Source organism: Allobosea lupini (assembly GCF_900109525.1).
Classification (GTDB): Bacteria; Pseudomonadota; Alphaproteobacteria; order Rhizobiales; family Beijerinckiaceae; genus Allobosea; species Allobosea lupini.
Genome location: NZ_FOAN01000001.1, coordinates 669,845 through 779,552 on the forward strand (window position 1 = coordinate 669,845; position 109,708 = coordinate 779,552).

A 109,708-nucleotide genomic window follows, 5' to 3' on the forward strand; every position below is an offset into this window, starting at 1 on the left:
AGCTCTCGATCAGTCCATAGGCCTGCTCGTTGGAAGGGCCGACGAGGAAATCCTCGACGCCATGGCGAGCGTCGACCGGCAGGTCGAAGGCGAGCTGGCGCGGCTTCACCGGCGGCTCAAAGCTCGACATGGGTCTTGGTCGCGGGCGCGCTACGGCCGCGATAATATGGGCTGGCAAGGTATTGCCGTAGCAGGAAGCGGGCGAGCACGCCGATGACCGCCGCCAGCGGCACGGCGAGCAGCAGGCCGACGAAGCCGAAGAGCGAGCCGAAGGCCAACAGCGCGAACATCAGCCAGACCGGATGCACGCCGATCGAGTCACCGACGAGCTTGGGCTGCAGGATATTGCCCTCGATGAACTGGCCGGCGGCGAAGACGGCGAGCGTCAGCAAGGGCATGGTCCAGTCCGGCCAGAACTGCACGGTGGCGACGCCCACCGAGAGCACGAGCCCGGTCAGCGAGCCGACATAGGGGATGAAGGACAGAAAACCGCTGATGATGCCGATCAGTGCGCCGAAATTGACGCCGACCAGCGACAGCCCGATCGCATAGAACGTCCCGAGCAGCAGGCAGACCAGTGCCTGTCCGCGCAGGAAGCCGGCGATGGCGACGTCCATCTCGTGCAGCAGGCCGCGGATGGTGTCGCGGTGGTCGAGCGGCAGCCAGCCGTCGACGGTCGCGACCATGCGGTCCCAGTCGGCGAGCAGATAGAAGGCGATGACTGGCGTCAGCACCAGCAGAGAGAACACCCCGATGATCGCGGTGCCGCCCGACCAGAGCGATGCCAGCAAGCCGCCGGCCCATTTGGTCGCCTCGCCGACGAGATTGCCGAGCGAGCTTTGCGCATCCTCGGCGAGCTTGGCGCCGCCGAAGCGCTCGATCAGCGGCGCGCCGCGCTCCATGATCAGCGCCTGCAGCTTGGCGGCATCGCCTGGCAGACGTGCCACCAGCCCGGCGAGTTGCTGGCTGAGCAACGGTGCCAGCAGCACCGTTCCAACGATGAAGACGAGCAGGAAGAGGCAGAGAATCGCGATCGTCGCGGTCAGCCGGCTGAGGCCCCAGCGCTCCAGCCGATCGGCCAGCGGATCGAGCAGATAGGCCAGCGCCAGCGCTGCGATGAAGGGCAGCAGCACGTCCCGGAACAGCACCAGCGCGAGCACGAGAACGGCGAGGGCGAGCAACCAGAAGAGCAATTGACGCTGAAGACTCATGCACTCGCCTCTACACGACCCATGGCGCTTGATTATGGTGATCCACCGCAGATCATCCAAGGTTCTGGGTCAGCCCGCCATGTGCCGCAGCCAGAGCGCGAGGTAGGCGCCCATGGAGGCTAGCGTCAAGGCCGCAACGAGGATCTGCGCCGCCGGCATGATGGCGCCGACGTCGATCTCCAGGGATTTCGAGCCGAGCACCAGCGCCGCAAAGACCAGCTGGGCGGCGGTGTTGAGCTTGCTGACGACGATGGGCGCGATCGTCACCGGCTTCTCCAACAGCCAGGACAGGATGACCGCCGTGACGATCATCAGGTCGCGCGAGACGACGACGATCACCAGCCAGACCGGAATGATGCCGATGATCGCGAGGGTAATGTAGATCGAGACGATGAGCGCCTTGTCGGCGAGCGGATCGAGATAGGCGCCGAGCTCGCTCTTCATGTCGAAGCGCTTGGCGATGAAGCCGTCGATCGCGTCGGAGACGCCGGCCGTGACGAACAGGAAGAAGGCTTCGTCCCAGCGGCCGTTGACGATCATGACGATCACCAGCGGCACGAGGATCAGCCGGGCGATGGTGATCAGGTTCGGAAGCGTCATCGCGGGAAACCTGCCGACGGAATCGCGTCTCAGGGTAGAACATGGGCGGGAGAAGTGCGAAACGCTTTCGCGGAAGGGCTTGCCCCCCGCCCTGCCCTTGCCTATTCGCTCGCGAAGCAAGAGCCGGGTCCGATCAGGTCGAAACGACCTTATCGGTGAATCCGTCTCTCACTTATGGTTTAAGGACCGTTTGACCGATCAGCTTGCGCAGCAAGCCGATCGGAACGGGCTTTAGGAGCGAGTGCCGATGACCAAACCGGGCGCCAATGGGCTGACCTATGCGCAGGCGGGCGTCGACATCGATGCCGGCAATGCCATGGTCGACGCGATCAAGCCGCTGGTGCGCTCGACGCGCCGGCCCGGCGCCGACGCGGAGATCGGCGGCTTCGGCGGATTGTTCGATCTGAAGGCGGCCGGCTTCAGTGATCCGATCCTGGTCGCGGCCAATGACGGCGTCGGCACCAAGGTCAAGATCGCGATCGAGAGCGGCCGGCACTCGACCATCGGCATCGATCTCGTCGCCATGTGCGTCAACGACCTCGTCGTCCAAGGCGCGGAGCCGCTGCTCTTCCTCGACTACTACGCCACCGGCAAGCTCGACCCGAAGGCCGGCGTCGAGATCGTCCGCGGCATCGCCGAGGGCTGTCGCCAGGCAGGCTGCGCCCTGATCGGCGGCGAGACCGCCGAGATGCCGGGGATGTATGCCGGCAGCGACTACGACCTCGCCGGCTTTGCCGTCGGCGCCGCCGAGCGCGGCACGCTGCTGCCGCGCGCCGATGTCGTCGCGGGCGACGTCGTGCTCGGCCTGCCCTCCTCCGGCGTGCATTCCAACGGCTATTCGCTGGTCCGCCGCATCGTCGCCCTCTCGGGCCTCGGCTGGGAGGCGCCCGCCCCCTTCGCGCCGGAGCAGACGCTGGCCGAAGCGCTGCTGGAGCCGACCCGGATCTATGTGAAGAGCCTGCTGCAGGCGCTGAAGGCGGCGCCCGGCATCAAGGCGCTTGCCCACATCACCGGCGGCGGCTTCCCCGACAACATCCCGCGCGTGCTGCCCGACGATCTCGGCGTCGCGATCGACCTGCCGGCGATCGCCGTGCCGCCGGTGTTCGGCTGGCTCGCAAAGGTCGGCGGCGTCGCCGAGCGCGAGATGCTGCGCACCTTCAACTGCGGTATCGGCATGATCGTCGTCGCCGAGGCCGCTCAGGCCGATGCGGTCATGGCGGCGCTGGCCGAGGCCGGCGAGAAGCCCGTGCGGCTCGGCGAAGTCACGGCGCGCGGCGCGGACGAGGCCGTCACCTATCGCGGGAAGCTCGCCCTGTGAGCACGGCAAGGCGGGTGCCGACCGCGATCCTGATCTCCGGGCGCGGCTCGAACATGGTCGCGCTGATCGAGGCGGCCAGGGCTGCCGAGTTTCCGGCCGAGATCGTGCTGGTCGCCGCCAACCTGCCGGATGCCGGCGGGCTGCAGCGGGCGGCGGCCGCCGGCATCGCCACGGCCAGCGTCGACCACCGCCCCTTCGGCAAGGACCGCGAAGCCTTCGAGCGGGCCCTGGACGCCGAGCTGCAGGCCCACGGCATCGAGCTTGTCGCGCTCGCCGGCTTCATGCGGGTGCTGACACCCTGGTTCGTGACGCGCTGGCAGGGCCGGCTGATCAATATCCACCCCTCGCTGCTGCCGGACTTCCGCGGCACGCACACCCATGCCCGCGCGCTCGAAGCCGGCGTCGCCGAGCATGGCTGCACCGTGCATTTCGTCGTGCCCGAGCTCGATGCCGGCCCGACCATCCTGCAAGCCAAGGTGCCGGTCCTGCCCGGCGACGACGAGGCAAGCCTGTCGGCGCGCGTGCTGGAGCAGGAACACAGAATCTACCCGCAGGCGCTGGCGCTGGTGGCGTCCGGAGCCGCTAGGCTGGAAGACGGAGTGGCAATCGGCCGCTGAGCAAGCTGCCTACTGCACCGGCACCGCCTCACCCTGCACGCTGTGCTGCTCCATCGCCCGGCGTGTGGCAGCTTCCTGCTCCTCCTTCTGCCAGCGCCGGAAGAGGTCGGCGCGGCGGGCGGGATAGCGCTCCTCGCGGGCGGTAAGCTCGGCGATGCGGTCGGTGCGGAAATGGCGGAAGGCCTGCCTGAGCTCGCACCAGGCGATGACAACGCGGACCCGGTCGAAGAAGGTCATGCCGATCGGCCAGATCATCCGCCGCGATTCGGCCCCGGCCTCGTCGCGATAGGCGATGTCGAGCTTGCGGCCATTGCGGATCGCGGCGCGGATCGCAGCGGCGTCGACCTGGTCGACAACAGCCGAATCCTTGCAATAGGCCGGCGCGAACAGCGCCCCGTCGAGCAGGATGGGCCGCAGATGCGGCGGCAGAACCGCCGCGACCTTGGCGACGACGTCCTCGGCGGCGCGCGCCAGCGTCGGATCGGCGCGCTCCGAGAGCCAGCGCATGCCGACCAAAACCGCCTCGATCTCGTCGGGCGAGAACATCAGTGGCGGCAGGTCGAAGCCGGCGTCAAGGACGTAGCCGATGCCGGCCTCGCCGCGTACCGGCACGCCCTGACGGAGCAAAGCGGCGATGTCGCGATAGACGGTGCGGACGGAGACATCGAGCTCGGAGGCGAGCGTCTCGGCCGTGACGGGGCGACGCCGGCGGCGCAGCCCCTGAATCAGATCGAGCAAGCGTTCAGCGCGCTGCATGGCATAGTTCCGCTGATAGGAAGATGGCGTAAGCTCATCCTGCTCTACTCGCCCTGACATGAATTGTCAGGAGCGTGTCAGCAGCATGCTGCATACCGAATGCATCGGCTGGGGAGGAAACATGCTGGAGCTTCACGTCTTCGGGCCCGCCTTCGGCCAACCCGACCCGAGCCCGTTCTGCATGAAAGGCATCATTCTGATGGAGATGTCGGGCCTGCCCTATCGCCGCGTACGCGGCAATCTGCAGAAGGCGCCGAAGGGCAAGCTCCCGGTGCTGCGCGATGGCGACAAGACCATTCCCGACACCACCTTCATCCGGATGTATCTGGAGCGGAATTATGGGGTCGATTTCGACAAGGGCCTGTCAGCCGAGCAGCGCGGCACGGCCTGGGCGGTCGAGAAGATGCTCGAGGATCAGGTCTACTGGCTGGTGGTGCAGGAACGCTGGACCAATCCTGCCAATTTCGACCGGGGGCCGCGCCGCTTCTTCGACGCCGTGCCCGCGCCGCTGCGGCCGCTGGTCATCGCGATGATCAAGCGCCGGATCAGCCGCAACCTGCATGGCCACGGCATCGGCCGCCACAGCGACGCCGAGCGGCTGGAACTGGGGCGGCGGGCGCTCGGCGCGCTCGCCGGAATCCTGGGCGGCAAACCCTACCTGACCGGGCCCGATCCATCCGGGGCCGATGCGACGGTCGGCGCCTTCATGATCGCCGGACTGTGCGACGTTTTCGACTCGCCGATCCGCAGCGCGCTGCAGGAGCACGCCAACCTCGTCGCCTATGCCGGGCGCATGCGCTCGCGCTATTTCAAGGAGGAGGCGGCGTAGCCCGCCGACCCGTCAGGGCCGCTTCAGCTTGCAGCGGTCGATGAAGTCGTAGCCCTTCTCGCGGGCCGAGTCGTTGAAATAGCCGGTGTCGCGGAAGGCCTGGAGCTCGTCCTTGGTCATGGCGTTGACCGTGCCCTTGGCATAGCAGCTGCACGGGGTGTGCACCGCCTCGCGGGTCGTGTTCATCAGCCGCGACTGGGTGACCAGGCAGGCGTCAAAAGCGCGCAGCTGGATCATGTAGGGCGTCAGGTTCTTCGCCGTCGGGTCCGGCGCCGGTAGCGAGCTCGTGCTGCCGGCGGCCAGCGCCGCCCCCGCGGAAACCAACAAGGACAATCCCGCGGCCCAGAGGACCGCACCAACCCGCCGCTTCGTCATCGTTCGCACTGTCCGTTTCCGCGGCTCAAGCCCGGGAGACCCGAATCTCCCCGACAGGCCATGCCGTCGCCCGGCGCGGATCGTCCATAGCGCCGCCGAAAAAGCAATGACGCAAAGGTCACACCGCCTTGCGAATCCAGACCTTATTGTCGTGGAAAGCGGCGCCGCCATAAGGCGCGGGCGAATCTGCGCCGGTGATGGTGTTGATGCCACGGCCGCCGCGATGCGCGCCGTTCGGCCAGATCGATTCGGCGATGACGACGCCGCGCACCAGGCCGTCGAACAGCACCGCGTCGAGCTCGACCGTGCCGCGCCGGTTGCCGACCGTGACATGGTCGCCCGCGGCGACGCCGAGCGCCGCCGCGTCAAGAGGATGCAGCATCAAGGTCGGCGCGCCCTCCTTCTTCTGCGAGGTCGGCGTTTCGGTGAAGCTGGAGTTCAGGAAATTGCGGGCCGGGCTCGTGGCGAGCCGGAACGGATGCTCTTCATCCGCCTGCTCGATCACATCCCAATGATCGGGCAGCGAGGGCAGCGCCTCATGCGGACCGACAAGACCCTCGTTGCTGTTCGGCACCTTGGTCCAGTCCGGCTTGAAGCGAAACCTGCCGTCACGCCAGCCGAAGCCCTTGAGATAATGCGCCGTCTCGAAATCCGGCTGCACGTCGATGAAATCATTGGCGACCAGCTCCTCGAGCGTGCCGCGGCCGGTCTCCCGCAATGTCCAGTCGACAAGCTCACGCGGCGTCATGCCGAAGCCGCGATGCTCGGCGCCGAGGCGCTGCGCCAGGGCGCAGATCACCTCATGGTTCGAGCGGCATTCGCCCGGCGGGTTGACGAGCTTGCCGCCCCACATGATGTGCTGGTGGCCGCCGCCCTGGTAGAGGTCGTCATGCTCCATGAACTGCGTCGCCGGCAGCACGATGTCGGCCATCTGCGCGGTCTCGGTCATGAACTGCTCGTGCACGACGGTGAAGAGGTCGTCGCGCGCGAAGCCGCGTTTCACCAGCTCCTGCTCGGGCGCGACCGTGACCGGGTTGGTGTTCTGGATGAACAGCGCCTTGACCGGTCCGCCCTGGCGCAGCGCCTGCGCATCGCCGGTGAGGACGCGGCCGATCTGCGACTGGTCGAGCTGACGGACATTGCGGTCGACCTTGTCGAGGCCCTCGATCAGGCCCTTGCGCCATTTGTAGATGCCGCTGTTCGAGTGGAAGGCGCCGCCGCCCTCGTGCTGCCAGGCCCCCGTCACGGTCGGGATGCAGGAGGCAGCGTGGATGTTTACCGCGCCGTTGCGCTGGCGGGCGAAGCCGTAGCCGAGCCGGAAAAAGCTCTTCTTGCGCGTGCCGACGAGGGTGGCGAATTCCTCGATCTCGCCGACGCTGAGGCCGGTGATCGCCGTCGCCCATTCCGGCGTGCGGGTGGCAAGATGGGCTTCCAGCTCCTCCGGCGCATCGGCGAAGCGAGCAAGATAGTCGCGGTCGGCATGGCCGTCGCGGAAGAGCACATGCATGACGGCGCAGGCGAGCGCACCGTCTGTGCCGGGCTTGAGCACGAGCGGCAGATCAGCCTGGTCGAGCGTGGCGTTGCGATAGATGTCGATCGCGACGATCTTCGCTCCGCGCTCCTTCCGCGCCTTGACGGCGTGGTGCATGACGTTGACCTGCGTGTGCACCGGGTTGGTGCCCCAGATCACCACGCAATCCGACTTCGCCATCTCGCGCGGATCCGGGCCGGCGAGCCGGCCGGTGCCGGCGATGAAGCCGGTCCAGGCGGTGGTCGTGCAGATCGTCGAGAACTGGCCGGAATAGCGCTTGGCGTGGCGCAGGCGATTGATGCCGTCGCGCATCACGAGGCCCATGGTGCCGGCATAGTAATAGGGCCAGACCGCCTCGGCGCCGTGCTCGGCCTCGATCGCGAGGAAACGCCTGCCGATCTCGTCCAGCGCCTCGTCCCAGGAGATGCGCTCGAAGGCACCGGAGCCCTTCGGGCCGGTGCGGCGCAGCGGATGCAGCAGCCGGTCCGGGTGATGGATGCGCTCGGCGTAGCGGGCGACCTTGGCGCAGATCACACCGTCCGTGTAGCTCTGGCGCTTGTTGCCGCGGACACGGCCGATCGTCCGGCCGTCGATGACCTCGACCTCGAGCGAGCAGGCCGAGGGGCAATCATGCGGGCAGACCGAAGGCAGGCGCGCGATACGAGGAAGCTCTGTCATGCCTCCTTCCTAGAACAGGTCCAGGGTTGGCGGAAGCGGGGCGGTTGCATTGCCCTGCGGCGGCAGGGCAAGGTGCGGGTCACCGGCGGCTGGGGATTCGGCCGGGCCATCAGCCATACGAGCAGCGGTGCCGCTGGCGGTTGCTCGTCAACTCCGGGTTAAGACTAATGATTCAAGTTGACCGCATCCGAGTAGTCCAAGGCGCTCACGCGCCGGAGTTCTGACGATGCGTTGCGTTGCGTTCCTTGCCGGCCTTGCGGCCGCATGCCTTTCCCTGGCGCTGACCGCCCCGGCGAAGGCACAGTCCTCCCAGTATGCGCAATACACCTCGCCCGAGCAGGTGCAGAACTGGCACCTGACGCTGGGCGCCGGCCTGCGCTACCAGCCGGACTATTCCGGATCGAACGACTACGTCTTCCGGCCGCGGCCAATCATCTCGCTGGGGCGCGGCACCAAGAGCACCTGGTGGACCTCCGAGGACGACGCGATCAGCATCGGCTTCTTCTCCGGCCAGGCCTGGCGCGTCGGCTTTTCCGGCAACCTGCTCTGGCAGCGCAAGGCCGATACCAATGTCGCCCTGCGCATCATGGGCGTGCCCGACACCAAATTCGGTGCCGAGGCCGGCGCCTTCGTCGAGTTCTATCCGACCTCCTGGCTGCGCACCCGCATCGACCTGCGCCGCGGCATCGTTGCCCATGACGCGATGGTCGCCGAGGCCAAGGTCGACGTGTTCCAGCGCATCGGGTCGTGGTCGCTCGGCGTCGGCCCGCGCATGACCATTGTCGGCGCCGACTATGTCCGCACCTATTTTGGCGGCACGACCGCGGGCACCGGCGGCCTGCTGCAGCGCTACAATGCCGGCGTGCACTCGATCGGCGCGATCGCGCAGGCGACCTATCACTGGTCCGACAAGCTGCAGACCACCGCCTATGTCGAATACAAGCGCCTGATGGGCGACGCCGCCAAGGCGCCGATCGTCAAGGCCTTCGGCGACCGCGACTCCGTCACCTTCGGCATCTCGGCGAGCTACGCCTTCGATCTCGGGTTCTGACATCCCGGCCGAGCTGGTACGATTGCCGTCCGGGCATAGGCCCGGACGGCAATCCTGCTTTTCGTAGAGCGCAAGCGGCCACCTGAGCAGCCGGAGAAACCAACAGAAAAAAGATGAATCCATTGCCGGCAAACGCAGATTCTGGAATACGATATTCATTACGTTAGGTTATTCTAAAATTTTTATTTCCACAAACATGTCATATGACATGGATAAATCGGCACGATGCCGCATCACATTTATGTCAAGCTATCGTCCGACCTAGCCAGGTTAGATTTTTGTGCTTAGGCTGCCTTACGGCATAGATGATGTCGCACCTCGCTTGACAGGCCGCGATCTCTTTATCGCGAGGAGAGTGGCAAGATGTTCAAGGGCAAGGGTATCGTCCTGCTGCGGAACAGGCCGCTCATCCAGGTGCGGTACTGGTATGAACTCTCGCGGCTCGGCGACGTCTGGGAAGGTTACGTGACGGCCGATATGCGCGGTCTTGATCGCGATCTCTTTTACAGTCCGCTGTCGCTGAAATGCCTATCGGGCCAGTTTCTTGATCTGCGGATTACTGCCTATAGCGACGAGATGGCGAGCTTCAAGGGAACTTCGCTGGCATTGAAGCGCGCATCCGTGCCCGCCCCCTGCGACAGCGCGGCGGCCGACCGATACCCTGCTATGGCCTGAGTATCGCAACAAGGGATGCGATTGCGCCCCTTGTTGCCTTGTCATCGCGAGCGAGCCGCCTTGGGCGCGCTCCGGGATGGCTGATCAGCCGACGATCTCGTTGCCAGCGAAGAACTGGGCGATCTCGATCGCGGCGGTCTCCGGCGCGTCCGAGCCGTGCACGGTGTTCTCGCCGACCGACTGGGCGAAGAGCTTGCGGACGGTACCCTCGGCGGCATTGGCCGGGTTGGTCGCGCCCATCACCTCACGGTACTTGGCGATCGCGTCCTCGCCTTCGAGGACCTGCACGACGACCGGGCCCGAAGTCATGAACTCGACGAGCTCACCGAAGAAGGGGCGCTCCTTGTGGACGGCGTAGAAGGTCTGCGCCTGCGCCGTGGTCATCTGGATGCGCTTCTGCGCGACGATGCGCAGGCCGGCCTTCTCGATGACCGCGTTGACCGCGCCGGTGAGATTGCGCTTCGTCGCGTCGGGCTTGAGAATGGAGAAGGTACGCTGGACAGCCATCGTTGTGATCCTTGCGGGAAAATCGGGAATGCGGCGCGCTTATAGCGGCGCCCTCCCCGGGCCACAAGGCTGAGACGGCCGGTTTGCGCTTCAATGCCGGGTCAGGAACCTGCGCGCCTCGCGCAGCGCCTCGGCGACCTCGTCACGGCTCATCTCGAGCGCGAGCTCGGTACGGTGCGCCGCGGCCCGGGCGCAGCCCTTGGCGAAGGCGACGTTGAACCAGGTCTGCGCCGCGACCAGATCGACCGGGCCGGAGCGGCCCGATGCATGCATCAGGCCGAGCTCGTAATAGGCGTCGGCGGAAGCTTCCATCGGGATCGCCAGCGAGGCCGGGATCGCGCTCATTTCCATGCGTGCCATGACAAACTCTCCCTGTTTTCCTTCGATGCCGGCCCGTCTGGAGGCCGCAACTCGTGAGGAGAGGTTCGGGCCGGGCAGTAAAACAACCCGCTAAATTTTGAGATGAATCGAAGCTCAACGAGTCGCAAACGAGCGGTTAAAACAAGATTCGATTCAGATTCATCGGGTCAATTCATCAGCAATTTCAATAGGATCGGAATCCGGCAGCGACCGGCGCGTCAACCTGCGATTCACCTTGCCCCAAGGTCAGCGCGACGAGCGGCCCTTCATGACTTGCCATCTTGGAAGCCGGCGCTGGTTCGGATATGGTTTACATCTGAACCATCTGAGCGACGAAGATCGCCATCCTTAGGAGGAACGCCATGGCCATTCGCCCCATCATCACCGCTGCCGGGCTGCTGCTCGCACTCGCCGTTCCCGCGGCGGCGCAGGACGTCACCGGCACCTGGCTGCGCGACACCGGCGCCTCGAAGGTGCGCTTCACCAAATGCGGCGAGGCGATGTGCGGCACGATCTCCTGGCTCAAGGAGGCCAATGGCCCCGCGAAGGTCGGCCAGCGCATCTTCTACGACATGAAGCCGGCCAGTGCCGGCAAGTGGAACGGCAGCGCCTTCAACCCGGAGGACGGCAAGACCTATTCCGGCACGATGTCGCTTTCGGGCGACACGCTAACCACCTCCGGCTGCGTCATGGGCGGGCTGATCTGCCGCTCCGTGAAGTGGTCGCGCAGCAACTGAAACCAGGCTCGAGCGTCATGGTCGGGCTTGTGCCGACCATCCACGCCTTTGCTTCGCCGCTCGCATGCGACGTCAGAGACGTGGATGCTCGGCACACGGCCGAGCATGACGACAGTGCCAAGTCGGCGCCTCAGCGCGCCTTCTGGCCGAACAGCACCGCCTTTTCCTCCGGCGTCGAGATGCCGGCCGGGTTGCGCAATTCCTCGGCGACCTTGAGGCCGCGCTTCACGGCGGGACGGGCCAGCACCGTGTCGAGCCAGCGCCCGACATTGGGGAACTGCTTGATGTCCTGGCCCTGGCGCTCCCAGCCGCGGGCCCAGCCGACGCAGGCCATGTCGGCGATCGAATAGTCGTCGCAGATGTAGTCGCGGCCTTCGAGACGCTTGTTCAGCACACCATAGAGGCGGTTGGCCTCGTTGGTGTAGCGGTCGATCGCGTAGGGCACCTTCTCCGGCGCGTAGATGCGGAAATGGTGGGTCTGGCCGAGCATCGGGCCGAAGCCGCCCATCTGCCAGAACAGCCACTCGTCAACGGCGACGCGGCCGCGCTCGTCGGTCGGATAGAACTGTCCGGTCTTGCGGCCAAGATATTGCAGGATCGCGCCGGATTCGAATACCGAGATCGGCTTTCCGTCCGGCCCCTCGGGATCGACGATCGCCGGCATGCGGTTGTTCGGCGAGATCGCCAGGAACTCCGGCTTGAACTGGTCGCCCTTGCCGATGTTCACCGGGATGACGTTGTAGGGCAGCCCCGTTTCCTCGAGCATGATGGAAATCTTCCAGCCGTTCGGCGTCGGCCAGTAATGGAGATCGATCGGCTTGCCCTGCACTGCTGCCATGTCCCAGTCCTCGCGGGTTGTTGCGGGTCGACAGGACATCTAGGTCGCGGGTCCGGCCAGCGTAAGCGCCGGCGCCGTGCGCCCGGAGCGGGCGCGGCATGCGGGCAGCGCGTTTACAACGCCAGCTTGAAGCCTTCGTGGGTCTGGCTGAAGCCGATGCGAAGGTAGAAGCGATGCGCCGCCTCGCGCGCCTTGTCCGAGGTGAGCTCGACGAGGCCGGCGCCCTTCCGGCGGGCGACCGCGACGGCATGGGCGACCATGGCCTCGCCGACGCGCCGGCCGCGCAGGTCGGGGTGAACGTGGACGCTTTCGAGCTTGGCGCGCTTGCGACCGCGATAGGCCAGGCCCGGGATCAGCGTGAGCTGCAAGGTGCCGACGACCTTGCCGTCGAGCTCGGCGACGAAGAGCGTGTTGTAGGGGCTGGCGTCGACTTCCGCGAAGGCAGCGAGATAGGCCGGGTTCTGCGCCTCCTCCTCGATCTCGGCGAGCGTGCGCGTCTGCGTGGCGGCGCCCAGCATGATCAGGGTGGCGATGCATGGAACGTCCTCGCGCCGCGCCTCGCGCATGGTCACAGCGGCATGATCGGCTGCCTCGGCCATCGTCGTCTCCATCAGGAATCCGCCAGGAGCGCTCAGATCATAACGAGCCGCTTGGCCATGATCAGCGTATTGGGCGTGTCCTCGCGTCCGTCGAAGCGGGCCTGACGCTGGAGGAAGAAGCCCATGCGCTCGTAGAACGCGATGGCGAGCTCGTTCTGGCTCTCGACCTCCAGCCGGGCCACCGGCGCATCGGGAAAGCAGGCGAGCGCGACCTGCAGCAATGTGCGTCCTATGCCCTCGCCCTGCCGCGCCGGCGATACATAGAGCCTCGTCAGCATCGCCGCCCGGTCTGGCTCGCTCCGGGCGGAGGCGGTGCCGACAATCTCCTCGCCCAGAAGCGCAACCAGGAAGACGCCGCTGTCGCGGCCGAGCTGGGCTGCGAGCGCATCGAGCGAGTGCCAGGCATTGGTGATCTCGGCGACGCGGCGCCAGCCATAGATGCCGTCATAGGCGTCGTGCCAGGTCTCGACCAACAGCGAGCGGACCGCCGGCAGATCGGCGGTCTCAGCATCGCGGATGATCAAGTCCTTCTGCGTCACTCGATGCCCAGCTTCTTCTTCAGGATCTCGTTCAGCGCCTGCGGATTGGCCTTGCCGCCCGAGGCCTTCATCGCCTGGCCGACGAACCAGCCCAGCATGGTCGGCTTCGCCTTGACCTGCTCGACCTTGTCCGGGTTAGCGGCGATGATCTCGTCGACCGCCTTCTCGATCGCGCCGGTGTCGGTGACCTGCTTCATGCCGCGGGCCTCGACGATCTCGCGCGGATCGCCGCCCTCGGTCCAGACGATCTCGAACAGGTCCTTGGCGATCTTCCCGGAGATCACGCCCTCGCCGATCAGGTCGACGAGACCGCCGAGCTGCGCCGCCGAGACCGGCGAGGCCGAGACGTCCTTGCCTTCCTTGTTGAGGCGGCCGAACAGCTCGTTGATCACCCAGTTCGCGGCTGCCTTGCCGTCGCGGCCCTTGGCGACCGCCTCGAAATAGTCGGCCTGATCGCGCTCGGCGACGAGCACCGAGGCGTCGTAGGGTGAGAGCCCATATTCGGCGATGAAGCGGCCTTTCTTGGCGTCGGGCAGCTCCGGCAGCTGCGCCTTCAGCCCGGCGACGAAGGCGTCGTCGAATTCGAGCGGCAGCAGGTCCGGATCGGGGAAATATCGGTAGTCGTGCGCCTCTTCCTTGGAGCGCAACGAGCGGGTCTCGCCCTTGCCGGGATCGTAGAGGCGGGTCTCCTGATCTATCGTGCCGCCATCCTCGATGATGCCGATCTGACGGCGGGCCTCGACCTCGATCGCCTGGCCGATGAAGCGGATCGAGTTGACGTTCTTGATCTCGCAGCGCGTGCCGAAGGGCGCGCCGGGCTTGCGCACGGAGACGTTGACGTCGGCGCGCAGGTTGCCCTTCTCCATGTCGCCGTCGCAGGAGCCGATATAGCGCAGGATGGTGCGCAGCTTGGAGACATAGGCCTTGGCCTCGTCGGCCGAACGCAGATCCGGCTTGGAGACGATCTCCATCAGCGCCACGCCCGAGCGGTTGAGATCGACGAAGCTCATGGTCGGGTGCTGGTCGTGCATCGACTTGCCGGCGTCCTGCTCGAGGTGCAGGCGCTCGATGCCGACGCTGATCTGCTCGGTCGGCGACAGGTCGACCGCGATCTCGCCCTCGCCGACGACCGGATGCTTGTACTGGCTGATCTGGTAGCCCTGCGGCAGATCGGGGTAGAAATAGTTCTTGCGGTCGAAGACCGAGCGCTTGTTGATCTGTGCGTTGAGGCCGAGCCCGGTGCGGACCGCCTGGCGCACGCATTCCTCGTTGATCACCGGCAGCATGCCCGGCATCGCCGCGTCGATGAGGCTGACATGGGCGTTCGGCTCGCCGCCGAAAGCGGTCGAGGAGCCCGAGAACAGCTTGGCGTTGGAGGTAACCTGCGCGTGGATTTCGAGGCCGATCACGATTTCCCAGTCGCCGGTCGCACCCTTGATCAGCTTCTTCGGGTCGGCGGGACGGACATGCGCATTCATGAGGGGACTTCCACGAGATGTTGCTGCTGACGCTGTGGCGTGCGTCCCTCAGGTAGAGCTTCGGCCCGTCGCCAGCAAGCGCCTGTTGTACCGGTTTCAGCCCGCGATGGAGCGAACATGGCCTGTTACGGTGAAAATTGCAGCAAAATGTCGAGTGAAGAAACTTGACAATCGTCAGTATGATGGAGTTGTTGCGCATTGGCCGGAAACCGTGAAGGTTGCGCCGCGCCCGCATTTTCGGAGTTTCACATGATCCGCCGCTCCAGCCGGGCCATTGTTGCCCTGGCGGCCCTGCTCCCGGCCCTTTCAGCCGAGGCCCTCGCTCAAGGTGCACCGCCGGCTCCGCCGGTGACGGTCGCGACCCCGCTCGCCAAGCGCGTCACCAACTGGGACGAGTTCACCGGGCGCTTCGAAGCGAGCGAACAGGTCGAGGTCCGCGCCCGCGTCTCCGGCTTCCTCGATTCGGTGCACTTCCGCGACGGCGACCTGGTCAAGGCCGGCGACCTGCTCTTCACCATCGACCAGCGGCCCTACAAGCTTGCCGTCGATGCGGCCAGAGCCGAGGTGGCGCGCGCCAAGGCACAGGTCGACCTCAACCAGAACGAGGTCGAGCGCGCCGAGGCGCTGACGCAGAACCGCACCATCACCGCCCGCGACATCGACCAGCGCCGTGCCAACCTCAACGGCGCGATCGCCAGCCAGCAGGCGGCCGAGGCCAATCTGAAGACGGCCGAGCTCAACCTCGAGTGGACGCAGGTCCGCGCGCCGCTCGCCGGCCGCGTCTCGAACAAGCGCGTCGACCAGGGCAACCTGATCGCCGGCGGCCAGTCGGGCGCGACACTGCTGACCACGATCGTTGCCGTCGATCCGATCAAGTTCGTCTTCGACGCCTCGGAGGCCGACTATCTGCGCTATGCAAAGTCGCAGGATCTGCGCAAGCCCGGGACGCCGGTACGCGTGCGGCTTTCGAGCGAAACCAAATGGGACCGGGAAGGCAAGATCGACTTCGTCGACAACGCATTGAACGCCCGCTCGGCGACGATCCGGACCCGCGCCGTCTTCCCGAATCCCGACGGGCAGCTGACGCCTGGGACCTTCGGGCGGCTGCGCCTCTTCGCCGGCGAAGGCGACGCGTTGCTGGTGCCGGATGCGGTCATCGTCTCCGACCAGGCCAACAAGATCGTGTTCACGGTCGGCGCCGACAACAAGGTGGTGCCGAAGCCGGTTCAGCTCGGCGCGATCAGCGACGGGCTGCGCGTCATCACCAAGGGCCTCGCTGCGAGCGACAAGGTGATCGTGAACGGCATCGCCAATCCGATGGTGCGCCCGGGCGTCGCCGTGACGCCGCAGCCGACGGAGATCAAGGCCGCCGCTGCCAACTGACGGCCACAACAGGCCGCACCAAGAGTGGATGGCATTGTCCGTCCGCCCTGCCCAAGCCTTCGTATTCGCCGCAATTTTGAACGGAAAACTGGTCTCCACTTTTCCTGGAATTGCTTAAGGCCAGGACCATCGCATGTTCCGCTTCGCCCATTTCTTCATCGACAGGCCGATCTTCGCGACCGTGCTCTCGGTGCTGCTGACGATCGCCGGCGCCATCACGCTGCGCACCCTGCCGATCGCAGAGTATCCCGAGATCGCGCCGCCGACCGTCACGATCACCGCGAACTATCCGGGCGCCTCGGCCGAGGTCGTCGCCTCGACGGTGGCCGCGCCGATCGAGCAGGAAGTCAACGGCGTCGACGACATGCTCTACATCTCGTCGCAGTCGACCGGCGACGGGCGCGTGACGATCAACGTCGTCTTCAAGGCCGGCACCGACGTCGACCAGGCTCAGGTGCTGGTGCAGAACCGCGTTTCCGCGGCCGAGCCGCGCCTGCCGCAGGAAGTCCGCACGCTCGGCCTGCAGGTCCGCAAGGCCTCGCCGGACTTCCTGATGGTCATCCACATGCTGTCCCCGGACGGCTCGCGCGACCAGCAATACGTCTCGAACTACACCACGCTGAACGTCAAGGACGTGCTGACCCGCGTCGAGGGCGTCGGCGACGTCCAGGTCTTCGGTGCGCGCGACTATGCGATGCGCGTCTGGCTCGACCCCGCCAAGGTCGCGGCACGCAACCTGACCGCAGGCGATGTCGTCGCCGCGATCCGCGCCGCCAACATCCAGGTCGCGGCGGGTGCGATCAACCAGCCGCCGGCGAAGTCGGACGGGGCCTTCCAGCTCTCGGTCAACACGCTCGGGCGCCTGACCAGCATCGACGAGTTCTACAACATCGTCGTCCGCTCGGATGCCGACGGCGGCACGATCCGCGTGCGCGACATCGCCCGGGTCGAGCTCGGCGCGCAGGACTACCTGTCGAACTCCTATCTCGACAACAAGGAGGCCGTCGCGATCGGCGTCTTCCAGCGCCCCGGCACGAACGCGCTGGCTGCCTCGGAAGCGCTCATCAAGACGATGGAGACGCTGTCGAAGAGCTTCCCGGCCGGCGTGGAGCACACCATCGTCTACAACCCGACCGAGTTCATCAGGGAATCCGTCTCGGCCGTCGTCGCGACCCTGCTCGAAGCGATCGTGCTGGTCGTGATCGTGGTGATCCTGTTCCTGCAGACCTGGCGCGCCGCGATCATCCCGATCATCGCGATCCCGGTCTCGCTGGTCGGCACCTTCCTGATCATGAGTGCGGTCGGGATCTCCTTCAACACGATCTCGCTGCTGGCGCTCGTGCTGGCGATCGGCATCGTCGTCGACGACGCGATCGTCGTGGTCGAGAACGTCGAGCGCTATCTGGCGCAGGGAATGAGCGCGGTCGACGCAGCACACAAGACGATGGACGAGGTCGGCGGCGCGCTGCTGGCGATCGCCCTCGTGCTCTGCGCCGTGTTCATTCCGACCGCCTTCATCACCGGTCTGCAAGGCACGTTCTACCAGCAGTTCGCGGTCACGATCGCGGCCTCGACGGCGATCTCCTGCTTCGTCTCCCTGACCCTGTCGCCGGCCCTGGCCGCAATCCTCCTGAAGCCTCACAGCCATGAGGAGCCGAAGGGCTTCCTGGCGGTGCTGAGTGCGCCGCTGCGCTGGTTCTTCAAGTACTTCAACAAGGCCTTCGACTGGCTCTCGCACGCTTACGGCTCGGCGACCTCGCGCCTGATCCGCTTCGGCGTGATCATGCTGCTGGTCTATGCGGGCCTGATCGCGGTCGCCGGCCAACGGCTCGCGGCAATCCCGACCGGCCTCGTCCCACAGCTCGACCGCGGCTACTTCATAGCGGTCTTCCAGTTGCCGCCCGGCTCGTCTCTGCCCCGAACCGATGCCGTCATCCGCAAGGCGACCGATGTCCTGCTGTCACGGCCGGGCGTCGCCCATGCCGTCGCCTTCGCCGGCCTCGACGGCGCGACCTTCACGCTCGCCCCGAATGCCGGTGTCGCCTTCGTCACGCTGACCGACTTCAAGGAGCGGGCCAAGCAGGGGCTTACCACCCAGGGCATCCTCAACGACCTGCGCACCCAGCTGTTCTCGATCGGCGAGGCTTTCGCCCTGATCATCGAGCCCCCGGCGGTTCCCGGCATCGGCAATGGCGGCGGTCTCAAGGGTTATGTCCAGGATCGTGGCGGCAAGGGCCTGGCAGCGCTGGAAGGCGCGACCTGGGCCGTGGCCGGGACAGCCGGCCAGACGCCCGGCATCCAGCAGCCGTTCACGCTGTTCTCGACCAAGACGCCGCAGATCTATGCCGATATCGACCGCACCAAGGCGGAGATGCTCGGCGTCCCAGTGACACGCGTGTTCGAGACGCTGTCGATCTATATGGGCTCGGCCTATGTGAACGACTTCAACATCCTTGGCCGCACCTTCCGGGTCACGGCCCAGGCCGACAACCCCCAGCGTCTCGACATCCGCGACGTCGCCGATCTGAAGACGCGCAATGCCGATGGCGAGATGGTGCCGATCGGCTCGGTGGCGACCTTCTCGGACACGACCGGCGCCTATCGCGTGCCGCGCTACAACCTCTATCCGGCGGCTGAAGTGCAGATGTCGATGGCGCGCGGGTATTCGACCGGCCAGGGCATCGCGGCGGTGGAGAAGATCGCGAACCAGGTGCTGCCGGCCGGCTTCGGCTTCGAATGGACCGAGATCGCGCTGCAGGAGAAGCTCGCCGGCAATACCGCGATCATCGCCTTCGGCCTCGCCGTCGTCTTCGTCTTCCTCTTGCTGGCGGCGCTGTACGAGAGCTGGACCCTGCCGCTGGCGGTCATCCTGATCGTGCCGATGTGTATCCTCGCGGCGATGATCGGCGTCGGCTACAAGGACTTCGACCGCAACGTGCTCGTCGATATCGGCCTTGTCGTGCTCGTCGGCCTCGCGGCGAAGAATGCGATCCTGATCGTCGAGTTCGCCAAGCAGGCCGAGGACGAAGGCATGAGCCGGCGCGATGCCGCGATCGCGGCAGCCCGGACCCGGCTGCGGCCGATCCTGATGACCTCGCTGGCCTTCATCCTCGGCGTTCTGCCGCTCACGACGTCTGTCGGCGCCGGCGCGGAAATGCGGCAGGTGCTGGGTATCGCGGTGTTCTCCGGCATGATCGGCGTCACGCTGTTCGGCCTGCTGTTCACCCCGGTGTTCTACGTCGTGGTGCGCTGGCTCGCCTCGCTCGGCGGCAAGAAGAAGCCGGCCGAGCCGAAGCAGGCGACGCCACAGGCGCACTGACGAGCTAACACGATGAACGCCGCCACCATCATCATCGGCATGGTGGTGGCGGTCGTTCTCCTGCTCGTCGCGGGCAATGCGCTCGCTTCGTACAAGCGCCTGCGCCGGGCGGAGTTCATCCGGCGCTACCCCTGGCCACGGGGGCTCCTCGACAAGCTCGCCCAGCAGCACCCCGGCTTCACCCGCAAGGAGTCGGCGCTGGTCTCCGAGGGCCTGCGCCAATTCTTCCTGGCCTACCTCAATTCCGGGCGGCGCGAGGTCGCGATGCCCTCGCAGGTCGCGGACGATCTCTGGCACGAGTTCATCCTCTACACCCGCGACTACGGCCGATTCTGCAACCAGGCCTTCGGGCGCTTCCTGCATCACACGCCGGCCGTCATGCTGCGCGAGGGCGCGCGGCGCGACAATTCGGCCCTGCGCCGCGTCTGGTGGCAATGCTGCCGCGACGAGAACATCGACCCGGTCCGCCCGACGCGCCTGCCGCTGCTCTTCGCGCTCGACACCAAGCTCAGGATCGCAAACGGCTTCGTCTATGCGCCCGATTGCGAGGCGCTGCGGCGCAATGGCGACCGCGGCACGCAATGCGGCGGCGATTTCTCGAGCTCTTCCATCGACGGAGGCACGGACGGCTTCGGTGACAGCAGCAGTTCCTCCGGTGACGCCAGCTCCGACAGCGGCGGCGGCGATGGCGGGGGCTGCGGCGGCGGAGGCGGCGACTGAGTAGCGGCTCAGTTCTGCTTGATCTTCGAGCCCTTGATCACGACATCGGAACTCGCCGTCGCATTGATCTTGCCGCTCGCCTTGATCGTGACGTCCTTGCCCTTGAGGTCGACGGAGCCATCCTTCTTCAGGTTGAGTTCGGCCGAACCGGTGTCGAGCAGGATGCTGTCGGCAGCTTTCACCACGAGCGCCTTGCCGCTGGCGATCTCGAAGTCCTTGCTGCTGTCGAGATCGATGCTGACCGCAGCCGCAACCTCGAAGGCGCGCGTCGCCAGGCTGATCTCGCGATTGGCGTTCATGCTCAGCGCAGTGCCCGCGATGATGCCGATGCTCGTGCCCGCAGTCGTTCGGACGGCGTTGCCGACATTCACGACATAGGCCGAGCCCACGGACGTGCGGAAATTGCTCCCGACGGTCAGCGCGAGTTCGGCACCGACATTGACGGTGCAGGTGCCGCCGACGGAGATCGAGAGCCCGGCCGGGGCCGTGATCGCGACCGCGCCACCGCGCCCGACATTGAAGGCTTGCAGCAAAGCTGCGAGTTGCGCCTCGAGGACGGCGATCCGCCGGCTCAGCGCCTCGACTTCCGGCGTAGCCATGAATTCGTCCCCCCTTCTTTCGGGCGCAGCCAGCCCAATCTATCACAAACCGCTGCGGCTCGTGACGCACTATCCCTTTGCGCCACGAAACCAGTCCAACTCCGTCGGCGTATCAGAGCATCGCATAGAGAAGGCTGACCTAAGTGACTGCACGCCCTGCCCTGTTCTGGTTCCGCGACGATCTACGCCTGTCCGACAATCCAGCGCTGAGAGCGGCGAGCGAGCACGGCCCTCTCACCTGCGTCTACATACTCGACACGTCGACGGAGCGCCGGGCGCTCGGCGGCGCTGCGCGCTGGTGGCTGTCGCGTTCCTTGCAGGCACTGTCGGACGCCATCGCAGCGAAAGGCGGCGAACTGCTGATCCTGCGCGGCGATCCGGCAGAGCTCTTGCCCGATGTCGTCGAGCGCACCGGCAGCGGCTATGTCGCCTGGAACCGGCGCTATGACCGCGCCGCGATCGCGCTCGACAAGGCGCTCAAGGCCGAGTTGACCGAGGCCGGCGTCGCGGTCGAGAGCTTCAACGCCAACCTGCTCAACGAACCCTGGCAGGTTAAGACCAAGGCGGATGGACCATTCAAGGTGTTCACGCCCTATTGGCGCGCCGTGCGCGAAAGCGGCGAGCCGTCGGCGCCGCTCCCTGCCCCAGCCAGACTGAGCAGAGCCAGGCTGCCAGCGGCCCTGCGTGAACAGACTCTCACGGTCGCAGGTCTCGCTCTGGAGCCGACGACGCCCGACTGGGCCGGTGGGCTGCGTGAAGCCTGGACACCGGGCGAGGATGGGGCGCGAGATCGGCTCGACACGTTCCTCGACGAGACGATCGCCGGCTATCGCGAGGCCCGCGACCTGCCGGACCGGCTGTCGACCTCGCGGCTGTCGCCGCACCTACGCTTCGGCGAGATCAGCCCGCGCCAGATCTGGCATGCGACCCGTGCTGCAGAGGAGGCAGGCAGAACGCCGGGCTCGGCCAGCGATGTCGAAAAATTCTTCAGCGAGATCGGCTGGCGCGAATTCTCCTACCATCTGCTCTTCCACAATCCCGAGCTCGCCAGCGTCAACTATGATCGCCGTTTCGACGCGATGTCCTGGGAGACCGACGAAGCCGGCCTGGCGGCATGGCAGAAGGGCCTGACCGGCTATCCGATCGTCGATGCTGGCCTGCGCGAGCTTTGGCAGACTGGCTGGATGCACAACCGCGTCCGAATGATCACGGCCTCCTTCCTGATCAAGCATCTGCTGACCGACTGGCGTGCCGGCGAAACCTGGTTCTGGGACACACTGGTCGATGCGGACCCCGCCAACAATCCGGCGAGCTGGCAATGGGTCGCCGGCTCCGGCGCCGATGCGGCTCCTTATTTCCGCGTCTTCAACCCGGTGACACAGGGCGAGAAATTCGATCCGAAGGGCGCTTATGTCAGGCGCTTCGTTCCCGAGTTGGCAGAGCTGGACGACAAGTTCATCCACCGTCCATGGGATGCACCTGCGGGCGAACTGAAAAAGTCTGGGATCCTCCTCGGCAGCGACTATCCGAAACCAATCATCGCCCTCGACTTCGGCCGCCAGCGCGCCCTCGACGCCTTCGCTGCCCTTCGTTCGGAATAGCTGACCGCCATGACATCGCCTCCGGCCTCCTTCGTCACGCAAGCCTCGCTCGCTGCCGACCTGTCCCGGCTCGGCCTCGCGCCCGGCGACGCGGTCATGGTCCACGCCGCCGTGAGCAAGGTCGGCCGCCTGCTCGACGGCCCCGACACGATCATTGCCGCGCTGTGCGACGCAGTCGGCCCCCAGGGCACGGTCCTCGCCTATGCCGACTGGGAAGCGCGTTACGAGGACCTCTTGGACGACGAAGGCCGCGTTCCGCCGGAATGGCGCGAGCATATCCCGCCCTTCGACCCGCAGCGTTCGCGCGCGATCCGCGACAATGGCGTGCTGCCGGAGTTCCTGCGGACCACGCCGGGCGCGCTGCGCAGCGGCAATCCCGGCGCCTCGCTCGTGGCGCTCGGCGCGAAGGCGGAGTGGTTCACCGCCGACCACCCGCTCGACTACGGCTATGGCGCGGGCTCGCCATTGGCGAAGCTGATCGAAGCGGGCGGCAAGGCGCTGATGCTCGGGGCGCCGCTCGATACGCTGACCCTGCTGCACCATGCCGAACATCTGGCCGACATACCCGGCAAGCGCATCCGGCGGCTAGAGGTCCCGCTGGCTACGCCGACCGGTGCGCAGTGGCGCATGATCGAGGAGTTCGACACCAGCGACCCGATCGTGGCGGGGCTGGACGATGACTATTTTGCGGGGATCGTCACGGAATTCCTTGCCGCCGGCGAGGGCCGGCAAGGCCTGATCGGCGCCGCTCATTCCGTGCTGGTCGAGGCTGCGGCAATCACCGCCTTCGGCGTCGATTGGCTGGAATCACGGTTCGGCTCGTCCTAACTTCGATTATGAGCTTCCTGGCGCAAGCCATTGGGTCAGGAATCTTCCGCGGTCAGACCGCGCCGTCACGCCGGCCGCCGCGATGCTCTCCGGCCAGTCTGCGCACCATCCAGAAATAGACCGGATAGGGCAGCAGCCGCAGCGCCTTCATCAGCCAGGCAAGTCGGCGGGGAAAGGCGACTTCGAAGCCGCCGCGGGCGAAGCCGTCGACGACCCGCGCCGCCGCTTCGTCGAGCGTCAGCATGAACGGCATCGGAAAGCTGTTGCGCTTGGTCATCGCCGTGTCGACGAAGCCGGGGTTGACCAGCTGCAGGCGGATGCCTTGCCGCTCGCAATCGAACCTCAATGCTTCGCAAAGATGGATCGCGGCGGCCTTGGAAGCGCCGTAGGCCGCTGCGCCCGGCAGACCGCGATAGCCCGCCAGCGAGGCATTGACCGCGATCTGGCCCTTGCCGCGCGAGGCCATGCGTTCGGCGACTGCGGCGGCCCCACGCACGACACCGACGAGATTGACCGCGAAAACCTGCTCGAAAGCCGCGACGTCGATCAGGCCCGGCCCATTGCGCGGGGCGATGCCGGCATTGAGGAAGGCGAGCGCGATCGGCCCATGCACGCTCTCGATGCCTTCGACCACCGCCGCCATCGCGGCGGGATCGACGACATCACCAACATGGGCGACGATCCGTCCCGGCAACCCGTCTGCTCCGAGCGCCAGCGCCTCGAGCTTGTCGAGCCGGCGCGCAGTCGCCGCGACCGTCCAGCCGCGGCGCGCCAGCTCCAGCGCCACGGCCGCGCCGATCCCCGAACTCGCCCCGGTCACCCAGGCGATGCCGTCCTTGGGCTGCATGCGCGGCGGGGTCATGTTCCGTTCGGGCCTCCATGCCGCGGCAGTCCTGGCCGGACCCTAGTGATGCGGAGGCCGCAGCGGAAGCCCTGCCAGCGGCATCTCCGCCTGGCTACCCACCATCTTTTCCGCACCGGCCGCGCCTGCGATAACCTCGGGCGATGAAGGAGATCGCGATGCCGACCGAATTGCTGTTCCGAGACGACGCCTATCTCACCGAGACGCCCGCGACCGTCGTCGCGATCAACGAGCGCGGCGGCATCGAGCTCGACAGGACCGTATTCTACGCCACCGGTGGCGGCCAGCCGGGCGATGCCGGCATCCTCGTCCGCAGCGACGGCACCGAGATCACGATCGGCACGGCGATCTACAATCCCGAGGACAAGAGCCGCATCCTGCATGTCCCGCTTGAAGGCCAAGGCACGCCCGCTGTCGGCGAGACCGTGACGGCGAAGCTCGACTGGGAACGCCGGCTGAAACGCATGCGCATCCACACCGCGCTGCATCTGCTCAGCGTTGTCCTGCCCTATCCGGTCACCGGTGGCGCGATCGGCGATAGCGGCGACGGCCGGCTCGATTTCGACATTCCCGAGGGCGGTCTCGACAAGGCGGAGTTGACCGAGAAGCTCGGCGCATTGGTGGCCAAGAACGCCGCGATCAGCGAGCGCTGGATCACCGACGAGGAGCTCGATGCCAATCCCGGCCTGGTCAAGACCATGTCGGTCAAGCCGCCACGCGGCTCGGGGCGAGTCCGGCTGGTCTCGATCGAGGGCATCGACCTGCAGCCCTGCGGCGGCACGCATGTGCGCAACACCGCCGAGATCGGCGCGGTCGTGGTCACCGACGTCGAGAAGAAGGGCAAGCAGAACCGGCGCGTGCGCATCGCGCTAGTGTCGTGATTTCGAAGTTCGCTTTCGTTCGATATCAAGTGACGCGCGAACTTCGAAATCAAAAAACGACACTAGAAAACCTATGAGTTGCCCGTGTCCCCTATGATTCTGAAATTCGCTCCGCGCTTGATATCTGGCAGTGGCGAATTTCAGAATCGGGACACTGGCTTGAGCTTTCCGCCATAACATTATGAAAACAGACTCTTTCGAGGACCCGCGCATGGCCCGCAACGATATCTTCGTCTCCACGCAATGGCTGGCCGAGCGGCTCGACGCCCCCGACATCGTCGTGCTCGACGGCTCGTACTACCTGCCGGCTCAGAACCGCGATGCGGACGCTGAATATGCGCAGCAGCGCATTCCTGGCGCAGTGCGCTTCGACATCGACGCGGTCAAGGACAAGAGCTCGAGCCTGCCGCACATGCTGCCGCGGCCGGACGCCTTCGCCGCCGCGGTCGGCGCCATGGGCATCGGCGACGGCATGCGCATCGTCGTCTATGATGGGCTCGGCCTGTTCTCGGCGCCGCGCGTGCGCTGGACGTTCCGTACCTTCGGCGCCAAGGACGTCGTCATCCTCGATGGCGGCCTGCCGCAATGGCTGGCCGAGGGCCGGCCGGTCGAAGACGGCCCGCCACGGCCGCGGGCGCCGCGCAGCTTCACCGCCAGGCTCGACCATTCCGCCGTCGCCGACGCCCATGACATCGAGCGCGCCATCGCGAGCAATTCGGCCCAGGTCGTCGATGCGCGCGCTGCCGATCGCTTCCGAGGCGAAGCGCCGGAGCCGCGCCCCGGCCTGCGCTCCGGCCACATTCCCGGCTCTCTCAATCTGCCCTCCTCGGCGTTGGTGGCGGACGGCAAGCTCAAATCGCCCGAAGCCATCCTCGCCGCCTTCAAGGATGCCGGCGTCGATCTCGACCGGCCGGTGATGACGACCTGCGGCTCGGGCGTCTCCGCCGTGATCCTGTCGACGGCGCTGGAATCGATCGGCAAGCCGACCCGCGCCGTCTATGACGGCTCCTGGTCGGAATGGGGCGCGAGCGACCGTCCCATCGCGACCGGGCCGGCGAAGGGCTGAAGCTTCAGAAAACCGACCAGCCAGTGCGCTCGACCAGGCGTTCGAGCGCGAGCGCACCGACATGCGAGGTGCCGGCGGCGTTGAGGCCGGGCGACCAGACCGCGATCGCCGCCTGCTTCGGCACGATGGCGAGGATGCCGCCGCCGACGCCACTCTTGCCGGGCAGGCCGACCTTGAAGGCGAATTCGCCGGACGCGTCGTAATGGCCGCAGGTCATCATCAGCGCCTTGACGCGGCGCGCCCGCGCCGGGCGGCAAACCACGGCGCCGGTCAAGGGATCCACGCCGTCACCGGCGAGGAAGAGACCGGCGCGGGCGAGCTGGACGCAGCTCAGGCTCAGCGCGCATTGATGGAAATAGACATCGAGCACCTCGGCGACCGGATTCTTCAGATTGCCGAAGGCGCGGATGAAATTGGCGAGGCTGGCATTGCGGAAGCCGGTCTGTGCTTCCGAGCCCGCCACTTCCTGGTCGATCGCGACCGCACGATCGCCCGAGCATTTGCGCAGGAAGGCGAGGATCTCGGCCGCCGTCTTCCTCGGGGTCCGGCCGGTCAGCAGCGCATCGGTGACGACCAGCGCTCCGGCATTGATGAACGGGTTGCGCGGCACGCCGCGCTCCTGCTCGAGCTGGACGATGGAATTGAATGGCGATCCCGACGGCTCGCGCCCGACCCGGTGCCAGAGCCGGGCACCGACCCGCTCCAGTGCCAGCGTCAGGGTGAAGACCTTGGAGATGCTCTGGATCGAGAACGGGACATTGGCGTCGCCTGCCTGCGCACGCTCGCCGGAGCAGGTGACGACGGCGAGCCCGAAACGGCGCGGATCGACCCGCGACAAGGCCGGGATGTAGTCGGCGACCTTGCCGGCGCCGATATGCTCGGCCATGTCGGCATGAACGCTCGCGACGATGTCCGACAGGTTGCGCATGTCCGAACTCCGCCACGGCCTGGTCAAGGTGACCTTGGCATTCGTCCGACCCTGCCGCAATCGCGGCGGAGAGAGCTTGGCAAAGTCCCTGCCCCTGCGCATGCTGCCGCCCGTGCCGGGGAGCCACGCATGACCTATTGCCTCGGGATCCTGCTGCCGTCGGGCCTGATCCTCGCCTCCGATTCGCGCTCCAGCGCCGGCGTCGACCAGATCGCGGTGGTGAAGAAGCTCGCTCTGTTCGAGGTGCCGGGCGAGCGCGTGATCGCGATCCTCTCGGCCGGAAACCTGGCGACGACGCAGGCCGTGATCACGATGATCAGGCAATACACCCGCCATAAGCAGGATAGCGCCGCAGGCGGCGAGAACCGCGACATCCTGGCGGCGCGGACCATGTTCGACGTAGCGCAGATCGTCGGCGGCGTGCTGCGCGAGGTGCTGCGGCTCAATCGCAGCTTCGTCGAACCCTATGGCGATCCGAACGGTTCCTTCATCGTCGCCGGCCAGATCGCCGGCGAGCCGCATCGCCTCTTCCAGGTCTATTCGGCCGGCAATTTCGTCGAGGCCTCCGGGCGCACGCAGTTCCTGCAGCTCGGCGAGACAAAATACGGCAAACCGATCCTCGACCGGGCGCTGCAGGAGGCCAGCGGCCTCGACGAGGCGGCCAAGCTCGCTCTGCTGTCCTTCGATGCGACGGTGCGGTCGAACCTCTCGGTCGCACCGCCGATCGACCTCTTGCGCTACGAGGCCGACAGCTTCTCGACCAAGCATCTCGCCAAATACGACAGCCACCATCCCTACTGGGCCGATTTGCGCCAGCGCTACAGTGACGGGCTCAGCGCGCTGGTCGCGAGCCTGCCGGCGCCGGATTTCCCCGCCTGACTACTGCAGCAGCGCGACCATCGCCGCGTAGCCGCGGCGGCGGGCATGATCGAGCGGGGTTGCACCATCGCGATCGGCGAGGTCGCGCCGTGCACCTGCCGCGATCAGTGCCCTCACCGTCTCGACATGGCGCGGCCCGCCATTGCCGAGGATCACCGCCTCGATCAGGGCGGTCCAACCGAGATTGTTGACATGGTCGAGCGGCGCGCCGGCCGCGATCAGTTCGCGCACCACCCCGTCATGGCCGAGATGAGCGGCCGCGATCAGAGCCGTGCCGAGATAGGGGCTGGTGATGGCGCGCGGGTCGCCACCGATGGCGAGCGCAGTGCGCATGGTCTCGATATCGTCAGCGACCGCCGCGATGGTGATCGCGTCATAGGCGCGGTTGTCGAGCGCGCGCGGATCGGCTCCCGCCTTGGCGAGCTCCTGCATCGCCTCGCGCTGGCGGGCATGGGCGGCGGCCAGCAGTGCGGTGCGGCCCTCGCCGTCGCGGGTTTCGAGGCCGCGGCCGGCCGCGATGGCCTGCCGGAGGGCTGCAAGATCGCCACGATAAGCCGACAGGTGCAGCCCGTCATAGGCTGACACCTCTGCCAACGATGGCGGAACCTGAGCACCGGCAGTCCCGCCCGCGCTCACTGCCAAGGTGATGAACAGCGCCGAAAATCCATTTCGGCAAACGTTCGCCCCGCGTCGTTTCGTCCCAGGCATCTGTCCTTTATCCGCCACTTCGCCCGAACGGCGCGAAAAATCGCATCTTGCACAAATTAAGGTCAGCCCTGCTGTCCCTTCCCTCTTGCAGGCCGGCCCGAAGCGCCCTATCTCTTGTGCACCGCAGCAGCGATGTTGCGGCGCCCTCCTTGGGCGTTTCCTCCCTAGACTTGGGCCTGCGCTCCGGCGTGGGCCTTTTTCTTTTGCGGGAAGGCTAGCCCGGCCGGCATCGGCCACGCAACGATCAATCGATCGCGATCATCACGTCGGAAGTCTTCACCACGGCATAGGCCTGTCGCCCGACTGCGAGCTTGAGCTCGTCGACCGCGGCATTGGTGATCGCCGAGAGACGATGGCGCCGCCGAGATCGAGCTTCACATGGGCGGTGATCGAGCCCTTCACGATCTCGACGATGGTGCCCTTGAGCTGGTTGCGGGCGGAAATCTTCAGTCTGGTCTGCCCGATCTGACATCCTCGCCAAGTCCGCACCGGGCGGACTCGACCTTTGGTCGCGCGCCGTTATATTCGACTGCACATAGCGACAGCAACCGCAGCGAGCGCCGTCATGTCATCGAACCGTCGAAACGCGGGCTTCGGCTTCCTGGGGTTCACCGCCGCGCTGCTGATCGGCGTCTCTTCCTTCACCGGCCCGGCCCTCGCCCAGAGCAAGGAGCTGGTGGTCTTCGCCGCCGCGAGCCTGAAGACCGCGCTCGACGAGGCCGCGGCCAACTGGGTCAAGGAAAGCGGCAAGCCGGCGCCGAAGATTTCCTATGCGGCGAGCAACGCGCTGGCGAAGCAGCTCGAACAGGGCGCGCCAGCCGATCTCTTCCTCTCGGCCGATCTCGACTGGATGGACTACGCCCAGCAGAAGAACCTGATCGTCAAGGAGAGCCGGGTCAGCCTGCTCGCCAACCGGATCGCGCTGATTGCGCCGTCCGACGCCAAGACCACGGTAACCCTGGCGCCGGGCATCGACCTCTCCGCCGCACTGGGCGAGAGCCGGCTCGCCATGGGCAATGTCGATTCGGTGCCGGCCGGCAAATACGGCAAGGCGGCGCTGGAGAAGCTCGGCGGCTGGGACAAGGTCAAGGACAAGATCGCGCAGGCCGACAATGTCCGCGCCGCGCTTCTGCTGGTCTCGCGCGGCGAAGCGCCGCTCGGCATCGTCTACACCACCGACGCCGCCGCCGACCCGAAAGTCAAGGTGATCGCGACCTTCCCTGAGGATACGCACCCGCCGATCGTCTACCCGGTCGCGATCACCAAGGATTCGGCCAATCCCGACGCGCAGGGCTTCCTCATCTATCTGCGCGGCAACGGCGCCAAAGCCAGCTTCGAGAAGCAGGGCTTCACGGTCCTGAACAAGCCCGCTTCCTCATCGTGAGCGACTGGCTGTCCCCGGAGGAGTGGACGGCCGTCCGCCTCAGCCTGATCGTTGCCACCACCGCCATGCTGGCGAGCCTACCCTTGGGGCTCGCGATCGCTTGGCTGCTGGCGCGCGGGCGCTTCTGGGGCAAGTCGCTGCTCGACGCCGTCATCCACCTGCCGCTGATCCTGCCGCCGGTCGTCACCGGCTATCTCCTGCTGATCGGCTTTGGCCGTCGTGGGCCGATCGGCCAGTTCCTCCATGACTGGTTCGGCATCGTCCTGTCCTTCCGCTGGACGGGGGCGGCGCTGGCCTGCGCGGTGATGGGCTTTCCGCTGATGGTCCGGGCGATCCGGCTTTCGATCGAGGCGATCGACCGCAAGCTCGAGGATGCGGCCGGAACGCTCGGCGCCGGTCCGTTCTGGGTGTTCCTGACGGTGACGCTGCCGCTCGCGCTGCCCGGCATCCTCGCCGGGATGATCCTGTGCTTTGCCAAGGCGATGGGCGAGTTCGGCGCAACCATCACCTTTGTCTCCAACATCCCCGGCGAGACGCAGACCCTGCCCTCGGCAATCTACACGTTCACGCAGGTGCCCAATGGCGATGCCGGTGCGATGCGGCTGACCCTGATCTCGATCGCGATCTCGGTGGCGGCGCTGTTCGCTTCGGAGTTCCTGGCGCGATTGGTCGGCCGGCGGATCGCAGTCGAATGAGCGCCATTATCGAAGTTTCCGTGGCGCACCGGCTGGGCGCCTTCACGCTCGATGCAAGCTTCACCTCGGACGGGCGCCTGACGGCGCTGTTCGGCCGCTCCGGCTCGGGCAAGACTTCGCTGGTCAACGTGATCTCCGGCCTGATCCGGCCGCAAGCGGGCCGCGTCGTCATCGACGGGCGGGTGATGGTCGACAGCGCCGCCGGCATTTTTGTGCCGAAGCACAAGCGCCGCATCGGCTACGTATTCCAGGAAGCGCGGCTATTCCCGCATCTCTCCGTCAGGCAGAACCTGCTCTATGGCCGCTGGTTCGCGCCGAAGGCCGAGGATGGCGGCAGCACGCTCGACGACGTGCTCGACCTGCTCGGCATCGGCCATCTGCTTGAACGGCAGCCCGGCGGGCTCTCCGGCGGCGAGAAGCAGCGCGTCGCGATCGGCCGGGCGCTGCTGGCCAAGCCTCGGCTGCTGCTGATGGACGAGCCGCTCGCCTCGCTGGACGAGCAACGCAAGGCCGAGATCCTGCCTTACATCGAGCGCCTGCGCGACGGCTTCGGCATCCCGATCGTCTATGTCTCGCATTCCATCGCCGAGGTGGCCCGGCTCGCCACCCATCTCGTCATCCTCGAGCAGGGCAAGGTCTCGATGAGCGGGCCGACCGCCGAATTGATGTCGCGCCCCGACGTTCCGATCCTGTCGGCCGCACCCGAAGCCGGCGCAATCCTCGAGGCGCGCGTGCTGCGCCATGAGCCGGAGCACGGCCTGACGGTCCTGGAGACTGCGGCGGGGCCCTTGCAGATCGCCCGGCGCAATTTGCCGGAAAGGACGGCGCTGCGTGTGCACATCCTCGCTAGCGACGTGATGCTGAGCCTGAAGCCGCTCGACGGGATCAGCGCGCTCAACGTCCTGCCCGGACGGGTCTCGGCGATCGGGGCGCCTCACGGCGATGGTGGCGCGCTGGAAGTCAGGCTCGACTGCGATGGCGTCGGCCTTCTCGCCCGCCTCACCGTGAAGTCGGCCGAGCAATTGCGGCTGGTGCCCGGCAGCCCGGTCTATGCGGTGATCAAGAGCGTCTCGATCGACACGCCGTGAGGGTTCAGGCCTTCTCCCCGGGCTCGCGCACTGGAGCCTTCGGCGAGACTGCCGCACGCAGCGCAGCGATCTCCGCCGCCCCTGCCTCCAACGCCTTCGCCTCGATGGCGCGATAGTTCGCGACGATCTCGCGGCCGAGCGGCGTCAGATGCGCGCCGCCGCCCTTCGCTCCGCCAGGCTGGGCCTCGACCAGTGGTGAGCGGAAGATGCGGTTGAGATCGTCGACCAGCAGCCAGGCACGGCGATAGGACATCTTCATCGAGCGGCCGGCGGCGGAGATCGAGCCGGTCTCGCCGATCGCCTCCAGCAGCTGCACCTTGCCGGGGCCGAGGCGCCCGCCCGGCGTGAAGTCGAGCCGGAAGCTGAAGCGCATCTCGGGCAGGGACTGGTCAGCCTTCGACAAGGTCGGCCCTCCGCGGTTGCGCAGCGCTCAATAGAGCCGCGTGCGGTAGCCTTCTTCCATGGTGGCGTCGGCCTGGACGGCATCGATCGCCCTGGTCTGCTCGGCGACGATGCGGCCGAGCGTCGGGAAGCTCGCGCGCTCGACCTGCGATCCTTGCGCCCAGAGCTTCGAGCGGATCAGCGCCTTGCCGCAATGGAAGTAGGCTTCGTCGACCTCGACGATCAGGCCGAGCTTCGGCGCCTTGTCCTGCATCGCCAGGGGTTGGAGCAGAGCGGCGTCGGTGGTCATCCGCGCCCTGCCGTTGACGCGCAGGGTCTCATTGATGCCCGGCACGAAGAAGACCAGGCCGACACCAGGCGCACTCAGCACATTGCCGAGGGAATCGACCCGGTTGTTGCCGCGCCGGTCGGGGATCAGCAACGTCCGCTCGTCGAGCACCTGGACGAAGCCCGGTCCGTCACCGCGCGGACTGGCATCCGCCCTGCCCTCGCTGTCGGCGCTGGCCAGCACGAGGAAGGGCGATAGCGCGATGAAATCGCGGCAAAACCGGTCGAGCCGGTCGAGCACCTTCTTCTGGGCCAGCGGGTGCACTTCGCCGACGAGCGCGCGCAGTTGGGCAGCGTCATCGACAGACGTGTCCGGCTTCTCGCTGATCGCGCTCATTTTTTGTCTCCGCAGGCATGCCAGCCGAGCCGGCGAAGCAGCCATAACATGCCTTCGAATGCTGCCGAAGCCTCACCGCACAACCTCTAGGTGATGCGCCGGACGCTGTCCGCGATCTCCTGCGGCTCGAACAGGCGTTTCCAGTCCGGCCGGAGGATCGTTTCCTTGCCGAAGACGATCGCCTTGTTGCAGGCGTCCGAGAACACGCCCTGGACCTCGCCGAAAGTCACCGCCGCGAGGATGTTCATATGGCCGAGCAGGAAGTCGCGCGCCGCCTCGCGCGGCACGCCGCGGGCGATCGCCTCCTCCATCGCCTCGCGCATCGCATCGAGCAAGGTGGCGCAGACGGTTTCCGAGAGGCCGGGCTCCAGGATCGCCATCTGCTCGACGGTGACGCGGTGCGAGCGCATCACCGGTGCCCAGATCGCCCGCGCCACCTCCTCGCCGAGGGCGTAGTGCGCCTCCGGCCCCTGCATCAGCGCGTTGACGATGTGCTGCTTGGCCGCAACGCCGCCGAAATGGTCGGCCCGCGCCGCCTCCTCGGTCTCGTCATTGAAGATCGGCGGGTGGCAGGGATGGGTAACGAAATAGGTGATGTCGGCCCGCTCGGGGAGATGGCCGGCATGCGGTGCCGCGGCGTCGAGGATGACGACGATCGTCCCGGCCGCGAGCTTCGGCACGAGGCCGGCCGCCACCGCGCCGACAGCGGTATCGGGCACCGCGAGGATCACGACTTCGGCCCCCGCGATCGCGGCCTCCGGCTCGATGGAGGCCGCACCGAAGGCTTCACGGATGCGATCCTGGCCAGCCGGGCTGATCTCGACATGGCGGGTCTCGAAGCGCGAGCGCGCGAGATTGCAGCCGAGGCGCATGCCCATCTTGCCGCCGGCACCGAACAGTGCGACCACCGTCATCGTCATCCTCCCTAGTCCACGCGTCCGTTGCCGACGTTCTCCGACAAGCTCGCAGGCCGACGGCAAGTGCTCAAGCCCTCTCCCCGCTTGCGGTAGGGAGGGTCGGGTGGGGGCAATGCCGCTCGGCACTGGACTGGAAGACGTCCCGAACCTGCTTTCCGGCCCCCCATCCCTGCCCCTTCCCCGGCGCAAGCGGGGGGACGGGGATGCGTGTCGCGTTCAAGCGATCACTTTGACGCCGAACCGCCCCCCGGCGGATGCATGGCCTGCTTGCCAATCTTGCATGCAAGATGGCATCAAAGATTGACGCCTCGTGAGGTTGACGGGATAGTCGGCGCCCTTGTCACCCCTTCCGGATCATCATGCCCCGCCCGACGCCGTCCACCGCCCTCGAACGCCTGCGCGTGCTCGACCTGACGCGCGTGCGCGCCGGGCCGACCTGCTCCCGCATCTTTGCCGATTTCGGCGCGGACGTGATCAAGATCGAAAGCCCGCCGGGGCTCGATCCGAACGAGAACATGAGCGGGCCGCGGCATGGCTACGACATGCAGAACCTGCACCGCAACAAGCGCTCGCTGACGCTCAACCTGAAGAAGGAGCCGGCCAAGGCGATCCTGCGCAAGCTGATCGCCGATGCCGACCTCCTGGTCGAGAACTTCCGGCCCGACGTGAAGGAGCGACTCGGCCTCGATTTCGAGACGCTGCATGCGCTCAATCCGCGCCTGATCCTGGTCTCGATCTCGGGCTTCGGCCAGAGCGGGCCCTATCGCCTGCGCGCCGGCTTCGACCAGATCGCCCAGGGCATGGGCGGGATGATGTCGGTCACCGGTCTGCCCGGCCAGGGGCCGGTGCGCGCCGGCATCGCCGTTGCCGATTCGGCCGCCGGGCTCTATGGCGCGATCGGCGCGCTGGTCGCGCTGCAGGAGCGCGCCGTCTCGGGCAAGGGGCAGTGGGTGCAGACCTCGCTGCTCGAAGCGCAGATCGGCATGATGGACTTCCAGGTCGCGCGCTATCTGGTCGAGGGCAAGGTGCCGCCGCAGGCTGGCAACGACCACCCCTATGCGACGCCGATGGGCGTCTATGCGACGCGCGACGGCCATATCAATCTCGGCGTCGGCGCCGAGGGGCACTGGCGCTCCTTCTGCGGCGCGCTCGGCCGGCCCGAGCTCGCGACCGATCCGCGCTATGACAATATGGAGAAGCGCTTCGCGGCGCGGCCGGAACTGCGCGCGCTGCTCGAGGAGATCATGTCGACGCAGGACAGCGCCTATTGGCTCGACGCCTGCGAGAAGGCCTCCGTGCCGGCTGGGCCGATCTATGCGGTCGATGCCGTGTTCGATGATCCGCAGGTGCAGCACCTTGGCATCGCGCAGCCGGTCCGGCATCCCAAGCTCGGCGAGATCCGCGTCGTCGGCGAGCCGGTCAACCTGTCGCGTACGCCGTCCAGCATCGCGACGCCGACGCCGGACGCCGGCGACCACAATCTCGAAATCCTCACCGAGCTCGGCTTCGACGAGGCGGCCATTGCCAGCCTCAAGGCCGAAGGCGCGATCTGAAAGGCATCAGATGAACGACGAAATCCTCTACGACGTCGCCGATGGCGTCGGCACGGTCACGCTCAACCGGCCGCAGGCGCGCAATGCCCTGACCTTCGCCATGTATGAGGGGCTGGCCGAGATCCTCGGCAATCCCGAGAAGCACGGCGCGCCGAAGGTGTTCGTGGTGACGGGCGCCGGCGAGAAGGCCTTCGCCGCCGGAACAGACATCTCGCAGTTCCGCGAGTTCAAGACGGCCGAGGACGCCCTCGCCTATGAGAACCGGATCGAGCGGGTGATCACCACGATCGAGAGCTGCCCGGTGCCGACGATCGCAGCGATCGCCGGCGCGGTCACCGGTGGCGGCGCGGCGATCGCCTGCGCCTGCGACCTTCGGATCGCAACGCAATCGGCCCGCTTCGGCTTCCCGGTGGCGCGCACGCTCGGCAACTGCCTGTCGATGGCGAACTATGCTCGGCTCGCCAGCCTGCTCGGCCCGGCCCGCGTCAAGGACATCATCTTCACCGCGAGGCTGGTCGAGGCTGAGGAGGGCCATCGCATCGGCCTCTACAACGAGCTCGTCGCCGACCATGCCGCGCTGATGGCGCGGGTGAAGGAGCTGGCGGAGACGATCCGCGGCCACGCGCCGCTGACGATGCGTGCCACCAAGGAGGCACTGCGCCGGCTCACGGCGGCGACGAGCGCTCATGTCGAAGGCGATGACCTCGTCACCCTCTGCTATACCAGCGCCGATTTCCGCGAGGGCATGGAAGCCTTCCTCGGCAAGCGCACGCCGAACTGGCAAGGCAAATGAGCGAGACCATCGGCTTCATCGGCCTCGGGCTGATGGGCGCGGGCTTCTGCAAGCGCCTGATCGCGACCGGCCGCAGCGTCGTCGGCTACGATCTCGACCCGGCCCGGCGGGCTGAAGCCGAAGCGCTCGGCGTCGTCCTCGCCGCCTCGCCTGCCGAGGTGGCCGAGCGCGCCAATCCCGTCTGCATCGCGGTGACCACCACCAAGGCGGTGCAGGCCGTGGTCAGCGGCGACGGCGGCATCCTCTCGGCGAAGCTGCAGCTAGGCGCCATCGTCATCGATTTCTCGACCACAGAGATCGGCGTGACCAAGGCGCTCGCGGCAGCGCTGGCGGAAGCCGGCATCGGCTTCATCGACGCGCCTGTCTCGGGCGGCCCGCCGGCGGCTGAGGCCGGCAAGCTCGCAATCATGGCCGGCGGCGCGCCCGAGATGATCGCCGCGGTGCGGCCATTGGCGGAGAGCCTCGGTCTCTTCACCCATATGGGCGCGGTCGGCGCCGGCCAGGCGACCAAGCTGGTCAACCAGGCACTGTGCCTGACCAACTACGTAGTCGTGGCGGAATCGCTGCGGCTGGCCGAAGCCTATGGCGTCGACGCCGGCAAGATCCCGGCCGCGCTGGCACCCGGCCTCGGCAATTCGGCGGTGCTGCAGGCGATGATGCCGCGCATGGTCGCACGCGACTTCGCGCCGAAGGGCTATGCCCGGCAGGTGCTGAAGGACTTAGAAATGCTGATGGAGGCCGGGCGCGAGCAGCATCTGGCCATGCCGATGGTCGCGCAGGCGACGACGCTTTATCGGATGCTGGTCGCGCAGGGCGATAGCGAACTCGACGCGATCGCGGTGCTGAAGCTGCTGCCGGAGGTTGAGCAGCCCTCTCACTGACCTGCGATCAGGCGCTGCCCGGTTTGGCGGCCTCACCCCTCTCCTTCAAGGCCGCGACGAGCCCCGACAAGCCGTTGCGGACATGCTCGCGCAGGCGCTGGCTTGCCAGCGCGGCGTCGCCGGCGGTGAGCGCCGCCAGGATCTGCTCATGCTCCTGGATCGCCATCTTCCAGCGCTTCGGCCAGAGATTGGATGAATAGCGGGCGCGGTCGACCCGGAGCGCCAGCAACTCCCAGATCCAGAGCAGGACCGGATTGCCGGCGAGCTCGACAATGCGGCGGTGGAAGGCTTTGTTGGCCTCGAAATAGCCCGGCAGCTCGTCGCGGGTGTGATGCAGCATCATCCGGTAGTGCAGCATGCCGATCTCGGCGACGGCCTCATCGGTGGCGCGCGCTGCGGCGAGCTCGCCGGCCAAGCCCTCGATCGTCGAGACGACATCGATCAGCGCCTCGATCTCGCCGACATCGAGCTCGGCGACGACGGACGACTTGTTCGGCAGCGCGCGCAGCAGACCGTCCTGCGTCAATGTCTTGATCGCCTCGCGCACCGGCGTGCGCGAGACGCCGAGCTGGAGGCAGAGCTCGCGCTCGTTCAGCTTCGCTCCCGGCGCGAGCGCGCCCGTGACGATCAGATTACGCAATTGCGCAACCGTGCTGCCGTGCAGGGCGCCTTTGCGCCGGCCCGGCTCGGGCTGTGGAACCTTGGCGAGAAGCGCTGCGAGCGGGGTCGTGTCGGCCGGACTATCCATGACGCTCTGTATATCGCGTGGCCGCTCCGCTGTCGAAAAATTCTTGCATACAAGAATTTCGACCTCTAGAACGGAGCCGCCGGGTTGCCGGCGTCCCTTTCCGCAATCCGGACAGCGTCATGCACATCGTCGACCTTTCCATGCCGATCGCGCCGCATTTCCGCTGGCCGGTGGAGCTTTCGATCAAGGGCGACATCGCGGCGGGCGACCAGTTCCGGGTCTCGAAGATCAACGGTCCCTGCCATGGCTTCTCGCATGTCGACGCCGCCGCGCATTTCGTCGCCGGAGCGCCGACGATCGAGGCGACGCCGCTCAGCCAGGTGGTCGGCCCCTGCCGAGTGCTCGATCTGAGTGCGCGCCCGGCCAATCAGCCGATCGGCCCCGAGCATCTCGCCGCCGCCGATCCCGGCGGGGCCGATGGCGAGATCCTGCTGCTGGCGACGCAGTGGAACGACCGGCGCGATTACAACGATAAGAGCTTCTGGACTGAAGCACCCTGGCTGACGCTGGAGGCAGCGCAGTGGCTGGCGCAGCGCAAGCCGAGCGCCGTCGCTTTCGACTTCCCGCAGGACTACCCGATCCGGCTCCTGCTCGAAGGCAAGGAGGTGCCAAAGCCCGAGCATGTGACGCACCATGTCCTGCTCAGCCATGGCGTCACGCTGATCGAATACGTCGTCAACACCAGCAAGCTGACGGCGCCGCGCAACCTGTTCTCGGCGGCGCCGCTGCTGATCCCGAACGCCGACGGCGCCCCTGCCCGCATCTACGCCATCGAGGGCCTAGCCGTCTGACGGCCGCCGCCCTGCCCAGCTCGAACGAAAGCGACACCAGTGAACATCGAGAACCTGTTCGCGCTGAAGCCCAGCGCGCCCGATCGCGTCATCTCCGCTGCTTTGGTCGGCGCCGGCGAGTTCGGCGCGAGCTTTATCGGCCAGGCCCGCCGCGCGCCGCATATCGAGCCGCGCGTCGTCTGCGACCTCGACATCGGCCGCGCCCGCAAGGCCGCGCTCGCCGGCGGGCTCGACGAGAGCGAGATCGTCGACTGCCATAGCGGTACCGAGGCCAAGGCGGCACTCGATCGCGGGCTGGTCGCGCTGATCGGCGATGCCGCCCATCTCGAAGGCCTGCCCGTCGATGTCGTCGTCGAGGCGACCGGAGACCCGGAAGGCGCGGCGATGACCGCGCTCGCCGCGATCGAGGCCGGCCGCCATCTCGTCATGGTGACCAAGGAAGCCGAATGCATCATCGGCCCGATCCTGGCGCATCGCGCCCGGCTGAAGGGCGTCGTGCATACTCCGGTCGACGGCGACCAGCCGAGCCTGCTGATCGGCCTGATCGGCTGGGCCCGCATGCTCGGGCTGCCGATTGTCGCCGCCGGCAAGTCGTCTGAATCCGATTTCGTCTGGGATTCTGAGGCCGGCACGGTCACGGCCTGGGAAAAGGCCGTTCCGGCCGCCGATTTCGCGGCGGCGTTCGGCAAGCTCGGCAACGATCCGCTCAGCCTGCTCGACGCCCGCGCCAAGCTGCCCTTCCCGCGCGCCACGGTGCCGGATCTCTGCGAGATGGGCATCGTCGCCAACCATACCGGGCTGATGCCGGACGTGGCCGCGATGCATGCACCGATCGCTCGCACCACCGAGCTGCCGAGCCTGTTCCGCCCGGCGGCCGAGGGCGGCCTGCTCTCGGGAATCGGCCGGGTCGACATGTTCAACTGCTTGCGACGGCCGGACGAGCTCTCCTTCGCCGGCGGCGTCTTCGTCATCGCCGAGACGCCTGACCTCGCCACCGGCAAGCTCTTTGCCGGCAAGGGCATCCCCTGCTCGCCGGATGGCCGCTACGTCCTGCTGCACAATCCTGTGCACCTGCTCGGGGCGGAGGCGCCGATGTCGGCGCTCTCGGCCGCCCTGCTCGGCCAGTCGACAGGCGGTGCCGAGGTCCTTCCGCGCGTCGACCTGACGGCGCGGGCGAGCCGCGACCTCGAGCCCGGCGAGACGCTGACCATGGGCTATCGCCATGTCATCGAGGGGCTGGAGCCGCAACTGACGCCGGCCCGTCCGCTCGGGCCGAGCGAGCCCGTCCCCTATTACCTCACCGCTGGCCGACCGGTGGTGCGCAAGGTCGCCTGCGGCGCGGTCGTCACCTGCGCCGACATCGCGCTCGACGAAAGCACGACCCTGGTTCGCCTGCGCCGCGAGCAGGATGCGCTGTTCAACCCCGGCGCGCTTTGACTTTGCGGCAACATTCTGTATGCAGCATACAACACTCAGATAGAACTAATCGCGGCGGGCGACCGCTGAGGAAACGATCGGGAGGCAGGGGATGACGGGCGCGAGCACCGGACCGGCCGGGTACAGCCCGAACCACATCTGCCTTCCGCCGCAGCGGAGCTGAGCCATGGTGGCCAGCTCCGACCAGCGCGCCCGCTTCCTCGCCTCCGGCGCCGATGACGACCTGCCGATCATCGACGCCCACCACCATTTCTTCGACCTCGCCCGCAATTATCACCCTTGGCTGAGCGACCATCCTGTCGCCTTCCGCTATGGCGACTACAGTGCGATCAAGCGCGACTTCATGCCGGCCGATTATCGCCGCGCCACCACTGGTCATCTCGTCGTCGGCAGCGTGCTGATGGAAGGCGAATGGGACCCGCGCGATCCGATCGGCGAAATGCGCTGGGCTTCCGAGGTCGCGCGCGAGCACGACCTGCCGAGTGCTGCGATCGGCCAGATCTGGCTCGATCGCGACGATGTCGGCGAGGTCGTCGCGGCCTATAGCGAGATGCCGCTGGTCCGCAGCGTCCGGCACAAGCCCAAGGCCCTACCCCGCGCGGATTATCGGCCGGATTTCGCCGCGCCGGGCTCGATGCGTGATCAAAAGTGGCGCGACGGCTATGCCCTGCTGGCGGGCGCCGGGCTCAGCTTCGACCTGCAGACGCCCTGGTGGCATCTGGGTGAGGCCGCCGAGCTCGCTCGCGATTTCCCGGATACCACCATCATCCTCAACCATGCCGGCTTGCCAGCCGATCGCGGCCCCGAGGGCCTTTCAGCCTGGCAGGCTGCGCTGGAACGGCTGGCGCGCGAGCCCAATGTCGTCGCCAAGATCTCCGGCATCGGCGTGCCCGGGCAGGCCTGGACGCTTGAGCTGCAGGCACCGGTGATCGAGGGCGTAATCTCGGCCTTCAGCGCCGAACGCTGCGCTTTTGCGAGCAATTTCCCGGTCGACAGCCTCTGCGCCTCGTTCGGCACGATCTTCGACGTGTTCAAGGCGGCGGTCAGCGAGCGGCCGGCGATCGAACGCCTCGCACTGTTCCACGACAACGCCGCGCGCTGGTACGGGCTCGCTGGCAACGGAGCGACACCATGAGATTGCGCGCCCTGCTCCTGCGCCTGACCGAGGACGTGCTGATCGCCGGCTTTGTCGTGATGATCGCGATGGTCTTCGGCAATGTCGTGCTGCGCTATGCCTTCAGCTCCGGCATCATCTCCTCGGAGGAATTGTCGCGTCTGATCTTCGTCTGGCTGACCTTCGGCGGTGCCTTCCTGGTGGCGAAGGACGGCCAGCATCTCGGCATGACCACCGTCGTCACCATGCTCGGCCGCAATGGCCGCTGGTGGTGCCGGCTCGCAGTCGAGGCGCTGTCGCTGCTCTGCATGGGCATGCTCGTTGTCGGCTGCTGGCAGCAGGGCGTGATCAATATCGAGAACCACCAGCCGGTCACCGGCGTGCCCGTCGCGGTGACCTATCTCGCCGGGCTGGTCGGCGGCATCGGCATCGGCGCGCTCAACCTGATCGCGCTGGCGCGGCTGCTGACCGGCCGCATGCCGGATGACGAGCTCGTCGTCGGGGCGGAATCGGAAGAGCTCACCGCCTTCGAGAACCAGCAGGCGGCGGAGAAGCGCTCGTGACCGTCTTCATCTTCCTGGGCTCGCTGATCGGGGCGATGGCGCTCGGCATGCCGATCGCGATGGCGCTGCTGGTCTGCGGCGTCGCGCTGATGCTGCAGCTCGGCACCTTCGACTCCCAGATCCTGGCGCAGAACTTGATCGGCGGCGCCGATTCCTTCCCGCTGATGGCGGTGCCCTTCTTCATGCTCGCGGGCGAGCTGATGAATGCCGGCGGCCTGTCGCGCCGGATCATCGCGCTGGCGGTGACGCTGGTCGGCCATGTCCGCGGCGGGCTCGGCTATGTCGCGGTGCTGGCGGCGCTGGTGATGGCGAGCATTTCCGGCTCGGCCGTCGCCGACACCGCCGCGCTCGCGGCGATCCTGCTGCCGATGATGAAGCAGGCCGGCTACAACCTGCCGCGCGCCGCCGGGCTGATCTCGGCTGGCGGCATCATCGCCCCGGTGATCCCGCCCTCGATCGGCTTCGTCGTCTTCGGCGTCGCCGCCGGCGTCTCGATCACGCGGCTGTTCATCGCCGGCATCGTGCCAGGCATCCTGATGGGCCTCGCGCTGCTGATCACCTGGTACATCGTCGCCCGCGACGAGCCGGCCGCCCGCGTCCAGAGAGCCAGTATTCGCGAGATCGGGCATGCGGTGATCGACGGGCTCTGGGCGCTCGGCCTGCCCGTCCTGATCATCGGCGGCATGAAAGCCGGCATGTTCACTCCGACGGAAGCGGCAGTGGTCGCCGCGGTCTATGCCGCCTTCGTCGGCGGCTTCATCTATCGCGAACTGAAGCTGGAGGATCTGCGCCCGGCCTTGCTCGCGGCGCTGAAGACCTCGGCGGCCGTGATGTTCCTGGTCGCGGCGGCGATGGTTTCGGCCTGGCTGATCACCATCGCCGACATTCCGGCACAGGTCTCCAGCCTGCTCGGCCCGTTGATCGACAACAAGACGCTGCTGATGCTGGCGATGATGTTCCTCGTCGTCGTCGTCGGCACGGCGCTCGATTTCATCCCGACCGTGCTGATCCTGACGCCGGTGCTGATGCCGATCGTCAAGCAGGCCGGAATCGACCCGGTCTATTTCGGCGTGATGTTCATCATCAACAACGCCATCGGCCTGCTGACCCCGCCGGTCGGCACGGTGCTCAACGTCGTCTGCGCCGTCGGCCGCATCCCGATGGACAAGGTCATTCGCGGCGTCATGCCGTTCCTGCTGGCGCAGCTCGCCGTGCTGCTGCTGCTGATCTTCGTGCCGGAAATCGTCACGGTCCCGGCGCGCTGGCTCTACGGGCGCTGACCGCGCCCGCCCATACGACAACACAGGGAGGAGACGCTCATGACCATCACCCGCAGGACCGCCCTCACCGGCGCTGGCGCCGGCATCGCCCTCTTCGCCATCGGCCGCCCGGCCCTGGCGCAGGCGACGAAGCTGCGCTTCGCCCATCCGCATCCCGAAGCCGACAGCTGGCACAAGGCGGCGCTGCTCTTCGCCGAGCAGGTCAAGGCCAAGAGCCAGGGCCGCTACGAGGTCCAGGTCTTCCCGAACGGCGCGCTCGGCTCGGACGCGCAGACGATCAGCGCGGTGCGCGGCGGTTCGCTCGACATCTGCCTGACCGGCAACCCGTTCTTCACCGGCCTCGCGCCGAAGCTGAACGTGCTCGACCTGCCCTTCCTGATCCAGAGCCGCAAGCACGCGGCGGCCGTGATGGACGGCCCGATCGGCGATGGCCTGCGCAAGGAACTCGAAGGCTCGAACCTGAAGGCGCTCGCCACCTGGGAGATCGGCTGGCGCAACCTGACCAACAACCGCCGCCCGGTCGTGACCGCCAACGACCTCAAGGGCCTGAAGATCCGCACCACGCCGAACCCGGCCCATATCAAGGCCTTCCAGTTGCTCGGCGCCATCCCGACGCCAATGGCCTTCACCGAGCTCTTCACCGCGCTGGAGACCGGCACTGTCGACGGCCAGGAGAACCCGGTGACGCTGATCCTCAACGCCAAGTTCAACGAGGTGCAGAAGCATCTCTCGCTGACGCGCCACGCCTTCACCACCGGCCCGGTCGTGATGAACAAGGGCAAGTTCGACGCGATGCCGGCCGACATCCAGCAACTGCTCGCCTCGATCGCCCTCGAATGCGCCGGCATCCAGCGCAAGATGAACGAGGACACGGAAGGCTCGAGCCTCGACGCGCTGAAGAAGGCCGGCATGCAGGCGGTCGAGAATCCCGATCGCGATTCCTTCGCCAAGGTCGTCACCGCCGAGGTCGAGAAGGAGTTTGTCGGCAAGTACGGCAGCGACGTGCTGGACGCGATCAAGAAGACTGCGGTCTGAGGGCCCACGCCTCGACACCGTCATGCTCGCCCTTGTGGCGAGCATCCACGTGCTGAACACCGCATTGTGTCCAAACAGGCGTGGATGGTCGGGACAAGCCCGACCATGACGCGCTCGACAGGCAGGAGAGCAATCCTCCCTATCTCACAGCCCCGGGAGACGATTTTGGCGCAGCTGTCGACCTAGAGAGAACGTTGTCGGCTTTTTGCGCGGCGCCATGGCGCAGCGACGGACTCAGGCATAGCTCAGCCTCCACTGAGCAACCGCCTGCCGAGGCCAGCCATGACGACTGCGCGCCAGCTTCACTTGGGGGCCTTCATGCGCCCCGTCAGCATCCATACCGGCGCCTGGCGCTATCCCGGCGCCTATCCCGATGCGAACTTCAATTTCGGTCACCTCAAGCGCTTCGCGCAAAAGCTGGAGGCCGGCAAGTTCGACGCCTTCTTCATGGCCGACCATCTCGCCGTGCTGAACATGCCGGTCGAGGCCCTGAAGCGCAGCCATACCGTGACCTCGTTCGAGCCGTTCACCCTGCTCTCGGCGCTCGCCGGCGCGACCGAGCGGATCGGCCTCGTCGCCACCGCCTCGACAACCTTCGACGCGCCCTATCACATCGCCCGACGCTTCGCCTCGCTCGACCATATCAGCGGTGGCCGCGCCGGCTGGAACATCGTCACCACCTCGAACCCGGACGCCGCGCTGAATTTCGGCCTCGACGCCGAGGTCGACCACGGCGAACGCTATGACCGGGCACGCGAGTTCTACGATGTCGTCACCGGACTATGGGATTCCTTCGCCGACGACGCCTTCATCCGCGACCGCGAGAGCGGACTTTATTTCGACCCGGATAAAATGCGGCGGCTCGATCACAAGGGCGAGCATCTCTCGGTGCGCGGGCCGCTCAACATCGCAAGACCACCGCAGGGCTGGCCGGTGATCGTCCAGGCCGGCGCCTCGGAACCCGGCCGCCAGCTTGCCGCCGAGACGGCCGAGGTCGTGTTCGCCGCGCATGGCACGCTCGCGGCCGGCCAGGCCTTCTATGCCGATGTGAAAGGCCGGATGGAGCAGGCCGGCCGCAATCCCGACCACCTGAAGATTCTGCCCGGCGTGCTGACCGTGGTCGGCGACAGCGTCGAGGAAGCGCGCGAGAAGCGGGCGCTGCTCGATTCCTTCGTGCACTATGACAGCGCCATCGCCTCGCTTTCGATCGCGCTCGGCCATGACGCGACCGGCTTCGATCCGGACGGCCCGCTTCCCGAGATTCCCGAGACCAACCACAGCAAGAGCGGCCGCGAGCGGACGATCGCGCTCGCCCGCCGCGAGAACCTGACCGTCCGGCAACTCGCCCAGCGCCTTGGCGGCTATGGCGGGCTCGCCTTCGTCGGCACGCCGAAGACGATCGCCGACGAGATGGAGCAATGGCTCACCGAGCGCGGCAGCGACGGCTTCAACGTGATGTTCCCCTATCTGCCGGAGGGGCTCAACGACTTCGTCGACAAGGTCGTGCCCGAATTGCAGCGACGCGGCCTGTTCCGCCGGGAGTATCAGGGGCCGACGCTGCGCGACCATCTCGGCCTGCCGCGGCCGGCCAACCGGCATTTCGCCTGAATATTCCCTAGGGGACCGCCGCCGGGGACAATTGCGCCTGCTGTCATCAAATCTTTGAACAGCCGTTTCATTGACCCCGCAGCGGTGATTGCGAATGATCTGAACACCGAACCGCCGCGATGCGGGCCGGTCGCGGGATTTGCCGGAGCAGCTTGCACCGCGTCACCAAAGCTAAAAGCACCACGAGACTGTCGTGGGCTCCCAATCTGGAGACGCATGATGGTCTACGTGCTCTATTTCGCTACACGGCAGCTGCGGCGGCTCTCTGCCTTCCTGCTCTGGACGCGCAGCTGTCCCCCACCCTCCGACCGGTCATAACCCTCGCAAAATCCGCGCGGGCGGCGCATATCCAGCCTCGACGGTACGGAGGCGACGATGTTCCAGGCGGCGACGATCTCGGCCAGCGACAAGCCGGGTTTCTACAGGGAGCTCGTCCAGCAGCTCCAAGGCCTGCTGCATGGCGAGCGCGACGCGATCGCCAACGCCGCCAACCTTTCGGCGCTGCTCTTCGACGCGATGCCGCGGCTGAACTGGGCCGGGTTCTACCTGATGCGCGGCGGCGAACTCGTGCTCGGCCCGTTCCAGGGCAAGCCGGCCTGCGTGCGCATCCCCGTAGGGCGCGGCGTTTGCGGCACGGCCGTTGCCAAGCGTGAATCCATTCTGGTCGAGGACGTCCATGCCTTCCCCGGCCATATCGCCTGCGACGCCGCTTCGCGCTCCGAGCTCGTCGTGCCGCTGATCCGCGATGGCGATGTCATCGGCGTGATCGATCTCGACAGTCCGGAGCCCGGCCGCTTCGACGCCGACGACCAGGCCGGCATCGAAGCGATCGCCAATATCTATCTCGAAGCCAGCGACCGCTTCTGATCGGGCCGCTCAGCTGGCTACGATCAATTCGCAGCGTGCGTCACGGATCATCTGCGCCGTCGACGCTGCCGGCTGGCGGTCGGTCACCAGCGTCGAGATCTCGCTGAGATGCGCCAGGCGCGACATCGCCACCCGGCTGAACTTGGTGTGGTCGGCGAGCAGCACCGAGCGGCGGGCATTGCGCAGCATGGTGCGTCCGACCACCGCCTCGTCGTCGCGGTATTCGAGCAGGTTCCCGGCCGCATCGATGCCGCCGATGCTGGTCATGTGCAGGTCGCAGCGATAGTTCTCGATGAAGGCGGCGGCGTGCATGCCGCCACAGGCGCGGTTCGGCCCGAGCCAATGCCCGCCGGTGATCAGGATCGAGATCTCCGGACATTTGTCTAGGATCGCCGCCGCTGCCGTGCTGTTGGTGACGACGCGCAGGCCGCGCGGGCGGCGCTCGGCGATCGCCTTGGCGAGCGCGTCCATCGTCGTGCCGGGCGTCATGAACAGCGAGGTGCCTGGCGTCACCAGCTCGGCGGCGGCCTGCGCCATCGCGGCCTTCTCGCCGGCCGTCTCGACGACGCGCAAGCCGTAGTCGGTGTTCGCCGTGGAGAGATTGGCGCTCGCTCCGCCATGATGGCGGCGCAGCAGGCCGCGGTCGGCGAGGTCCTGCAGATCGCGCCGTACAGTCTGGGGTGTGACATTGAAGGCCGAGACGATCTCCTCGATCGCGACATAGCCGCGCTTGCCGAGGATATCGAGAATGTCGGCGTGACGTTTGCTCAGCGGTTCCATTGCAGGCCTGCCTCAGAGCCGAATCCGGGCCGGCTTCATAGCCCGATTGGCTGGAACTCTCTACGACCGCAGCGTCTCTACACGCAATGCGCGTTTGCGAAAATGGTGTTGCGAAAGTGAAAGCGTCGGGCATCATCACTTTCGCTGCGCAACCGGATCCTGCCAGCACGACAGAGAATGAGATCCGGCGGGACGAAACATGCTGACCACGCGGCCAGGAAGCCGGCGGATCCGCCGCCATGCCCACCTCTCCCAATTGCTCGCCTTTGCCGGCACGGGATGGCGGGCATGAGCGGCCGCCTGATCGTCTGCGTCGGCAACCTCGTCCAGGACGAGGTCTTCGAGGTCGAGGCCCTGCCCTCGGCCGGCATCAAGACCGGCGTGCTGGGCTATACCGAGCGCTTCGGCGGACCGGCCGCGACGGCCGCGGTGGCGATCTGCCATCTCGGCGGGCAAGCCTCCTATTGGGGCCGGGTCGGCGCCGATGCCGCCGGCGAGACGGGCCTGCGGCTGTTGCGCGGCCACGGCGTCGACTGTAGCGGCGTCGCCATCCTATCCGAAGGGCGCACGCTGCGGGCAATCGTCCTGGTCGACCGACGCGGCGAGCGCAGCATCGTCTCGAACCGGCGCAGCCTGTCGCAGGATGCGAGCGTGCTGCCGCAAGGAGGGCTCGATGGAGCAGGCGCCGTGCTGGCCGATACGCGCTGGCCGGGCGGCGCGGAAATCGTCCTCGATCGCGCCCATGCCGCCGGCATTCCCAGCGTCCTCGATGTCGATGGCGGCACGCCGGAGGATACTCGCCGCCTGATCGCCAAGGCCGACCACATCGTCTTCTCGGCCGAGGGCCTGCGCGATTACGCCGGCGACGGCTCGGCCGAAGAGCTGTTACGGCGCTGCGCCGATGGCTCGGACAAGGTCTTCGCCGTGACGCGCGGCAGCGCCGGCAGTCTCTGGCTGATCGGCGGCGAGTTCGTCGGTGTCCCCGCCTTCAAAGTCGCGGCGAAGGACACCACCGGCTGCGGCGACGTCTTCCACGGCGCCTATGCGCTTGGCCTCTGTGAGGGCCAGAGTCCTCTTGAGGCAGCGCGCCTCGCAGCCGCCGTCGCGGCGCTCAAGGCCGAGCGTGCCAATGGCTGGGACGGCATGCCCGATCGCGCTGCGGTTCGGGCCCTACTTGCGACCGGCGAGACCTATCCGAACTGAGGCCCGCTTCGATTGCGCATTGCAACATGGCTTATGCTGCAATGCGCGAAAACGATAATATGACTTGCGATAACGAAAGCGCCGTGCATTCATTGCGAACGTGACGAGGCAGCGGCCCGACCAGCCTCGCCGGACGCCCGGACATCCGCCGGCGCTGTCCGTTTCGAAGCCGTTCTCGAAGGTATGACCCATGGCATGCGCCTCGCTCGCTGATCTGACCGATGACCTCAAGACGATCGGCGTCGACCTCGCCGGCTCCTCGCCCGACTTCAGCAAAAGCAAGCGCCCGCCGGATGCGATGATCGACCGCTGGGCCGAGACTGCTGCGCTGGCCGAGCCGGAGACGCGCGCCGTGGCGATCTGGGCGATCCGCGAGGCCGCCCATGCCGCCGGCATCGTGCCGGCCTCTATCCAGGAACTCTATCTCGCCTGCGCCGCCGGCAAATGGTCGGGCAAGACCGTGCCGGCGATGAACCTGCGCGGCTGGAGCTATCACACCTGCCGCGCCGTCTTCCGCGCCGGCCAGGAGCTCGATTCGAAGCTCTTCATCTTCGAGCAGGCGGTGGGCGAAGCGCTGTACGCCCAACAGCCGCCGCTGGAATACGCCGCGGCGGTGCTGGCGGCGGCGCTGCGCGAGGGCTATGTCGGCCCGGTCTTCCTGCAGGCCGACCACGACCAGATCAACGCGAAGGCCTATCTCGCCGATCCGAAGGCGGAAGTTCGCAAGCTCGAGAACATCATGCGCGAGCAGATCGCGGCCGGCATGTACAGCATCGACATCGACGCCTCGACGGTGGTCGACCTGTCGCTGGCGACGGTCGAGGACCAGCAGCGCGTCAATGCCGAGCTGACCGCGCATTTCACCGAATTCGTGCGCGGCATCGAGCCGAAGGGCGTCTCGATCTCTCTCGGTGCCGAGATCGGCGAGGTCGGCCACGAGAATACGACGCCGGAAGAGCTGCGCGCCTTCATGAAGGTCTATCTGGAGGAGATGGCCAAGCGCGGCGCCAAGCTGCCGATCGTCAGCAAGATCTCGATCAATTCCGGCACCTATCACGGCGGCAAGGTGCTGCCGGACGGCACGCTTGCCGAGGTCAACGTCGACTACGATCTGCTGAAGACGATCTCGACGATCTGCCGCAAAGAGTACAACATGGCCGGCGCGGTCCAGCATGGCGCCTCGACCCTGCCAGGCACGCAGCTCGCCAAGCTCCCGAAGGCGGAGGCGGTCGAAGTCCATCTCGCGCTCGGCTTCAACAACCTGATCTTCGACCACCCGGCCCTGCCGCAGGCGATCAAGGACCAGATCCGCGAGTACACCTTCGCCAATCACCTCTCGGAGAAGGGGGCGGGCGAGACGGATGCGCAGTTCTTCTACAACACCCGCAAGAAGTCCTGGAAGGTGATGAAGAAGCCGTTCTGGGAGATGCCGAAGGAAGCCGAGACCGCGATCATGGCTTCGCTGCAGGGGATGTTCCGCAACATGTTCACCTGGATGAACGTGGGCGGAACCAGCAGGCTGGTCGACGAGAACACCACGCTGGTCAAGGTCGCCCCGCCGGTACCCGAGGCTCTGCGCAAGGCGCGCGCGGCCTGAACTACTTCGTGACTACGGCGCGCCCGCAACGACGGGCGCGCCGCTCAAGCCCAAAAACGATAATCAACCGGGAGGAAACGCATATGGATCAGCATCGCAGGTCTTCCTTGCTGACGCTCGCGGCGATGGCGTTCGCCTCGGCGATCAGCCTGCCGACGCTCGCTCTCGCCCAGCAGAAGGAGGTTCGCTGGGGTCAGTGGAAGGGCACCGAGGTCGGCGAGAAGTTCATGGGCGAGCTCAAGGCCGCCTTCGAGAAAGACCATCCCGACATCAAGCTGACGCCGGTCGACTCGCCGTTCACCGGCTTCCATGACCGTGCCATCGTGCTGCACCAGGCCAAGAAGCTGCCGGACGTGCTGCTGGTCCAGGTCGACTGGGTCGCCGAGTTCGCCGATCTCGGCATGATCGAGCCACTCGACGAGCGCATCGCCAAGGAGCCGAAGGAGTTCTTCTCCAACATCCCGGAGACCTTCCATGCGAAGTGGAAGGGCAAGCAGTACTATCTGCCGATCGAAAGCGGCGCGGTGGCGCTGTTCTGGAACACCGACCGCTTCAAGGAGGCCGGTCTCTCAGGCCCGCCGAAGACCTGGGACGAGTTCGCCGAGTACGCGCGCAAGCTGACCAACCCGGACAAGCGCCAGTTCGCGATCACCGGCACGCTCCAGGCCGAGCCGCCGACCAACATGACCTACGACATCTACCCGCTGCTGCTGCAGGGCGGCGCGACGCTGATGGACCCGGCGACCAACAAAGCCGTGTTCAACAGCCCCGAGGGCGTCGCCGCGATCGAGTGGTACATCGACCGGGTTAACAAGGACAAAGTCTCGGTGCCGGGCGTGCTGAGCAATGGCGAGAAGGAAAAGCGCGCCAACTTCGCCTCCGGCAATGTCGCGATGATGTTCGAGGGGCCGTGGGGCGTAGCCATCCAGAAGCAGCTCAACCCGAACCTGAACTACGACATCGCCCCGCTGCCGAAGGGCAAGAGCACCGGCACCATGGTGCGCGGCTCGCTCAACACCATCAGCAGCCAGGCGCAGGACAAGGACGCAGCCTGGACCTTCGTGAAGTGGCTCTCGGGGCCGAAGGGAATCGAGATGTGGGCGAAGGGTTCGGGCGGCTTCCCCGCGCGCACCGACGTCGCCAACCAGGACTGGTTTAAGGAGCGCAAGCTCTTCCAGGCCTTCGTGACGCAGATGGCGCAGCCGAACGCGCAGTCGCCGTTCCTGTCCATGCCCAACGCCGTGCAGATGAACAAGGTGATGAGCACCGAGATCCAAAACGCCGTGCAGGGTAAGAAAACCGCCAAGCAGGCGCTGGATGACGCCGCGGCCGAGTGGAACAAGGTGCTCTCCGCGGCCAAGTGATCCCTCGGGATTCACTCTGTCAGTCGTCCCGGGCGACCGAAGGGAGACCCGGGACCCATGCCTGAGCCTTCGTCTGTGAGGCTCCGGAATGGATCCCAGATCGGCGCGGCTTCGCCGCTTGTCCGGGATGACCCCGATTTTCTGACAGGCCGGCTCTGAGCCGCGCTTCCGCAACGATCGGCGAGTCATGCTGCTGACGCTCAAACGCAAATACCGCGAGGAAGTCCTGGCCGCGTCCTTCCTGTGGCCGTCCCTTCTCATCCTCGTCGCGCTCCTGATCTACCCGCTGATCGACGTGGTCCGCCTGAGCCTCCACGACAGCAACCTCCAGCGCGAGGTCTGGGTCGGCTTCGGCAACTACATCGCGCTCGCCAACGACCCGCTGTTCTGGCGCGCCTTCTGGCAGACCGTCATCTTCACCTTCTTCAGCGTCGTGCTGCATCTGGTGATCGGGCTCGGCCTGGCGCTCCTGCTCAACATGAACCTCGACCCGGCCTTTCGCACGCTCGCGCGCGGCCTGCTGATCGTGCCCTGGCTGCTGGCGCCGACCGTCGCCGGCATGATCTGGGTGCTGATGCTGCAGCCTTTCGGCGTATTCAACGGACTCCTCGCCTCGCTCGGCATCATCGACGCCAACTTCACCATCTCCTGGCTCGGCGATCCCTCGACGGCGCTGGGGTCGGTGACGGCGATGAACGTCTGGCGCGCGTTCCCCTTCTTCATGGTGATGCTGCTCGCCGGCCTGCAGGCGATCCCCAAGCAGCTCTACGAGGCCGCCGAGATCGACGGCGCCTCGCTGTTCCGGCAATTCTGGCACATCACTTTGCCGCAGCTGCGCGGCGTCATCACCACGATCGTGCTGCTCGACTCGATCTGGACGTTCCGCGCCTTCGACCCGGTCTATGTGATGACCGGCGGTGGCCCGGCGCACAGCTCGGAAGTGCTGGCGACGGCGATCTATTTCGACGGCTTCCAGAAGCTGAAGTTCGGCTACGCCTCGGCCGAGGCCGTGGTCATGTTCATCGTGCTCTTCATCGTGAGCGCCATCTATGTCCGCCGAACCATGAGCAATCAGCAATGACCGTCGCCCAGTATGGCGCTGTCGCGCATACACGTCCCTATCTCGGCAAGATCGGCATTCGCGGGCGCGAGCGCCTGATCAATGCCGCCTCCTATCTCCTCCTGCTGATCGCGATCGCGATCGTGTTCTTCCCGCTCGCCTGGATGCTGACGGTCTCGGTCAGGCCGAACATCGAGGTGATGCGGATGCCACCGACATGGCTGCCGCAGGTGTTCACGCTTGAGGGCTACCGCAAGATCTTCGCGAGCCCGCGCTATCTGCTCGTCTTCGCCAATACGATGATGGTCTCGCTGGTGGTGACCGCGCTCTCGCTCCTCCTCGGCGCGATGGCGGCCTATGCGCTGGCGCGCTTCAAGTTCGCCGGCCAGCGGGCGGTGCTGATGTTCCTGATCACCACGCAGATGTTCCCGCTGGTGCTGCTCTGCATCCCCTATTTCCGGATCTTCATCACGCTCGGGCTCTACGATACCCGGACCTCGCTGATCGTGGTCTACCTGACCTTCACCCTGCCCTTCTGCATCCTGATGCTGCGCAGCTACTTCATCAACATCCCGCGCGACATCGAGGAAGCGGCCATGGTCGACGGCTGCTCGCGGCTGGGCGCGATCTTCCGGACGCTGGTGCCGATGTCCTATCCCGCCTTCATCGGCGCCGGGCTCTACACCTTTCTGCTCGCCTGGAACGAGTTCCTGTTCGCGGTGGTGCTGATCGAATCCTGGGAAAACCGGGTGCTGACCATGGCGATCTACAGCCTGATGGCCGAGTTCGTCACCGACTGGAACACGATGATGGCCTTCTCGGTGCTGGCAAGCCTGCCCCTGGTGATGGCCTTCATCTTCCTGCAGAAGTTCATGGTCCAGGGCATGACGGCGGGCGCGCTGACGTCGTAGCGCGGGCTCACCGCCGTTCCATCTCGTTATGCTCGCCCTTGTGGCGAGCATCCACGTCTTGAACACCGCATTGCTTGAGCGAAGACGTGGATGGCCGGGACAATCCCGACCATACGGGAGAGGCAGCGACTTACCCCGCCGGCACAGTCAGCCCTGTCTTGACCCGGTCCATCGCGACGAAGGTGCGGAACTTGCGGATATTCGCGTCGGCGAAGAAGAGCCGGCGGGTCAGCGCCTCATAGGCCGCCATGCTCGGCACCAGCACGACCAGCATGAAATCGACCTCACCGGTAACGTAATAGCACTGCTGCACCTCCGGCGCGGCGAGGAAGGCGCGCTTGGCGGCGTCGATATCCTTCGCCGTCTCGCTGACCAGCTCGATCTCGACGAAGATGGTGATCGGATGGCCGAGCGCCGCCGGCTCGACCACCGCGACATTGGCGGTGATGACGCCGTCCTTCTCCATCCGGCGGATGCGGCGCTGCACGGCCGGCGCCGACAGATTGACCTTCTCGCCGATCACCCGCTGCGGCGTGGTGTTGTCCTCCTGCAGGATCGCGAGGATCGCCCGGTCGAAAGCGTCGAGGGTGGAGGCGGATGGTTCGCTCAAGCGAAGCTCCAGGGAGAATGATTATGAAACAAACTTGCAAGGCTGGCGGATGATTGCAGCGCCTTTTTCGCGACGCTTGCAATATCCCTTCGCTGGATATCGCAAAGAGGCAAAACCATGCTCCTGCTCAACCAACTCCCGGATTTCCGCCAACCGCTCCATCCGGTCGATGCGCAGACGCTCGGCTCAAGCGGAGCCGACGCGATCGAGCGGCATCTCGCCGGGCGGGCCGAGCATGTGCCGACACCGCTGCGCGCCCTACCAAGCTTGGCCGCGGAGCTCGGCATCGGGGCGCTGCATCTCAAGGACGAAGGCCAGAGGCTCGGTCTCGGCAGCTTCAAGGCGCTCGGCGGCGCCTATGCCGTCACGCGCCTGGTGCTGGAGGCGGCAGCTGAGCGGCTCGGACGAACGCTCGACGAAGCCGAGCTGACCTCGCCGGAGGTTCGCGCGATCGCATCCGAAATGACCTTCGCCTGCGCCACCGACGGCAATCACGGCCGCTCGGTCGCGCAGGGCGCGCAGCTCGTCGGCGCGCGCTCGGTGATCTTCATGCATGGCGGCGTCAGCGAGCCGCGAGCCGCGGCGATCGCCCGCTTTGGCGCGCAGATCGTGCGCGTCCCAGGCACCTATGACGATTCCATCGTCGAGGCGGCCCGCGTCGCCGATGAAAAGGGCTGGACGACCGTCTCCGACACCTCCTGGGACGGCTATGAGCGAATCCCCGGCCTAGTCATGCAGGGCTATACCGCCATCATCCGCGAGGCGCTGCGGCAGCTGCCGGAGCCGCCGACCCATGTCTTCGTCCAGGCCGGCGTCGGCGGCATCGCGGCGGCAATCGCGGCGCAGCTTGCGCTGGAGTTTGGCGAGAAGCGGCCGGTCTTCATTGTGGTCGACCCGGCTCGCGCCGCCTGCCTGTTCGAGAGCGCCCGCGCCGGGCGACCGACCAAGATCGCCCATGGCGAGCCGACAGTGATGGCGATGCTGGAATGCTACGATCCCTCGCCTTTGGCCTGGCGCGTGCTATCGCGCGTCGCCGATGCCTTCATGACGGTCGAGGACGAGGTCGCGGTCGAAGCGATGAACCGGCTGGCGCGCCCGGCTGGCAGCGACCCGGCCATCGTCGCCGGCGAGAGCGGCGCGGCCGGCTTCGCCGGGCTGCTGGCAGCGCTGCGCGATCCGCAGGCCCGCGCAGCGCTGAAACTCGACGCATCCTCGCGCGTCTTCGCCGTCGTCACCGAGGGCGCGACCGATCCAGAGCGCTACGCCGAATTGGTCGGGCTGACGCCGGCCGACGTCGCCGGGACGGCGTGATGTCGGAGAAGCTGACGCTGCTCTACCAGAGCCATTCGCCCTATGCCCGCAAGGTTCTGGTCTGCGCCCATGAGCTCGGGTTGGTCGACCGTCTCGATGTCGTCCACCATGAGACCAGTCCGACCAACCGCAACGACGCCGTGTTCGCGCAGAACCCGCTCGGCAAGGTGCCGGTGCTGCTGACGCCCGATGCCGGCGCTCTCTTCGATTCCGTGGTTATCTGCGACTATCTCGACCGGCTCGCCGGTAAGGGCTCGCTGATCCCGTATGACGCGCCGGCGCGCTATGAAGCGCTGCGGCTGCAAGCGCTGGCGCAGGGCCTGTGCGATGCCGGCATCGCGGTGCGCTGGGAGACCGAGCGCCGGCCGGAGGCGCTGCGCTATCCGCCGCTCGCCGAAGGGCAGACGACCAAGCTGCTCGAAGCCTATGACTATCTCGAATCGCAGGCCGATCTCGACGGGCCGGTCACGGTCGGTCAGATCGGGCTCGCGACCGCCCTCGGCTGGCTGAGTTTCCGGCGCCTGCCGGATTTCCGCGCGCGGGCGCCAAGGCTCGCCGGCTGGTATAACCGCTTCAACCAGCGCCCGTCGATGCGCGCCACGCCCTATGAGGGCGAGACGCAGGACTGAGCCTCAGCTCTCGATCGGCACCATCGCGGCAACAGCCAAGTCGCCAGGACGCTCGCTCTGGGCCAATCCCTCGGCGACGCCGACGCGATCTGCCAGCGGGCGGTTCTGGCTCATCTTGCGTTTGCCTTCGAGCCTCGTGATCGGGATGCGCAGACCGACGATGCCGCGCAGTTGCGCCTTCACGAACTCGGGCGGCGCGTCATCGACCGTCCAGGGCTCCGCCCGCGTGCCCTCATGCAGATTGGTGAGGCGCGTCACCGCATCGAGCAGACGCTCGGGATCGTCGAAGAACTCGGCCGGGCCATAGGCGTGGACCGCCTGGTAGTTCCAGGTCGGCACGACCTTGCCGGTCTCCCGCTTGGTCTCGTACCAGGACGGCGTGACATAGGCGTCGGGCCCGTTGAACAGCACCATAGCCTCGCCGATCGCCGCGGCCTTCCATTGCGGATTGGCGCGGGCGAGATGGCCGTGGAGCACGCCGAACTCGCCCTCCTCCTCCGCCAGGATCAGCGGCAGCGGCGTCGCGAGCAGCCCTTCGGCGGTGGCGGTGACGAGGGTGGCGAGCCGGCAGGCACGCATCATCGTGTGGATCTCGGCGCGGTCGTCGACGCGGAAGGCCGGCGGCGTGTACATGAAACAGGTCTCCTTGCGGTCGCCGCCGTCATGCCGCTAATCTGGCCCGCATGAAACGACCAGTTTCAAGCATTCCTACTGGACCAGCTGAAAACGAGATCGGTGCCCAACGCCGGGTCATCGCGGCGATCAAGCGCGAGATCGCGGCCGGTGTGCATGCGCCTGGCTCGCGCCTGCCGTCGACGCGGGCGCTCGCCGCCGAATGGGGCCTGTCGCGCACCACCGTCACAGCCGCCTTCGAGCAATTGGCCGCCGAGGGCTATCTCGAAACCCGGCCGGGCGCGCGGGCTCGGCTCGCGGCGGGGCTGGCACAAGTGGAGTCGGCAGCGGAAGACACTCCCGAATCTCGCACGACCAAACTTTCCGCCTATGGCCAGCGGCTGGCATCCGCCGCGCCGATCCCATGGAGCCCGCAGCCTTTCCCGATCGATTTCCGCTATGGCGAGCTCGCCGGCGGCGATTTCCCGACATTGGCCTGGCGACGGGCTCTGACGAAAGCCGTGACCAGGCGACCTGCCCGCCTGCGCTACGGCGATCCGCGCGGCCTGCCGGAATTGCGGGCCGCCTTGCAGGGCTATCTCTGGCGCGGCCGCGGCCTGCGCTGCGATATCGACGACATCCTCGTCGTCAACGGCTCGCAACAGGGCTTCGACCTCTGCACGCGGCTGCTGCTCGACCCCGGCGACCGAGTCGTGATCGAGGACCCTGGTTACAATCTGGCGCGCCAAGCCTTCCTGGCGGCGGGCGCCGAGCTTGCGCCCCAGCCGGTCGATCGCGAGGGCATGCAGACCGCAGCGCTGCCGCCGGCACGGCTAGCCTTCGTCACGCCCTCGCATCAATTGCCGCTCGGCAGCATCCTCTCGGCGCCGCGCCGGCAGGAACTGCTCGCCTGGGCGGCGCGCCATGGCGCCTTCGTCATCGAGGACGATTACGACGCCGAATACCGCCACGGCGTCGGCCCGGTGCCGCCTTTGCGCTCGCTCGACCAGGCCGGCAGCGTCATCTATCTCGGCACGGTGTCGAAGACGCTCTCGCCGACCCTGCGGCTCGGCTATCTCGTGCTGCCGCCGGCGCTGCGCGAGATCTTCGCCAGGGCCAAGCGCATGGTCGACCGGCATACGCCCGAACTCGAACAAGCCGCCCTGGCCGAGCTGATCGAAAGCGGTGCCTATGAGCGGCATGTCCGTCGCATCCGGCGCCGCAATGGCGAGCGACGAGCCGCCCTGCTGAAAGTGCTGCGTGAGCGGCTGGGCGAGCGCGTCAGTATCGTCGGCACCGATGCCGGCCTCCATATCCTCGCCTGGATCAACGGGCTGCCGCAAACGCGCGAGGCCGAGCTGACGGAGCGGGCAGCGGCAGCCTCGCTCGGCCTCTATGGCGTCAGCGGGCTCTATGACCGGCCGGACGATCCTGAGCGCCGCGCCGGCCTCGTCATCGGTTATGCGGCGCTCGACGAGGCGCAGATCGCCGCAGGCATCGCGCGATTGGACGGGCTGCTGCGCGAACTCGGTGCGTAGACCTCAATCCCGGTACACCGGCTCCTCGGCGTCGAGCTGGCGGCGGATCGAGGCCAAGTGCAGGCGCGCCGATTCAGGATCGCCTTCGCGCATCTGCTGGTAGGCCGCTTCGGCGATCTCGCGCTTCACCGGCAGCACCTGGCGCCCGGTCGAAAGCGCGAGCGCCTGCACCTCGCAAGCGCGCTCGAGATAATAGAGATCGTCCCAGGCCTCGGCGATGGTCGGGCCGAGCACCATGACGCCATGGTGCTTCATGAAGACGATGTCGGCGTCGCCGACCGCGCCGGCGATGCGGTCACCCTCGCGCTCGTCGAGGGCAAGGCCGTTATAGTCGCGATCGAACGCGGTGCGGCCGTAGAACTTCAGTGCCGTCTGGCCGGCGAAGATCAGCGGATCGCCCTCGGTCATCGAGAGCGCCGTCGCATAGGGCATGTGGGTGTGGAAGGCGACGCGGGCGCGCGGCAGGTTCTTGTGGATGCGGGCATGGATGTAGAAGGCGGTCGCCTCGGGCTGGCCCTCGCCGGCGACGACATTGCCGTGGAAATCGCAGATCAGCAGTTTTGATGCGGTGAGCTCGCGGAAGGCCCAGCCATAGGGATTGACGATGAAGAGGTCGTCATAGCCCGGCACCAGCGCCGAGAAATGGTTGCAGATGCCTTCCTCGAAGCCATAGCGCGCCGCCGTGCGGAAGCAGGCGGCAAGATCGCGCCTGGCCTCCCAGATTGCATCGGAGTCGAGGTTCGGCTGGTTCGGGCCGGCGGAAGCGGTCGCCGGCGTCGCGCCGGGCTTGAGTGAGTGTGCCATGACGCCAGTCTAGGGCTGCTCTGGAACGAGGCAAGCGAGCTGCCCTGCGCCTGGTGAAGACACCTGTGCTGATGCCCGCATGGCGGCGGCCTCCTCAGGCAGAGAGCCAGTGAAGCGACCCCGGGGCGAGCTTCAGCCTGGCCTCGCTCCCGACCTCGAACAGTTCGCGCCCGGACTGGAACGGCATGTCGACCGCTACCTCGGCAGAGCCGATCCGGGCGCCATAGCGGACGCTGGCGCCGAGGAATTCGCGGTTGGCGATGACACAGGGCAAGGACAGCGCGCCCTCCTGCGAGCCCGCCGGCTCGACGAGGCTGGCATGCTGCGGCCGAAAGACCAGCGCAGCGCCATCGGGAACGGCGGCCCCGTCGCCGATCGGGAACTTCACGCCGCCCTCGATCTCGAAGCTGCGCTCCGCGCCGCTGCCGACCACGCGCCCCTTCAGGATGTTGGCCGTGCCGAGAAAGCCGGCGACGAAGAGGTTGGCTGGGCGCTCATAGAGCTCCATCGGCGTGCCGACCTGCTGGACGATGCCGTCGTTCATCACCGCGATGCGGTCGCAGATCGAATTCGCCTCCTCCTGGTCATGGGTGACGAATATTGTGGTCAGGCCGAGCCGCTGCTGCAAATCGCGCAATTCGCGCCGGACCTGCACGCGCATCTTGGCGTCGAGATTGGAGAGCGGCTCGTCGAGCAACAGCACCTTGGGCTCGACCGCGACGGTGCGGGCGACCGCGACGCGCTGCTGCTGGCCGCCGGAGAGCTGCGAGGGCCGGCGCTCGGCGAGATGGCCAAGCCCGACGAGGCCAAGCGCCGCCTCCACCCGCCGCTCGATCTCGGCGCGCTTCACGCCGCGCTCCTCCAGGCCGAAGGCGACGTTGCGGCGAACGCTCATATGCGGCCAGAGTGCATAGGACTGGAAGACCATGCCGACATCGCGCTTCCACGGCGGCAAGCGGGAAATATCCTGTCCGCCGATCGTGACCCTTCCGGTATCGGCTTGGTTGAAGCCGGCGATCAGGCGGAGCAGCGTGGTCTTCCCGCAACCGGAAGGGCCGAGAAAGGCGAAGAACTCGCCGGGCTCGATCGAAAGGTTCACGTCCTTCAGCACATGGTTGTCGCCATAGGACAGGTTGACGCCCTCGATCGCGACCGAGACGGCCGGCGTGGTCAGGGAGACGTTTGCGTTCATGTCAGTGGCCCATTCCCTTGGCCTTCTGGCTGCGTTCGACGATGAGGTGCGACAGGAAGGTGCAGGCCGCGACGAGCACGACCGCGACGACGCCGAGCGCCGCGCCAGGGCCCCGCCCGGCGGCCGACTGCATGAAGACGTAGAGCCCATAGGCCAGCGGCGCATCGGAATTGGATTGCACCAGCATCAAGGTCGCGGAGAGCTCGACCGCCGCCGTCGCGAACGAGGTGACGAAGCCGGCGAGGATGCCGCCGGTCATCAGCGGCACGACGATGCGGCGCACCGTGCGGGCCTTGGTGGCGCCGAGGTTCTCGGCCGCCTCCTCCAGCGAGACCGAGATCTGCTGCAGCGCGGCATGGCAGGCCCGCAACGCGTAGGGCAGGCGCCGGATCGCCAGCGCCATGACGATGGTGATCCAGAGCGCCGCAAGCGGCGTGCCGTCCGGCAGGGTGATGCCGTAGAAGGTCCTGAGATAACCGATGCCGAGCACGACTCCGGGGATGGCGAGCGCCGCCGTGGCCATCCAGTCGAGCCATTCGCGGCCGACGAGCTTCGTGCGCAGCACGAGATAGGCGATGGCCACGCCAAGCACGACATCGATGCCGCCGGCGATGGCGGCATAGATCAGGGTGTTCTTGATATAGAGCGAGCTCTCGCCGAAGACGCGGCCGTAATGGGCGATCGTGTAGGCGTCCGGCAGCGGCGAGAACGACCAGATCGTCGCAAAGGAGAGCAGCAGCAGCGCCAGATGCGGCGCCAGCACCAGCGCCAGGATCAGGATGACGACGCCATAGCCGAGCACAGCCTCGTGCGGGCGCATCACCCGCCGGGCGAGCCCGCCGCCGCCGCGCTGGGTCGTGGCGTAATCACGGCCTTTCAGCGCCAGCGCCGAGAGCCACATCGCCAGCACCGAGGCGACGATCAGCACGACCGAGATGACGTATCCCATCGGGTCGGCGATGCCGATCGAGGTCACCCGCAGATAGGCCTGCGGCGCCAGCATGTCCTTGACGTTGAGCAGGAGCGGCGTCGCCAGATCGTCGAAGACCTTGACGAAGACCAGCGAGGCCCCGGCAAGATAGCCCGGCAGCGCCAGCGGGAAGACGATGCGCCGGAACAGGCGGAATCCGGAGGAGCCGAGGTTCTGCGCGGCCTCCTCCATGGCGCGGTCGATATTGCGCAGCGCCGCCGAGAGATTGATCAGGATGAACGGAAAATAATGGACGGATTGGACGAAGATGACGCCGTTCAGCCCTTCCATGAAATCGATCTTGAAGCCGAACCAGTCGTCGAGCAGCAGGTTGATCGAGCCATTGCGGCCGAAGAAAAGCTGCATCGCCACCGCCCCGACAAAGGGCGGCATGATCAGCGGCAGAAACCCGAGCGTCTGGACGATCGCAGCGCCGCGAAAGGCGAAGCGCGTGGTGAGATAGGCCAGCGGCAGCGCCAGCACCGAGGCCCAGACCACCGACATCGCAGAGACATAGAAGGAGTTCCACAAGGAGCGCATGAACAGCTCGGTGCGGACGAAGTCGTAGAAATTGACCAGCGTGAAGGTCGAAGTGCCCTTCTCGGTAAAGGCGACATAGATCACCGTCGCCACCGGCAGCACCAGGAAGACGAGCAGGAAGGCGGCGATGGCGAGCGCCAGCGCGATCTGGCCGGGCGTGGCGGCGAGCGCGCGGGACGGAGTAGCAGGGACGGCGGTCATGTCTGGCCTTGCGAGAGGGCGTCATGCCCGGGCTCGACCCGGGCATCTCCGGACGAGTGGCGCAGCTTCAGCGGAGCCATATCCGGAATGAGATTCCCGGGTCGGCGCATACGCGCCGCCAGAGAATGACGCACGCTCACTTCGCCGCCTTCAGCGCCTCCTCGGCCTTGGCCTTCGCCTTGGCGTAGTTGTCGCGGGCGAAGCTCGCCCATTGCGCCTCGACCTCAGCCTGGCGCGCGCCCTTCTCCTTGCCGCCAGTGAAGGCGGCGCGCAGCTCGGGACTTGCGGCTTGCGCCTCCGTCACCGGCAGGGCGGCGATCAGGTTGCGCGCCTCGTCGGCGAGCGCCTTGGCCTGGGCGCTCGGCTTCTTGGCCAACGCGGCGTCGACCTCGTGCAACGTCTTGGTGACGCCCTTCAGTGCATCGAGCTGGAAGGAGATCAACTGGTCGAACAGCGTGTCGACGACCGCGGTGCGGGCTTCCGACTTGTCGACGTCGAAGCCGATCATCTTCTGGAAGCGCGGGTCGGTGAAGGGGTTGGGATAGTCGGCGCCGGCCTTGGCATAGACCGCCGGATTGACCGGCAGGCGGCGGATGCCGGGCTCGAGCAGCACCTCCTGCCCGGTGGGCGAGAGCAGGAACTCGATGAAGGCCTCGGCCGCCGCCTTGTTCGGCGGATTGGCGATGATGCCGACATTGGCCGGCACGACGGTGGTCACGGTCGGGTAGACGAACTTGACCGGGAAGCCCGAGGCCTGCGCCGAGAAGGCGAAGAAGTCGATGACGATACCGACGCCGACCTGTCCGGAGTTGACCGCCTCCGGCACGCCGAAGGAGCGCTCGGTGATCGAATGGAAATTGCCGGACATTTCCTTGAGCGTCCGCCAGCCCTTCTCCCAGCCCTCGCCCTGCAGGATGGTCTCGACGGTCAGATGCGTCGTGCCCGAGCGTGCGGGCGAGGCGATCGAGACGTGGCCGTAGAAGGCCGGCCTGGCGAGGTCCTGCCAATCCTTGGGCTCGGGCAGCTTGTTGGCCTTGGCGTAGCGCTCGTTCCACATGATGCCGTAGCCCGACGCCGCGAAGCCGAAATAGAAGCCGGCGGGATCGTTGATCGGATAGGAGCCGATCTTCTCGGGGATGCCGGACGCCTTGGGCTTGTAGGCGGTCAGCAGCTGCTTGCCCTTCAGCACCTCGAACGCGTCGGGCGCCGAGGCCCAGAACAGGTCGACCTGGTTGTTGGCCTTGGTCTCCTCGACATATTTCACGCCGGCATTGGTGTTGCGGTTCTGGACTTCGAGCGTCACGCCCGGCACGGCCTTCTCGAAGGCCTTCTTGATCGGGTCCGTGACGTCCTTCGAGAACGAGGTCACCACCGTGACCTTGCCCGCCGGCGCCTGCGCGTGAACGGCCGAGGCTGCCAGGGCCAGTCCGAGCGCCGAGACGAGCGCGATCCTGCGAGTGAACATTCTGATCCTCCCTATCGTTTTCCGTGTCCGCCGGCGTCGAGGCCAACGGTGGCAAAGCGGGAATCCGGATTGCCGTTGTCGCAAAACTGTCACAAAAGGCGCAGGCATGTCATCCCGCTCTTTGCCGCGGGCAGACTAAGTTGGCGAGAGGCCGTTCCGATGCTGGGCTGGTTCCAGAAGCTGTTGCCGAAGGAAGACAAGTTCTTCGTGCTGTTCGAGCGTCATGCGCAGACGCTGCAGGCCGGCGCGGCAGCGCTGGACGGCGTCCTTAGCGGAACGACAGCGATCGCGGCCGGCTGCGCCGAGATCTTCGCCGAGGAGAACCGCGCCGATACGATCGCCGGCGAGGTCATGCTCGAGGTCGGCCGCACCTTCATCACCCCCTTCGACCGCGGCGACATCGAGGAGTTGATCGGCTCGATGGACGACGCCATCGACCAGATGCAGAAGACGGCCAAGGCGATCCAGCTCTTCGAGGTCGAGCGCTTCGAGCCGAGCATGCAGGAGCTCGGCAAGACCATCGTCACCGCCTCGCACAAGGTCGGCGAACTCCTGCCGATGCTGCGCGACATCAAGAAGCACGCCGTCGGCATCGGCGCGCTCGCCAAGGAGATCGGCGCCATCGAGGAGCATTCCGACCGGCTCTACGACCAGGGCCTGAAGGAGCTGTTCAAGGCCCATCGCGGCAGCGACGCCATGGGCTTCATCGTCGGCGCCGAGATCTACGACCACCTCGAAAAGGTGGTCGACCGTTTCGAGGACGTCGCCAAGCGCGTCAGCCGCATCGTGCTCGAACATCTCTGAAAGGCGCACCGCGCCGTGGACATCGCCAGCCTCGCCCCTGCCCTCATCTTCCTGATCGCCGTCGCGCTGCTGTTCGATTTCCTGAACGGCCTGCACGACGCCGCCAACTCGATCGCGACCATCGTCTCGACGCGGGTGCTGGCGCCGCAATGGGCGGTGTTCTGGGCCGCCTTCTTCAACTTCATCGCCTTCCTGTTCTTCGGCCTGCACGTCGCCCAGACGGTCGGCTCCGGCATCATCCAGGCGACGATCGTCGACGACCGGGTGATCTTCGGCGCGCTGACCGGCGCGATCGTTTGGAACGTGGTGACCTGGATCGCCGGCATCCCGTCGAGTTCCTCGCATGCGCTGATCGGCGGGCTTGTCGGCGCCGGCCTGTCGAAGGTCGGCTTGTCCTCGATCGTCTGGTGGGGGCTCGGCAAGACCTTCCTCGCGATCTTCATGTCGCCGGCGATCGGCTTCGCGCTTGCGCTGCTCCTGGTCCTGATCGTCTCCTGGACCTTCCTGCGGGTGGCGCCCATCAAGGTCGATTCGACCTTCCGCCTCCTGCAATTCGTCTCGGCCTCGCTCTATTCGCTCGGGCACGGCGCCAACGATGCGCAGAAGACGATGGGCATCATCGCTGTGCTGCTGTTCTCGCATGGCATGATGGGCGACACATTCTCGGTGCCGTTCTGGGTGGTGATCACCTGCCAGGCGGCGATGGCGCTCGGCACGCTCTGCGGCGGCTGGCGCATCGTCCACACCATGGGCTCCAAGATCACCCGGCTCTCGCCGCAGCAGGGCTTCTGCGCCGAGACCGGCGGCGCGATCACCCTGTTCATGGCGACCTATCTCGGCGTCCCCGTCTCGACCACGCACACCATCACCGGCGCGATTATCGGCGTCGGCGCCGCGCGGCGGGTCACGGCGGTGCGCTGGGGCGTCGCCCGCGGCATCGTCTTCGCCTGGATCGTCACCATGCCGGCGGCGGGCCTGATCTCGGCACTGGCCTATCTCCTGTCAGGCTTCTTCCTGACCGGGCGTTGAGCCAAAGCGTCAGCCAAGCAGCGGCAGCGCATAGGTCGGGCTTCGCCCCGCACGAGCGAAGAGCGCAAGACAGCTCGCCGGATCCATCGACGCGCCATCCCAAACGATCTCGCCGCGATGGATGCCGCCGCCGATGAAGACACTGTCGATGCCGGCGCCTTGCGCACCGGCGATGTCGTGCGCCAGCGAATCGCCGATCGCCACGACGCGGCTGCGGTCGAGCCCGAGCTTCGCCAGGCAGGTGCGATAGATGCGCGACTCAGGCTTGCCGTGATAGCGCACGATACCACCGAGCTGCTCGTAGGCGCGCGCGACGAGGCCCGGCGCCTCCTGCAGACCGCCATCGGGGCTAGCGCGATGCATGTCCGGATTGGCGCAGACCATGGGCAGGCGCCGCGCGCTGGCCGCTTCGAGCAAGCTCATCCAGCCGGCGACCGACTGCCGGGGCGGGTCCATCGTCATCAGCAGGATGAAGTCGGCCAGGGCGACGTCATCGACCAGGTCGAGGCCGAGCCCTTGCGCCAGATGCGCCTCGCCCTCGCGTGCCAGCAACAGGCAGCGCCGGCCGAGCGCGCGATGGAACGGTTCGTCGCGCGCCGCTAATGCATCGCGGGCGTCGTCCCCGGCCGAGACGACCTCGTCATAAAGATCGCGTGCAAAGCCGAATTTCGCCAGCTGCGCGGCATTCTCGGCGCCACGGCGCCCGGAATTCGAGAGGATGATCACGCGCTTGCTCGCCCGGCGCAGCATCTCCAGCGCGGCGACGGCACCCGGATACGGCCGGATACCGTCATGCAGCACGCCCCATTGGTCGAGCAGGAAGCCGTCATAGCGCGGCATCAACGCCGCGAGATCGTCCGGGAAGGTTGTAGGAGAAAGGCTCTGCATCGTCAGGGTTGGTGAGCGCCCGACCGTCGCGGTGGACAAGACCACTATAGTCGTAAGTCGAGACGTTTCGCCCGGCTGGAATATGACAGTTTTGTGTCACATACTATAGCCAGCTCATAATCAAGATCGACCGGGAGAGACGCCGACCATGACCAAGATGCTGACTTGCCTGACCGCCACGACCTCGCTGCTCGTCGGCCTCGGGCTCGCTGGGGCGGCGCAGGCACAGGACGCCTGCCCCAATCGCGGCCAGCTCGACACGATGTATTGCGACGCCAACAAGGACCTGGTCGCCGACGTGCCGACCGATCCGTCGAAGCTGAAGGACCCGTCGGCGCTGGTCTGGGCCTATACGCCGGTCGAGGACCCCGCCGTCTACGCCAACATCTTCAAGCCGCTGACCGACCATCTCGCGGCCTGCACCGGCAAGCGCATCGTCTACTACCCCGTCCAGTCGAACTCGGCCGAGATCGAGGCGATGCGCTCCGGCCGCCTGCATTTCGCCGGGTTCTCGACCGGGCCGACCGGCTTCGCCGTCAACCTCGCCGGCGCGATCCCGTTTGCCGCCAAGGGCTCGGCGGCCGGCGTGCGGGGCTACAATCTCGTCGCCGTGGTCAAGGCCTCCAGCCCCTACCAGAAGCTGTCGGACCTCAAGGACAAGAAGGTCGCCCACACTTCGCCCTCGTCCAACTCAGGCAACCTCGCCCCGCGCGTGCTCTTCCCCGAGCACGGGCTGGAGGCCGACAAGGACTACAAGCCGCTGATGTCGGGCGGCCACGACAAGTCGATCCTCGGCGTGGTCTCGGGCGACTACGACATGGGCGCCGTCGCCGGCGACGTCTATGAGCGCATGATCGTGCGCGGCACGATCAAGAAGGACGACACCCGCGAGATCTATCGCAGCGCGATCTTCCCGACCTCGTCCTTCGCCTATGCGCACGATCTCAAGCCCGAGCTCGCCAAGAAGCTGACCGACTGCTTCTTCTCCTTCCGCTTCACCCCGGAAATGACCAAGGAGTTCAACGGCGACGACCGCTTCCTGCCGATCACCTACCAGAAGGACTGGGCGATCGTGCGCGATGTCGCCGAGAAGTCGGGCACGCCCTACAACAAGTCGGCCTACGACGCCGAAGCCAGGCGCGAGGCCGAGGCCGCCGCCAAGAAGGCGCAGCAGCCCGCGCCGGCCAAGCCCTGACCGAAAGTCTTTCGCAGCTCATGAGCGCCCTTCCCGTCGCAGAGGCGCCCGGCCATGGCCGGGCGCTCGTTATCCGCAACCTCGTCAAGGAGTATCGCAAGGGCCAGCCGGTCCTGCGCGACATCTCGCTCAGCGTCTCCGAGCCCGGCATCGTCGCGATCATCGGCCCGTCCGGCACCGGCAAATCGACGCTGATCCGCTGCATCAACCGTCTGGTCGACCCGACCTCCGGCTCGATCATGCTCGGCGGGATCGATCTGGCGAAGCTGCAGGGCGAGCCTCTCAGGGCGGCGCGCCGGCGCCTCGGCATGGTCTTCCAGGAATACAACCTGGTCGAGCGGCTGACGGTGATCGAGAACGTGCTCTGCGGCCGCCTCGGCTATGTCCCGGTCTGGCGCGCCTGGACGCGGCGCTTCCCTGAAGCAGACATCGCCCGCGCCTTCGCACTGCTGGAATCGGTCGGCCTCGGCGACTTCGCCACCCGCCGCGCCGACCAGCTCTCCGGCGGCCAGCGCCAGCGCGTCGGCATCGCCCGCGCGGTGATGCAGGAGCCGGACCTGATCCTCGCCGACGAGCCGACCTCCTCGCTCGACCCCAAGACCTCGGTCGAGATCATGGAGCTGCTCGCGAAGGTGGGCCGGGAGCGCGATATCCCGGTGCTCGTCAACATCCACAACGTCGCGCTGGCGCGACGCTACGCGCTGCGGATGATCGGCATGTCCAAGGGCCTCGTGATCTATGACGGGCCGCCGGCCGGGCTGCAGGACAGCCATCTCGCCGAGATCTATGGCGGCGAAGGCTGGATGGAATGAGCGCCCCTCCTGTGAGCGCCGGCGGCAGCCTGCGCGCCCGCGCCTTTCCGCCGAACTGGCCGCTGCGCCTCGGCGCGGTGCTGTTCGTTGCCTATGTCATCTACGCCGCCGGCATCGTCGACATCCGCTGGGAGCGCTTCGTCCAGGGCCTCGGCAACGGGGCGCGCTTCCTTGGCCGCATGTTCCCGCCGAACCTGGCGCACGACAAGCTGCAGCTGCTCGCGCAGGGCATGCTGGAATCGCTGCAGATCGCCATCATCGCCACCGGCGCCGGCGTGCTGCTGGCCTTGCCCGTCGGCCTCTGCGCCGCGCGTAACCTGATGCCTCTGCCGGTGACGATCCTGGCGCGCGGTCTCATCGCGCTCTGCCGGACCTTCCACCCGGTCATCGTCGCCATCCTCTTCGTCAAGGCGGTCGGCTTCGGTGCGCTCGCCGGCATCCTGGCGCTGATCGTCGCCACCATCGGCTTCATCGCCAAGCTGATCGCCGAGGCGATCGAGGAGATGTCGATGAAGCCGATCGAGGCGCTGCGCGCCGCCGGCTCGCCATTCCTCTCGGTCGTGGTCATGGGCGTGGTGCCGCAGGTGCTGCCGCGCTTCATCGGCTTTGCCGCCTACCAGCTCGACTCGAACCTGCGCAATTCCGCCCTCGTCGGCCTGGTCGGCGGCGGCGGCATCGGCGCGACCCTGTTCACCGCCTTCCAGCGCTTCGACTACGACTTCGTGCTGACCATCATCATCGCGATCATCCTGGCTGTGATGGCCGGCGAAATTCTCTCCGCCTTCATGCGCCGCGTCTATCAGGACGAAGCGCCGAGCGGCGAGGTCAAGCAAGGCGCCTCCGGCCCGGTCTGGCATCGCTTCACCGCGGCCGAGCGCGGCATGCGCCTCGCCTTCTGGGGCGTAGCGGCCCTGGCGCTGGGCTGGTCGGTCCAGACCATCGAGGTGATCCCGGAATTCCTCTACGACGCGCCGGCGCAGACGGTCGACCTCTTCGCGAGGATGTGGCCGATCGACTGGGCCTACTTCCCCAAGACCGTGCAGCAGGCGCTGATCGAGACGCTGCATACCGCGACGCTTGGCACGGTGCTGGCGATCCTCATGGCGACCCCGGTCGCGCTGATGTGCGCCCGTAACATCTCGTCCTCGATCTGGGTCAACACGCTCGGCCGCTTCATCCTTGTCGCAACGCGTTCGGTGCATACGCTGGTCTGGGCGCTGCTCTTCGTCGCCATCTTCGGCCCCGGCGCCCTCGCCGGCGTCATGGCGGTGGCGGTGCACTCGATCGGCTTCACCGGCAAGTTCCTGGCCGAGGCGATCGAGGAGGCCAAGCCCGGCCCGATCGAGGCGCTGCGGGCCGCCGGCGCGCCTTGGCGCTCGGTGCTGCTCAAAGGCTTCTGGCCGCAGGTGAAGCCGGCTTTCCTCGCCGTCAGCCTGTTCCGCTGGGACATCAATGTGCGCGAGAGCGCCGTGCTCGGCCTGGTCGGCGCCGGCGGCCTCGGCGTCGCCCTGCAGGCGGCGATGGACAATCTCTACTGGGATCAGGTCGGGCTGGTGCTCGTCGTGATCTTCGCGGTCGTGGTCGTCACCGAGATCGTCACCGCGACGCTGCGCGCAAAGGTGATCTGAGACGGGAGGCGGAGGCCTCCCGCTTCAGCTCCGCAGCAAGGGCAGCAGCTGTTCGCCCTGCCTTCTGATCTCGGGCAGATAGGGCGTGTCCGACAGGACGAAATGACTGATGCCAAGGTCGCGATACTTGCGCAGCGAGCGCGCGACGTCCTCAGCCGAGCCGACCAGCCAGGTGGTGCCGGCCCCGCCGCCGCCGAACTTGCCCGGCGTGGTGTAGAGATTGTCGTCGAGCACCTCGCCGCGGCCCTGCAGGTCGAACAGGCGCTGCTGGCCGACGGCGACACCGCGCCGGTGGTCGTTCCAGCCCTGGCCCTTGCCCTGCGCCATCTCGGCGACCTTGGCCTGCGCTTCAGCCCAGGCCTGCTCCGTGGTGTCGCGGACGAAGGTGGTGACCCGCAGTCCGAATTCGAGCGGCGGCAGGTCGCGATCGAGATCGCGGCTCAAGGCCTTCAGCCGGTCGATGCGCTGACGGACATCGTCGAGCGGCTCGCCCCAGAAGAGCTGGACATCCGCTTCGGTCGCGGCCACCCGCTCGGCCGCATCGGAGGCGCCGCCGAAATAGAGCCTGGGATGGCGCCGCGCGCCGCGCTGTTCGATACGCGGCACCACGGTCGATCCGTCGACCCGGAAATGCTCGCCGGCGAAGTCGACATTCTCTTCAGTCCAAAGCCTGCGTACCAGGCGCATGAACTCCTTGGTACGACCATAGCGATGCGCCTGGTCGCCCTCGCTGTCGCCATAGGCGGCGAGATTGTCCTTGCCGGACACGATGTTGATGCGCACGCGCCCGCCGGTCAGGTGGTCGAGCGTCGCTGCGGCGGAGGCGAAGTTCGCCGGCCGCCAATAACCCGGGCGGATCGCGATCAGCGGCTCGAAGGTGGTGGTGCGGGCCGCGAGCGCGGTCGCGACCGTAAAGGTGTCCGGCCGGCCCCAGCCGGTGCCGAGCAGCGCGCCCTTCCAGCCATGATCCTCCAGCGCCCTGGCGTGGCTGGTCAGCGTCTCCAGGCTGTTATGGCCTTCGACCGTGGAATCGCCGCGATGACCGGGCTCGACGACATTGGGGATGTACCAGAGGTATTCGGATTCGAGGCTCATATCGTTGTGTCGCAGTCAGCTGGTCAGCAAGTTTGCGGCTCGCCCGAAGACAATATCGGGGGGCATTTATGCATGCTCCAGAGTGCGCGCCGGCCCAGCGCTGCGTCAATGAAAACGTTCGATCAAAAGAACGATACAGTTGGAATAACGATCTCCATTTCGCCCTGACGGGAGAATGTCTTACTCGATCACTTCATTCTTCAGCTCATCTCGGGAATGAACAGCCTCCGGACACGCCATCGGGAGCGCCGGGCTTGAGCGGCAATCGTCCAGCCTTCGCGCGGATCCAGCCGCAAGACAGCTCGAGTCAGATGGGCGCGAACAGGTCGCGGCTAAGGCGCCAGGCCGTAGAACCTTCAGCCAGGGTCATGCAGCCATGGCCGAGCTGAGCCCTGCGCTCATTGCCGAGCAGGGCTGCATACAGGTCGAACTTTGCCCACAGATCGGCATCTGTCAAAGGACGCCGCCGGTCACCGCGGGCAGACGAGACGTCCGACTCGGCGACATGGCCTGATTTCAGGACGATGCGCAGGCGCGCCAGCCTCTCCGCGGGAAAACGGCGGGAGAGCTCGGCCGCTTCGACCAGCCGTATCCGTTGCAGCATCTCCTTGGTCGCGGGATCGGCGAGGCCGGCGCCGCCGATCTCCTCAGCGCCGAGTCTCCCGCGAACGATGAAGGCCGCCAGCGGAAAGCCGATCGCGTACTGCGCCATCTCTGTCGATGCCGGCAGTTGCGCGCCGAGCCGCACGGCTTGGTGGAACGTTTCCACCTCGATCAGATCAATGTCCGAAGCCTCGAATAGATGCCGGCCAAGAAGGCTGCTGGCCGCCTCGATCGCAGGCTGCGCCCAGCGGCAGACCGGCCAGGGCTTGAAATACTGATCGAGGATCAGCCAGCGTTCGCCGAGATCGGCCCAGATCGCCGCCTGTTCGGGCGCCTCCAGCGTGACCGCCGGTGCGCCGGTGAAGCCGTCCTTCGCCAGATAGGCGGCGCTGACGCCAGCTAGTGCACCCCAGCCCGATCCGTCCTTGACCATGGTCGGGTGGTCGATGCAGCGCATCATCTGGCTGCGTGGTCCGTGATATTCGGCGATGCCGAGCGCGTGGCGCGTGCGCTCGCCGTCGAGGCCGAGCAGGCGGGCGGCGACGGCGGCGCAGCCGAGCGAATTCCAGGCGCCGGAGGTGTGATAGTCGCAGGCGCTGGCGTGCAGCGCGATGCCGGCCCGCGTCGCGATCTCGTAGCCGAGGACGAGGCCGGTCAGCAGCGCCTCGCCATCGAGAGCGCCGTCCTCGAGCAGGCCTTCGGCATCGGCGACAGCAAGCAGCGCCGGCATGATCGCGACGCCGGCATGGCCCTTGGTCAAAGCGTGACCGTCATGGGCGTCGAAGGAATCGATCGTCGTCGCCCCGGCGAAGGCCGCGCCGGCTGCGCTCACACGGCGCCCGTCGAAGAGCAGGCGCGCGCTCTTTCGCCCGGCGCCGAGATGATCGACCGCGAAATCATGCGCGATGCGCGAGAGCGCGGTCTGCCGACCACTGATGGCGACGCCGACGAGATCGAGCAGGCAGCGACGGGCCTGGTGGACGACCTCGGGCGGCAACTGCGCGAAACTCAAACCGTGGATGAAGTCGATCGGGCCGGTCATGGGCTAAAGCGCTCGCTGTTCGAGATCAGATTGCGCAGCAAGCCGCCGACCAGCGCCGGATCGCTGTCGCGGGCGGTCGGCAGGCGCCGCCTTGCCGCTTCGCCATCGGCTTGCGACAGCTCCGCCATGATGAGTTCCGGCGCTTCTCCCGCACGCGCCAGCTCGCGACCGGAGGCATCGAGGATGCGCGATCCGCCCCAGAACGCCGCGCCACCGCGCCTGCCGCAGTGATTGGCGAAGAGGGTCGGCAGGCCGTAGATCATCGCGGTGTGGGCGAGGTTGATCTCCCAGCCGCGCGGATTGTCGAAGCCGTTGCCGACAGCGCCGAGCGCCGACGCTGCCGGCAGGAGCAGCAGGCTGGCGCAGCCGAGCGCGGCGATCCAGGGCAGTGCCGGGTTCCAGGCATCGGCGCAGACCAGCGTGGCGGCGTGCCAACCCGCAGCGAGTTCGACCGAAGCAAGACCGCTGCCGCGGGCATAGACACGATCCTCGCGCAGGGCGCCGTAACCCGGCAGATTGAGCTTGCGATGGATCGCGAGCAGCCTGCCGTCGCGGAACAGGCCCTGGCTGTTGAAGAAGCGGCCCTCTTCGCCGCGCTCGATGAAGCCGGCCGAGACCGTGATGCCGTCAGCCGCCTCGGCGAGGCGCGCAAGCGGATCGGCGTCCGGCCTCAGTGCCAGCGCCCCGCAGTCCGGCGCGACGAGATAATCGGTCAGCGACAGCTCGGGAAAGAGCAGCAGCTCTGCGCCCTGCCCGCGCGCCCGGGCGATGGCGTCGAGGTGCATGGCAAGGTTTGCAGAAAGCTCGGCCGGCTCGCACCGGATCTGGGCGATCGCGACCTTCAGCGACGACATGGGGCTCTCGCAGGACAGCCGGAGACGCGGTGCGCCTCCGGCTCGGGCGGAACGATCAGACCAGCGACTGCGCCTTGAGGAAGCCGGCAGCGACCTCCTCGATGCTCTTCTTGTCGACATCGACGGACGCGTTGAGCCTGGCCATCGTCGCGTCGTCGAGCTTGGCGGAGAGCCCGTTCAGCAGCTCGGCCAGCTTCGGGTTCTTGTCGAGCGTCTCCTTGCGGACGACCGGGGTCATCGCATAGGTCGGGAAATAGCCCTTGGTGTCGGCCAGGATGACGAAATCGAAGGCGGGAACGCGCCCGTCCGTGGCGAAGACGAGGCCGACATCGACCTGGCTGTCGCGCAGCGCCTGGTAGACGAGGCCGGTATCCATCCGCACTACGTTCTCGCGGCCGAAATCGAAGCCATAGGCCTTCTGCAGCGGGGCGAGCCCGTCGGGGCGGGCGTAGAACTCGGCATTGCAGCCGAACTTCAAGGACTGGCCACCGGTCACCTTGGCGGCGAGATCGTCGAGCGTCTTCACGCCCTTGGCCTCGGCGTCCTTCTTGCGCATGGCGAGCGCATAGGTGTTGTTGGCCTTGGACGGGTTCAGCCAGACGAGCCCTTTGGCTGCGTCGAGCTCCTTGACCTTCGCATAGGTCGCGGCCGCATCCATCTTGTCGGCGACCTTGTTGAAGGTGATCAGCGAGGTGCCAGTGTACTCCCAGTAGAGGTCGATCTGCCCGGCTTCCTGAGCCTGGCGCAGCGGCGCGGTGCCGAGGCCCGCGCGCTTGTCGACGGTGAAGCCCTTGGCCTTGAGCAGCTGCGTCGTCATCTCCGACATGATCTGCTGCTCGGTGAAGTTCTTGCCGCCGACGACGATGGTCTGCGCCTGCGCGGCGAGCGGCAGGGCGGCGAAGGCCAAAGCGGCGGAAGCGAGCCCCAGGAAACTGCGCTTGTGCATGGTCGTACTCCCCTTTTCTGGTTGTGTGCCGCTGCTCAGCGCAACGGGTTGACGCCTTTCGGAACCAGCCAGAACTGGATCTGGCCGATCAGGAAATCGACGAGCACGGCGAGCAGCGCCGTCGGGATCGCGCCCGCCAGCAGCATGCTCGGCTCCATCAGGTCGATGCCGGTGAAGATGAGTTCGCCAAGGCCGCCGCCGCCGATCAGGAAGGCCAGCGGCACGGTGCCGATATTGATGGCGAAGGCGGTGCGCACGCCGGCGAGGATGACGAAGACGGCGTTGGGCAGCTCCACCCGCCGCAGGATCTGGCCGGGCGTCATGCCCATGCCGCGCGCCGCCTCGATCAGATGCTGCGGCACCGAGCGCAGGCCGGCGATGGTGTTGAGCACGATCGGCAGCAGCGTCAGCACGAACAGCGCGAAGACCGCGGGCGGCGAGCCGATGCCGAGGAAGGACATCGAGATCGCAAGCAAAGCGAGGGTTGGGATCGTCGTGCCGAGATTGACGATCTGCGTCACCGCATCGGCGAAGATCTCGAAGCGCGGGCGCGTCAGCAGGATGCCGAGCGGGATGCCGACGATTAGTGCGATGGCGCCCGACATCGCCGCGAGAGCGAGATGCTGGCGGATGAGATAGGTCACGTCGCCCGAGTGGCTCAGGATGGCGGGGATGGTGCCGCGCGCCTGCAGCCAGGCGCCGAGCGCGAAGGCACCGAAGACGACGAGCCAGCGAAGCGTTCCTGCCAGGCCCGCGCGCGCCATCTCAGCTTTCCCGGTAGGTCGCGCCGAGCACCTGGGTGATGCTCTTCTGGGTGATGTAGCCCTTGTAGAAGCCGTCATCGTCGACGCAGGCGAGCCAGGTCACGCCATGGGTGAACATCTGAGAGACGGCGGTGCGCAGGTCGTCTCGGAGATTGACGACGCCGGGCAGCGGCTCCTGATGCTCGCCGACCGTGCCCTTGCGCTCGCGCGCCTCTTCCAGCCGCACCACGCCGCGGGCCCGGCCGCGCGGCCCGACCATCACGATCGAGACATGGCCATGCTCTTCCATCAGCCTGGCGGCCGTATCGAGCGTGTCCTCGGCGTGGACGCGCGGTGGCTGCGCCATCATGGCGTCGGTGACCTTGATCAGCCGCAGCCGCTTCAGGGTCCGGTCGGAGCCGACGAATTCGGAGACGAAAGCATCGATCGGATGGGCGAGGATGTTGTCGGGCGTGTCGTACTGGATCAGCTTGCCGTCGCGGAAGATCGCGATGCGGCTCGCCATCTTCACGGCTTCGTCGATGTCGTGGCTGACGAAGACGATGGTCTTTTTCAGCTCCGCCTGGAGCTTCATGAACTCGTCCTGGATCACCTCGCGGTTGATCGGGTCGATCGCCCCGAAAGGCTCGTCCATCAGCAGTACCGGCGGGTCGGCGGCGAGCGCGCGCACCACGCCGACGCGCTGCTGCTGGCCGCCGGAGAGCTGCTTGGGGTAGCGCTTGAGGAAGACCGAGGGGTCGAGATTGACCATGTCAAGCAATTCGGCGGCGCGCTTGCGCGACTTCGACGCCGGCCATCCGAGGAGGTCCGGCACGACGCAGATGTTCTCCTCGATCGTCATGTTGGGGAACAGGCCGATCTGCTGGATGACGTAGCCGATCGAGCGCCGCAGCGTGACTTCGTCGACCCCGGCCGTATCCTTGCCGTCGACATAGATCCTGCCCGCGGTCGGCGGGATCAGCCGGTTGATCATCTTCATCGTCGTGGTCTTGCCGCATCCGGATGGGCCGAGCAGGACGCAGACGGCGCCGACCGGCACCTCCATGTCGATGCGATCGACGGCGATCATCGTGCCGAAATGCTTGGAGACCTGCTCGAGACGGATCATTTCAGCTTCAATCCCGGCGAGGTCAGCAGGCGCTGCGCGAAGAGCAGGCCGTAATCGGCGAGGATCGCGAGCAGGCTGACGGCGATGGCGCCGGTCAGGAGCTGGCGGATATCGGTCTGCGAGATGCCGCGCGAGATGAAGGTGCCGAGGCCGCCGGCGCCGATGTAAGTCGCGATCGCGGCGATCGCGATGTTCAGCACCACCGCGCTGCGCACCCCGTTCAGGATCACCGGCAGCGCCAAGGGCAGCTCGACCCGGCGCAGCCGCTCCAGCGTGGTCATGCCCATGCCCCGCGCCGCCTCGCGCAGCGCCGGATCGACGTTCATGATCGCCGTATAGGTGTTCCGGATGATCGGGAGCTGCGCGTAGAGGATCAGCGCGATCACCGCCGGCAGGTAGCCGATGCCGTGGCCGATAATCGAGAGCAGCGGGATCAGAAGGCCGAACAGCGCGATCGAGGGGATCGTGATGATGATCGAGGCGATGTAGAGGACGAGGTCTGCCGCACGCTTGCTCTGGGTGATCGCGATGCCGGTTGGCACGCCGGTCAGGATCGCGACGCCGACGGAAACGGCGACCAGCGAGACATGCTCGAGCATGCGCTGTCCGATCACCGGAAGGTTCGCCATGATGAAGGCGATCGTCTCCACTCTCGTCCCCTAGCAGCGGTTTTCCGCCTTTTCGAGGGAAAGTGTCGATCAGAACCGTTCCAGCCTCGGGCCGGGAATGCGACATCGCATGTCGCGCTTGCGACCTGCCGTGCTCAACTGGGAGAAGCCGGCGCCGTCTCCTCGCTCGCAGGCCGTCCGCGGAGCTGGCTCGGCCGCACGCCCTGCAGCTTCTTGAACCAATGGGCGAAATGCGATGTCGAGGTGAAGCCGGCCGCAATCGCGACCTCCAGGACCGGACGGTCGGAATAAAGCAGCAGCTCGCGCGCCCGGTCGATGCGCAAGGAGAGATAGTAGCGCGCCGGCGAGGTCTGTAGATAGCGCAGAAACAGCCGCTCGAGCTGGCGCGGGCTCATGCCGATTTTCTCGGCGATCTCGGCAATCGAGATCGTATCCTCGACATGGCGCTGCATCAGCTTGAGCGCGTTGCGCACCGCCGGCGGCAGGCTCGACATCCGCTCCAGCCGGCCGCCGCTCTGGTTGTCGCGCTCGTCGCGGATGCGGTCATGGTGGAACTGGTTGGCGACGCGGCGGGCGAGATCGGCGCCATGGCGCTCGGTGATCAGGTGCAGCATCAGGTCCATCGCCGCCGTGCCCCCCGAGCAGGTCATCCGGTCGCGATCGATCTCGTAGAGCTTGTCGGTACAGACGAGATCGGGGAACTCCTCCTGGAAGGCGGGGCGGTTCTCCCAGTGGATCGTCGAGCGATAGCCGTCGAGCAAGCCGGCGCGCGCCAAGAGATAGGTGCCGGTCGAGAGCGAGCCGACGCGCACGCCGCTGCGCGCTGCCTTGCGCAGGATGGACAGATAGCGCCGCTCATCGACCGACTGGATGCGCAGGCCGCCACAGACGAAGAAGTAATGCGAGCCGGGCAAGGCGGTCTCGGCCGCCTCGGTCGGGATCGGAATGCCGTTCGACGCCGCTAGGACGCCGCCGTCGAGGCTCGCCAGCCGCCAGCGCCAGGCCTCGCGATCGACCAGCCGGTTGAGGGAGCGCAGCGGCTCGATGGCCGAGGCGACGCTCATCATCGAGAAGCCCTCGACGAGCAGCAGCGTGACGATCTGGGTGCCGGCCGGCGCCTCGTTCATGCCTTGGCCTCCTGCCCTGATCATCCCGCCTGGAACCGATCCAAGCAAAGCGGATTTCCGACATTGTTGCAATGAAAGCGACATGGCCTCGTCGCAAAGCTTGCCTGCGAGGTCGGAATGCCTCGGCCTCCCTGCCCTGCGTCGGCGCAAGATCGAGTCTATCCTCCGCCGGGGTCTTCAGCCGATGATCGATCGCGACCGCATCCGCCAGCTCCTTGCCGAGCGCCGCGAGGGCCATAGCCTGCCGCAGGCCTTCTATGTCGATCCGGCGATGCACGAGACGGACATCAAGGCCGTGTTCGAGACCGACTGGCTGTTCGCCTGCAATGCCTGCGAGATCAAGAAACCGGGCGACTACCTGACCCTGACAGTTGGCGAGAATCCGGTGGTCGTGCTGCGCGACCGGGATGGACAGGTGCGCGCCTTCCACAACAGCTGCCGGCATCGCGGCTCGCGCATCTGCGGCCATGAGAAGGGCCGTGCCAACCGGCTCGTCTGCCCCTATCACCAATGGGTCTACGAGCTCGACGGCTCACTGCTCAACGCCCGCCAGATGCCCGCCGACTTCGACCGTTCGGCCCATGGGCTGAAGCCCGTCCATGTCGAGGTGATCTGCGGCATGGTCTATATCTGCCTCGCCGAGAGCGCCCCCGACCTCTCGCGCTATCGGGAGGCGGTGACGCCCTATATCGCGCCGCATATGCCGGAGCGCACCAAGGTCGCTTTCGAGATGACCCTGATCGAGGACGCCAACTGGAAGCTCGTCATCGAGAATAACCGCGAATGCTATCACTGCGCCGGCAACCATCCGGAGCTCCTGGTGACGCTGGTCGAGTTCGCGCTGCCGGATGATCCGCGCGGGCCGGCCGAGTTCAAGGAGCTGATGGAGCGCAAGACGGCGAAATGGGATGCGCTGGGCCTGCCGCATCAGCCGGCCGATGGCGGCGAGGAATTCCGCTGCATCCGCCTGCCCTTCCACGAAGGCGCCCTCTCCTTCACGATGGACGGCGGGCCGGCCTGCAACAAGCTGCTCGCCGATCTCACCGAGCCCGATCTCGGCTCGGTCCGGATGTTCCGGGTTCCCAATAACTGGAACCACTTCCTCGCCGACCACATCCTGCATTTCAGGGTGCTGCCGCTTTCCCAAGACAAGACCGCGGTGCGCACGACCTGGCTGGTGCATGAGGATGCGGTCGAGGGCGTCGATTACGACATCAAGCGGCTGACCGAGGTCTGGATCGCGACCAATGCGCAGGACGCCGAGCTCGCCGCCGTGAACCATGCCGGCATCCGCTCGATGGGCTACCAGCCCGGGCCCTACGCCCCGACCGAGTTCATGCTCACCAACTTCACCAACTGGTATGCCGGCAAGATGGCCGCCTATGCCGGCGAGCCCGCGCCGCTCAGGATTGCCGCAGAATGAGCCTGGGCAGCCTGGAAGCGCCGATCGCTGCTCCGGCAGCCGATCTGCTGCAGCTCGTCGTCGCCGAGATCCGCGACGAGACGCATGACGTGAAGACCTTCGTCTTCCGGCCGGAAGGCGGCGTCCCGCGCTATGCAGCCGGCCAGTCGATGACGCTGAAGCTTTCGATCGATGGCGAGACGCTGTTCCGCACCTTCTCGCTTGCCTCGGCACCGGACGCGTCCGGCACGATCGCGATGACGATCAAGGCGCATGCCAAGGGCCGCGCCACGCGCTGGCTGCACGATGCGCTCATGGTCGGCGCACGGCTCGACGGCCGCCTGCCGAAAGGCCGCTTCACCATCGACAGCCGCACGACCGACAGGGTCGCCCTGGTTTCGGCCGGCTCGGGGGCGAGCCCGTTGATGGCGATGTTGCGCCATCTCGCTGCGACCAAGCCCGATATCGACGTGTACTGGCTCCATGCCGCACGCACGCCACGTGACATCCTGTTCGCCCGCGAGTTCGCCGCGCTGCAGGCGCGGATGCCCAATCTCAAGGTCGCCATGCTCGCCAGCCGACCGGAGCCCGGCTGGTTCGGCTTCGCCGGCCGGCTTGGGCGGCGACTGGTCTCGGTCGCACTGCCGGATTACGGGCGCCGCGAGGTCTTCTGCTGTGGCCCGGCCGGCTTCATGGAGGAAGCGCGACTGATCCACGCCGCCGAGGGCGGCGCCCGCGAGCTCTTCCATGTCGAGCATTTCGGCGCCGTCGCGGCCGTCCCGCCACCGCCGGTTCCAGCCGATGCGCCGGTCGAAGGCTATGCGGTCAGGCTCGGCGGCAAGCATTTCACCGCCCGGCCGGGCGAGACGCTGCTGCAGGCCGCGACGCGCCAGACCATCGTCATCCCCTGCGGCTGCGCCTCGGGCATGTGCGGCACCTGCCGGGTCACTCTCGTCGAGGGCTCGGTCGAGATGCGGCACGAGGGCGGAATCTCGCCGGAAGAGGAGGCGCAGGGCTATATCCTCGCCTGCTCCTCGCGCCCGCGCTCGGATGTGACGATCGCATTGTAGGACGCGCTGCCAGCGTCACTGCGAAGCGGCCGGAGGCATGGATCGCCCCGTTCAACGCGATGACTGAAGCCGTGAACGCGCGCAGCCTCTCGCACGCAGGGTGGCCGGCACATACTGGCACCACCCGGGATTGCGCGGGACGCACCGGATGGGGCCTGCTGCTTCGCGTCGCGCTCGGCTAACATGGCCATTGGCAAAGTCCCTGGCCGGTGCCTTCGCAGCCTGCCGAACGACAGGTGGAGGCCGGCAGCACGGCATGAAGACGCTCATCGACTCCACCAATGCGCTGATCGACGGACTGGCGGCAATCCGCCTGCAATTCAGCGTTGCCGACCAGTTTCCGGCCGAAATCCTCGCCGCAGCGGAAGCTGCAGCCGGGCGCCTGCCGACCGAGCATGCCGACCGCACCGACCGGCGCTTCGTCACGCTGGATCCCGCGACCTCGACGGATCTCGACCAGGCCTTCGCGATCGAGCGCAGCGGCGGCGACCTGCTGCTGCATTACGCCATCGCCGATGTCGCCTGGTTCGTCGACGATGGCGACGCTGTCGACCAGGAAGCCTGGCGGCGCGGCACGACGATCTACCTGCCGGACGGCAAGGCCGGGCTGTATCCGCCGATCCTCACCGAGGGCGCCGCGAGCCTGCTGCCGGCGGTATCCCGGCCGGCCGTGATCTTTACGACCCGGGTCGACGCGGACGGCAATGTCCATCTCGACGGCGCCGAGCGGGCCGTCATCCGCAGCACTGCCAAGCTCGCCTATGACAGCGTCGACGCCGCCGACCTGCCGCCCGATTTCGACGAGTTGTCCCGCCGTATCGATGCCGCCGAAAGCCGGCGCGGCGCGGCGCGCGTCGACCCGCCCGAACAGGAGGTCAGCGCTCTCGGCGATGGCCGCTACCAGCTGACGTTCCGGCCACGCCTGCGAAGCGAGGAGCAGAATGCGGCCTTGTCGCTGGCCAGCAACCTCGCCATAGCCGACGCGCTCCTGGCGGCCCGTACCGGCCTGTTCCGGGTCATGCCCGAGCCGGATGAGAAGGCCGTCCAGCGCCTGCGCCACACTGCGCAGGCGCTGGGATTGACATGGCCGGAGATGGAGCCCCTCGCCCAGTTCGAGAAGACGCTGAACCTGTCCGACAGCCGACATGCGGCCTTCACGCTGGCGGTGAGAAGGGCCAGCGGCGGCGCGAGCTACGTCCCCTACCGCGAAGGCGTCGTGCCCTGGCATGCGCCGATGGCGGCGAGCTATGTGCATGCCACGGCGCCGCTGCGCCGGCTGGCCGACCGCTATGTGGTGCGCGCCGCCCTGGCGGTCGCAAACGGCCAGCCGGTGCCGCCGGCGGTATCGTCCGCGTTCGAACGATTGCCCCAGGTGATGGCGCGGGCCGACGCGCGCGATGGCCAGATCGACCGGGCCGTGATCGACCTGGCCGAGGCCCTGATGCTCAAGGGCAGTGAAGGCACCCTATTCAAGGCGGTGGTGACCGATGCGGACGAGCACGGCCTGCGCATCCAGCTCTGCGACTTGCCCGTTGTCGCTCGCGTCCGCGGGCAAGGTGGCACCCCGGGCGACAGGATCCAGGTCAAGCTGATCGCCGCCGATCCCCTGCGCCATACGATCACTTTCGAACGAGCAGGCTGAGCGCGCGCGGCCCGGCCAGGGCAAGTGACAACGCCCGATGGTTGCGGGCAGATGGCGGGATGACGACTCAAAGCCCTGTCCGCGCCTATTTCTATCTGCTGGTCGCAACGCTCTTCTTCGGAAGCAATGTGGTCGCCGGCAAATTGTCCGTCGGCGAGATGTCGCCGATGGCGATCGTCATGCTGCGCTGGGTCATCGCTGCGACGTGCCTCGCCTTCATCGCCAGACGGGCGCTGCTGGCCGAATGGCGCGTCTTGCGTAGTCGCTGGCCGTTCATGCTCGCCATGGGCGGCATCGGCTTCACGATCTTCAACATCCTGTTCTACGCCTCCGCGCATACGACCAGCGGAATCAACATGGCGATCATCCAGGGCGCGACGCCGATCGTCGTGCTGCTGGTCTCGGGCGCGCTGCTTGGGACCTGGCCCCCGGCCTTGCAATGGCTCGGCGCGACCATCACGGTCCTCGGCGTCGTCATCGCCGCCTCGCACGGCTCCCTCGCCGTTCTGGTCGAGCTGTCCTTCAATCGCGGCGACATCCTGATGATCGTGGCCAGCACCATCTATGCGGTCTACACTGTCGGCCTGCGCTGGCGGCCACAGGTGTCGCCGCTCGTCTTCATCGCCGGGCTCGCCCTGGCGGCCTTGCTCACCTCGATTCCGCTCGCGATCGGCGAGGCCGCCCTCGGTCAGTTCCAATGGCCGACGCCCAAGGGCTGGGCGATCCTGCTGTTCATCGGGCTTTTCCCGTCGCTGCTGTGCCAGTTGCTCTATCTGCGCAGCGTCGAGCTCATCGGCGCCGCGCGGGCCGGCGTCTTCTACAATCTCGTCCCGATTTTCGGCATCGTCCTGTCGGTCGCCGTCGCGCATGAGCCGTTGCGGCCTTATGCGGTCGTAGCCATCGCCCTCGTCATCGGCGGGATCGCCATTTCCGAGATCCGCAAAGGCGCCTGAGGCCGACGTCTCGATCCGCGCCCGCGCCGTCCTGGGGCGGATAGCCGTGTCGCACCAATTGGATACTCGCGCCATTGCGACATGGCAGAGAGCAACGGCCGGGCCGCAGCCGATCTGAGCATTCTCGTGCAAAGCAAACAGTAGTTCGGGTGCAGATAACGCGATAAAGCAAAGATACAGAGCGTCGGCGAGCGACAGGTCCAGCCCACGGACGAGCGTGGCGGCCTGCTACTGCACTCCAGGATACATCTTTAAAATCAGCCACTTAGGGAAGTGGCTGGGGGACTAGGATTCGAACCTAGACAACCAGAGTCAGAGTCTGGGGTCCTACCGTTAGACGATCCCCCAACGGGCGCGTTGTCTGCGACGCGTCGGATGGGGGCGATCTAAACAACCTCGCGCCCGGTTGCAAGCCTTCTGTGACGATTTCGACATACGAGCAGTTCACAGCATTCCAAGCGATCGCCAGAGCCCACGCGACTGGACATCGGCGCGCGTCAGCTCCCGCTCAGCGTGCGCCTGACGGCGTCGCGCCAGCCGGCAACGTGGTTACGGCGCGTCTCCTCGGCGAGGCCGGGCGAGAATCGCCGCTCCAGCCGCCAGCGGTCGGCGAACTGCGTCGGCTCGGGCAGAAGCCCGGCGTCGAGGCCGGCAAGATAGGCCGCGCCCAGCGCGGTGGTCTCCAGCACCTGCGGCCGATCGACCGGGGCGGCGAGGATGTCGGCGAGGCGCTGCATCGTCCAGTCGGAGGCGACCATGCCGCCATCGACACGCAGCACCGTCTCCGCCCCATCCGCCTCCGGCCAGTCGGAGCGCATCGCTTCCAGCAGGTCCAGTGTCTGGAAGCAGACCGAATCAAGCGCGGCACGGGCGAATTCGCGTGGACCCGTATTGCGCGTCAGCCCAAATAGGGCGCCGCGGGCGTTGGCGTCCCAATGCGGCGCGCCGAGGCCGGTGAAGGCCGGCACCAGATAGACCTGCTGCCCGGGATCGGCCTTGGCCGCGAGCGGGCCGCTGTCGGAGGCCTTCTCGATGATGCCGAGCCCGTCGCGCAGCCATTGCACGGCGGCGCCGGCGATGAAGATCGAGCCCTCCAGCGCGTAGTGGCGCACACCCTTGAGCTGATAGGCGATGGTCGAGAGCAGGCGATTCTGCGAGGTGACGGCCCTGGTGCCGGTGTTGAGCAGCGCGAAGCAGCCGGTGCCATAGGTCGACTTCAGCATGCCGGGCTCGAAGCAGGCCTGGCCCACGGTCGCCGCCTGCTGGTCGCCCGCGATGCCGCGAATCGCGATTGCGCCGCCGAGCAGGCCAGGTTCGCTGTCGCCGAAATGGGTGGCGCAGTCGCGGACGTCAGGCAGCATTGCGGCGGGAATGTCGAGCAGCGCCAGCAATTCCTCGTCCCAACGCCCCTTATGGATGTCGAACAGCATGGTGCGCGAGGCGTTGGTCGCGTCGGTGGCATGGACCCGCCCTCCGGTGAGGCGCCAGAGCAGGAAGCTGTCGACCGTGCCGAAGGCGAGCTCGCCGCGCTTGGCCCGCTCGCGGGCTCCGGGGACATGGTCGAGGATCCAGGCGATCTTGGTGCCGGAGAAATAGGGATCGATGCGCAGGCCGGTGCGCTCGGCGACCAGCTCGCCGTGGCCTTCCGCTTCCAGCGCGGCGCAGCGCTCGGCGGTGCGCCGGTCCTGCCAGACGATGGCGCGGTGGATCGCCTGTCCGGTGCTGCGGTCCCAGACCAGCGTGGTCTCGCGCTGGTTGGTGATGCCGATCGCCGCGACCTCCCCTGCCCGCGCCTCGGCGCGCGCCAGCGCCTGCCGACAGACCGAGAGCGTGCTCTCCCAGAGATCCTCCGCCTCGTGCTCGACCCAGCCCGAAGCCGGATAATGCTGCGGGAACTCCTGCTGGGCACTGGCGAGCGGCTGCAGATTCTCATCGAACAGGATGGCGCGGGAGGAGGTCGTGCCCTGGTCGATCGCCAGAATCATGCGCCGCGCCGCCATGCCGTTTCTCCCGATTGGTCGCCGCCGGCTTGGTCATGCCGGTCGAGGCGAGCTTTGCCGCGAAGACGGGACACAGGCAAGCGCCGCCGACCATGCCGCAGTTTCGCCACAGGTTCCGCTTGGCAGGGGCCGCGTGCTGTTGTTACGCTGCCCTTCGAATGGAAACGTTCCAGCTTCTTGCTGGACTCCGGCGGGCCACCATGACGGTCCTGACCGGCGAAGGGTTAGCCAGTGACGGTCGAAGACCGCCAGGATTCCGACCGCCCCCTCGTGGCGGTGGTCCCTCTACCGGGCGAGCGGCCCGCGCCGCCGGATGCGGTTCGTTTCGCTCCGGCCCCGTTCCAGCGCCCTCATCCGACCACTTACGCCGCGCTCGATCTCGGCACCAACAATTGCCGTCTGCTGATCGCCCGGCCGGCCCAGCACGGCTTCCGGGTCGTCGACGCGTTTTCGCGGATCGTGCGACTCGGCGAGGGACTCGGCGCCAGCGGGAAGCTTTGCGACGACGCGATGGATCGGGCGGTCGAAGCTCTCAAGGTCTGCAAGAGCAAGATGGACCATCGCGGCGTCACCCGGGCCCGCCTGATCACCACAGAAGCCTGCCGGGCTGCGACCAATGGTATCGAGTTCGTCCGCCGCGTGGGCGAGGAAGCAAGGCTCGAACTCGAGATCGTCGACCAGCGCACGGAAGCCTCGCTCGCCGTCACCGGCTGCGCTGCATTGGCGGCACCGGAAGCCGGCGCAGTCATCGTCTTCGACATCGGCGGCGGCTCCACCGAGATCGTCTGGCTCGGCGGACGCGAGGCCGGGCGCGACCCCGCCTCCCGCATCCGCGAATGGGCCTCGCTGCCGATCGGCGTGGTCTCGGTGGCGGAGCGCTATGGCGGCATCGAGGTCGGGCGCGAGAAGTTCGAGCGCATGGTCACCGATTGCAGCGAGGCGCTGGCGCCGTTTGCAGCAAAGGCGGCGGCGGCGCGGAATGCGCCGAATTTCCACCTGCTCGGCACCTCCGGTACCGTCACCACCGTCGCCGGCATCCATTTGCGCCTGCCGCGCTATGACCGGCGGCAGGTCGACGGGCTGTGGATGCAGGATCGGGACATCTGCAGCGTCATCGACGAACTCGTCGCGATGGACTATGCCCAGCGTCAGGCCAATGCCTGCATCGGCCGCGAGCGGGCCGATCTGGTGCTCGCCGGCTGCGCCATCTTCGAGGCGATCCGGCGGGCCTTCCCGAGCCCGAAGGTGCGCATCGCCGATCGCGGCCTGCGCGAAGGCATCCTGCTCAGGATGATGCACGAGGATCGCGCCTGGTGGCGCCGAAGGCAATGACGACAACAAAATCCGGCAGCGGCGGTGGCGCACGCGACCTGCGCATCAAGGTCAAGAAGCCCGCCAAGCGCAGCCATTCCTCGCAGCTCTGGCTCGAGCGCCAGCTGAACGACCCCTATGTGAAGCGGGCGCGCGAAATGGGCTATCGCTCGCGCGCGGCATTCAAGCTCGCCGAGATGGACGAGCGCTACAAGTTCCTCAAAACCGGCCAGAAGCTGGTCGATCTCGGCTGCGCGCCGGGCGGCTGGTGCCAGGTCGCAGGGGCCAAGATCGGGCTTGAGAACGGCAAGGGCCGGATCGTTGGCATCGATCTCCTGCCGGTCGACCTCATCCCGCATGTCGAGCTGATCGAGCTCGACTTCATGGCGGAGGAAGCTCCTGCCCTGTTGACGGAAAAGCTCGGCGGCAAGGCCGACGGCGTGATGTCCGACATGGCCGGAAACACCACCGGCCACAAGAAAACCGACCATCTGCGGATCATCGGCCTCGCCGAGGCGGCGCTCGAATTCGCCAACAGCGTGCTGGCACCGGGCGGCTTCTTCCTCGCCAAGCTCTTCCAGGGTGGCGACACGGCCGGGCTGCTGGCGGAGCTGAAGCGCGATTTCGCCCAGGTGCGCAACATCAAGCCAGCAGCGAGTCGGGCCGATTCCTCCGAACTCTACGTGCTGGCGACCGGCTTTCGGCGCAAGGCCGAGTCTGCGGACGACAGCGAGCTCGGTTGACGTCGAGCCCTATCGGCTCGCGAGATCGATCGCCGCCTTGACCGCCACCACATAGCCCTGCGGGCCGAGCCCGGCGATGACCGCCGTCGCCGCCAGCGAGACATAGGATTTGTGGTAGTGCGGCTCGCGCCGGTGGATGTTGGAGATGTGCAACTCGACGATCGGCCCGGGAAACATCTTCAGGGCGTCGAGGATCGCGATCGAGGTGAATGAATAGGCGGCGGGGTTGATCACGATCGCTTCGCCTTGATCGATCGCCTCGTGGATCCAGTCGATCAGCTCGTATTCGCGATTGCTCTGGCGGAAGACGATCTCGCGCCCGCCGGCCGTCGCTCGACACATCGTCTCGATCTCGGCGAGCGTGGTCGAGCCGTAGATCTGCGGCTCGCGCGTGCCGAGCCGGTTCAGATTGGGGCCGTTGAGGACGTAGATCGGTTTGCTCACGGTTGGGGGTCCTGTCCTGTCAGCCCTGGTAGCCCATCAGGCGCGGCAGCCAGAGCACGAGGCTGGGGAAGAAGGTGATCAGCGCCAGTGCGACCAGCATGGCGCCGAGGAAGGGCATGCACTCGCGCACGATCAGGCGCAGCGGCACCTCGGCGATGTTGGTCATGATGAAGAGCAGCAGGCCGTAGGGCGGCGTGATCAGACCCAGCATGATGTTGACGACGACGACCACGCCAAAATGCACCATGTCGATGCCGAGCGCCTTGGCGGTCGGGATCAGCACCGGAACCACGATGAGCAGGATCGCGGTGCCTTCGAGCAGGCAGCCGAGGATCAGCAGCAGCACGTTGACCAGGATCAGGAAGCCGAGCGGCGACAGGTTCCAGCCGGCCAGCAGCACGCGTAGGCTGTCGGGAATGTTCTCGATGGTGACGACGTAGTTGAAGACCAGCGCTCCGGCGATCAGCATGCCGATCGAGGCGGTGGTGCGGGCGCTGTAGGCGAGCGAACCGTAGAAGGCGCGAAAGCTGACGCTGCGATAGAGCAGCACCGAGACGGCGAGCGCATAGGCGGCGGCGACCGCGGCAGCCTCGGTCGGCGTCGTCGCGCCGCCATAGATCCCGCCCAGCAGCACGACCGGCATCATCAGCGCCGGAAAGGCGCGCCAGGTGATCCCGGGCAGTTGCCGCAAGGGGATAGGCGGCTCGACCGGGAAATCGCGCCGTTTTGCCGCCGAGGCGACGATCGTCATCTGCGCCAGCGCCATCAGCAGGCCGGGAATGACCCCGCCGAGGAAAAGGAAGCCGATCGAGGCGTCCGAGACCAGCGCATAGAGCACCATCGGGATCGAGGGCGGGATGATTGGTCCGATCACAGAGGAGGCAGCGGTCAGCGCCGCAGCAAAGGCGGGCGGGTATTTGCCGTCCTTGGTCATCATCGCCTGCATCATCCGGCCGGTGCCGGCGGCGTCGGCGATGGCCGAGCCCGACATGCCGGCGAAGATCACGCTCTGGACGATGTTGACATGGGCGAGCCCGCCCCTGAAGCGACCGACCAGCGCGTCGCAGAAGCGCAGCAGCCGTTCCGTCATCGAGCCGATGTTCATCAGTTCCGCCGCCAGGATGAAGAGCGGCACGGCGAGAATGACGTAGTTGGTGTACATGCCGTTGAGCAATTGCTCGGCGGCGATCGAGAGATCCTGTCCGGCGACGAGCAGGTAGAGGATCGAGCCTGCGATCATGGCATGGCCGATCGGCAGGCCGAGCAGCGACAGCGTGACGATGGCGAGGATGGCGAGGGAGAACGGCGTGCTCATACGCCCGAGCCCGCCTTGGTGGGATCGAAGGCCTCGGGCGCCTTGCCGCGCAAGGCGCTGAAGCCGAGCCAGAGATAGCGGATGATCGCGCCGACCGCGAAGGCGATGTAGATCGCATAGACCCAGTTGAACGGGATCTTCAGATAGGCGGTGCGCTCGACCTTCATGAAGGCGACGTAATCGGCCATCGCCGGCAGCGAGATCACGTAGAGCACGACAAGCGCGACCGACGTGATCAGCGCCATCAGCCGGCGCGGACCTGGCCCGACCGCGCCATAGATGATGTCGAAGCGGATCTCCTCGCTCTCGCGTAGCACGAAGCCTGCGCCGAACAGCACCAGCCAGAGCCAGAGGATCACGCTGATCTCATGGGTCCAGCCAATCGGGAAGTTGAGCAGATAGCGGAAGACGATCTGCACCAGGAAGACGAGGAACATCGCCCCCAGCATCAGCGCGAGCAGGTTCTCGGCCCGGCGCGCCATGAAGGCGCCGAGTGCTTTCAGCGAGTTCAGCATCGCCCCTCCGGTGAAATTCGGCCCGCCGGCCCCTCCGTCGGCGGGCCACGCCGCCCCCGAAGGACCGGCGCTAGACCTCGGTCGCTCAAGCTTAGCGAAACGCTAGAGCGCGTTGATCTTGTCGAGCATGCCGGGCACCCAGCCCTTGGCGAGCTCTGATTCCAGGTACTTCTTCTGGGCAAAGTCGCGGAAGGCCTTGAGATCGGGCGTATAGACCTCAAGCCCCTGCTTCTTGAAGAAGTCGACCAGCTCGGCCTCCTTGGCCAGGTGCTCCTTGGTGCTCCAGTCGATCGCGGCGTCAGCCGCGGCCTGGAAGGCGGCCTGCTTCTTCGCATCCATCCCGTCCCAGACGCGCTTGGTGACGCAGAGCAGGTCGAAGCCGACGAGATGCGAGGTCAGCACGATCTGCGAGGAGACCTCGTAGAATTTCATGTTCTGGACGTTTGGCAGCGGATTGTCCTGCCCGTCGATCGCGCCGCTCTGCAGGCCGGTATAGACCTCGGCATAGGCCATCGGCGTCGGGTTGGCGCCAAGCGACTGGCCGAGGAATTGCCAGGCGTCGCCGCCGGGCATGCGCAATTTGACGCCAGCGAGATCTGCCGGGGTGCTGATCTTCTTCTTCGGCTTGAGGCCGACCTGGCGGGCGCCGAAGTAGGTCGGGCCGAGAATTTTGATGTTGAGCTTGTCCTCGGCGATCTTCTTGAGATCGCGGCCGACATCGCTGGCGAAGACCTTTTTGAGGTGGTCGGCATCGCGGAAGAGATAGGCAGACGTCACGATCGACCAGGCCGGAATCTGGTTCGAGACGTCCTGCGGCGCGATGTTCCCCATTTCGAGGTTGTTGCGCTGCATGGCGACGAGCTCGGTGCCCTGCTTGAACAGGTTGCCGCCGTAATAGGGCTGCAGCGCGAAGTCGTCTTTGATGGCCTCGGCGAAGCGCTTCATCATCTCGGCGCGGATGTCCTGCTCCGAGAAAACCGCTGAAAATCGCAGATTCGGCTTGCCCTGTGCGAGCGCGGCACCACCCGTCAGCGCAAGAGCGCCGCCGGCCACCAGAAGCGCACGCCTGTCGATACCGTGTTTCATGCCGTTCCTCCCGTGCGGGTTGGCCCGCTTCGAAGCAGACCATGCCCAAGCGCATATCAGCAATCAACAGGTATTTTCGATTTCCTCCGATGATTTCAATTTTGCCATAATAATTGTGCCTCCTCCGCTCGGCAGCTAGGATGCTCCCTCTGCCGCACTTGCCACGGATCACGCATGCTGAATTACGCCCCGCCGACCGCCTCGATCGGAGAGCTGGCCTATCGCCGGATCCGCGCCGACATCGTCTTCGGGCGGCTGGTACCGGCGCAGCGGCTCAAGCTCGACGACCTGCGCGAGACCTACGGCACCAGCGTCAGCACGCTGCGCGAGATCCTGAACCGGCTCTCTTCGGAAGGGCTGGTCGAGGCCGAGGGCCAGAAGGGCTTCATGGTCGCGCCGGTCTCCGCCAGTAATCTGAGCGAGATCGCGGCGCTGCGGCTACTGCTGGAGGGACACGCGCTGGCGCAATCCTTCACGGCCGGTGACATGGAATGGGAGGGCCGCGTCGTCGCCGCCCATCACAAGCTCGCCCTGATGGAAAAGCGGATGCTCGACAATGATCGCGCCGATCCGGAACTCTGGAAGCGCTATGACTGGGAATTCCATCACGCGCTGATCTCGGCCTGCGGCTCGCAGGTGCTGATGGAGACGCACGCCTCGGTCTATGACCGCTATCTGCGCTATCAGATGGTCGCGGTGATCTTCCGCGGCGAGGCGGCGGCGCAGGAGCACCAGATCCTGCTCGACTGCGCGATGCGGCGCGACATCGCGCGTGCCACCGCTGTCCTGGCAACGCATATCAACGCCTGCGTCGAGCACACCCTCGCCGGCGGCACCCTGCAAGGCTGAAGCGGCGCAGGTCGGCTCAATAACAAAGCCCGCGCCGCGGCTTTTGCGGAACGGGCTTTGCAGTTGTAACAGCTCCAGAGCTCAGTCGAGCTGGAACTTCGACAGCTCGCGATGCTCGCCATAGATGCGGCGGACCGTGCCGGTGATCGAGCGATAGACGATCGTCTCGGTCTCTATCACCTCGGGCCCGAAGCGCACACCCGAGAGCATGCCGCCATCGGTGACGCCGGTGGCGCAGACGATGACGTCGCCCGAGGCCATCTCCGACATGTCGTACTTCTTGTTCGGGTCCTTGACGCCCATGGTCGCGGCGCGTGCCCGCTTCTCCTCGGTGTCGAGGATCAGGCGGCCCTGCATCTGGCCACCGACGCAGCGCAGCGCCGCCGCAGCGAGCACACCTTCCGGCGCGCCGCCGATGCCGAGATAAAGGTCGATGCCGGTCTTCTCCGGCTCGGTGCAGAAGATCACGCCGGCAACGTCGCCATCGGTGATCAGGCGGATCGAGGCGCCGGTCTTGCGAACTTCAGCAATGAGCTTCTCGTGGCGCGGCCGGTCCATGATCAGCGTGTTGATCTCGTGCGGCTTGACGCCCTTGGCGCGGGCGAGCGCGTTGATGTTGTCCGCGGCCGAGGCGTCGAGATCGACGATCCCCTGCGGATAGCCCGGGCCGATCGCGATCTTGTTCATGTAGACGTCGGGGGCGTAGAGCAACTGGCCGGCGCCGGCCATCGCCATCACCGCGATCGAGCCTGGCATGTCCTTGGCGCAGAGCGTGGTGCCCTCGAGCGGGTCGACGGCGATGTGGACCTTCGGGCCCTGCTTGTTGCCGACCTTCTCGCCGATGAAGAGCATCGGCGCCTCGTCGCGCTCGCCCTCGCCGATGACGATCTCGCCGTCGATCGGCAGGCGGTTGAGCTCGCGCCGCATCGCGTCGACCGCGGCCTGGTCGGCCGCCTTCTCGTCGCCATGACCACGCAGGCGGGCGGCGGCGACGGCGGCGCGCTCGGTGACGCGAACCAGCTCCATCGAGAGATAGCGCTCGATGATCTGGTCGGGCGAGATGCGGAGATCGACGGACATGGGGACTCCCTGAGCGCGTTAGCGGATGGCCGAGGTGAATAGCGAACGGATTGGCGATGATAAGGCTAAGCCGTGGGCGACCCAGCCTTTCACACTCATTCCCGCTCGATGCGGATGACTTGCGGCGCTTCTGCGATGTGACCGTCGGCGCTGACCTTCTCCAGGGCGCCGCGGATGGCCTGTTCGCTGGTGGCGTAGGTGATCAGCACGACCGGAACCGGTGCGCCGGAGCGCCCGCCGGGGTCGCGCTGGGCAGCAATCTCGGAGCGGCGCTGGACGATGCTTTCAAGCGAGATATCGGCCTGCGCCATCCGGGTCGCGATCGCGGCGGCCGCGCCGGGGCGGTCGGCGACGGCGAGACGGATATAGTAGCCGCCCTCGTGACGCTGCATCGGGGCGCGTGTCGGCTGTTCCAGGCGGGCGACAGGCATGCCGAAGGGCTGGCCGGCGGTGCCGCGCGCGACGTCGGCGATATCGGCGATCACCGCCGAGGCGGTCGGGCCGCCGCCGGCGCCAGGACCGACCAAAGTGATCTCGCGCACGGCATCGGCGTCGATGGTCACCGCGTTGGTGACGCCCATCACCTGCGCGATCGCCGACGACTTCGGCACCATGGTCGGGTGCACGCGCTGCTCGATGCCGGTCTTGGTCCGCTCGGCGACGCCGAGCAGCTTGATCCGGTAGCCGAGTTCGTCGGCCATCTTCAGGTCGAGCGGCGTGATCGAGGAAATGCCTTCGACATGAATCGCTTCGGCGTCGATCTTCGTACCGAAGGCGAGGCTGGTCAGGATGGCGAGCTTGTGGGCGGTGTCGAAGCCCTCGACGTCGAAGGTCGGGTCGGCTTCGGCATAGCCGAGGCGCTGCGCGTCCTTCAGGCAGGCCTCGAAGGTCAGGCCCTCAAGCTCCATGCGCGAGAGGATGTAATTGCAGGTGCCGTTGAGGATGCCGTAGAGCCGGCTGACATTGTTGCCCGAGAGTGCCTCGCGCAGCGTCTTCACCACCGGGATGCCGCCGGCCGAGGAGGCCTCGAAGGCGAGCGCCGCGCCATTGGCCTCCGCGAGTTCGGCGAGCGCGACGCCATGGGCGGCTAGCAGCGCCTTGTTGGCGGTGACGACATGCTTGCCGGCGGAAAGCGCGGTCTCGACCGCCGTCTTCGCTGGGCCGTCAGAGCCGCCGATCAGCTCGACCAGGCAATCGATCTCGGGGGACGCGGCGAGCGCGACCGGATCGTCGAACCAGGCAAAGCCGGAAAGATCGATGCCGCGGTCGCGATTGCGATTACGGGCCGAGACCGCCGTCACGCGGATCGGCCGGCCACAGCGCGCGGCGAGCGCATTCTCCTGGCGCTTCAGAATGCCGGCGACCGCCGCGCCGACTGTTCCCAGGCCGGCGATGCCGACGCGCAGGGGCCTGATCTCGGAAGAAGCAGCGTGCATGGTCATGGCGCGGGGGTCGCATGAGGCGCGCGGGGAGTCAACGGCGGCAAAGCACTGTGAGCGACAGTTCAACCTCCGGGCACGGATTTTGCTTCCATTGAGAAACGCGAGCCGCAGCGAGCGCTTTCCCGGGTGGAGGATTGCGATGCCGATGCCTGCCCTTCCGACAGACGCCATTGAAGTTGCCGATAGCGCGCCTGTAGCGCCCCTGCCCGACCCCGCGCTCATCGCAGCACAGATCGATCGCGAGGGCTTCGCGGTGATCGACGACTATGTTCCGCCTGGCGATTTGCAGGAAGCCCAGGATTTCGTCAGGCGCGCGGTCAGCGGCAATGGCGGAAACTACTTGGCGATCGCCGGGCCCGAACGTCTGGACGGAACCTTCCTGAAACGCTGGCCGGAAGATTCCGACTTCCTGACGCTGTGCCGCGGCATCTATCAGAGCAGCATGGGCAAGCCCGCGCCGCAGCCGTCCTTCTACCAGATCCTGCGTTGCCTCTCCGGCGAGAGAGCTGCGGCCAACTCGCTGAATTTCCACTATGATTCCTACCTGCTCACAGCATTGATCCCGATCCTGATGCCCGAGCGCGGCCAGAGCGGGGACCTGCTGATCATCCCCAACACCCGCAAGCTGCGTGCCAGCTACGCGACGAACTTCCTCGACAAGATCCTGCTGGACAATCCGCTCTCGCAAGCGGCGCTGCGGCATCTCTATCGCCGGGGCCATCGCAGCATCAGACATCTCAAGCTGAAGCCGGGCGGCCTCTACCTGTTCAATGGCTACCGCTCGATCCATACCAACGAAGCGTGCGACCCCGATACGATCCGCTCCACCGCGATCCTGCACTATCTCGATCCGCATGCCGACAGCCCACTGAAGCGGCTGTTGCGGCGGCATTGATGCTGCACCTCAAAGCGAGCCGGATGCGGCAGCGCGACGCGTTGGCGGCCTCAGAACGATAGGGGGCTCGCCGAACGTTCGCTGATAGGCGCGGGAGAAAGCGGCGGCGCTGCCATAGCCGATGCGCCGCGCGACCAGCTTGACGCGGCCGCCACGTTCGAGTTCGCGCCGTGCCAGCACCATCCGCCAATGCGCCAGATGCGCCATCGGCGTGGTGCCCAGCACACGCGGGAACAAGGCCATGAACCGCGTCCGCGACATGCCGGCGATCGCGGCGAGCTCGTCGACGCTCCAGCCATGGGCCGGCGCCTCCTGCATCGCTACCAGCGCTGGAAACAGCTGCGGGTGCGACAGCCCTGCCAGCAGCCCCGGCCGGGTCGAGCCCTCGTCGATCAGATGGCGCAGAAGCAGGAGCAGGAGCAGCCTGCAAATGTTGTCGAGGGCGATCTGCCGCCCACATCGCCGGGCTGCCGCCTCTGCCGCCAGCAGATCGGCGACCGTTCGCATCGCCGGCGCCGCGTCGAGTGCAAGCTCGACCCGTTCCGGCAGCGCTGCAATCAGCGGGTTGGCCGGCCCGCCAAAGTCGATCCTCACCGCGGCCAGCACCTCTTCGCCAAGCGTCGCCGTCACCTTTGCATGCGGCAGGAACACCAGCGAGCGCAGGTCCCCTTCTCGCCCAGTCAGTAGCAGATTGGCGGCTTCTGGCGCAGCCTGTTCCGCCATGACATCGAACGCAGCGAAGAAGCTCGACAGGCGATCGCGCCGAGCATCGGGACTTTCGATCATGCGATTGGAACTTTTCATGCCTGATAATATGCAATCTGGGAGAACTCGCAACCCTAGAGGCTCTCTCAATGCTTATTCCACGTCAGCTCGTACCAACCCTTTCCGTCGAGACCCTCGGGCAAGGTCGTTTCGACCTATGGGAGGCGGAGCCGGAACGCTTTACGCTCGTCTGCTTCTACCGGGGCTTGCACTGCCCGATCTGCGCCAACTACCTGAAGGAACTCGAGCGGCTGACGCCGGACTTCGCCAGCCGGGGTGTCGAGACGATCGCGGTCAGCAGCGACGGCGCGGAGCGCGCCGGCGAGATGGCACGGAAGATCGGCGCGGACCGGCTGCGGATCGGTTACGGGCTGGCGCTGGAGACGGCCCGCGAATGGGGGCTCTACATCTCCGCCTCGCGCGGCAAGACCTCGATCGGCATCGAGGAGCCGGCGCTGTTCTCCGAGCCCGGCATATTCCTCGTGCGCCCGGACCGGACGCTCTATTACCTCTCCGTCCAGTCGATGCCGTTCGTGCGACCGAACTTTGCCGAGATGGTCGCAGCACTCGATTTCGTCATCAAGAACGACTATCCGGCGCGTGGCGAGGTGGTTGCGACGGCCTAAAAGCCGCCTATTCGAAGCGGCAGACGACTTCGGCGGCGAGCTTGTGGACCTTGCCGTTCTCGAAGCCGAGATAGAGCCGCAGCAGCTGGTTGCCGAAAGCGGTGATCTTGATGGTGCGCAACGCCTCGACGCTGTCGCCGTCCGCCTGGGTCGAATTCTCGTCGATCGGCTTCCAGAACCAGGGCTTCGGTGCCCGGATCACGGTCTGCGCCAGCAATTGCTCGGCCTCGGCCCGGCCCATGCCCACCGGAAAATACTTGCCGGCGATCTCAGTCGCGTCGCGGCCGCATTCCTTGGCGCGCGAGGCGGTCAGGACGTCGGCGATGAGGGGTGAGTCGGTGTCGGTGGTGCGGCCACGCGAGAAATCATAGGTCGCGAACAGGCAGACCAGCGCGAACAGGCCGAACATGATCCCGATCAACCGGCCCTTCGAGACCATGATGCGCTCTTTATCCCTGCTATCCGCCCTCGGTGCTGGGTTCCCATGTTTCGGCGGCCCGGTCCAGTGCCGGCGCGCAACACCGCCCAAGCGTCATTGCGAGCAGCACAGCGACGAAGCAACCCAGGAGCCGCAGAGCGCGACCTTCTGGATTGCTTTGCTACGCTCGCAATGACGATGGCGGGACGCTTCCGCCCTACCCCGCCTTCGGCATCTGGATGACGTTGTGCAGGGTCTGGTCGGCGCTCTTCAGGAAACGGCCGATATTGCGCGCCGCCTGGCGGATGCGCTGCTCGTTCTCGACGATGGCGATGCGGACATAGTCGTCGCCATGCTCGCCGAAGCCGATGCCAGGCGCGACAGCGACTTCGGCCTTCTCGATCAGCAGCTTGGAGAACTCCAGCGAGCCGAGATGGCGGAACTTCTCGGGAATCGGCACCCAGGCGAACATCGAGGCCTGCGGCGCCGGGAACTCCCAGCCGGCCTTGCCGAAGCTCTCGACCAGCGCGTCGCGGCGCTTGCGATAGATCTCGCGCATCTCGCGGATGCAGTCGTCGGGACCGTTCAGCGCCGCCGCGGCCGCGACCTGGATCGGCGTATAGGCGCCGTAGTCGAGATAGGACTTCACCCGCGCCAGCGCCGCCAGCAGCTTCTCGTTGCCGACGGCAAAGCCCATGCGCCAGCCGGCCATGGAGAAGGTCTTCGACATCGAGGTGAACTCGACGGCGACGTCGATGGCGCCCGGCACCTGAAGCATCGAGGGCGGCGGATCATTCTCGTCGAAATAGACCTCGGCATAAGCGAGGTCGGAGAGCAGGATCAGCTCATGCCGCTTCGCGAAGGCGACGAGGTCGCGGTAGAAATCGAGCGAGGCGGTATAGGCGGTCGGGTTCGCCGGATAGCAGGTGACCAGCGCGATCGGCTTCGGCACCGAATGCGCCATCGCCCTCTCGAGCGCCGGGAAGAAGGCCGGCGTCGGCTCGGCCGGGACGGAGCGGATCACGCCGCCCGCCATCAGGAAGCCAAAGGCATGGATCGGGTAGCTCGGATTGGGCACGAGCACGACGTCGCCGGGACCGGTAATGGCCTGCGCCATATTGGCGAAGCCTTCCTTCGAGCCGAGCGTGGCGACGACCTGCGTGTCGGGATTGAGAGTCACGCCGAAGCGGCGCTGGTAGTAATGCGCCTGGGCGCGGCGCAGGCCGGAGATGCCCTTCGAGGCGGAATAGCGATCGGTGCGCGGCTTGCCGGCGGTCTCGACCAGCTTCTCGATGACATGCCTGGGCGCCGGCAGATCGGGATTGCCCATGCCGAGGTCGATGATGTCGACGCCCTTGGCGCGCTCGGCAGCCTTGATCTTGTTGACCTGTTCGAAAACATAGGGCGGCAGGCGCTTGATGCGGTGGAAATCGGTCATCTCGACAACAGGTCCTTGCGGATCGCCGCACCCTCGCGCGCGGCAAATCACATTCTTGCGTTGCGATGCCTTACCACCGCAGCTTCCGCCCCAACAGCAGAAAAAACGCAAGATTCAGCGAACAGCAGCGCATGCCGCATTGCTGCAACGCTTCAAGCCGGCGGAATGAAGGGCTGACTGATCGTCTTGAACACGTCGAGCGCTTCGCAGCGCGCGGAATGAGCCTCCAATGCCGGATGGTCACGGAGGACCACGAGATCGGGATGCGCCTCGCCGGCAAAGCGCAGCGCGCAGGCATCGGCATGGCCGATCCGATCGTCGAACCACCAGTCGCCGTTACGCTCGGCACGCTCGCGCTCGAGAGCGGCAAGGACACCCAGAATCTGGGAGCGGCAGCGCCCGGCCCAGACCTCGGAAACCTGGTCGTGCAATCGCAGCTCGTAGAACAGGCTCACCGCCTTCTCGGCGAGCCCGATCGCCAGTGCCGCGACGCGCAAGGCCCTGTGACGGCCCGGCTCCGTACGCGGGAACAGGGCAAGCTCGGGCGGAACGAAGCCGTCGAGATAATCGAGGATGGCATGGCTCTCGACCAGCACGAGCCCGTCATCGAGCTCGAATGTCGGCACGCGAACCAGCGGATTGAGCGGCGCGATCCTGTCGCCGTCGCCGAAAACCGACCAGGGCCGGTGCTCGAAGGGCAACTCATAGAGCGTCAGGGCGATGCCGACGCGGCGCACGAAAGGCGAATCATACTGGCCGATCAGGATCATCGCGGGCGCTCCACCGAGGAGCCGTCATTGGATTGATCCGGGTGACGCTAGGCAAGCGTTCCGTGCCCGCCGCCTTCACTCCTTAGGCTGCGGCGGTGGCGCCGGCGGCGGCAGGACCTTGCCGAGGCTCTGCGCCTGCGCGCCGGCAGCGTCGTTGGAGATTCGCTTGGCTTCCAACTCGGCCTCGAGCTTCTTGAACTCGTCGACGGTCTTGCGCTTGGCCGGCCGCGAGACGGTGGTGCCGATCGGGATATATTTCGGATCCTGCGGCCGGGTCTCGGTGACGAAAGGCTTGGGCTCGCCAGGTTTGGTGGCGAGATCGGCCATTTCAGCCACGCCGCGCGTGGCTTCGCAGCCTCCGAGGCCGGCTCCGACCATGAGAACCAGTCCAGCCGCCCTGAGCGAGATTTGAGTCCGCCTGTCAGCCATCGCCCTGCTTCCGCAAAATTTCTTTGTCACTCATACCGGTTAGGTCCTTAATGGGTCCAAAATGGGGAGTGCAACTCCTGCGTAAGGCTACCAAGGGGAGCGCCATCATGTGTCCGCCAGCTGACGAGAAGGGCAAAGCCGGGCCAAAGCCTGCTGAAGCGCCATTCGCCGAGCTCCCGGCCGTTCCCGATTTCGAAGCGATGGCGCAGAACATGGGCAAGCTGGTCGAGCAGGCCGGCAAGGTGACCGCCGCCTATCTGAAGCCGATCGAGCGCGGCGAGGCCAAGACCGGCCAGGCCGACGAAGCCAGCGAAATGGTCAAGGTGCTCGGCCGCGTCGCCGAGCGATGGGTCAGCGACCCGCAGAAGATCATCGAGGCGCAGGGCGCGATCACCAGCGACTTCCTCTCCCTGTGGAGCTCGACCCTGAAGCGCCTTGGCGGCGAGCAGGTCGAGCCGGTGATCGCCCCCGAGAAAAGAGATGCACGCTTCGCCGATCCGGAGTGGGACAGCCATCCCGTCTTCGACTTCGTCAAGCAGGCCTATCTGCTGACGACGCGCTGGGCCGAAGGCATGGTCGAGCAGGCGGACGAGCTCGACCCGCATACGCGTGACAAGGCCCGCTTCTACGTCAAGCAGATCGCCGGCGCCCTCTCGCCCTCCAACTTCGTCGCGACCAATCCCGAGCTGCTGCGCGAGACCATGGCGCAGAACGGCGAGAACCTGGTGCGCGGCATGAAGATGCTGGCCGAGGACGTCGAGGCCGGCGGCGGCGAACTAAAGATCCGGCAATCCGATGCCGGCGCCTTCCAGGTCGGCGTCAACATCGCGACGACGCCCGGCAAGGTCATCTACCGCAACGACATCATCGAGCTGATCCAGTACGCGCCGGCGACCGAGACCGTGCTGAAACGGCCGCTGCTGATCGTGCCGCCCTGGATCAACAAGTTCTACATCCTCGATCTCAATGCCGAGAAGAGCTTCATCCGCTGGTGCGTCTCGCAGGGGCTGACGGTCTTCTGCATCTCCTGGGTCAACCCGGACCACCGCCACGCGCTCAAGGATTTCGAGAGCTATATGCGCGAGGGCATCTTCGCTGCACTGGAGGCGATCGAACAGGTCACCGGCGAGAAACAGGTCTCGACGATCGGCTACTGCGTCGGCGGCACGCTGCTCGGCGTGACCCTGGCCTATATGGCGGCAACCCGGGACAAGCGCATCGCCAGCGCGACCTTCTTCACCACGCAGGTCGATTTCAGCCACGCCGGCGAGCTCTCGGTCTTCGTCGACGAGGAGCAGATCCGCGCCGTCGAGGAGCAGATGGCCGAGCGCGGCTATCTCGACGGCTCGCGCATGTCGGGCGCCTTCAACATGCTCCGGCCCAACGACCTGATCTGGTCCTATGCCGTCAACAACTACCTGAAAGGCAAGGCGCCGACCCCGTTCGACCTGCTCTACTGGAATTCGGATTCGACCCGGATGCCGGCGGCGAACCACTCCTTTTACCTGCGCAACTGCTATCTCGAGAACAAGCTGAGCAAGGGCGAGATGCGCCTCGGCGGCAAGCGGCTCGACCTCAAGAAGGTGAAGATACCCGTCTACAATCTGGCGACGCGCGAGGACCATATCGCTCCGGCGAAATCGGTCTTCCTGGGCTCGCAGACCTTTGGCGGCCCGGTCGACTATGTCATGGCCGGGTCCGGACACATCGCCGGCGTGGTCAATCCGCCGAACAAGGTGAAGTACCAGTACTGGACCGGCCCGAAACCGGAGGGCGCCTTCGAGGACTGGATGAAGAAAACCGAAGAGCACCCCGGCTCCTGGTGGCCGCATTGGCTCGGCTGGCTTGAGAAGCAGGCGCCCAAGCGCGTCAAGCCGCGTATCCCCGGCGAGGGGCCCCTGCCCGCGCTCGAGGACGCGCCGGGGAGCTATGTGAAGATCAAGGCTTAGAGCTTACGGATTCTACTCGGAACCGCTCCGTCATCCTAGACAAGCGGCGAAGCCGCGCAGATCCGGGATGACGAGGATGGCTCCGGATGAAGCCGGCATCCGGCCGCAGTTCCTGCCCTCTGCCGGCCCTCCCTTTCACCTCGACAAAAAAAGCCGGCCCGAAGGCCGGCTTTTCAGCGTCGTGGAAGCGCCGATCAGTTCTTGCGAACGACCGGGCGGACTGGGATCGTCTCGGCCGGGTTGTCCCAGCGATAGGTCAGAGCGGCGGAGACGATGTGGATGTAAGGCTCGGCCTGGCCGGTATAGGACACCGCCCGCAGCGACGGATTGAAGACTTGCTGCGGATTGTTCCCGGTGTAGTTCACCTTGGCCTTGTTGACGTGGATATAGGTGTAGCCGACGTCGAGCTTGAACTTCTCGGTGAGCTGGTAGCTCAGACCGGCGCTGAGCCAGAGCCGGTCGTTGTCCGAGATGAAGATCTGGCGGTTGTCGTCGTTCACGGCCGAGAGCTCGTAGGCCACACCGGCGCGGAGCGTCAGGTCGCGGCTGTACTTGTACTCGACACCGCCCGAGAAGAACCAGCTGTCGTCATACTGGAAGTTCAGGCTGGTGAGCGGGACGCCACCGGCGCGGGTCACGACCGGAATGTTGCGGAAGCGGCTCCAATTAGTCCACTCCACGCCGAGATGGGCCTGCCACTGGTCGTTGATGACCTGCGAAACACCCAGCACGACCGAGTCGGGCAGGTTCAGGTTGGCCTTGACCGGAATGTAGCCGGTCGCCGCGCTCCGCAGGCTGCCTTCCAGCGTCTGCTTGACCGAGGAGCGGTAGGCCAGGCCGATCGTCGTGCCGTCGAGCGGGGTCAGCGTGGCGCCGAAGCGATAGCCGAAATCGATCGTGTCGCCTTGGATGATGATCGGCGTCGCGGCCGCAGTGACGCCGTTGGCCTGCTTCAGGCTGGCCTTGAAATACTGGACCTGCAGCGCCGCGCCGATCGAGAGCCAGTCGTTGACCTTGTAGCCGATGGTCGGGGAGACGTTGATCGTCTGCACCTTGGCCGAGCGGCCGAAGACCTGCGCCGCGTTGACCTGGTTGTCGGGCTTCGAGCGCAGGCCGAACGGCGCGCCGGTGGTAAGACCGATCCAGAACCGGTCGGTCAGCTGCCAGGAGGAATAGGAGGCCGGGATGAAGGAGCCGTCGCCGCCGATATTGCCGGTGCCGAGGGTGCTGCCGCCGGCGGCCTGGATCGGAACCGTGGCGCCCGCAGGGGTGCGCACCGTGGTCGTCGAAGTCGGCTGATAGTCGCCGTTGGCATAGAGATAGGTGAAGTTCCATTGGCTGTTGCGGCCCGGGAACATGGTGATCGTCGCCGGGTTCCAGGCCATCGAGCCCATGCCGATGCCGCCCGCCGCCGCGCCGGCATAGGCCATGCCGAGACCTTCGGCGCTCTGGCCCGAGCGGATCGCGAAGGAGCTCGCCGAAGCCGCGCCGGCCGCCAGCAGCGCCGAAAGCGAGACAGTGGCGGCGGCGGTGAGTTTCAGAAGGCTCTTCATCGCGGCGTCTTCCCCAGGCTGAGGTTCTTGTTGTGGTGGTTGCGGCGAAGCAGGCCGCGGAATCTGTCATCACCATGCCGCCTGCCGGATTACGCCGCAATCCCGCCTTGACCGCCTTCAAATCGCCATGCTCGATCGGCTTTCCGCATCGGCAGGGCCAAAAACGTGCAAAATGACCGCGTTTCGCGCCTCCTGCGGCAAAGCCAGCGCCCGAAAAGATAGTTTAGATGCGAACTATCGCGGGTTTCGCCATTGTGCGCCGCAGCATAGCCTTACCCGCCAGCGCCGAGTTCGGGCGCGCTTTCGTGACGAGCGTTGCATAAGCGCCACAACTCCCGGTCCGCCCGCAAGTATGGCATGCGTCGCGCCGGGCTTGCATCGCAGGGGCAGTCCGCACAGGATCGGCGCGACCTTGGGTCTAACCTTACAAACCCTGTTTGAAACGATTGAAAAGGGGGAAACGACGTGAAACTGGTTCGTTACGGTGCATTTGGTCAGGAGAAGCCCGGCCTTGTCGACTCTGCCGGCAAGCTGCGCGATCTCTCGGCGCATGTCTCCGACCTCGCCGGCGCAGCGCTCAAATCCGCTTCGCTCGCCAAGCTGAAGGCCCTCTCCCCCGAATCATTGCCGCTGGTCGAGGGCTCGCCGCGGATCGGCGCCTGCGTCGGCGATGTCCGCAATTTCATCGCAGTCGGCCTCAACTTCGCCGACCACGCCGCCGAGACCGGCGCGCCGATCCCTGCCGAACCGATCCTGTTCAACAAGGCGCCGAACTGCATCGTCGGCCCCAATGACGACGTGATCATCCCGAAGAACTCGAAGAAGACCGACTGGGAGGTCGAGCTCGCCATCGTGATCGGCGATGGCGGCTCCTACATCGACGAGAAGGACGCGATGGCGGCGATCGCCGGATTCTGCGTCTGCAACGACGTCTCCGAGCGCGAATTCCAGACCGAGCGCGGCGGACAATGGGCCAAGGGCAAGGGCTGTCCGACCTTCGGCCCGCTCGGCCCCTGGCTGGTCACCCCGGACGAGATCGCCGACGTGCAGAATCTCGCCATGTGGCTCGAAGTCGACGGCGAGCGCGTCCAGAACGGCTCGACCAAGACGATGATCTTCGGCGCCGCCTATCTCGTCCACTACATCAGCCAGTTCATGCAGCTCGATCCAGGCGACGTCATCACCACCGGCACCCCGCCCGGCGTCGGCCTCGGCTTCAAGCCGCCGCGTTTCCTCAAGGGTGGCGAGACCGTCGCCCTCGGCATCGAGGGCCTAGGCACGCAGAAGCAGCTCTTCAAGCCCTACGCAGGCTGACGCTATCCTGCGCAGACGTGAAGGGCGCTGCCGGGCCTCCGGCAGCGCCCTTTTCAATCCCGGCAGGCCGCGCGCCTACTGCTTCTGCAGCCAGTCGATCACTTCGGCCACCGCGACGCGTGGTGTCGTCTGATGGTCGGCCTCGACGACGAGGCGCGTGCCGGAATAAGCGGCGCGATCGTTCATCGCTGGGCGATCGCCCGTGCCGATCACCCAGAGCGTCGGAGCGCGGACACCGCTCGCCTGGGCAGCCTGGGCTGCCGGCCCCGAGGGATCGAAGAAGTTGAGATAGGCCTCGGCCGTGGTGGTGATGGGGAAGGTCCGGCCCTGGTTGAAGTCGAGGAACTTCGCCTTCTGCGCCCCCTGCCCGGCCGCGACCATCGCCCTGGCCTGCGCAAGACTCTCGCCGGTCTGGCTGGCGATGAAGTCCGGGCGATGCCCCGGCGCCAGCGCCACCACCGCGTCGACGCCGCCGACGCGAGCGGCATAGCCCATGGAGATGTTGGCGCCGAGGCTATGCCCGGCGAGCACGATCCGGGACGCTCCACCGGCCTTCAGCCGCGAGACGGCAGCCTGCACCTCCCCGAGCGTCTGGTCATAGGTCCTGTAGCCGGACGTCCAGGGCATCCTCGGCAGCAGGACGGTCGCGCCGCGCGCCTTCAGCGCCTGGGCCAAGGGCTGGAGCGGACCTTGCCCACCTGCCTTGCCGTGGATGAGCACCACGCCCGCGCTGCGCAGGTCGAACGCCGAGGCGGGCGCCATCGCGCCGAGCGCGACCGCAGCCGAGAGCAATGGTACGAGCGCGCGGCGCCGCATTGCTCGCAATGTCTAAGAGAGCCCTTGCACGACAAGCCTTCTCCTCATTTTCCGACGATAGCTTTCCGACTATGGGGGCAAGACCGCCCGACGGAGGATCCTGGACCGGATCTGGCCTGGACAGGTCGCAAGAAAAAGCGCTGCCGGGGCTGTTCGACCTCACCCCGGCAGCGCTGGCAGCCGTACCCTGGCACGGCTGCTTCAGTCTCTGAGACGCCCATCCGGGCTTGGAAACTTGAGCACTTTCGCCGATGCCGTCATCGGCACGCCGGCCGGGGTGTCAGACGCACCGTCTCGCCGGACGGCGAGATCGAGCCCGTCCTGAGCCGGCCGCTCGATGTTCACCCCGGCGCGCTTGCGCTCAAACCTGCGCCGGCTGCGCGCGAGGCGCGCCCCCAACGTATCGAATCCCGGCATCGAATCGCCCCCGCTCTCCTGCCGCCTGACTCAGCTATGATCGCAAGCAGACATGGCCGCATCCCCCATTTGGGGGGTGCAGCCATTGTTTCGCCATGAGCGAGGGCAGGATTCGAGCGGACCTGGAGGCTGGCGTCAGCCCTCCGGCAGGCCGAGCATCAGGCGGATGTTCTGGACAGCGGCGCCGGACGCGCCCTTGCCGAGATTATCGAGGCGGGCGACGAGCACGGCCTGGCCGAGATCGGCATTGCCGTAAACGCGCAGCTCGAGCTTGTTGGTGTCGTTGAGGGCCTCCGGCTCGAGCTTGCCGCCAGCTTCCGCCGGCAGGACGCCGACATAGGTCGAGCCGGCATAGCGCTCGGCCAAGGCCGCTTCGAGATCGGCAGGCGTCGGCTTGGCGGGCAGCGTGTCGAGATGCAGCGGCACTGAAACCAGCATGCCCTGCCGGAAATTGCCGACCGAAGGCACGAAGATCGGCCGCCGCTCCAGCCGCGAATAGACCTGCAGCTCGGGCAGGTGCTTGTGCTTGAGACCGAGGCCGTAGAGCTCGAAATCGGGCGCCGTGCCGGCCTCATAGGCCTCGATCATGCTCTTGCCGCCGCCGGAATAGCCGGAGACCGCATTGACGGTAACGGGATAGTCGGCCGGCAGCAGCCCGGCATCGACGAGCGGGCGCAGCAGCGCGATGCCGCCGGTGGGGTAGCAGCCGGGATTGGCAACCCGGTTGGCGTTGGCGACCTTCTGGGCGAAACCCGGCTCGAGCTCGGCGAAGCCATAGGTCCAGCCGGCTGCGACCCGATGGGCGGTCGAGGCGTCGACGATCTTCGGCGCGCTGCTGCCGAGCTCGTCAGCGAGCGCGACGGATTCTTTGGCCGCATCGTCGGGCAGGCAGAGCACGACGAGATCGACATCGGCCATCATCGCCTTGCGGGCGGCAGGGTCCTTGCGCTTGTCGGGATCGATGCTCTTGACCACGACTTCCGCCACATCGGCGAGACGCTCGCGGATTCCGAGCCCGGTCGTGCCGGCTTCGCCGTCGATGAAGATGGATTTCAGGTTCTGGCTCATCGGACCCTCGCAAGGCGTCTGGTGGAAGCGGACGGAACTGGTTGGCTGGCTCTGGAACTTGGCCTTGTCGCAAGAGCGGACATCAGTTTTGCGACGGGCATAAAAAAACCGCGCTCGGGGCGCGGTCGCGGGCGTTCGGGCTGGAAGCCGAGCGTCATCGCGTGCGCGCCGGAGCGGCCTGTTCACTGCGACGTCGGGTCGGGTTCGTGGTCATGCCGGGGCTATATGTTCCCTGCCTGGCGGCCTGTCAATCGGCGCTGTACACCAAGGACGCCAGTCGGTCCTCGATCAGGCGCAGGGCGTCCTCGACCGAAAGGACAGCCGTGTCGACGATCAGCCGGTCGCCCGTCCAGGGCTGATAATCACGTGTCTCCACCGAAGCCCAGTCCGGGAGGACAAATCCCGGAATATCGGGCTGCCGCTGCTCGACCCTGCGGCGATGCTCCGCCTTGTCGGAACAGACGACCTCGATGTCGAGATGCGGCACGGCCGAGGCGCGACCAAGCTGGCGCCATGCCGCCCTGCTCTCGGCGACCGGGTTCACGCAATCGGCCACGACGGCGACGCCGAGCGAAAGGTTCTCGCCGGCGATAGCGAAGGCCATAGTGTAGCCCGCTGCGCCGATGTCGTTGCCCGGCAGTGCCTTGCGCATCACGTGCTCGATGCTGTCGATGCGCAGATAAGCCCCGACCGCCTCGTCGCGAGCTCGCGGGCAAGAGTCGTCTTGCCCGTGCCGGGAAGTCCACTGAAGACGATCAGCACGGATGTCCCCGCTCGTTCGAGGCTGATTTTTCCAGTCGTAGAAAGCGCTTGATGCTTATCCTTGTCGGGATGATTCAAGCGCCTCGCAACTCGATTCAACCCGCCTTCTTCAGCGCCAGCGCCTGGAGATAGTGCTGCGCCACCGCCGCGCCCGCGATCGCGGTCGCATCGGCATGGTCGTAGGGCGGCGAGACCTCGACGATGTCCATGCCGCGGAAGTCGAGATCGCGGATCGCCCAGACCAGGCGCAGCGCTTCCGCCGAAGAGAAGCCGCCGGCGACCGGCGTGCCGGTACCCGGCGCGAAGGCCGGATCGAGCGCGTCGATGTCGAAGGTGAGATAGGCCGGCCCCTGCCCCACGCGCTCCCTGATCCGCGCGGCGATGCCGTCGACGCCGAGCGCATGCGCCTGATAGGCATCGATCACCGTGATCCCGCAATCGCGCGGCGCGACTGTGCGGATGCCGACCTGGATCGAGCGCTCGGTGTCGATCAGCCCCTCGCGCACCGCCTCGAGCACGAAGGTACCGTGGCTGATCGCGCCGACGCCGTCGTCCCAGGTGTCCTGATGGGCATCGAACTGGACGATGGCGAGCTTGCCATGGCGGGCGACATGGGCGCGCAGCAGCGGCAAGGTGATGAAATGGTCGCCGCCGAGGGTGACGAGCTGGGCACCGCTGGCAATGATCGCCGCCGCTTCGTTTTCGATGGCGCGGGCGCACCCCTGCAGGTCGCTGCGCGGCAGCAGGCAGTCGCCATAGTCGACCACGGCGAGCGTCTCGAACGGGTCAATCCGCGAGGGGTATTGCGCATCGCCGTCGAAGATCGCGCTGACCCGGCGCATAGCCTGCGGTCCGAAGCGGGTGCCGGGCCGGTTCGAGACCGCAAGATCGAAGGGCACGCCCCAGACCACGGCATCGCAGCCGGCGACGTCCTTGCTGTAGCGGCGCCGCATGAAGGAGAGCGCGCCGGCATAGGTCGGGTCGTGGGCCGGCCCCTTGCGGTCGCCGGTGAAGGCGTGGTCGATCGTCGGGGTTTCGGCAGGTTCGGTCATCTCGAAAAATCCGTCGGGAAGTCAGCGCCGGCCGTTCAGCCAGACATAGAGGCACCAGGGCAGGATCAGGGCGAGCCCGGTCAGGACGAGCCGCAGCGTCGTCCAGGCGACCGGATATTGCAGCGCCCTGCCGTCGAGCTCCGGCACGCCATGGATCAGGCCGAGCGCGAAGGCCGGCGCCAGGAAGACGATCAGTGCATTGACGATGCGACGGCCGCGCGGCAGGTCGCTGCGCGCCAGCGCGAGCAACGCCGGCACCGCGACCATGCCGAAGGCGATCAGGACGAACAGGGCGCGCATTGGGGGCTTCCGTTGGCGGCTTCCGGTTGAACAGGACGGCAGCCGATTTAGCACGGCCAGCTTGCAGCTCCAGCCGTCTGCGGCTGCTGTCGCAGCCGATTCTGTCGTTGGGCCGCCCGACCTTGCCTCACCGCCTCGTGAGTGCCGCGGCACGGCTTCGTGATTAGGGCCTCACGACAAGGCCACAGCTTGGTCGATTTGGAGGCGGCAGAGTCGATTGCCGCCCACCAGGTGCGGCCTATGGCCTTGATCACTTGCTATCGCGACTTTGGAGGCTGTCATGACAAAGACCCTGATCGCAGCACTCGCTTTGGCCGGCTCCTTCGGGAGTTTCGCGCTCCAATCGCCGGCATCGGCTGCCGTCGGCGGCTCAGGCACTCACGGCCTGATCACCACCGCCGCGAGCAACCGGACGATGCAGAACCAGCACATGACCCAGCCCCCGGCGGACCCGCAGACGCAGGCCTACCCGGTCTACCACGACTCGCCGACGGCAACCTGGTACTCGCCGCCGATGAACCGGATGCCCTGCCATTTCACCGAGGCCTTCGTCGAAGGGCGGATGCGGCAGGTCGAAGTCTGCAACTGACTTAGCGACCGCCGCCGACCCGGATGATCGAGCCGACCATGTAGGACGCAGCCTCGGAGAGCGCGAACAGCACGGCTTCGGCGATCTCCTCCGGCTCGGCGACCCGCTTCAGCGGGATCGTCGGGGCGATGCGGTCGACGCGGCCGGCATCGCCGGTCGAAAGCGCGTGGATATCCGTCTGCGTCATGCCAGGTGCCACCGCGTTGACACGGATGCCGGCCGGAGCGAGCTCGATCGCGAGGCCGATGGTCATGGAGTCGACCGCCGCCTTCGAGGCGGCGTACCAGACGTATTCGTTGGGCGAGCCGAGCCCGGCGGCGATCGAGGAGATGTTGACGATGGCGCGGTTCTTCGCGCCATCGTTGGCGAGCAGGGCCTGTGCCGCCTCGCGCGCCACAAGGATCGCGCCGGTGACGTTGAGGTCGATGCAGGCGCGGATGACCTGCGGATCCGACTTGGCAAGCGGACTGCTCTTGCCGGTGATGGCAGCGTTGTTGACGACCGCAGTCAGCGGGCCGAGCGCCGCCTTGGCCTCCGCGAAGACGCGGGCAATGTCGGCGAGGTTTCCCATGTCGCCCTGGATCGCGACCGCCCTCGCCCCCGCCCGGCCGCAGGCTGCGACGACATCGGCCGCTGCCTGCGCATTGCCCTGATAGTTGACGGCAACGTCATAGCCGCGCCCGGCGGCAAAGCGGCAGACCGCGGCGCCGATGCCGCGGCTGCCGCCGGTGACGAGAAGGACGGGACGGTCGGACATGCTGACGGCGCTCCTGTGAAGTCAGTGCGAGATTTGGATGGAGGCCGAGCCTCAGGCGCTGCTGGCGATCGCCTCGATCTTCTCGATCCCGCCGAGCTTCGGCGCGAAGGAAGCCCAGACCTTGCGTGCGCCGGCCTCCCAGCCGGGGCGGTCCTCCGGCTGCACGACCCTGCCGCCCTCGGCCTTGGCCTTGGCCATCGAAGCGTCCTCGTCGGCGACGATGAGCTCGTCGAAATAGCCCGCCGCTTCCCCAGCCGCCGCAGCGAAGGCCGTCTTGTCCTCAGCCGAGAGGCCCTTCCAGAAGCTGGCCGAGACCGCCACCACGCCGGTCGCC

110 protein-coding genes, 1 tRNA gene and 1 pseudogene (2 of these 112 cut by a window edge) are annotated in these 109,708 nt (G+C 66.7%); 53 read left to right on the top strand and 59 right to left on the bottom strand.

Translation table 11 applies throughout. The features are described from left to right. The 3 genes from BMZ21_RS03210 to BMZ21_RS03220 all read right to left on the bottom strand — a co-directional run. Window positions 1-130: the 5' portion of a P-loop NTPase family protein gene (locus tag BMZ21_RS03210; RefSeq protein ID WP_091829664.1), read on the bottom strand. The gene continues 569 nt to the left of window position 1, outside the view; 130 of the gene's 699 nt are visible here — the first part of the coding sequence; its start codon is at window positions 128-130; its stop codon lies beyond the left edge, outside the window. Next, window positions 117-1,211, bottom strand: coding sequence for an AI-2E family transporter (locus BMZ21_RS03215; RefSeq protein WP_091829666.1), 1,095 nt, complete (start codon window positions 1,209-1,211; stop codon window positions 117-119). Before BMZ21_RS03215 ends, BMZ21_RS03210 begins: the two co-directional genes overlap by 14 nt. 69 nt (window positions 1,212-1,280) lie before the next feature. Further along, a complete protein-coding gene (locus tag BMZ21_RS03220) occupies window positions 1,281-1,811 on the bottom strand; it encodes a CDP-alcohol phosphatidyltransferase family protein (RefSeq protein WP_091829669.1) in 531 nt (176 codons plus the stop codon). 247 nt (window positions 1,812-2,058) lie between these two features. Between BMZ21_RS03220 and purM the strand changes: the two genes are divergently transcribed. Beyond that, complete coding sequence (gene purM, locus BMZ21_RS03225) at window positions 2,059-3,129, top strand: phosphoribosylformylglycinamidine cyclo-ligase (protein WP_091829671.1); 1,071 nt, start codon at window positions 2,059-2,061, stop codon at window positions 3,127-3,129. Beyond that, on the top strand, window positions 3,126-3,746 hold the full coding sequence (purN, locus tag BMZ21_RS03230) for a phosphoribosylglycinamide formyltransferase (RefSeq protein ID WP_208862207.1): 621 nt from the start codon (window positions 3,126-3,128) through the stop codon (window positions 3,744-3,746). Before purM ends, purN begins: the two co-directional genes overlap by 4 nt. A 9-nt stretch (window positions 3,747-3,755) precedes the next feature. On the opposite strand, the gene BMZ21_RS03235 is transcribed toward purN, so the two are convergent. After that, the gene (locus tag BMZ21_RS03235; protein ID WP_091829673.1) at window positions 3,756-4,502 is read right to left on the bottom strand and encodes a helix-turn-helix transcriptional regulator; all 747 of its coding nucleotides are present in this window, start codon (window positions 4,500-4,502) and stop codon (window positions 3,756-3,758) included. 121 nt (window positions 4,503-4,623) lie between these two features. Between BMZ21_RS03235 and BMZ21_RS03240 the strand changes: the two genes are divergently transcribed. After that, window positions 4,624-5,331: a glutathione S-transferase family protein gene (locus tag BMZ21_RS03240; protein WP_091830559.1), complete on the top strand. Its 708-nt coding sequence runs from the start codon at window positions 4,624-4,626 to the stop codon at window positions 5,329-5,331. 12 nt (window positions 5,332-5,343) lie between these two features. Here the strand turns inward: BMZ21_RS03240 and BMZ21_RS03245 are convergent, their stop codons facing one another. Next, window positions 5,344-5,658, bottom strand: coding sequence for a hypothetical protein (locus tag BMZ21_RS03245; RefSeq protein WP_143079640.1), 315 nt, complete (start codon window positions 5,656-5,658; stop codon window positions 5,344-5,346). Window positions 5,659-5,824: 166 nt separating this feature from the next. Next, window positions 5,825-7,915 (bottom strand): molybdopterin-containing oxidoreductase family protein, encoded by a 2,091-nt coding sequence (locus tag BMZ21_RS03250; protein ID WP_091829677.1) that lies wholly within the window; start codon window positions 7,913-7,915, stop codon window positions 5,825-5,827. Between the two features lie 226 nt (window positions 7,916-8,141). On the opposite strand from BMZ21_RS03250, the gene BMZ21_RS03255 reads away from it, so the two are divergent. Next, the gene (locus BMZ21_RS03255) at window positions 8,142-8,966 is read left to right on the top strand and encodes a MipA/OmpV family protein (protein ID WP_091829679.1); all 825 of its coding nucleotides are present in this window, start codon (window positions 8,142-8,144) and stop codon (window positions 8,964-8,966) included. A 363-nt stretch (window positions 8,967-9,329) separates the two neighbouring features. Beyond that, window positions 9,330-9,641: a hypothetical protein gene (locus BMZ21_RS03260; protein WP_091829681.1), complete on the top strand. Its 312-nt coding sequence runs from the start codon at window positions 9,330-9,332 to the stop codon at window positions 9,639-9,641. An 84-nt stretch (window positions 9,642-9,725) separates the two neighbouring features. Here BMZ21_RS03260 and ndk read toward each other — a convergent pair whose 3' ends face one another. Together ndk and BMZ21_RS03270 are read right to left on the bottom strand one after the other, a co-directional pair. After that, window positions 9,726-10,148 carry a nucleoside-diphosphate kinase gene (gene ndk / locus BMZ21_RS03265; protein ID WP_057192434.1) on the bottom strand — a complete coding sequence of 141 codons (423 nt, stop codon included), beginning with the start codon at window positions 10,146-10,148 and terminating at the stop codon, window positions 9,726-9,728. Between the two features lie 90 nt (window positions 10,149-10,238). Beyond that, the gene (locus BMZ21_RS03270; RefSeq protein WP_244543676.1) at window positions 10,239-10,508 is read right to left on the bottom strand and encodes a sel1 repeat family protein; all 270 of its coding nucleotides are present in this window, start codon (window positions 10,506-10,508) and stop codon (window positions 10,239-10,241) included. Window positions 10,509-10,870: 362 nt separating this feature from the next. On the opposite strand from BMZ21_RS03270, the gene BMZ21_RS03275 reads away from it, so the two are divergent. Further along, complete coding sequence (locus BMZ21_RS03275) at window positions 10,871-11,245, top strand: DUF2147 domain-containing protein (RefSeq protein ID WP_091829685.1); 375 nt, start codon at window positions 10,871-10,873, stop codon at window positions 11,243-11,245. A 130-nt stretch (window positions 11,246-11,375) separates the two neighbouring features. Here BMZ21_RS03275 and BMZ21_RS03280 read toward each other — a convergent pair whose 3' ends face one another. The 4 genes from BMZ21_RS03280 to gatB all read right to left on the bottom strand — a co-directional run bounded on the left by BMZ21_RS03280 (window position 11,376) and on the right by gatB (window position 14,699). Further along, window positions 11,376-12,083 (bottom strand): glutathione S-transferase N-terminal domain-containing protein, encoded by a 708-nt coding sequence (locus BMZ21_RS03280; RefSeq protein ID WP_091829687.1) that lies wholly within the window; start codon window positions 12,081-12,083, stop codon window positions 11,376-11,378. 113 nt (window positions 12,084-12,196) lie between these two features. Next, window positions 12,197-12,682, bottom strand: coding sequence for a GNAT family N-acetyltransferase (locus tag BMZ21_RS03285; protein ID WP_091830561.1), 486 nt, complete (start codon window positions 12,680-12,682; stop codon window positions 12,197-12,199). Between the two features lie 32 nt (window positions 12,683-12,714). Continuing rightward, window positions 12,715-13,221 (bottom strand): GNAT family N-acetyltransferase, encoded by a 507-nt coding sequence (locus BMZ21_RS03290; RefSeq protein ID WP_158673221.1) that lies wholly within the window; start codon window positions 13,219-13,221, stop codon window positions 12,715-12,717. Then, a complete protein-coding gene (gene gatB / locus BMZ21_RS03295; RefSeq protein WP_091829691.1) occupies window positions 13,218-14,699 on the bottom strand; it encodes an Asp-tRNA(Asn)/Glu-tRNA(Gln) amidotransferase subunit GatB in 1,482 nt (493 codons plus the stop codon). The genes BMZ21_RS03290 and gatB overlap by 4 nt, the downstream gene beginning before the upstream one ends. Window positions 14,700-14,948: 249 nt before the next feature. Between gatB and BMZ21_RS03300 the strand changes: the two genes are divergently transcribed. The 3 genes from BMZ21_RS03300 (at window position 14,949) to BMZ21_RS03310 (ending at window position 20,121) form a co-directional block, all read left to right on the top strand. After that, window positions 14,949-16,082: an efflux RND transporter periplasmic adaptor subunit gene (locus BMZ21_RS03300; protein ID WP_091829693.1), complete on the top strand. Its 1,134-nt coding sequence runs from the start codon at window positions 14,949-14,951 to the stop codon at window positions 16,080-16,082. 133 nt (window positions 16,083-16,215) lie between these two features. Continuing rightward, window positions 16,216-19,401, top strand: a complete 3,186-nt coding sequence (locus tag BMZ21_RS03305) for an efflux RND transporter permease subunit (RefSeq protein ID WP_091829695.1) — start codon at window positions 16,216-16,218, stop codon at window positions 19,399-19,401. A 12-nt stretch (window positions 19,402-19,413) separates the two neighbouring features. Then, window positions 19,414-20,121 (top strand): glycine-rich domain-containing protein, encoded by a 708-nt coding sequence (locus BMZ21_RS03310; RefSeq protein WP_091829697.1) that lies wholly within the window; start codon window positions 19,414-19,416, stop codon window positions 20,119-20,121. Window positions 20,122-20,129: 8 nt separating this feature from the next. Here BMZ21_RS03310 and BMZ21_RS03315 read toward each other — a convergent pair whose 3' ends face one another. Beyond that, window positions 20,130-20,720, bottom strand: a complete 591-nt coding sequence (locus tag BMZ21_RS03315) for a DUF2345 domain-containing protein (RefSeq protein WP_091829699.1) — start codon at window positions 20,718-20,720, stop codon at window positions 20,130-20,132. 143 nt (window positions 20,721-20,863) lie between these two features. Here BMZ21_RS03315 and BMZ21_RS03320 point away from each other — a divergent pair, with 143 nt between their 5' ends. Both BMZ21_RS03320 and aac(3) read left to right on the top strand, forming a co-directional pair. Further along, entirely contained in the window at window positions 20,864-22,321 is a 1,458-nt protein-coding gene (locus BMZ21_RS03320) for a cryptochrome/photolyase family protein (RefSeq protein WP_091829701.1), read from the top strand. Window positions 22,322-22,330: 9 nt separating this feature from the next. Beyond that, on the top strand, window positions 22,331-23,149 hold the full coding sequence (gene aac(3) / locus BMZ21_RS03325) for an aminoglycoside 3-N-acetyltransferase (RefSeq protein ID WP_091829703.1): 819 nt from the start codon (window positions 22,331-22,333) through the stop codon (window positions 23,147-23,149). Between the two features lie 52 nt (window positions 23,150-23,201). Here aac(3) and BMZ21_RS03330 read toward each other — a convergent pair whose 3' ends face one another. Further along, the gene (locus BMZ21_RS03330) at window positions 23,202-24,011 is read right to left on the bottom strand and encodes an SDR family NAD(P)-dependent oxidoreductase (protein ID WP_091829705.1); all 810 of its coding nucleotides are present in this window, start codon (window positions 24,009-24,011) and stop codon (window positions 23,202-23,204) included. A gap of 158 nt (window positions 24,012-24,169) precedes the next feature. On the opposite strand from BMZ21_RS03330, the gene BMZ21_RS03335 reads away from it, so the two are divergent. Together BMZ21_RS03335 and sseA are read left to right on the top strand one after the other, a co-directional pair. Next, window positions 24,170-24,892: an alanyl-tRNA editing protein gene (locus BMZ21_RS03335; RefSeq protein WP_091830563.1), complete on the top strand. Its 723-nt coding sequence runs from the start codon at window positions 24,170-24,172 to the stop codon at window positions 24,890-24,892. Between the two features lie 211 nt (window positions 24,893-25,103). Beyond that, complete coding sequence (gene sseA, locus BMZ21_RS03340) at window positions 25,104-25,958, top strand: 3-mercaptopyruvate sulfurtransferase (RefSeq protein WP_091829707.1); 855 nt, start codon at window positions 25,104-25,106, stop codon at window positions 25,956-25,958. A 4-nt stretch (window positions 25,959-25,962) separates the two neighbouring features. On the opposite strand, the gene BMZ21_RS03345 is transcribed toward sseA, so the two are convergent. After that, complete coding sequence (locus BMZ21_RS03345) at window positions 25,963-26,886, bottom strand: glutaminase (RefSeq protein ID WP_091829709.1); 924 nt, start codon at window positions 26,884-26,886, stop codon at window positions 25,963-25,965. 129 nt (window positions 26,887-27,015) lie between these two features. Here BMZ21_RS03345 and BMZ21_RS03350 point away from each other — a divergent pair, with 129 nt between their 5' ends. Continuing rightward, window positions 27,016-27,765: a proteasome-type protease gene (locus BMZ21_RS03350; RefSeq protein WP_091829711.1), complete on the top strand. Its 750-nt coding sequence runs from the start codon at window positions 27,016-27,018 to the stop codon at window positions 27,763-27,765. Here BMZ21_RS03350 and BMZ21_RS03355 read toward each other — a convergent pair whose 3' ends face one another. Continuing rightward, the gene (locus BMZ21_RS03355; RefSeq protein WP_244543708.1) at window positions 27,766-28,350 is read right to left on the bottom strand and encodes an ankyrin repeat domain-containing protein; all 585 of its coding nucleotides are present in this window, start codon (window positions 28,348-28,350) and stop codon (window positions 27,766-27,768) included. Between the two features lie 367 nt (window positions 28,351-28,717). Beyond that, window positions 28,718-28,878, bottom strand: a pseudogene (locus tag BMZ21_RS03360) (TOBE domain-containing protein). Between the two features lie 160 nt (window positions 28,879-29,038). Between BMZ21_RS03360 and modA the strand changes: the two are divergent. The 3 genes from modA to modC are packed head-to-tail and all read left to right on the top strand — an operon-like array spanning window position 29,039 to window position 31,640. Further along, a complete protein-coding gene (gene modA / locus BMZ21_RS03365) occupies window positions 29,039-29,857 on the top strand; it encodes a molybdate ABC transporter substrate-binding protein (RefSeq protein WP_091829715.1) in 819 nt (272 codons plus the stop codon). Further along, window positions 29,851-30,552, top strand: coding sequence for a molybdate ABC transporter permease subunit (modB, locus tag BMZ21_RS03370; RefSeq protein WP_091829718.1), 702 nt, complete (start codon window positions 29,851-29,853; stop codon window positions 30,550-30,552). Before modA ends, modB begins: the two co-directional genes overlap by 7 nt. Continuing rightward, window positions 30,549-31,640 carry a molybdenum ABC transporter ATP-binding protein gene (gene modC, locus BMZ21_RS03375; RefSeq protein ID WP_091829720.1) on the top strand — a complete coding sequence of 364 codons (1,092 nt, stop codon included), beginning with the start codon at window positions 30,549-30,551 and terminating at the stop codon, window positions 31,638-31,640. The genes modB and modC overlap by 4 nt, the downstream gene beginning before the upstream one ends. A 4-nt stretch (window positions 31,641-31,644) precedes the next feature. Here the strand turns inward: modC and BMZ21_RS03380 are convergent, their stop codons facing one another. From BMZ21_RS03380 to BMZ21_RS03390, 3 genes are all read right to left on the bottom strand, one after another. Then, a complete protein-coding gene (locus BMZ21_RS03380) occupies window positions 31,645-32,013 on the bottom strand; it encodes a winged helix-turn-helix domain-containing protein (RefSeq protein ID WP_091830565.1) in 369 nt (122 codons plus the stop codon). A 57-nt stretch (window positions 32,014-32,070) separates the two neighbouring features. After that, window positions 32,071-32,706, bottom strand: a complete 636-nt coding sequence (locus tag BMZ21_RS03385) for a pyridoxamine 5'-phosphate oxidase family protein (RefSeq protein ID WP_091829722.1) — start codon at window positions 32,704-32,706, stop codon at window positions 32,071-32,073. A gap of 86 nt (window positions 32,707-32,792) precedes the next feature. Beyond that, complete coding sequence (locus BMZ21_RS03390) at window positions 32,793-33,620, bottom strand: phosphogluconate dehydrogenase C-terminal domain-containing protein (RefSeq protein WP_091830567.1); 828 nt, start codon at window positions 33,618-33,620, stop codon at window positions 32,793-32,795. Between the two features lie 362 nt (window positions 33,621-33,982). Here BMZ21_RS03390 and BMZ21_RS03395 point away from each other — a divergent pair, with 362 nt between their 5' ends. The 3 genes from BMZ21_RS03395 to BMZ21_RS03405 are packed head-to-tail and all read left to right on the top strand — an operon-like array spanning window position 33,983 to window position 36,850. Beyond that, entirely contained in the window at window positions 33,983-35,176 is a 1,194-nt protein-coding gene (locus BMZ21_RS03395) for a CaiB/BaiF CoA transferase family protein (protein WP_091829724.1), read from the top strand. A gap of 10 nt (window positions 35,177-35,186) precedes the next feature. Further along, complete coding sequence (locus BMZ21_RS03400) at window positions 35,187-35,969, top strand: enoyl-CoA hydratase/isomerase family protein (protein ID WP_091829726.1); 783 nt, start codon at window positions 35,187-35,189, stop codon at window positions 35,967-35,969. Further along, a complete protein-coding gene (locus BMZ21_RS03405) occupies window positions 35,966-36,850 on the top strand; it encodes an NAD(P)-dependent oxidoreductase (RefSeq protein ID WP_091829728.1) in 885 nt (294 codons plus the stop codon). The genes BMZ21_RS03400 and BMZ21_RS03405 overlap by 4 nt, the downstream gene beginning before the upstream one ends. A 7-nt stretch (window positions 36,851-36,857) precedes the next feature. Here BMZ21_RS03405 and BMZ21_RS03410 read toward each other — a convergent pair whose 3' ends face one another. Continuing rightward, window positions 36,858-37,598 (bottom strand): GntR family transcriptional regulator, encoded by a 741-nt coding sequence (locus tag BMZ21_RS03410; RefSeq protein ID WP_091829729.1) that lies wholly within the window; start codon window positions 37,596-37,598, stop codon window positions 36,858-36,860. 119 nt (window positions 37,599-37,717) lie between these two features. On the opposite strand from BMZ21_RS03410, the gene BMZ21_RS03415 reads away from it, so the two are divergent. The 8 genes from BMZ21_RS03415 to BMZ21_RS03450 all read left to right on the top strand — a co-directional run bounded on the left by BMZ21_RS03415 (window position 37,718) and on the right by BMZ21_RS03450 (window position 46,293). Then, window positions 37,718-38,389, top strand: coding sequence for a cyclase family protein (locus BMZ21_RS03415; protein WP_091829730.1), 672 nt, complete (start codon window positions 37,718-37,720; stop codon window positions 38,387-38,389). Between the two features lie 39 nt (window positions 38,390-38,428). Then, the gene (locus BMZ21_RS03420; protein WP_091829732.1) at window positions 38,429-39,826 is read left to right on the top strand and encodes a hypothetical protein; all 1,398 of its coding nucleotides are present in this window, start codon (window positions 38,429-38,431) and stop codon (window positions 39,824-39,826) included. Window positions 39,827-39,992: 166 nt separating this feature from the next. Continuing rightward, a complete protein-coding gene (locus BMZ21_RS03425; protein WP_091829735.1) occupies window positions 39,993-40,961 on the top strand; it encodes an amidohydrolase family protein in 969 nt (322 codons plus the stop codon). Further along, the gene (locus BMZ21_RS03430; protein ID WP_208862208.1) at window positions 40,958-41,503 is read left to right on the top strand and encodes a TRAP transporter small permease; all 546 of its coding nucleotides are present in this window, start codon (window positions 40,958-40,960) and stop codon (window positions 41,501-41,503) included. Before BMZ21_RS03425 ends, BMZ21_RS03430 begins: the two co-directional genes overlap by 4 nt. After that, the gene (locus BMZ21_RS03435; RefSeq protein WP_091829739.1) at window positions 41,500-42,783 is read left to right on the top strand and encodes a TRAP transporter large permease subunit; all 1,284 of its coding nucleotides are present in this window, start codon (window positions 41,500-41,502) and stop codon (window positions 42,781-42,783) included. The genes BMZ21_RS03430 and BMZ21_RS03435 overlap by 4 nt, the downstream gene beginning before the upstream one ends. Window positions 42,784-42,822: 39 nt before the next feature. Beyond that, complete coding sequence (locus BMZ21_RS03440) at window positions 42,823-43,818, top strand: TRAP transporter substrate-binding protein (RefSeq protein ID WP_091829741.1); 996 nt, start codon at window positions 42,823-42,825, stop codon at window positions 43,816-43,818. Between the two features lie 282 nt (window positions 43,819-44,100). Continuing rightward, the gene (locus tag BMZ21_RS03445; RefSeq protein ID WP_091829743.1) at window positions 44,101-45,426 is read left to right on the top strand and encodes an LLM class flavin-dependent oxidoreductase; all 1,326 of its coding nucleotides are present in this window, start codon (window positions 44,101-44,103) and stop codon (window positions 45,424-45,426) included. 375 nt (window positions 45,427-45,801) lie between these two features. Further along, window positions 45,802-46,293: a GAF domain-containing protein gene (locus BMZ21_RS03450; protein WP_091829746.1), complete on the top strand. Its 492-nt coding sequence runs from the start codon at window positions 45,802-45,804 to the stop codon at window positions 46,291-46,293. Between the two features lie 9 nt (window positions 46,294-46,302). Here the strand turns inward: BMZ21_RS03450 and BMZ21_RS03455 are convergent, their stop codons facing one another. Further along, window positions 46,303-47,073, bottom strand: a complete 771-nt coding sequence (locus BMZ21_RS03455) for a DeoR/GlpR family DNA-binding transcription regulator (RefSeq protein ID WP_091829748.1) — start codon at window positions 47,071-47,073, stop codon at window positions 46,303-46,305. A gap of 288 nt (window positions 47,074-47,361) precedes the next feature. Between BMZ21_RS03455 and BMZ21_RS03460 the strand changes: the two genes are divergently transcribed. The 5 genes from BMZ21_RS03460 (at window position 47,362) to BMZ21_RS03480 (ending at window position 53,208) form a co-directional block, all read left to right on the top strand. Beyond that, a complete protein-coding gene (locus BMZ21_RS03460; RefSeq protein ID WP_167561511.1) occupies window positions 47,362-48,276 on the top strand; it encodes a PfkB family carbohydrate kinase in 915 nt (304 codons plus the stop codon). A gap of 190 nt (window positions 48,277-48,466) precedes the next feature. Further along, on the top strand, window positions 48,467-49,873 hold the full coding sequence (locus tag BMZ21_RS03465) for a beta/alpha barrel domain-containing protein (protein WP_091829753.1): 1,407 nt from the start codon (window positions 48,467-48,469) through the stop codon (window positions 49,871-49,873). 83 nt (window positions 49,874-49,956) lie between these two features. Continuing rightward, window positions 49,957-51,237 carry an ABC transporter substrate-binding protein gene (locus BMZ21_RS03470; protein WP_091829755.1) on the top strand — a complete coding sequence of 427 codons (1,281 nt, stop codon included), beginning with the start codon at window positions 49,957-49,959 and terminating at the stop codon, window positions 51,235-51,237. A gap of 187 nt (window positions 51,238-51,424) precedes the next feature. Then, window positions 51,425-52,318, top strand: a complete 894-nt coding sequence (locus BMZ21_RS03475; protein WP_091829757.1) for a carbohydrate ABC transporter permease — start codon at window positions 51,425-51,427, stop codon at window positions 52,316-52,318. Next, window positions 52,315-53,208 carry a carbohydrate ABC transporter permease gene (locus tag BMZ21_RS03480; protein ID WP_091829759.1) on the top strand — a complete coding sequence of 298 codons (894 nt, stop codon included), beginning with the start codon at window positions 52,315-52,317 and terminating at the stop codon, window positions 53,206-53,208. The genes BMZ21_RS03475 and BMZ21_RS03480 overlap by 4 nt, the downstream gene beginning before the upstream one ends. A gap of 130 nt (window positions 53,209-53,338) precedes the next feature. On the opposite strand, the gene BMZ21_RS03485 is transcribed toward BMZ21_RS03480, so the two are convergent. Next, entirely contained in the window at window positions 53,339-53,818 is a 480-nt protein-coding gene (locus BMZ21_RS03485) for an Lrp/AsnC family transcriptional regulator (RefSeq protein WP_091829761.1), read from the bottom strand. 117 nt (window positions 53,819-53,935) lie between these two features. Between BMZ21_RS03485 and BMZ21_RS03490 the strand changes: the two genes are divergently transcribed. Further along, complete coding sequence (locus BMZ21_RS03490; RefSeq protein ID WP_091829763.1) at window positions 53,936-55,129, top strand: diaminopropionate ammonia-lyase; 1,194 nt, start codon at window positions 53,936-53,938, stop codon at window positions 55,127-55,129. An 11-nt stretch (window positions 55,130-55,140) separates the two neighbouring features. Further along, a complete protein-coding gene (locus BMZ21_RS03495) occupies window positions 55,141-55,758 on the top strand; it encodes a glutathione S-transferase family protein (RefSeq protein ID WP_091830569.1) in 618 nt (205 codons plus the stop codon). A 3-nt stretch (window positions 55,759-55,761) separates the two neighbouring features. Here BMZ21_RS03495 and BMZ21_RS03500 read toward each other — a convergent pair whose 3' ends face one another. Next, complete coding sequence (locus BMZ21_RS03500) at window positions 55,762-56,391, bottom strand: FMN-binding negative transcriptional regulator (RefSeq protein WP_091829765.1); 630 nt, start codon at window positions 56,389-56,391, stop codon at window positions 55,762-55,764. A gap of 50 nt (window positions 56,392-56,441) precedes the next feature. Between BMZ21_RS03500 and pdxR the strand changes: the two genes are divergently transcribed. Continuing rightward, window positions 56,442-57,908 (top strand): MocR-like pyridoxine biosynthesis transcription factor PdxR, encoded by a 1,467-nt coding sequence (gene pdxR / locus BMZ21_RS03505; RefSeq protein ID WP_091829767.1) that lies wholly within the window; start codon window positions 56,442-56,444, stop codon window positions 57,906-57,908. Window positions 57,909-57,911: 3 nt separating this feature from the next. On the opposite strand, the gene BMZ21_RS03510 is transcribed toward pdxR, so the two are convergent. The 4 genes from BMZ21_RS03510 to BMZ21_RS03525 form a co-directional block, all read right to left on the bottom strand. Beyond that, entirely contained in the window at window positions 57,912-58,712 is an 801-nt protein-coding gene (locus BMZ21_RS03510; RefSeq protein ID WP_091829769.1) for an aldolase, read from the bottom strand. 94 nt (window positions 58,713-58,806) lie between these two features. Further along, window positions 58,807-59,904 (bottom strand): ABC transporter ATP-binding protein, encoded by a 1,098-nt coding sequence (locus tag BMZ21_RS03515; protein ID WP_091829771.1) that lies wholly within the window; start codon window positions 59,902-59,904, stop codon window positions 58,807-58,809. 1 nt (window position 59,905) lies between these two features. Then, on the bottom strand, window positions 59,906-61,615 hold the full coding sequence (locus BMZ21_RS03520; RefSeq protein ID WP_091829773.1) for an ABC transporter permease: 1,710 nt from the start codon (window positions 61,613-61,615) through the stop codon (window positions 59,906-59,908). A gap of 136 nt (window positions 61,616-61,751) precedes the next feature. Next, on the bottom strand, window positions 61,752-63,080 hold the full coding sequence (locus BMZ21_RS03525; RefSeq protein WP_091829775.1) for an ABC transporter substrate-binding protein: 1,329 nt from the start codon (window positions 63,078-63,080) through the stop codon (window positions 61,752-61,754). A gap of 159 nt (window positions 63,081-63,239) precedes the next feature. On the opposite strand from BMZ21_RS03525, the gene BMZ21_RS03530 reads away from it, so the two are divergent. After that, window positions 63,240-63,884 (top strand): DUF47 domain-containing protein, encoded by a 645-nt coding sequence (locus BMZ21_RS03530; RefSeq protein WP_091829777.1) that lies wholly within the window; start codon window positions 63,240-63,242, stop codon window positions 63,882-63,884. A gap of 21 nt (window positions 63,885-63,905) precedes the next feature. Continuing rightward, window positions 63,906-64,913: an inorganic phosphate transporter gene (locus tag BMZ21_RS03535; protein WP_425285408.1), complete on the top strand. Its 1,008-nt coding sequence runs from the start codon at window positions 63,906-63,908 to the stop codon at window positions 64,911-64,913. 9 nt (window positions 64,914-64,922) lie between these two features. On the opposite strand, the gene BMZ21_RS03540 is transcribed toward BMZ21_RS03535, so the two are convergent. Continuing rightward, window positions 64,923-65,840, bottom strand: a complete 918-nt coding sequence (locus BMZ21_RS03540; RefSeq protein WP_143079641.1) for a TIGR01459 family HAD-type hydrolase — start codon at window positions 65,838-65,840, stop codon at window positions 64,923-64,925. Window positions 65,841-65,949: 109 nt separating this feature from the next. Here BMZ21_RS03540 and phnD point away from each other — a divergent pair, with 109 nt between their 5' ends. Genes phnD through phnE form a run of 3 tightly spaced genes read left to right on the top strand, consistent with a single transcriptional unit; the run spans window position 65,950 to window position 69,436 of the window. Continuing rightward, window positions 65,950-66,996 carry a phosphate/phosphite/phosphonate ABC transporter substrate-binding protein gene (gene phnD, locus BMZ21_RS03545; RefSeq protein WP_425285401.1) on the top strand — a complete coding sequence of 349 codons (1,047 nt, stop codon included), beginning with the start codon at window positions 65,950-65,952 and terminating at the stop codon, window positions 66,994-66,996. A gap of 20 nt (window positions 66,997-67,016) precedes the next feature. Continuing rightward, a complete protein-coding gene (gene phnC / locus BMZ21_RS03550) occupies window positions 67,017-67,808 on the top strand; it encodes a phosphonate ABC transporter ATP-binding protein (protein ID WP_091829783.1) in 792 nt (263 codons plus the stop codon). Continuing rightward, window positions 67,805-69,436, top strand: a complete 1,632-nt coding sequence (gene phnE / locus BMZ21_RS30735) for a phosphonate ABC transporter, permease protein PhnE (protein ID WP_244543677.1) — start codon at window positions 67,805-67,807, stop codon at window positions 69,434-69,436. Before phnC ends, phnE begins: the two co-directional genes overlap by 4 nt. A gap of 24 nt (window positions 69,437-69,460) precedes the next feature. Here the strand turns inward: phnE and BMZ21_RS03560 are convergent, their stop codons facing one another. The 8 genes from BMZ21_RS03560 to BMZ21_RS03595 form a co-directional block, all read right to left on the bottom strand. Next, the gene (locus BMZ21_RS03560; protein WP_091829785.1) at window positions 69,461-70,531 is read right to left on the bottom strand and encodes an LLM class flavin-dependent oxidoreductase; all 1,071 of its coding nucleotides are present in this window, start codon (window positions 70,529-70,531) and stop codon (window positions 69,461-69,463) included. Between the two features lie 307 nt (window positions 70,532-70,838). Further along, window positions 70,839-72,176: an MmgE/PrpD family protein gene (locus BMZ21_RS03565; protein WP_091829787.1), complete on the bottom strand. Its 1,338-nt coding sequence runs from the start codon at window positions 72,174-72,176 to the stop codon at window positions 70,839-70,841. Next, complete coding sequence (locus tag BMZ21_RS03570) at window positions 72,173-73,030, bottom strand: nitrilase-related carbon-nitrogen hydrolase (RefSeq protein WP_167561512.1); 858 nt, start codon at window positions 73,028-73,030, stop codon at window positions 72,173-72,175. Before BMZ21_RS03570 ends, BMZ21_RS03565 begins: the two co-directional genes overlap by 4 nt. A gap of 55 nt (window positions 73,031-73,085) precedes the next feature. Further along, window positions 73,086-73,976, bottom strand: a complete 891-nt coding sequence (locus BMZ21_RS03575; RefSeq protein WP_091829791.1) for a glycine betaine ABC transporter substrate-binding protein — start codon at window positions 73,974-73,976, stop codon at window positions 73,086-73,088. A 35-nt stretch (window positions 73,977-74,011) separates the two neighbouring features. Continuing rightward, a complete protein-coding gene (locus tag BMZ21_RS03580; protein ID WP_091829794.1) occupies window positions 74,012-74,740 on the bottom strand; it encodes an ABC transporter permease in 729 nt (242 codons plus the stop codon). A gap of 1 nt (window position 74,741) precedes the next feature. Continuing rightward, complete coding sequence (locus tag BMZ21_RS03585; RefSeq protein ID WP_091829796.1) at window positions 74,742-75,848, bottom strand: ABC transporter ATP-binding protein; 1,107 nt, start codon at window positions 75,846-75,848, stop codon at window positions 74,742-74,744. Beyond that, window positions 75,845-76,498: an ABC transporter permease gene (locus tag BMZ21_RS03590; RefSeq protein WP_091829798.1), complete on the bottom strand. Its 654-nt coding sequence runs from the start codon at window positions 76,496-76,498 to the stop codon at window positions 75,845-75,847. Before BMZ21_RS03590 ends, BMZ21_RS03585 begins: the two co-directional genes overlap by 4 nt. 113 nt (window positions 76,499-76,611) lie before the next feature. Next, a complete protein-coding gene (locus BMZ21_RS03595; RefSeq protein WP_091829800.1) occupies window positions 76,612-77,604 on the bottom strand; it encodes a GlxA family transcriptional regulator in 993 nt (330 codons plus the stop codon). A 184-nt stretch (window positions 77,605-77,788) separates the two neighbouring features. Between BMZ21_RS03595 and BMZ21_RS03600 the strand changes: the two genes are divergently transcribed. The 4 genes from BMZ21_RS03600 (at window position 77,789) to BMZ21_RS03615 (ending at window position 82,671) form a co-directional block, all read left to right on the top strand. Further along, window positions 77,789-79,027, top strand: a complete 1,239-nt coding sequence (locus BMZ21_RS03600) for an aromatic ring-hydroxylating oxygenase subunit alpha (protein WP_208862209.1) — start codon at window positions 77,789-77,791, stop codon at window positions 79,025-79,027. Beyond that, complete coding sequence (locus BMZ21_RS03605) at window positions 79,024-80,076, top strand: flavin reductase family protein (RefSeq protein ID WP_091829802.1); 1,053 nt, start codon at window positions 79,024-79,026, stop codon at window positions 80,074-80,076. Before BMZ21_RS03600 ends, BMZ21_RS03605 begins: the two co-directional genes overlap by 4 nt. Window positions 80,077-80,332: 256 nt before the next feature. Then, entirely contained in the window at window positions 80,333-81,718 is a 1,386-nt protein-coding gene (locus tag BMZ21_RS03610) for an RNB domain-containing ribonuclease (RefSeq protein ID WP_091829804.1), read from the top strand. 59 nt (window positions 81,719-81,777) lie between these two features. Beyond that, on the top strand, window positions 81,778-82,671 hold the full coding sequence (locus tag BMZ21_RS03615; RefSeq protein WP_091829806.1) for a DMT family transporter: 894 nt from the start codon (window positions 81,778-81,780) through the stop codon (window positions 82,669-82,671). A 274-nt stretch (window positions 82,672-82,945) separates the two neighbouring features. Here BMZ21_RS03615 and BMZ21_RS03620 read toward each other — a convergent pair. Both BMZ21_RS03620 and glpK read right to left on the bottom strand, forming a co-directional pair. Further along, window positions 82,946-83,019, bottom strand: a tRNA-Gln gene (locus tag BMZ21_RS03620). Between the two features lie 149 nt (window positions 83,020-83,168). Beyond that, window positions 83,169-84,671: a glycerol kinase GlpK gene (gene glpK, locus BMZ21_RS03625; RefSeq protein ID WP_091829808.1), complete on the bottom strand. Its 1,503-nt coding sequence runs from the start codon at window positions 84,669-84,671 to the stop codon at window positions 83,169-83,171. 231 nt (window positions 84,672-84,902) lie between these two features. Here glpK and BMZ21_RS03630 point away from each other — a divergent pair, with 231 nt between their 5' ends. Together BMZ21_RS03630 and BMZ21_RS03635 are read left to right on the top strand one after the other, a co-directional pair. Next, the gene (locus BMZ21_RS03630) at window positions 84,903-86,003 is read left to right on the top strand and encodes a Ppx/GppA phosphatase family protein (RefSeq protein ID WP_244543678.1); all 1,101 of its coding nucleotides are present in this window, start codon (window positions 84,903-84,905) and stop codon (window positions 86,001-86,003) included. Further along, entirely contained in the window at window positions 86,000-86,725 is a 726-nt protein-coding gene (locus tag BMZ21_RS03635; RefSeq protein WP_091830579.1) for an RlmE family RNA methyltransferase, read from the top strand. The genes BMZ21_RS03630 and BMZ21_RS03635 overlap by 4 nt, the downstream gene beginning before the upstream one ends. Before the next feature lie 9 nt (window positions 86,726-86,734). On the opposite strand, the gene BMZ21_RS03640 is transcribed toward BMZ21_RS03635, so the two are convergent. The 4 genes from BMZ21_RS03640 to dctP all read right to left on the bottom strand — a co-directional run bounded on the left by BMZ21_RS03640 (window position 86,735) and on the right by dctP (window position 90,085). Further along, complete coding sequence (locus BMZ21_RS03640) at window positions 86,735-87,169, bottom strand: type II 3-dehydroquinate dehydratase (RefSeq protein WP_091829810.1); 435 nt, start codon at window positions 87,167-87,169, stop codon at window positions 86,735-86,737. A gap of 19 nt (window positions 87,170-87,188) precedes the next feature. Beyond that, window positions 87,189-88,484, bottom strand: a complete 1,296-nt coding sequence (locus BMZ21_RS03645) for a TRAP transporter large permease (protein ID WP_091829812.1) — start codon at window positions 88,482-88,484, stop codon at window positions 87,189-87,191. Continuing rightward, window positions 88,481-88,999, bottom strand: coding sequence for a TRAP transporter small permease (locus BMZ21_RS03650; RefSeq protein WP_091829814.1), 519 nt, complete (start codon window positions 88,997-88,999; stop codon window positions 88,481-88,483). The genes BMZ21_RS03645 and BMZ21_RS03650 overlap by 4 nt, the downstream gene beginning before the upstream one ends. A 102-nt stretch (window positions 89,000-89,101) precedes the next feature. Beyond that, window positions 89,102-90,085 carry a TRAP transporter substrate-binding protein DctP gene (gene dctP, locus BMZ21_RS03655; protein WP_091829816.1) on the bottom strand — a complete coding sequence of 328 codons (984 nt, stop codon included), beginning with the start codon at window positions 90,083-90,085 and terminating at the stop codon, window positions 89,102-89,104. A gap of 174 nt (window positions 90,086-90,259) precedes the next feature. Here dctP and BMZ21_RS03660 point away from each other — a divergent pair, with 174 nt between their 5' ends. Next, window positions 90,260-90,934: a GntR family transcriptional regulator gene (locus tag BMZ21_RS03660; protein WP_091829818.1), complete on the top strand. Its 675-nt coding sequence runs from the start codon at window positions 90,260-90,262 to the stop codon at window positions 90,932-90,934. Window positions 90,935-91,015: 81 nt separating this feature from the next. Here BMZ21_RS03660 and glpX read toward each other — a convergent pair whose 3' ends face one another. Together glpX and BMZ21_RS03670 are read right to left on the bottom strand one after the other, a co-directional pair. Beyond that, window positions 91,016-92,014 carry a class II fructose-bisphosphatase gene (glpX, locus tag BMZ21_RS03665; RefSeq protein WP_091829820.1) on the bottom strand — a complete coding sequence of 333 codons (999 nt, stop codon included), beginning with the start codon at window positions 92,012-92,014 and terminating at the stop codon, window positions 91,016-91,018. Between the two features lie 95 nt (window positions 92,015-92,109). Further along, window positions 92,110-93,450: a homoserine dehydrogenase gene (locus tag BMZ21_RS03670; protein ID WP_091830581.1), complete on the bottom strand. Its 1,341-nt coding sequence runs from the start codon at window positions 93,448-93,450 to the stop codon at window positions 92,110-92,112. Here BMZ21_RS03670 and BMZ21_RS03675 point away from each other — a divergent pair. After that, window positions 93,449-94,351 carry a hypothetical protein gene (locus tag BMZ21_RS03675; RefSeq protein WP_244543679.1) on the top strand — a complete coding sequence of 301 codons (903 nt, stop codon included), beginning with the start codon at window positions 93,449-93,451 and terminating at the stop codon, window positions 94,349-94,351. The genes BMZ21_RS03670 and BMZ21_RS03675 overlap by 2 nt on opposite strands. A 9-nt stretch (window positions 94,352-94,360) precedes the next feature. On the opposite strand, the gene BMZ21_RS03680 is transcribed toward BMZ21_RS03675, so the two are convergent. After that, complete coding sequence (locus tag BMZ21_RS03680; protein WP_091829822.1) at window positions 94,361-95,137, bottom strand: helix-turn-helix transcriptional regulator; 777 nt, start codon at window positions 95,135-95,137, stop codon at window positions 94,361-94,363. Window positions 95,138-95,205: 68 nt separating this feature from the next. Between BMZ21_RS03680 and BMZ21_RS03685 the strand changes: the two genes are divergently transcribed. Further along, window positions 95,206-95,742, top strand: coding sequence for a peroxiredoxin-like family protein (locus BMZ21_RS03685; protein ID WP_091829824.1), 537 nt, complete (start codon window positions 95,206-95,208; stop codon window positions 95,740-95,742). 7 nt (window positions 95,743-95,749) lie between these two features. Here BMZ21_RS03685 and BMZ21_RS03690 read toward each other — a convergent pair whose 3' ends face one another. From BMZ21_RS03690 to BMZ21_RS03705, 4 genes are all read right to left on the bottom strand, one after another. Further along, a complete protein-coding gene (locus BMZ21_RS03690) occupies window positions 95,750-96,181 on the bottom strand; it encodes a hypothetical protein (RefSeq protein ID WP_091829826.1) in 432 nt (143 codons plus the stop codon). Window positions 96,182-96,377: 196 nt separating this feature from the next. Next, window positions 96,378-97,598, bottom strand: a complete 1,221-nt coding sequence (locus BMZ21_RS03695; protein ID WP_091829828.1) for an LL-diaminopimelate aminotransferase — start codon at window positions 97,596-97,598, stop codon at window positions 96,378-96,380. 152 nt (window positions 97,599-97,750) lie between these two features. Further along, the gene (locus tag BMZ21_RS03700; RefSeq protein ID WP_091829830.1) at window positions 97,751-98,368 is read right to left on the bottom strand and encodes a glutathione S-transferase family protein; all 618 of its coding nucleotides are present in this window, start codon (window positions 98,366-98,368) and stop codon (window positions 97,751-97,753) included. A gap of 75 nt (window positions 98,369-98,443) precedes the next feature. After that, window positions 98,444-98,746: a hypothetical protein gene (locus tag BMZ21_RS03705; protein WP_091829832.1), complete on the bottom strand. Its 303-nt coding sequence runs from the start codon at window positions 98,744-98,746 to the stop codon at window positions 98,444-98,446. Window positions 98,747-98,997: 251 nt separating this feature from the next. Between BMZ21_RS03705 and BMZ21_RS03710 the strand changes: the two genes are divergently transcribed. After that, window positions 98,998-100,746 (top strand): PHA/PHB synthase family protein, encoded by a 1,749-nt coding sequence (locus BMZ21_RS03710; protein ID WP_244543709.1) that lies wholly within the window; start codon window positions 98,998-99,000, stop codon window positions 100,744-100,746. A 194-nt stretch (window positions 100,747-100,940) separates the two neighbouring features. On the opposite strand, the gene BMZ21_RS03715 is transcribed toward BMZ21_RS03710, so the two are convergent. Continuing rightward, the gene (locus tag BMZ21_RS03715; protein WP_091829836.1) at window positions 100,941-102,299 is read right to left on the bottom strand and encodes an OmpP1/FadL family transporter; all 1,359 of its coding nucleotides are present in this window, start codon (window positions 102,297-102,299) and stop codon (window positions 100,941-100,943) included. Between the two features lie 465 nt (window positions 102,300-102,764). On the opposite strand from BMZ21_RS03715, the gene BMZ21_RS03720 reads away from it, so the two are divergent. Further along, window positions 102,765-103,613 carry a fumarylacetoacetate hydrolase family protein gene (locus tag BMZ21_RS03720; protein WP_091829838.1) on the top strand — a complete coding sequence of 283 codons (849 nt, stop codon included), beginning with the start codon at window positions 102,765-102,767 and terminating at the stop codon, window positions 103,611-103,613. 75 nt (window positions 103,614-103,688) lie between these two features. Here BMZ21_RS03720 and BMZ21_RS03725 read toward each other — a convergent pair whose 3' ends face one another. From BMZ21_RS03725 to BMZ21_RS03750, 6 genes are all read right to left on the bottom strand, one after another. Next, the gene (locus BMZ21_RS03725) at window positions 103,689-104,429 is read right to left on the bottom strand and encodes an alpha/beta fold hydrolase (protein ID WP_091829840.1); all 741 of its coding nucleotides are present in this window, start codon (window positions 104,427-104,429) and stop codon (window positions 103,689-103,691) included. 201 nt (window positions 104,430-104,630) lie between these two features. Continuing rightward, window positions 104,631-104,846 (bottom strand): hypothetical protein, encoded by a 216-nt coding sequence (locus BMZ21_RS03730; protein WP_091829842.1) that lies wholly within the window; start codon window positions 104,844-104,846, stop codon window positions 104,631-104,633. Between the two features lie 135 nt (window positions 104,847-104,981). Further along, window positions 104,982-105,914, bottom strand: coding sequence for an N-acetyl-gamma-glutamyl-phosphate reductase (gene argC, locus BMZ21_RS03735; RefSeq protein ID WP_091829844.1), 933 nt, complete (start codon window positions 105,912-105,914; stop codon window positions 104,982-104,984). A 247-nt stretch (window positions 105,915-106,161) separates the two neighbouring features. Continuing rightward, entirely contained in the window at window positions 106,162-106,566 is a 405-nt protein-coding gene (locus BMZ21_RS03740) for a P-loop nucleotide/nucleoside kinase family protein (protein ID WP_244543680.1), read from the bottom strand. A gap of 205 nt (window positions 106,567-106,771) precedes the next feature. Further along, window positions 106,772-107,728: an agmatinase gene (gene speB / locus BMZ21_RS03745; protein ID WP_091829846.1), complete on the bottom strand. Its 957-nt coding sequence runs from the start codon at window positions 107,726-107,728 to the stop codon at window positions 106,772-106,774. A gap of 21 nt (window positions 107,729-107,749) precedes the next feature. Beyond that, the gene (locus BMZ21_RS03750) at window positions 107,750-108,028 is read right to left on the bottom strand and encodes a hypothetical protein (protein ID WP_091829848.1); all 279 of its coding nucleotides are present in this window, start codon (window positions 108,026-108,028) and stop codon (window positions 107,750-107,752) included. 280 nt (window positions 108,029-108,308) lie between these two features. Between BMZ21_RS03750 and BMZ21_RS03755 the strand changes: the two genes are divergently transcribed. Next, complete coding sequence (locus tag BMZ21_RS03755) at window positions 108,309-108,617, top strand: hypothetical protein (protein ID WP_091829850.1); 309 nt, start codon at window positions 108,309-108,311, stop codon at window positions 108,615-108,617. Between the two features lies 1 nt (window position 108,618). On the opposite strand, the gene BMZ21_RS03760 is transcribed toward BMZ21_RS03755, so the two are convergent. After that, the gene (locus BMZ21_RS03760; protein WP_091829852.1) at window positions 108,619-109,374 is read right to left on the bottom strand and encodes an SDR family oxidoreductase; all 756 of its coding nucleotides are present in this window, start codon (window positions 109,372-109,374) and stop codon (window positions 108,619-108,621) included. A 51-nt stretch (window positions 109,375-109,425) separates the two neighbouring features. After that, window positions 109,426-109,708: the final stretch of a TRAP transporter substrate-binding protein gene (locus BMZ21_RS03765; protein WP_091829854.1), read on the bottom strand. The gene runs 701 nt beyond the window's last position; only the last 283 of its 984 coding nucleotides appear in the window; the start codon falls outside the window, past its right edge — the gene reads right to left on this strand; its stop codon occupies window positions 109,426-109,428.

Excerpts from the sequence above, each read along its gene's own strand:
- BMZ21_RS03215 (WP_091829666.1), bottom strand. The coding sequence starts at position 1,211 with ATGAGTCTTCAGCGTCAATTGCTCTTCTGGTTGCTCGCCCTCGCCGTT.
- BMZ21_RS03220 (WP_091829669.1), bottom strand. The coding sequence starts at position 1,811 with ATGACGCTTCCGAACCTGATCACCATCGCCCGGCTGATCCTCGTGCCG.
- purM (WP_091829671.1), top strand. The coding sequence starts at position 2,059 with ATGACCAAACCGGGCGCCAATGGGCTGACCTATGCGCAGGCGGGCGTC.
- BMZ21_RS03235 (WP_091829673.1), bottom strand. The coding sequence starts at position 4,502 with ATGCAGCGCGCTGAACGCTTGCTCGATCTGATTCAGGGGCTGCGCCGC.
- BMZ21_RS03240 (WP_091830559.1), top strand. The coding sequence starts at position 4,624 with ATGCTGGAGCTTCACGTCTTCGGGCCCGCCTTCGGCCAACCCGACCCG.
- BMZ21_RS03250 (WP_091829677.1), bottom strand. The coding sequence starts at position 7,915 with ATGACAGAGCTTCCTCGTATCGCGCGCCTGCCTTCGGTCTGCCCGCAT.
- BMZ21_RS03255 (WP_091829679.1), top strand. The coding sequence starts at position 8,142 with ATGCGTTGCGTTGCGTTCCTTGCCGGCCTTGCGGCCGCATGCCTTTCC.
- BMZ21_RS03260 (WP_091829681.1), top strand. The coding sequence starts at position 9,330 with ATGTTCAAGGGCAAGGGTATCGTCCTGCTGCGGAACAGGCCGCTCATC.
- ndk (WP_057192434.1), bottom strand. The coding sequence starts at position 10,148 with ATGGCTGTCCAGCGTACCTTCTCCATTCTCAAGCCCGACGCGACGAAG.
- BMZ21_RS03270 (WP_244543676.1), bottom strand. The coding sequence starts at position 10,508 with ATGGCACGCATGGAAATGAGCGCGATCCCGGCCTCGCTGGCGATCCCG.
- BMZ21_RS03275 (WP_091829685.1), top strand. The coding sequence starts at position 10,871 with ATGGCCATTCGCCCCATCATCACCGCTGCCGGGCTGCTGCTCGCACTC.
- BMZ21_RS03280 (WP_091829687.1), bottom strand. The coding sequence starts at position 12,083 with ATGGCAGCAGTGCAGGGCAAGCCGATCGATCTCCATTACTGGCCGACG.
- BMZ21_RS03285 (WP_091830561.1), bottom strand. The coding sequence starts at position 12,682 with ATGGCCGAGGCAGCCGATCATGCCGCTGTGACCATGCGCGAGGCGCGG.
- gatB (WP_091829691.1), bottom strand. The coding sequence starts at position 14,699 with ATGAATGCGCATGTCCGTCCCGCCGACCCGAAGAAGCTGATCAAGGGT.
- BMZ21_RS03300 (WP_091829693.1), top strand. The coding sequence starts at position 14,949 with ATGATCCGCCGCTCCAGCCGGGCCATTGTTGCCCTGGCGGCCCTGCTC.
- BMZ21_RS03305 (WP_091829695.1), top strand. The coding sequence starts at position 16,216 with ATGTTCCGCTTCGCCCATTTCTTCATCGACAGGCCGATCTTCGCGACC.
- BMZ21_RS03310 (WP_091829697.1), top strand. The coding sequence starts at position 19,414 with ATGAACGCCGCCACCATCATCATCGGCATGGTGGTGGCGGTCGTTCTC.
- BMZ21_RS03315 (WP_091829699.1), bottom strand. The coding sequence starts at position 20,720 with ATGGCTACGCCGGAAGTCGAGGCGCTGAGCCGGCGGATCGCCGTCCTC.
- BMZ21_RS03330 (WP_091829705.1), bottom strand. The coding sequence starts at position 24,011 with ATGACCCCGCCGCGCATGCAGCCCAAGGACGGCATCGCCTGGGTGACC.
- BMZ21_RS03335 (WP_091830563.1), top strand. The coding sequence starts at position 24,170 with ATGCCGACCGAATTGCTGTTCCGAGACGACGCCTATCTCACCGAGACG.
- sseA (WP_091829707.1), top strand. The coding sequence starts at position 25,104 with ATGGCCCGCAACGATATCTTCGTCTCCACGCAATGGCTGGCCGAGCGG.
- BMZ21_RS03345 (WP_091829709.1), bottom strand. The coding sequence starts at position 26,886 with ATGCGCAACCTGTCGGACATCGTCGCGAGCGTTCATGCCGACATGGCC.
- BMZ21_RS03350 (WP_091829711.1), top strand. The coding sequence starts at position 27,016 with ATGACCTATTGCCTCGGGATCCTGCTGCCGTCGGGCCTGATCCTCGCC.
- modA (WP_091829715.1), top strand. The coding sequence starts at position 29,039 with ATGTCATCGAACCGTCGAAACGCGGGCTTCGGCTTCCTGGGGTTCACC.
- modC (WP_091829720.1), top strand. The coding sequence starts at position 30,549 with ATGAGCGCCATTATCGAAGTTTCCGTGGCGCACCGGCTGGGCGCCTTC.
- BMZ21_RS03380 (WP_091830565.1), bottom strand. The coding sequence starts at position 32,013 with ATGCGCTTCAGCTTCCGGCTCGACTTCACGCCGGGCGGGCGCCTCGGC.
- BMZ21_RS03385 (WP_091829722.1), bottom strand. The coding sequence starts at position 32,706 with ATGAGCGCGATCAGCGAGAAGCCGGACACGTCTGTCGATGACGCTGCC.
- BMZ21_RS03390 (WP_091830567.1), bottom strand. The coding sequence starts at position 33,620 with ATGACGGTGGTCGCACTGTTCGGTGCCGGCGGCAAGATGGGCATGCGC.
- BMZ21_RS03395 (WP_091829724.1), top strand. The coding sequence starts at position 33,983 with ATGCCCCGCCCGACGCCGTCCACCGCCCTCGAACGCCTGCGCGTGCTC.
- BMZ21_RS03400 (WP_091829726.1), top strand. The coding sequence starts at position 35,187 with ATGAACGACGAAATCCTCTACGACGTCGCCGATGGCGTCGGCACGGTC.
- BMZ21_RS03405 (WP_091829728.1), top strand. The coding sequence starts at position 35,966 with ATGAGCGAGACCATCGGCTTCATCGGCCTCGGGCTGATGGGCGCGGGC.
- BMZ21_RS03410 (WP_091829729.1), bottom strand. The coding sequence starts at position 37,598 with ATGGATAGTCCGGCCGACACGACCCCGCTCGCAGCGCTTCTCGCCAAG.
- BMZ21_RS03415 (WP_091829730.1), top strand. The coding sequence starts at position 37,718 with ATGCACATCGTCGACCTTTCCATGCCGATCGCGCCGCATTTCCGCTGG.
- BMZ21_RS03425 (WP_091829735.1), top strand. The coding sequence starts at position 39,993 with ATGGTGGCCAGCTCCGACCAGCGCGCCCGCTTCCTCGCCTCCGGCGCC.
- BMZ21_RS03430 (WP_208862208.1), top strand. The coding sequence starts at position 40,958 with ATGAGATTGCGCGCCCTGCTCCTGCGCCTGACCGAGGACGTGCTGATC.
- BMZ21_RS03440 (WP_091829741.1), top strand. The coding sequence starts at position 42,823 with ATGACCATCACCCGCAGGACCGCCCTCACCGGCGCTGGCGCCGGCATC.
- BMZ21_RS03445 (WP_091829743.1), top strand. The coding sequence starts at position 44,101 with ATGACGACTGCGCGCCAGCTTCACTTGGGGGCCTTCATGCGCCCCGTC.
- BMZ21_RS03450 (WP_091829746.1), top strand. The coding sequence starts at position 45,802 with ATGTTCCAGGCGGCGACGATCTCGGCCAGCGACAAGCCGGGTTTCTAC.
- BMZ21_RS03455 (WP_091829748.1), bottom strand. The coding sequence starts at position 47,073 with ATGGAACCGCTGAGCAAACGTCACGCCGACATTCTCGATATCCTCGGC.
- BMZ21_RS03460 (WP_167561511.1), top strand. The coding sequence starts at position 47,362 with ATGAGCGGCCGCCTGATCGTCTGCGTCGGCAACCTCGTCCAGGACGAG.
- BMZ21_RS03465 (WP_091829753.1), top strand. The coding sequence starts at position 48,467 with ATGGCATGCGCCTCGCTCGCTGATCTGACCGATGACCTCAAGACGATC.
- BMZ21_RS03470 (WP_091829755.1), top strand. The coding sequence starts at position 49,957 with ATGGATCAGCATCGCAGGTCTTCCTTGCTGACGCTCGCGGCGATGGCG.
- BMZ21_RS03475 (WP_091829757.1), top strand. The coding sequence starts at position 51,425 with ATGCTGCTGACGCTCAAACGCAAATACCGCGAGGAAGTCCTGGCCGCG.
- BMZ21_RS03480 (WP_091829759.1), top strand. The coding sequence starts at position 52,315 with ATGACCGTCGCCCAGTATGGCGCTGTCGCGCATACACGTCCCTATCTC.
- BMZ21_RS03490 (WP_091829763.1), top strand. The coding sequence starts at position 53,936 with ATGCTCCTGCTCAACCAACTCCCGGATTTCCGCCAACCGCTCCATCCG.
- BMZ21_RS03500 (WP_091829765.1), bottom strand. The coding sequence starts at position 56,391 with ATGTACACGCCGCCGGCCTTCCGCGTCGACGACCGCGCCGAGATCCAC.
- pdxR (WP_091829767.1), top strand. The coding sequence starts at position 56,442 with ATGAAACGACCAGTTTCAAGCATTCCTACTGGACCAGCTGAAAACGAG.
- BMZ21_RS03510 (WP_091829769.1), bottom strand. The coding sequence starts at position 58,712 with ATGGCACACTCACTCAAGCCCGGCGCGACGCCGGCGACCGCTTCCGCC.
- BMZ21_RS03515 (WP_091829771.1), bottom strand. The coding sequence starts at position 59,904 with ATGAACGCAAACGTCTCCCTGACCACGCCGGCCGTCTCGGTCGCGATC.
- BMZ21_RS03520 (WP_091829773.1), bottom strand. The coding sequence starts at position 61,615 with ATGACCGCCGTCCCTGCTACTCCGTCCCGCGCGCTCGCCGCCACGCCC.
- BMZ21_RS03525 (WP_091829775.1), bottom strand. The coding sequence starts at position 63,080 with ATGTTCACTCGCAGGATCGCGCTCGTCTCGGCGCTCGGACTGGCCCTG.
- BMZ21_RS03530 (WP_091829777.1), top strand. The coding sequence starts at position 63,240 with ATGCTGGGCTGGTTCCAGAAGCTGTTGCCGAAGGAAGACAAGTTCTTC.
- phnD (WP_425285401.1), top strand. The coding sequence starts at position 65,950 with ATGACCAAGATGCTGACTTGCCTGACCGCCACGACCTCGCTGCTCGTC.
- phnC (WP_091829783.1), top strand. The coding sequence starts at position 67,017 with ATGAGCGCCCTTCCCGTCGCAGAGGCGCCCGGCCATGGCCGGGCGCTC.
- phnE (WP_244543677.1), top strand. The coding sequence starts at position 67,805 with ATGAGCGCCCCTCCTGTGAGCGCCGGCGGCAGCCTGCGCGCCCGCGCC.
- BMZ21_RS03560 (WP_091829785.1), bottom strand. The coding sequence starts at position 70,531 with ATGAGCCTCGAATCCGAATACCTCTGGTACATCCCCAATGTCGTCGAG.
- BMZ21_RS03565 (WP_091829787.1), bottom strand. The coding sequence starts at position 72,176 with ATGACCGGCCCGATCGACTTCATCCACGGTTTGAGTTTCGCGCAGTTG.
- BMZ21_RS03570 (WP_167561512.1), bottom strand. The coding sequence starts at position 73,030 with ATGTCGTCGCTGAAGGTCGCGATCGCCCAGATCCGGTGCGAGCCGGCC.
- BMZ21_RS03575 (WP_091829791.1), bottom strand. The coding sequence starts at position 73,976 with ATGCACAAGCGCAGTTTCCTGGGGCTCGCTTCCGCCGCTTTGGCCTTC.
- BMZ21_RS03580 (WP_091829794.1), bottom strand. The coding sequence starts at position 74,740 with ATGGCGCGCGCGGGCCTGGCAGGAACGCTTCGCTGGCTCGTCGTCTTC.
- BMZ21_RS03585 (WP_091829796.1), bottom strand. The coding sequence starts at position 75,848 with ATGATCCGTCTCGAGCAGGTCTCCAAGCATTTCGGCACGATGATCGCC.
- BMZ21_RS03595 (WP_091829800.1), bottom strand. The coding sequence starts at position 77,604 with ATGAACGAGGCGCCGGCCGGCACCCAGATCGTCACGCTGCTGCTCGTC.
- BMZ21_RS03600 (WP_208862209.1), top strand. The coding sequence starts at position 77,789 with ATGATCGATCGCGACCGCATCCGCCAGCTCCTTGCCGAGCGCCGCGAG.
- BMZ21_RS03605 (WP_091829802.1), top strand. The coding sequence starts at position 79,024 with ATGAGCCTGGGCAGCCTGGAAGCGCCGATCGCTGCTCCGGCAGCCGAT.
- BMZ21_RS03610 (WP_091829804.1), top strand. The coding sequence starts at position 80,333 with ATGAAGACGCTCATCGACTCCACCAATGCGCTGATCGACGGACTGGCG.
- BMZ21_RS03615 (WP_091829806.1), top strand. The coding sequence starts at position 81,778 with ATGACGACTCAAAGCCCTGTCCGCGCCTATTTCTATCTGCTGGTCGCA.
- glpK (WP_091829808.1), bottom strand. The coding sequence starts at position 84,671 with ATGGCGGCGCGGCGCATGATTCTGGCGATCGACCAGGGCACGACCTCC.
- BMZ21_RS03635 (WP_091830579.1), top strand. The coding sequence starts at position 86,000 with ATGACGACAACAAAATCCGGCAGCGGCGGTGGCGCACGCGACCTGCGC.
- BMZ21_RS03645 (WP_091829812.1), bottom strand. The coding sequence starts at position 88,484 with ATGAGCACGCCGTTCTCCCTCGCCATCCTCGCCATCGTCACGCTGTCG.
- BMZ21_RS03650 (WP_091829814.1), bottom strand. The coding sequence starts at position 88,999 with ATGCTGAACTCGCTGAAAGCACTCGGCGCCTTCATGGCGCGCCGGGCC.
- dctP (WP_091829816.1), bottom strand. The coding sequence starts at position 90,085 with ATGAAACACGGTATCGACAGGCGTGCGCTTCTGGTGGCCGGCGGCGCT.
- BMZ21_RS03660 (WP_091829818.1), top strand. The coding sequence starts at position 90,260 with ATGCTGAATTACGCCCCGCCGACCGCCTCGATCGGAGAGCTGGCCTAT.
- glpX (WP_091829820.1), bottom strand. The coding sequence starts at position 92,014 with ATGTCCGTCGATCTCCGCATCTCGCCCGACCAGATCATCGAGCGCTAT.
- BMZ21_RS03675 (WP_244543679.1), top strand. The coding sequence starts at position 93,449 with ATGGTCATGGCGCGGGGGTCGCATGAGGCGCGCGGGGAGTCAACGGCG.
- BMZ21_RS03670 (WP_091830581.1), bottom strand. The coding sequence starts at position 93,450 with ATGCACGCTGCTTCTTCCGAGATCAGGCCCCTGCGCGTCGGCATCGCC.
- BMZ21_RS03680 (WP_091829822.1), bottom strand. The coding sequence starts at position 95,137 with ATGATCGAAAGTCCCGATGCTCGGCGCGATCGCCTGTCGAGCTTCTTC.
- BMZ21_RS03685 (WP_091829824.1), top strand. The coding sequence starts at position 95,206 with ATGCTTATTCCACGTCAGCTCGTACCAACCCTTTCCGTCGAGACCCTC.
- BMZ21_RS03690 (WP_091829826.1), bottom strand. The coding sequence starts at position 96,181 with ATGGTCTCGAAGGGCCGGTTGATCGGGATCATGTTCGGCCTGTTCGCG.
- BMZ21_RS03695 (WP_091829828.1), bottom strand. The coding sequence starts at position 97,598 with ATGACCGATTTCCACCGCATCAAGCGCCTGCCGCCCTATGTTTTCGAA.
- BMZ21_RS03700 (WP_091829830.1), bottom strand. The coding sequence starts at position 98,368 with ATGATCCTGATCGGCCAGTATGATTCGCCTTTCGTGCGCCGCGTCGGC.
- BMZ21_RS03705 (WP_091829832.1), bottom strand. The coding sequence starts at position 98,746 with ATGGTCGGAGCCGGCCTCGGAGGCTGCGAAGCCACGCGCGGCGTGGCT.
- BMZ21_RS03710 (WP_244543709.1), top strand. The coding sequence starts at position 98,998 with ATGGCGCAGAACATGGGCAAGCTGGTCGAGCAGGCCGGCAAGGTGACC.
- BMZ21_RS03715 (WP_091829836.1), bottom strand. The coding sequence starts at position 102,299 with ATGAAGAGCCTTCTGAAACTCACCGCCGCCGCCACTGTCTCGCTTTCG.
- BMZ21_RS03725 (WP_091829840.1), bottom strand. The coding sequence starts at position 104,429 with ATGCGGCGCCGCGCGCTCGTACCATTGCTCTCGGCTGCGGTCGCGCTC.
- BMZ21_RS03730 (WP_091829842.1), bottom strand. The coding sequence starts at position 104,846 with ATGCCGGGATTCGATACGTTGGGGGCGCGCCTCGCGCGCAGCCGGCGC.
- argC (WP_091829844.1), bottom strand. The coding sequence starts at position 105,914 with ATGAGCCAGAACCTGAAATCCATCTTCATCGACGGCGAAGCCGGCACG.
- BMZ21_RS03740 (WP_244543680.1), bottom strand. The coding sequence starts at position 106,566 with ATGCGCAAGGCACTGCCGGGCAACGACATCGGCGCAGCGGGCTACACT.
- speB (WP_091829846.1), bottom strand. The coding sequence starts at position 107,728 with ATGACCGAACCTGCCGAAACCCCGACGATCGACCACGCCTTCACCGGC.
- BMZ21_RS03750 (WP_091829848.1), bottom strand. The coding sequence starts at position 108,028 with ATGCGCGCCCTGTTCGTCCTGATCGCCTTCGGCATGGTCGCGGTGCCG.
- BMZ21_RS03755 (WP_091829850.1), top strand. The coding sequence starts at position 108,309 with ATGACAAAGACCCTGATCGCAGCACTCGCTTTGGCCGGCTCCTTCGGG.
- BMZ21_RS03760 (WP_091829852.1), bottom strand. The coding sequence starts at position 109,374 with ATGTCCGACCGTCCCGTCCTTCTCGTCACCGGCGGCAGCCGCGGCATC.